Genomic DNA, 87,222 nt, shown 5'->3' with positions numbered 1-87,222 from the left:
ATCTATTCGCGAACTTTTCTATCTGATATGCAATGTTGATAGATCCTTCGTTCCTCAGGATGACAGGAAAATTGGATGGCTTATGGGTAGGGACGAAGTATCTATTCGCGAACTTTTCTATCTGATATGCAATGTTGATAGATCCTTCGTTCCTCAGGATGACAGGAAAATTGGATGGCTTATGGGTAGGGACGAAGTATCTATTCGCGAACTTTTCTATCTGATATGCAATGTTGATAGATCCTTCGTTCCTCAGGATGACAGGAAAATTGGATGGCTTATGGGTAGGGACGAAGTATCTGCGGACTTTTCTGTCGGTTATACATGGCGCACAGATCCTTCGTTCCTCAGGATGACAAAAACGTAGTTTATCCAGACTTACGAAGTTTTGAAAACTTCGTAAGTCTTTCGCCGGTTTTTCGTTACTTCCTTCAAAGATTCCGGATGCCGATTGTACAGTTGTTTTTCTGGCGTATGATAACATTCTTAAATAATACTTTTTCAACCCACTATATTTTAATATATATCTTCCTCTTATCCAACACATAAGCCACCAGCCAGCACAGCATCATGTAGCAAATGGCAAATACCAGTGTGCCCAGTGCACCGGGGAACACCCGCTGGTAAAATACCTGGTTTATCCAATCGTAAAAACTCAGTTTGGGGGCTACCCATATGGTTTGAAAAACGGTAAGCAGCAATTCCGACAGCAGATAGATGGCTAATGAATTACGCCCAAGGATGAGGAAAAAGTTGGTTCCGCGTTTTACTTTTTCTATTTCGATAACAAATATCAGCAGGCCCAATATAGCAAGGTCGATACCGATGGTGAGTAGCGAAAAAGTGCTCGTCCACAATTTTTTGGCTATCGGGAAAAACTGACCCAGGAACAAGGCCGATACAATAAGCACCCCGCCAAACATCATGAGCTTGGCCACGGTTTCGTAAGTTTTACCTTTACGCTGTATGAACGCGCCGGCTAAAAAGCCGCCTATCACATTTACTATCCCTGTAAGTGTGCTTAGCAAGCCTTCGGGGTCAAAAGCTATGGGGCCGCCTTTATCGTGGTATAAGTGATCGTTGCCCAGCAATACAATATCCAGTTTAGTGCCGGCATTGCCCAGCATGGTATATTCTTTTCCTGCCTCGCCAAATAGCATTAAAAACAGCCAGTAGCCAATCAGCAATAAACCCGAGATGATAACCGCTGTTTTTTGAGAGCAATAATGCACAATCAAGGCGCCAAAAAAATAACATAAGGCTATGCGCTGCAATACACCCATGATGCGGGTATGGCTTAGCGGGTTAAAAGCCCAGCCATCGACAACGCGATGGAAGAACGGGAACCAGTACATGAGGTACCCCAATAAAAAAATGATAACCGTACGTTTAAATATTTTGCTGATAAACGCGGCATCCGATTCAAACTTCTTTTTCGAAAAACTTAGCGCGTTACCCACCGCGAACAGGAACGACGGAAAAACCAGGTCGGTTGGTGTAAAACCTATCCATGAGGCGTGGTCAAGCGGCGCCCACACGTTTGCGCCCGAGCCGGGGGCATTTACGATGATCATGAAACAGATGGTCATCCCCCTAAAAATATCTAATGCTGTAAACCTTTCAGTACTTAGTGCCATGTTTTATTATTTATTTATTTATTGACTATACGCTATTTGATTCAAAAAGGCCCGGTGCAGTGGGTTCCCCTCTCGAGAGGGGCAGGGGTGTGTTATAGCGCGTTCAAACACACCCCTGCCATTACACCATTCCTGCCCGCCCCCTCTCCAAAGGGGAATTTAAAACCAAATAACGATTACTCATTGATTATTTAATATCTGTATTTGTTTGTGTTGTAGTGCGTCCTGCTTCCGGTTCGGCCACTATCCGTGTATCACCGGGCTGTTTCCCATCCTCGTCATAAATCACCAGTTTGTTTAAGCCTGTTTTCAGCCAGCATTCAGGAATGTACAAACTGGTAACCTGTATCTTTTCGGGGTATCGGCCAATGTTATGCCCATTAACCCATACCGAGCCATGCTCCAGCCCCTTAGGCTCAAACCGCCAGATAAAGGTTTTCCCTTTTGCCTGTGGTACGATAAATGTTGACCGGTAAAAGCAAGGCGCATTGATTCTACCCTTGCCGGTAAATTTTTGCCAGCCTTTTACAGCCAGCGCATCGCCGGGGCCGCCTTTCATTTTCCAGCCGGTTACCGCCGGTGCATCGCCAATGGCATTAATTTTTACTGGCTGATCGATACCGCCTTCGTTAGAGTAGTTTTCTATAAATACAGCAAGCCGTATAGGTGCCTTTAACGTAGTTGCATCTGCAATATTCACTTCAAAAGGCTGGTTCCAGCCGTTGTGTTTAAATACCTGTTTGCCATTAATGAATACTGTAGCATTTTCATCAACGCTTTTAAACTGCAGGGTTATTTTTGATGTACCTGCGGGCTGTTGTGGTATAATTGTGGTAAACCAGCCGTATCCTTCCTTTAAATTAAAAACATCGGTGTTTATTTTATAGGGTTTAAATATAGCGGTATCAAACGCCGGCGGCCCTTGTTTAACATCGCTTATTTTATTGGCCCTGGCAAAATACCAGTTGCTTAACTCGCTGATAAACGGACCTCCTTTTTTGATGAGAGCCGGACCAAACACACCTTTACTATCTACCTCATCAATCGGCCCAAGATAAGCTGCTAACTTATCCCTGCCATCATGCGCCGCAAAAATGGCGAGGGTATGTTTGCCTTTTTTCAGGTCGAGGGTTAACTCTCCGTCAGCAAGTTTCCATTGGGCCACCGGTTTGCCATCAACAAAAGCCTGCCCCCTGCCGCCGCCTTTTACCTGCAAGGTGTATTTACCTGCAACCGGGGTTGTAAGTGTAGTACGGTACCAGGCACCGGCTGTTACATCGCCGTCGGCACCCATCGGTGCCGGATTTTTTGATGATAGCCATTTGCCTGCATTATAATTTACAGCCGCCGGCTCCGAGGCATTTTTAACCTCCCAATTATTTAGCGCAATAGTTTTGGGCTGATTGACAGTTACTGATGGAATCTGTTTTACAGGCACCGCTGTTTTATCCGTGTAAATATAAACCTGCTCTTTTTGATGTGCCAACAATGGCTGTTCTGTATCTGCTGAGAACTGGCTGCCCAAAACAGAGGCTTCTCCTAAATAGGCGGCACCTGTAAATATGTAGTTTTTTCTGTCGATGGTTTCGATATAGGTTTTATCTGTTAATGCCCTGTTCATGGCTAAAATACGAATGGTTTGCGTACCCGTTTTAAAAGTATATTCCTGCGGTTTGTTTTCATCCCGCATCAACTGGTTAACACTCACCTCATCGCCATTAATTTTTACATTTGGGTTTTCTGTCGATGCCTTTCCATTGGCTTTAAAATATAAAGACAAGGGCGATCCGGCTTCGGCATCCGTAATAACCGTAGTGGTATTACCCTGCCTTACAATGGCAAACACCCGGGTTAAAGCCCAGTTCAGCATCACCTCATCATTAAGCTTATAGTTATGGATCAGCGGATAAATCTCGCCGGGTAAAACACTTACCTTTTTATCAGTCAGGTTTTTATCATCAATATCCAATAGTGTAGTTATAGGTTGCTGCCCCGTGTTATCCAGAAATATGATCGCACCGGCAGGGCTTCTGCGTGCGCTTACTTTTAAGTGAGGCTCCGAAACAATATTGCTGTAAGCAGCATTATTGTCAACACTATTCTCCAGCACCTCTTCAAAACTACGGCTAAACCAGGCTGCCCGCTTAAAGGCATAGTATATTGGACGCAAATCGCCTGCCTGGCCAATGGCCGCGCCATAATCGTATGATGCAGCGTCCTCGTCGTTATTGGTGTACCCAAAGTTCGATCCGCCGTGCACCATGTAATAATTATAACCATTGCCGCCATTGGCGATGATCTTCCAGGTGCGCCTGTCGTAAAGCTGGTCGTCGCCCGGCTTGGCGCCGTATTGCGAGTACCATACACTCCAAAACTCGGTAGAAAACCATGGGTTTGGCCTTGCCGCGTCATCCAGTTTGCCATCACCTGCCGGATCACTGGCGTGGTGCAGGCCGCTAAAAAAATAAGGCACCTGCAGGCCCATACTCAGCGCTTTGGTTTGCAAATGTTTAAAATAGCCATCGGGCATAACGGTACCCCACCCTTTCGGGTGCTCATTCTCCAACTGCACCATTATCACCGGCCCGCCTTTGTTTACCTGGTTATTCATCACTATAGGTAAAAGGTGATCAAAAAACCTGTCGACATATTTTTCAAACAAGGGATTATCTTCCCGAACACTCAGGCCTTTTTTAAACTTAAGCCAAATGGGGTAGCCGCCGTTATCCCATTCAGCACAGTAATACGGGCCTACGCGCACAATGGCGTATAAGCCCAGGTTTTTTACCTGTGTTAAAAACAGGTTCAGATCACGGTCGCCGGTAAAATCAAATTTGCCTTCCTGCGCTTCATGAAAGTTCCAGATGGTGTATATCTCGATACAGTTAAATCCCGCTCGTTTAATGCGCAGCAACCTATCGTGCCAAAGCTGGTGGGGGATGCGGGCATACTCCAACCCTGCCGATACAATGAACGTGCGTTTGCCATTTATTAAAAAGCCTTTGCTGTCAAAATTGATATAAGGTTTGGCGGAGGTGGATGGCGGGAAAATATGGTCGTTACTATCCTGGGCTTTTGTATTGAATGCCAGGCAAATCAGGATTGTTATAAAGAGGTATATATTTTTGATCATTTGGTTATGATTCAATGTTTTTTGTTGTTGTGACTACAATTTTCCTTTTTGTCATCCTGAGGAACGAAGGAGCTATTTACCGCCCTGCATGACCGATAGAAAAGTTCGCGAATAGATCCTTCGTAACGCCATGACATATACTATTTTCCTGTCATACTGAGGAACGAAGTATCTATCAGCCTTGCATTACCGCCAGAACAGTTCGCGAATAGATCCTTCGTTCCTGCCATTGACACATTTGTAACTGACTGATTATCAATTGTAAAAAAAAGTGTCATTTGCAACGCGATCATTTGTGCGCAAATAAAGATTACTCAGGATGACAGTTTTTATTTTTTCCCGATGACTGTGTCCCCACAGGCATCTTCCCCCGATACGCTCGGCTTTGAACGCAGGCGACGACTAACCCCGGCTACGCTGCACTGGCCGACCCTCTCTCCGGCTTACGCCGCATAGAGGGTGAAGCTCGTTTTTTTCTTATCTTTTTTTTTTTGATGCCTGTGTCCCCACAGGCATCTTTCCCGACATGCTCGGCTTTGAACGCAGGCTAAGACTCACCCGGCGAGGCTGCGCCCGCCACCCTCTCTTCGGCTTCGCCGGAAAGAGGGGCTTGAAAATTTATTATTTATTTATTTTTTCTAATATATTTATACTTAGCATTCAAGCCCCTCTTTACACCGCAGGTGAAGAGAGGGTGGCGGGCGCAGCCTCGCCGGGTGAGTCTTAACCGCCATGCGATACGCGCCATATTTCCTTCAGAATCCATGGATTTTACCATTCGTTATGAACAAGCAGCTTAATCAATAAGCCGCCTGCAACACCAAACCATTATATTTTGCAAACAAAGCCTTCGCCTTATCTACCCCGTCGCCTTTGGCAACATCAGTATAGGCATTATCGTGCTTGTTTACCCATTGCCATTCCCAGTTTTTTACCTGGGCGTCAAATGCTTTGGCATCAAAGGTGGCGCCTGTGGCCATGGCTTTGTTTAGCTGGCTAAAGTATAATTCCCAGCGTTGTTTGTAATAGCCTTCTATTAAGCCTGCCCATTGCCGGTTGGAGTACTCGCTCAATCCGCTTTCTTTATCGCCCCAAAGGGTTACCAGGTCGCGGGCGTTCAGCTCATACAGTTTTTTTTCTTTATCGGTAATGCCGTTGGCCCTGGCTTCGTTAATCCATTTGCCCAGTAAAAAATCTTTACGGGTGCTTAGCAAATCGTCCATATCATCCATTAGCTGTAAAAAGGTGGTGCTATATTGTTTAAACGCTTCCTTATCGCCACTTTTATAGGCCGCGGCCATTTTTTGCTGCAATGGCGATGCATAATTTGCCAGCACCTGCCGGGTTACATCAATCAAATCGTACTGATAGCCGTCGCTTTGTTTCAAGCTATCGGCGGCGTTTACCAATAAAGCCCAGGCTTTGGCCAGTTTTAGGGGATCATAGCTCAGTTTGGTTAAAACCCTGTCGATAGTTTTGTGCATGGTTGGCCTGGCCACAATAATCGATTCGGGGCCGCCCTCGCTCAGGCCGCTGCTGTAAACCGTGTTCAGTAATATATCCCATGCTTCGGCTGCGTTGGCATTGGCTTGCGCGTAGCGCCTGTGGGCATAATTATTTATCCAGGCATCAGCATCAATAGGCGTATCGCGCCAAACATTCTCCAGCATCAGGGCAAACAAGGCCGGGTTTTGCTCAATGCCTTCGGGGGTTATGCCTATGCCTACCATGTTTTTTGATTCGGGGTCATGCAGGGCAATGGCCGGATCGGCAGCCACGTGGCGCATGCGGCCAAACAGACTGATGTTGCCGCCAAAGTTTTGCAGCATACTCCAGATCCAGGGCTTGCCATAGTAGGCTTCGGTACGGTTCCATACCGGGTGCGAATCGCTGTACAAATCAAGTACGATCATCTGGTCGTTAGGCACCGCGTTCAGCAAGGCTTTGATCTGTTGCGGCTGCCAGAATTTATTGTTGTAATGGAACATCCAGCCCTGCATCACCCAAACAGCTTTTGGGTCGGCAGCAGTCATGGAGCGGAATACTTTTTTGCTCATCCCATCCAGGTAGGTTGAATCATTGGTGGGCGGCACGTTCTCGTTAAAAGTATCGGCCGAGTACAAATGATCGGTACCAAACTCCTTGTTTTGAGCCTCGATATATTTTTTGCCGATGGTTTCAAACATTTCGTCGTCCGGGTCAAGAATATATACATCCGGAAAACCGGCATCCCAATTGGTTTTTTTAACCTTAGCTTTCGGGAACCTGTCTTTAAACGATGGCGGCACGTGCCCTGTAAATGACGATAGTACTGGTTTCATCCCAAATAAACGTTCGCGCTCCAGGATCTTTTTTTGCAATGCCCTATGGCTATCCATCCAATGCTGTGGCAGCGGACCGCCCCAGGCGTCAATGTTGCCCATCCAAAACCAGGAGAAATAGGCAGGTCCGCAAAAAAATGCGTCCAGTTCTTTATTGGTAAAGCCCATGCTTTTGTATACATCCTGCCAAATGGCTTCTTCGCCGGTAATGGCCAACGGCATGTTGATACCGTTCAGCGCCATCCAGTCAATCTCTTTTTGCCAGCGGGCCCAGTCCCACCAGGCCATGGTATAGTTAAATGTGCAATAGTTAAGGTAATAGCGATATTGATACGGCGTGGTTTTATGTATTTTAGCAGTAACCGCAGGCAAGTTTGCAGGCAGGTTTAAATTGGTACCGTTCCAGCCTATATCGCAAAAGCAATAGGTTTTAAGGTAATAATTTAAAGCTGCAGCTACAGATAGCCCGTTGTTACCACGCAAAACTATTTTACCATCGCGGCTATCCAGCTCAAACGTATCTTTATTGTCATCTGCCGTTATTGGCTCAACCAGGAACGCACCTGATTTGCCGGGGATGATACGTTCAATAAACTCATACGATGCTTTCTGATCAACCTGGGCATAGGTGTTTAAACTAAATGCGGTAACAATAAGTATCAATAAACCTTTTTTCATTATTAAAGCTGGTTCTGTTTGTATAGGGTGTTATATAAATAAAAATGCCGGTAGCCAAACAAATCGACTTAACAAATCAGTTCGGCTACCGGCATTTAATCAATCATTTTTACTTAAAGTTTGGATTTTGCACCAAAACGCCTTTACTCTTATCAATTTCTACCTGTGGTAATGGGAAATAATAATTTTTAGGGCGAACAAACGTCACCGTTTTAGATTGGTCAATAGGCGCTTTTGAAACTGCCTTATTGTATATGGCTGCAATATCAACAATATTTTTCTTGTCCCAGCGCATCAAATCCTGGTGGCGCTGATCTTCGCCGGCAAGTTCAACACGGCGCTCGTGAATCAGTTGTGTCATGCCAGCGCCTACAACCGGCGGCAACAATGTTGATGCCCGGCGGCGCACCTGGTTTATCAATACATCTCCTGCACCTGCACCCTGTGTACGGATAAGCGCCTCGGCTACCAACAGGTAAATATCGGCCGACCGCATCAATGGCACCGCGAAGCTATGGTCAACACCACCGCCATCGGCTGCTGTGTTAAATACAGCATACTTTTTAAAAGCAAAGCCTGTTGCCGACAGATCGGCAGTAAAGGTAGTTAAACCATTACCATCGCCCAGGTCAACCTTATCGCCAACAGTTAATAAAGTTGCTGCCTTACGCGGATCGTTAGCTTCAAACTCGTTTGCAAGTCCCTGTAAAGGCTGGCTAAAACCGTAACCACCCCATGGGCGTGGGATGTAGTAAACGGTAAAGTCGTTTTGTACTACGTTTTGTACTGCCTGGATAGAGAAAAGCAACTCGGTGCTGTTTTCATTTGCGCGGGTAAAGTTATCAGAATAGTTAGCAGCCAATGCATAGTGCGAATTGGAGATTACTTTTTGGCCGGTTGCAATAGCTTCCGGTAATTTTTCCCAGTACATATACAGCTTGGTTAGCAATCCCAGCGCAGTGCCTTTGCTTACACGGCCACGGTCGGCCGCGCCATAGCTTTCGGGTAACAAATCAACGGCTTTCAACAAATCGCTTTCTATTTGCTTGCGTACTTCCTCAATAGGCGATTTAGGAACGTTAAAATTTAGTTTGGTGTAATCATCCTCGGTAATGATAGGCACATCGCCATGAATGATCATTAAACGCCAGTAGCCAAAGGCCCTTAAAAAATAGGCCTCGCCCATACTGCGGTTTTTGACACCGGCAGATATAGCGGTGATTTTAGGGATGTTGATGATACAATTGGTTGCGCGGTTAATTTCTTCATATCTCCATTTCCATGGGTACCTGATAGCTGCGTTTGAAGCATCGTAAGTTAAATTTTCAATACCTTCATCCTCACCGTGGTCGCCCGAGCGCCAGTAATCGTCAGATGGGGTATCAAATGTAGCTTCTGCGTGGCCAATGTAATCTTCTTCCGGCAAAATGCTGTAGATACCGGTTATAGCGTTAACAGCATCGGTTTCATTACGAAAATAATTTGTAGAGCTGTAAACACCTTGTTGCTTCAAATCAAGTGCCTTTTTACAGCCACTGCTAATCAGGGCAAGCACCGTAAGCATATATAATATTTTGTTCGATTTCATGATCTTATAATTTAACTGTTAAACCGAATGTGATTGTTCTTACCGACGGATACTGGGCTACGTCGACCCCTCTTTGCAGGTTACCATTAGTATAACCCAATTCCGGCGTATAGCCTTTATAGTTGGTTATAAAAAACAGGTTCTGACCGGATGCATAAAGCCTTACGCCTTTTAAGGTGGCCTTCTTAGTCCAGCTAATAGGGAGTGTGTAACCTAAAGTGACGTTTTTAAGGCTCACATAATTTCCGCTTTCCACAAATAGGTCAGATGTGCGGTAGTTATCGTTTGCACGGTCAAGCGACATCCTGGGGATAGTATTGCTTGTACCGGCGGCAGTCCAACGCCCTAAGTCTTCGGCATACAGGTTAAAGGGATAAGTAGGATCTATACCCTGCATCCTATCGGCATTGTACAGGCTTACGCCAAACACCCCGGTAAAGTTTGCCGAAAAATCGAAACCCTTGTAGGATATACTACCCTGCAAACCGGCTGTAACATTTGGGTTAGGATTGCCAAGGTTTGTACGGTCGTTACCATCAATCTGGCCATCACCATTTAAATCAAGAAAACGTACATCGCCAGGTTTGATATTGGCTTTACGCGAGTCATTTTTAAGGGCCGGGTCATTATCAATATCAGCCTGGGTTTGATACAAACCATTGGTTTTCCATCCATAAAAAGAAGCAATTGGCTGGCCCTGGTAAGTTCTTGAAATTTCCTGGCTTGAGCGGCCATAAACAGTTGAACCTACAAATGTGCCTTCGCCATTTAATTTGGTTACCTTATTTTTGATGAATGAAGCATTTGCGCCAAAGGAATATTTTACCTTATTACCACCCTGGTAGTTAACCTCAAACTCAACGCCATGGTTGTTCATGGTACCAATGTTCTGGTTAGGGATAGATACCGAGCCTGCTGCTCCTACAACTGGTGGTGATAAAAGCATATCCTTGGTATTTTTGTTAAACCATGTTAAGGTTGTTGATAACTGGTTATTTAAAAATCCGGCATCAACACTTACATTGGTCATAGCCGTACGCTCCCAGGCAATGTCGGGGTTGGCAAGGCTATACACCGCCGCACCGGTATAACCTGTGCCGCCAAACGTGTAACCATTATTTTCATAGGTGCTGCCAAGCTTAATTAAGCTTGCGTATTGAAAGGTGCCTATATTTTGGTTACCTAACTCGCCATAACCGCCGGTTAGCTTCAGGTTGCTTATCCATGATATATTTTTGATGAACTGCTCGTTTGATAACCTCCAGCCCAAAGAGAATGCCGGGAAATATCCCCATCTTTTAGTTGGTGCAAATTTTGATGATCCATCTGCGCGGAAGGTTACTGTTGCCAGGAACCTGCCATCGTAATCATAAAATAACCGCGCAAAACCCGATTGCAGGGACGATTGATCAGGAACCACGCTTGAATTGAACTGGCTGTTACCAAGGCTTAGTACCCGTTGATCTTCAGAGGTATCATCATATCCTAATCTTGAGGCGTTGAAACCATATGTTTTAAAATTTTGGTAGGAGTAACCACCTGTAAACGTTACATGGCTTTTGCCAAATACTTTATCGTAGGTGATAAATGACTCCAGCAATTGCGATGATAATTCGCCCTCGGTTTGTGTTAACGACGACGTGGTATTTTGCCTTGCCTGGTTTACATCGGCAACATTAAAATTGTACGACCGGTTTAAGGTTCCATCGTACGCGTAGTTTACGCGCAGTTTTAATTCTTTTAAAAATGAAATCTCGGCAAAAGCATTAGCAAGGGCACGGTATTTTTTGTAAAACCTATCTGCCTCCTGGATGGTTGCATACGGGCTGTTTATATCGCCCAGCTGGTTTGCGAAAGCCTTTGATGTGCCATAAGAACCATCGGCATTAACCAGTGGGATGGCAGGGTTAAAGCGCAGTGCCGAAAAGATTAAACCCGTTTGCGAATTGTTATTGTCAAACGCATTGTTATTGGCGTAGCTCAACTGGATGTTCTCGCCCAACTTTAACCAATTAGTTACCTTATGTTCTGAATTAATACGGGTGCTGAAACGTTTAAAGTTAGTTTTATCGATAATACCGTCTTCGTTATAAACAGCGGTAGAAAAATAATAAGTTGATACATCATTCCCGCCGGTGATATTGATATCGCCGTTGGTTACATGGCCGGTTTTCATGATGGCCCGCTGCCAGTCGGTTCTTTGAGTGGAATAATAGGTATTGTTCCAGGGTGCCTCAATAGCAGCGCCATCGTTGGTATAACGCTCTCTTTTTAATTTATAAAGGTCGGGCGCGGTTAGCAGGTTCAGATACTTGGTGGTGTTTGAAAAGCCGTTATAAAAGTTAATATTGGTAGCTAATTTTTGATTGTAAGTACCTTTGCGGGTAGTAACCAACACAACACCATTGGCAGCACGCGTACCGTAAATAGCCGCCGCCGAAGCATCTTTCAATATATCTACCGATGCGATATCGTTAGGGTTGATATCACTTAATGCATCAGGATTACTTGTAGGTACACCATCAACAACCACAAGCGGATTGGCATCGTTGATAGTACCTGTACCACGGATACGGATACTTGGCGCGGCGCCAGGCGAACCATCGTTACGTACAATATTAACACCACTGGCACGGCCATCTAAAGCCTGGGCGGCAGATGCTACCGGCAGGTTTTGAATATCTGCGCCTTTAACACTGGCTACCGAACCGGTAACATCCATTTTTTTACTGGTACCGTAACCTACCACAACCACTTCGCCCAAAGCAGATGGCAATGCCGTCATGACAATGTTTAAAGGCTGATCACCGGCGATGGTCACGATTTTTTTCTCGTAACCGATATAACTAATCTCCAATACTCCTTTATCCGGCGCGTTAATCACAAAGTTACCGTTAACATCGGTTGTGGTGCCCAGGTTGGTTCCTTGCAGCCTGATGTTTACGCCTATCAACGCTTCGCCTTTACTATCTACAACTTTGCCTTTTACAAGCAGCAGTGTATTGGCAGTTTCGGGGGTTGATATGATTACCACGTGGCCGTCGGCCATTTTATAGGGCAGCTTATTATCCATAAGCGTGCTCAACACCTGTTCGATAGAAGCGTTTTTAACGTCCAGGTCAACCTTGCCCAGCTTTTTTAGCGCGGCGTAGTTGTAAAAGAAACGGTAATCGCTTTGTTTCTGGATTTTGGTAAGTATAGCACTCACCTCGGTTTGCTTAATGCTGAGTGTGAATTTTTGTTGCGAGTATACACTGGCCGAAACCTGCATACATGTAACCAAAATTAGAAAGAAAACTGCTTTCATTAGCAAAATAACTTTAAGGCATACGGGGGCATATGGACTTGCAAATGCCCTTGTTGTTTTTTTCATTACATTTGTTTTGAAAATTAATGGATAGAGTAAGCTCGGTTCCAACTCGCTTACTCACAATGATAAATCCCAGATTTTTGCGGGGAAGAGTTGCACCTCTTCCCTTATTTATTTATGGGTTTTCAGGAATCTGATAAGTAATTGTTTCTCTTCATGTGCTGTTTGTTTAGTTAGTATTAGTTATGTTGTTTTATTTTTTAGCCTTGTATGATAAGTAAACCGTATTGCCATCAATTTTTGATTGTAAGGGCACTATCTGCCTCAAAAAATTAAGCGCGGTATCAAGGTTTTCGTTTTCAAGCACGCCGCTTATTTGCTCTTTTTTTAATGCATCGTCGGTAAATACTATCCGCACGTCGTACTTGCGTTCCATTTGCCGGGCTACATCTTCAAAATCATTATTAGCAAACATAATTTTGTGGTCTATCCAGGCATTTTCTGCATAGGCATCGTTACTGATGACGGGCAGGGTGGCTACTTCATATTTTATTTTGGCAACGGCTGCTTTAGCCGGCTGGTTAGCGGCACTTTTTACCGGGTTATTAATGGTCAGTTTTTCGTGGGGCGATAAAATGATCTTTTTTTCGGGATCGTCGGCCAATTCAACCTGCACTTTACCTTTTAGTAAAGTAGTTTCGGTTGTTTTGTCGTTACGGTAAGCCTTAACATTAAATACTGTGCCTAAAACTTTTACCGTAAAGCCGGCGGTATGCACCAAAAATGGTTTCTTCGGGTTTTTGGTTACTTCAAAAAAGCCCTCGCCTTCCAAATTAACTTCCCTTTGCCCGGCCTGGAAAACCGAAGGGTACGAAAAATGACTGCCCGCATTCAGCTTCACTTTGGTACCATCTGATAAAATAACCTGCATCATTTCACCAAAGGGCACATCAATCTTTTTTGTTACTGCCGCGTTAAGCTCCTGTTTTACCTGCCGGTTGTAAAATAAAAAGCCAAACAAAGCAAGTGCGGCAACAGCAGCGGCGGCGCCCATCCATCTCCAGTTAAATGATTGCACGTTGCCGGTCAAAATTTCGGTTTCGGCACCTTCGGAGTTTTTTATTTTAACCCAAAGTTCGTCAAGCTTATTGTTTATGGCTGTTTCCGGTAAAACGGAATCAGTATTTTTAAGGGTACCTGTTAAAGCCTCGGTTACCTGCTGAATTTTTTTATATCCCGGATACTGTTTTAAAAACACCTCCAACTCCGCTAATTCCTCTTCGCTGGCCGATCCGTCCATCTTTTTAGCCATCAGCTCAATAAACCTTGATTTTCCCATAATTTAGTCGATCTGGTGTAAGGACACCTGGCAACTTAAATTTTCCTAAAAGAATTTGAAATAAATTTTAAAGTCTTTAGCCCGAAGTCTTAAGTTCTAAGTCAAAAACAACTTTAGACTTACGACTTAGTACTATTGACTTAAAGCAGGATACTTTCGAGCTTTTTTAGCGCGATAGCGAGCTGTGCAAATACAGTTTTATCAGATAGGTTTAGGATGGCGGCCACTTCTTTGCACGACAGGCCATCCTGCTTAACCATTTTAAAAATGAGCTTGCAACGCGGGGGCAAGCCATCAACGGCTGTTAAAAGGCCTGCCTGCAACTCTTTACTAATAAGCAGCTGGGCCGGATCAACCGACAGGTGGAAATAATAAGCCTCGGCAATGTTTACCTCTTTGAGTTGTTTTGACGATGTGCCCCTTAAATAATTTAAACAGGCATTTTTTACGGTAACATACAGGTATACCTGGATATTGAGCACCTGGCACATATCCTTACGGTTTAGCCACACTTTTAAAAAAATGTCGTTAACAATCTCTTCGGCGGGCTCCTTATCTCCTAAAAATGAATAAGCAAACTGAAACAATTTACCAAACTGCTGCCTGTAAAGTTCATTAAATGCAGATTCATCCTGATTAATCTGGATACGCCTGATCAAATCCTGTATACTCAAACCGGTTAATTTTCTCAGTATATGAAATTTTGAATTGCCTGTTTAACAGTATAAATGTAACGTTTTCATTACTGCAATTTTAGCAATTTAAGCCGGATCGGGAAAAATCGTATCAAGTAATTTTATTGATGTAAAAATCGGAGCAACCCGGGGCCATTATTGCCGGCACAAACGCCGATTGCCTGCTTGTTGAAATTTAAACAGACCGGTGTTCTTTTTAAAAAGGGAGAACTGACTTTAACCGGAATGAATCCCATCATTACGCAAATAAGTATGTTAACCTACCGCTTCCATATCAGCAAACATCAAATCGGCCATTAACAGGCCTTTGTTGCCGTTGGTGGTTTCGATAGTATGGATGTATTTATACGTGTTGCTGAATTGATCAAAGCATTGGTCAACTACCTGGATGTTTAAATCGGCAGGCGAAAAGTTTTCGCTGTTTTGAAGGCAAAAGAATTCATCTTTTACGGGCAAAAAGTCGTCGGTGTAACCTTGGTCATGCAGGTCTATCACCCGGCTGGTGAGCGCGTTATTGAGTTTAATTTTATTGTTTTTCATGATAGATCGTTTTTCAGTTAGTAGACGTAAATATGCAACGCTTTGTTACGTTACGTGCAACAAAAATTAAACCAAATTCACAAAAAATACATTATTAATCAATTAGTTATATTTTTTAATTTGAAATATGGATAAATATAAAGCGTTAAAACGGTAATCGCCAAATTTGATATGGCATTGTTTAGGTTTCAGTACATAAGTTAAACTGCCACCGGCAAAAGCGTTTTTTATTCTAAGCGCATTGCCGGTAATTCCATGTCAATAAAAAGCTAATCATTACCTTTACACCAATGGAACACCCGCTTGATAATCCCGCCTGGAATGCCTCAATTACCGGCAATCAAAACCTTGCGGAAGGTACGGATACAGTTAAATGCTTTTTACCTGATGTATCGCCTTTTGCCGGAATGATACAAAACACGCCCGAAAATTTCGTGGCCCTTTACGATATTGTTCAACCCAAACGCACGGTAGCGGTTTTCAGCACCGGAGACTACGAAATACCTCGCCCCTGGAAAGTGGTAAACCCCATGAAATGCCTGCAAATGGTATTTGAAAGCCCCGCCCCGCCTGCTGTTACCGACCTGGAATTTACCCCCTTAAATGATGAGCATATCCCCGCCATGCTGGCGCTCACCAAACTAACTAACCCCGGCCCTTTCTATAGCCGGACAATAGATTTTGGCAACTACTTTGGCATTTTTATCAACAACGAACTGGTAGCCATGGCCGGGCGCAGGTTACAGCCCTTACCGTATATGGAAGTAAGCGCCGTTTGCAACCACCCCGACCATTTAGGCAAAGGCTATGCCAGCAGGCTGATCATGCACCAGGTAAGGCTGATTAAAGCAGCAGCATGCACCCCGTTTTTACATGTGCTGCAAAGCAACACAAATGCAATTAAAGTATATGAAAAGCTGGGCTTTGTAACCCGCACAGCCATGAATATCTGCGCCATAGCCAGGGATTAATCGGCGTAAAACCTTTGTTAACTAAGGGTGCAAATCACAGGCAATGTGCCATATTGGGGATAATACAGGGTAAGCGGCCTAAGGTTATAATGTTATTTCATCATAAATAAACACTTAGCCATAAGTCGAAAAAAAACTTCTTGACTTAACACTTAATACTGCGGCCCTTCGGACTTCCGGACTTCCTGACTCAAAGACTTAGAACTTCAATTAATCGCACCGTATATAAACCAGCCATTCAATAGCAGGTAAACGCCCAGCAGTACTTGTGCACATATAAAATCAAAGCGCCTGGCCTTGGTTTCCTGGCCTTTTTTAATGAGTCTTAATGAGTAGGCCGTGCATATAATAATGCAAAGTATAAAAAACAGCGTGGTGCCATGCAGGCTATCTACCAGCGTAAACGTGGTCGATTCGGGCAACGACGAATCGATGATATACTTGTTACCAATTACCGCGAACAGCGCGCCCACACTCAGCCCAAACCGCGAATCGATGCTGTCGGTGTGGATGTAAAAGCACATGTACGCTATCAGGAAGGCCACATACATGCCCAGGAACATCTTCCAAAACAGGCCCATCGCGTCGCGGGCAATTTTTAGGGTTACCTTAAAGTTGCTGTATTCGGTATGGGGTTTGGCCAGCGTGGTATCGCCAAAGCCAGTTTCGTACTTTTTGATGCCGGCAGCTATGCCCAGGCTGTCAACACGCCAGCCGCGCAGGGTAAAGCGGGGGTCGAAATGTTTGCCCAGCGTATCGGGCACAAACACCAGCGAGTGCGAATCAAACTGCGAATTCTCTATCGAGAAGCGCAATTTTTGCTTATCAAAAGGGAAGTTATTAATGGCCCAGGTGTCTTTCATTACACATTGCAGTTTCATGAGCAGGTACACCTTGCTGCCCGAAGAATCAATGGTCGAAAACGATTTGGTAACCGTTTTGGCCTGCGGCACCTCCAGGTTTTGCACAAAATCAAAGTCGCGGTTTTTGTATTTGAGCCATAGCCAAAGGTCAATGGTGTACTCTTTATCCTTAAAGTTAATGTCGTGGATACTGGTAATGTACACCCCGGTTTTCACCGTATCGGGGTGGGGTTTCCGGGCGTGGGCAGAGGCGGATGCCAGCAGGAGTACCAGCGCAAAAATGAGTTTGTTTTTCAATGGCAATAGTTAAAATAGTGGCGACGCTAATATAACAAAAATCGCCGGGCAATACCGTGGTTGGTTTAAAAGTGCCTGATTGCCCCCAGAGCTGATACTTAAGCTATAAAGTCCAAAAAAAACCAAAAACGATGCAGAAATATCGAGAAATATCAAGAAAAATTTCAAAAAATTTCAAAAAATAACCAACAAAATTAAAGGCTTAATATCTCCGAAAAACAGCCCGTTTTTCACCTGTTATTAATTGTTATTTTAACACTAAACGGACAAAAAACGGCAAAAATTCAGGTGTTTCGGCGGCACCTTGCCCAGGGTTTAGCAAGGCCAAACGCCTGGTGTTATGGCAGCCAAACTTACCCCGGTCACGAAAATTATTTGGGCGTTTCCCCGTTGGTAAAAACGGGGCCGGGCTGTACGCTCATACTACACAGGCCTTAAGCGCTGGCCGGTATCCGCTGCCATCCCTAACGCGAGGGTGCGGGGTACCTAATTTCATAGGATTGCCGTCGACACGATCCTGAAAAAATATTGATGACATGTCTACTTCAGCGCCTCACAACAACGATGTCATTGCGAGCGCAGCGCGGCAATCGCGAACTGTGCAGGTCAGCCATGCATTGTTCGGGGTGGCTTCGTTCCTTACAATAATATGTTTGTAAGTTACTGACTATCAATATCAAATATCCGTCATTGCGAGGTACGAAGCAATCCATACATGCTAAGTTCTACATAGTTCGCAATTGCGTAGTCCCTCGCAGACCGAGGGTCCCCCCACCACACAGTTTAAAACTAAAATAAATCGCTATTTTTACTTCAAGCTTTCCATGCATCGCATAAAAAATGCTGAACAATCCATTGTTAGCACTAAAACCAAATAATGAAGAAACAATTATCATCCTTGTGCTATCTGGTTTTGATCAACTTATTTAGCAACTCTATTGCAGCGCAAACCCCTAAGCGTAGCACCGCAAGTCAAAATCAGGTAGATGTATATGTAGCCGGCGGCTGTGCTAATAGCGCCGGTAATTATACCGCTATGTATTATAAAAACGGACAGCCCGGTATACCGCTAACGAATGCTGAAAGGGGTTCTGCCACAGCTGTTACGGTAGCAGGGACCGACGTTTATGTGGCAGGCGACCTTGATGGAAAGGCTGTATACTGGAAGAATGGACAGTTGGTAGCGCTCCCCAGCACCGCTCTTTCTCCGGCCAGTGCATTTTCTATAGCCGTATCAGGAAACGATGTATACGTGGCGGGCAACGGATTTAAGCCTTTTCAGGATAGGTACGGAAACAAAATGCGGGATCAAATGCAACCAAGATATTGGAAAAACGGGCAGGAGATATTGCTTCCGCAGCCACCGGGACCAAATGGGTATGAGGGAGAAGCTGGGGTTAACACAATACATATTGTTGACAACGACGTTTACGTAATTGGCCGGTACGGCTATATGCCCGTATATTGGAAAAACGGCCAATTGATGGAAGCCATCAGCAACGACCTGCAAAGGGTAATGGCTATCAACATGTTGAATGGAGAGGTATATGCAGTTGGGGCACGCAACAAACAGGCCGCTTATTGGAAAAACGGGCAAACCAAAGTGCTCACTACCGAAGAAAGTTTAGCTACCGCCGTAGCGGTGTCGGGAAACGATGTGTATGTAGCCGGGGTTGTTGGCGACAACGCAAAAAACTTTTACCCGGGATACGGAAACCCGGGTACTGCCAAATATTGGAAAAATGGCCAGCTAATAGAATTAACCGGGGCAGAATCTGTTTATCCCACGGGGATTGCTATAGCTGGAAGCGATGTGTATATAGTTGGTATAGATTCGCGAAATGCTGCTTATACGCTGCTGAAAAACGGGCAACGTGTAATATTAACCAATGGCAGTTGTCGTTTAGAAGCCTGGTCCATAGCCACTGCGGGGGGCAAAAAAATTGTTAACAACACGGCCATCAAAAATACCCTACCTAAGCGGGCATCTAATGTCGCTGCCAATCCTAAAGATGAAGCCGCACGTTTTTTAGCGGAAAACAAAAAAAGGCCCGGGGTGATGGTCACCGCCAGCGGTTTGCAATATGAAGTGGTACAGGATGGAACAGGAGCAAAACCCTTAGAAAGCGATAGAGTAATAGTGAATTACCATGGCACATTGATAAACGGAGAGGTATTTGAAACTACAGCAAGCAGAGGAGCACCCTTAACAATTTCACTCAAAAATGGGCTTCCGGGGATTGTTGAGGGGATACAGTTGATGAACGTGGGTAGCAAATACAGACTAGTTGTACCACCCGACCTTGCCTTCGGCAATGCCCCTGCCGGCAAAATAAAACCGGGATCTGTGGTGATCTTTGAAGTTGAATTGCTGGGAATTAAGCAATAAGCAGATCGTAAACCGAAAAACGAGGAATTTTCGTATCCCGAAGCCTCTTTTTCCCAATTCCCTCCCCACGGGAGGGGTGCGGTTGAAATGAGCGCAAAGGCAGGGAGGGGTTTAATGAACTTTTTACTTTTCGAGGGAACGATTTAGCAAAAACTCCATGTCAGCTATCTCCGTAACCGATGGTATAGTTTCATGTTTTGTGTGTTACGAAATTACTTTGTAGAAGCTACAGCATCGGCCCGCTCATGGCCGCGGGAGGGCCTAGTCCTTTTTGTCTTGAAACAAAAAGTACCAAAAAATTCAAGTCAGCAGAAATGCTTCCTTGCGCTCGGGGCCTTTGCCCTGCAAAACGGGCAAAACCTGGGCTGGAATTATTTTGCCCCAGGCTCCTTTCCCCCGCGCATGCAAAAACTTCCTATGCCCTGCAGCCGCACCACCCCGCATCGTTTTGCCCGTTTTCACCCGAAGCTGTTCTGCTGACGATTTTGGGGGAACGAGGAGTTTTCGTATCCCGAAGCCTCTTTTTTTCGATTCCCTCCCGTGGGGAGGGGTGCGGTTGAAATAAGCGCAAAGGCAGGGAGGGGTTTAATGAACTTTTTACTTTTCGGGGAACGATTTAGCAAAACAAAGACTATATCATTACGCCAGCTATACTTCATGTTTTGTGGTTTACGAAATTACTTTGTAGAAGCCGCAACATCGGCCCGCTCATGGCCGCGGGAGGGCCTAGTCCTTTTTGTCTTGAAACAAAAAGTACCAAAAAATTCAAGTCAGCAGAAATGCTTCTTTGCGCTCGGGGCCTTTGCCCTGCAAAACGGGCAAAACCTGGGCTGGAATTATTTTGCCCCGAGGCTCCTTTCCACCGCACATGCAAAAACTTCCTATGCCCTGCAGCCGCACCGCCCCGCATTGTTTTGCCCGTTTTCGCCCGAAGCTGTTCTGCTGACGATTTTGGGAACACGAGAGCCTTTGTAAATAAATATATTAGCCATCAGCTGTGTAACTACACACAAAGCAACACTCATCTACGTACAGGCTATTGAGGCGGTGTATCTACCTTTCAAAAAGAAGGCTATTGTACTAAAATGTTTTACTAAAGACATTATGTCGTGGCTTCGCGTTGGCCAACCTGCGCTTTACAACAGGTTTCGTCCATAAAGGCACAAGTGGCCTAATTTGCAGGCTGCCACGCAACACTTGACTAAAAGGAGTTTCTCATTAAGTTATTGTTATCGAAAAACATAAAGAAATTAGTTGGCTTTTAGATATATTTGTACTCCTTAACCTTAAAAAATGAAGTACGTTATACCATTCTTGATAATATTGGCTTTAACATCCTGTAAGTCAAAAGAGGAACAACTTAAAGAGAGTATTCTGCCTGTTTTAACAAATGCCATTGTTCAAGATAGTTTAGTTCATAAAATCGATTCAATCAAAATATTAAAAATCGATACCCTAACAGATTCATTATACGCCGAGCGGCGACTGCTAAATAAATCAAAGATTTTTGACTACTATCTTTCTCGATCTAAAATGTATCAAACACAGGCTGAATTAGATGGTCAATCTGCAAAACTTAGTCAACAACAATCGACTTTATATTATGAGTATCTAAACTCCTCAACACTAAGCAGGATGTCAGCAGATGACGCGAAATCAAAAATTGCAAGCCTTAAAGAAAATTTGGCTAAAAGCACTGTTTACATTGATTCTGCCAAAAAAGTAAACGCCGAAATGCAGAAGATTGAAAACGACTTAAAAATCAGGAAAAACAAGCCAAAGGGTTTTAGGGGATTTTTAGTAACTTTTAACTTATTAGGTACAGACAAGAAAAACATGGAAATTAAAAAAGATTCTATGTTACTTTATTTATCACCTGCTTTAAGGGTTTTGCCAATAAATAAAATTTAGGACTTCTCTTTAACTCCGATGACGTAAGTGCCGGAATGGCAAGAAACCATACGTAATTAAATCGTTTTGGCTTGGCGTTTTTTACACAGTTACACTTTGTTGCGTTGTCGCCAACAAAAATCGGCATATGGAACGGCTTTAACACTTTCTTCAGTTATCCGTGAACAGGGTGATAACAATATAAAAAAGGCCGGAGAGGGGAATATTCGTCGGCCGATTTTATGCTACAGGCGAAGATGCATCGGTTTTCTGCGACACCATAAGGGGTAAGGAGTTTGTTGGAGGACAACTTCATCAAAGTTCGGTTTGGAACACCGGCAAGGGCCGAGCTTAACATCTTTATTTTAATATTAGGCTTTATCATTAACTATTTCATACATTGAGGTCGCCAATTTTACTAAGACCTTAAACATGGATCACATTTTAGACGATAACGAAGATTTACGTAGATATTTACACGATGATTTATTCCCTTCGATAAAAAAGGGCGACGTTACCTTGTTTTTAGGGGCAGGCGCATCAGTAACGGAAATGCAATTTCTTGGGCGCTCGCTCATTGATTATTACGAAGACAAACTCGGTGTAAGTTTGGGCATATCTGATTTAATTGAATTTACAGACATTATAAGTGCTAACCCAAAATTTAATCGAGAAGATTTCGATAATTATATAGTTTCGGTTTTGAACAAGCTTACCCCTTCTGAGTCACATAAAATTATCGCAGGAGCAAATTGGAATCAAATTATAACAACGAATGTTGATTTAATATTAGAGCGGGCTTTCGACGAAATCGAAAATACAACACATGAGAACAGAAAAGTCAAAGTTGTTCGTAATGTCTCAGAAACACATACCCAATTGACGAATGCACATATTAGGTACACAAAACTAAACGGTTGCATTAGCAATAAAAACAAGTACCCTTTAGTATTCTCCAGTAAAGACTTCCTATCGTCCAAAAAATTTTACAACGCTACGCTAAAACCGCTGTCAGATCTGCCACCAGATGCCAAATTCATGACGATTGGCTACTCGTTCACAGACCATGTTTCTAATTATATTCTTAAATATTTCGATAGCTTTAATTACAGATACAAAAAGCCAATAATCTGCTTCGATCCCTTTATTCAACCTGGACGACTCGACTTTTTAAAAGAACAGGGTATTTTTGTAATTAAACAGGATGTACAAACACTCTTGGAGAAATACAAAGTTTGGGAGGAAGAGAACGCGGCTACTATAGTAAGTAGAAAGTCAATCGTATTTAAGAATATAAATAACGAAAGTATTAGCCTACCCTCTAAACTTAAACTCGCTTTAGGAAATAACATAATTCAACTAAGTGACACCTCAAAATTGCCAGCGGCTAATCCTGTACAATTCTATCAAGGAGAGCGACCTACATACGACATCGTTAGAAAAAATATTGATGTCGTAAAATCAGGAAAACTTGACACGGTAAAACGAGAGGTATTGGACTTGATAAATAAAAACCATGAAAAAATAGTACCTGTAATATTTTTAACGGGAAGTTTTGGCACAGGTAAATCAACATTTGCTTATAGGTTACTACATAGTCTCACTACAGATGCGACTATTAGCTGCGTGGCTTTTGAATTCCAGGATCTTTCTTTACTCCGCCCTCAAGATATTGGTGAATTGTTCTCATTGACTTTCGCCAAACTAATTTTTATTACATATTCAGAAATTGAGATTGATAGTAGCTTTAAAGAATTAATGGACTTCAGAAATAAAGTTAGTGTTGAGCAATTTTCAATGTTTAACATTTATTTTATTGTTTCCATAAGAGAAAATATACTAACTAGATTTTTTAAAAACTACCAATACAAAAATGTACATATCATCAACGTTGATTCTAAAATAAATAATATTGAGGCAACAGAATTGGTGAGTAAGCTCGATCAATTGAACTTGGTTCATTTCCGCGATATTTCGGAGAAAAAGAAAATTGTAAATCAAATAACATACGATTTTGGCGGGGACACATTTATTTCTTTAATATCCTTAATTACAAATAATAGTTTTGAGGATATAATTCTAAGTGCCTATCATCAATTATCTAAAACGGCAAAAGATGCATTTTTATATACTTCAATTCTGTATCAATATAAATTACTTATGCCGTCAGGGTTATTGATGCGCTTAGTTTCTAAAAACTGGACAGACTTCGACAATGAGGTGCTAAAATATGATTCAAAGGGTATTATCATACAAGAATATCTAGATACCGCGTTAACACCCGACTTGTACTTTAGAACTCGACATTCAATCATATCTCAACATTTGATAAAAAAAATATTAAAAACGGAAGATCAGCTGAACGATAAAATAAAGAGGGTGGTTGAAAACCTAGTAGATAATGATTTTAATGCACAACTTTTTGTAAATCTCATAAAAGCAATTAGAGATGACCATGTTTTATCTCACGAGAAAATAAATAGACTCTTTGATATAGCAGATAAAATATTTGAGAGCAATCCTCATTTTGTGCTCTATTACACAATTAATTTGCAGCTTAGAAAGAACATGTCTGCAGTAAAAAAAGGCATTGAAAAAATTAGATTTGCTGAGGGTTTTTTAGATTATCGTAATAGCAAATTGATTCACAGGAGAGCTGTTTTACATTATGAACTGGCTAGGCTATATTTTGATCAAAATAACTATCCCAATACAATTGTTAATATTGAAGAAGCAAGAGAATTATTCGAAATAAAACGTTTAAATGATCCTGGAAGTTCCTTTAGTTATATTGACTATATTAACTTAGAATTATGGGTATTAAATAACATAGATTCCGAGCGAAACGATCTTTTATTACTGCATATTAAAATTCAAGAGTTATTGGATTGGGCTGTAAATGCAGTCTATGAAAATGTTGACAGAATTTTTAAACTCAAATATAAATACTATAAACATTTAGAAACAGCAGCCAGTCCGTCAAATACTTCTATGCAAGAATATTTGGACGAATTATATGAAAGTGAAGAAACGCGACCTTATTCACTAGTTTTAAAGTATAACTATTTACAAGAAAAAGAAAAAACAAACGAATCAATTAAGCTTATACCCGAACTTGAAAGCTTGAGTTATAATGATGAAGTTGCCAAGTTGCTTTTTAAATACTATGGAAGAAATTTAAATGTATTCGATAATAGATCTAAGTTCTTTAAATTAGTAAAAGGAGGGTACGATTTTCGCAAGTATGAAACACTCAGGTATTATTTTTACTCGTACATAGCGGAATCTTACAATCGCAATTTTAATTATGCAGATGAAAATGTACAAAATATATTTTCAATGGACACTTCATTTAATCCTGATTTACATGAATTGTGGATTGAGGAAGATGGTTCTGAAAGCATTTTCACGGGCTTAATTTTCAATACGCAACGTGGGTTTACAAACTTGAAGGTTTCAGAGTTACAATTGAGATGTAGACTTATGAAAGAATCGTATTTAAAATTTCATCCAAAAGCTGGTGATCAATTTAAAATTAAGTTGCATTTTTTTATCAAAGGAATAAGAGCAGAATTGATGGAAAAAATAGAATCTTAGAAAAGTTTCGCTTTTTGTCCTTTCGGGGGTCCCCAGCTACCGCAAGCATTTTCGCTGCCGCAAGGGTCCACCCTTGTGGCCCGCTGATAGGTCAACGCCATGCAAAGTAATAAATATGCAACTCTCGGGTTTAATTACGTACGGGAGTTTGTATTTTAACAGGAGTAAATGAGCAATACAAGAGCATTAGGGTTAGCAGATTAATTATGAAACAGATTTTCTATTCATGTATTATGTTGTTGTTATGTACAACTACAGTCATAAACGCTCAAATTGTCAGGAAAAAAAAGATTAATCATCCCTTAGATATTTATATCGAGGAATTTGATTTATGGCTGCCTAACTTTAAAAGTTACCCGGATACCATAGTTCGAAAACTTAACGATTCTACATATATTAAAATGGTTCTACGTTCTCCGAAAGGCACTTTAGAATTTTACACTTATAATTTCCAAAACGAAGTTCTTGAAAGAGGACAATATGCTGATGCCCTTACGGTTTTTAGCAAATATTTGTACTGTTTTAATACTGCTGGAGAAGGTAAACCGCAAATCATTCGTTATTATCAACCTGTCCAATATGGGCATTGGGAATTTAAGACAAAAAAAGGCGAGATCCCGAGAAAAGAGACTTATCTGAAAGCGGACTACCCATAACTGGCCCCCCGCTGCCGCAAGTGTCCTCACTTGTGGCCCGCATGCTAAGTATACGCCATGCCTTTAGGACGGTGTGCTACGTAGTTATTACTTTTACCAATCCCGTAGTACCTGCATAATCCCGTGCACTGCTGTGCAGGTAATCATAATCGTTTTCTACAAAACCTGCTACGACCGGGTTATTATGCGTATAGTCAATTTTTTGGTCAATTACGGCTGCACTCCATAATTCAATGGGCTTGTTATGCTGTTGCCAAAACTGGTTACTGGTGTTATTGCTGTTAGCCAAACCTGCTTTTTTAAATGAATTTAGCAGCCACTCCCGCCTGCTTTCCTAGTTATTATCTTTTATTAAAGCTATCATTTGCTTTGACGTAAGCGATTTAAAACCCCTGATCAGGTCTTCTGGTTTTTGAATTGTCGATCTGAAAACCAAATGTACATGGCTCGGCATTATGCACCATGCATAAATTTCCATGCCTTTATTGTCGACACAATAATTGAGGTTTCTCACCAAACAATCAAAGTAGTGCAGCCGAACAAACACATCTACCCAAAACACCGTAGCAAAGCTCACAAAATATAATCCTTCAGGATTTTTGAATTTATAATTACGGCTCATACATTAAAAATACAAAATCCCGGATGAAACTTACATGCGGGATTGGCATATTTATTACTTAGCATGGTATCTACTTATCAGCGGGCGCACAAGCCTGGAGGCTTGCGGCAGCGAAAAGACCTTGCGGTAGCTGGGGGCACAAGCCTGGAGGCTTGCGGCAGCGAAAAGACCTTGCGGTAGCTGGGGCTATGCGTTCAGGTTTAAACAATCAAAAAAATACGGCCTGGACCTAAGCCTCGGCTACGAAACACGCCTGGAGAATTACCAGCCGTATGACTTTAGCAGTTACGGTAGTTACAATCAAATAGCCTTGCACGCTATGTTTAGCATTGGTTATTAACATGCCGCCGCACTCTATACTGCCAGGGCAAATACGGCAGTTTGCTGTAAGTGCGGCTTTTAGCCTGGGGTTATGACTTTAAACGTTTTGCAGAAAACTCCGGTATTTATTAGTTACGTTTTCTTGTTTCTTTCGTTATTAAACATATCCATAAAACCGCAAACTTTATTTACTTTTAGTTTATGAACATCCGGCAGCGAAATTATAGTCATCTTAAAAACGTAATTTTTTCTTTACTGATCCTGGCAGCAACTAACGCGAGAGCTCAAACCGATAACAGTCTCTCCTCACGGTTGGGGGTGTTTGCCGGGCCTGGTGTAGCCATAGGGGTACATTCGGGCAATTACCTCTTTGGAGGTATAATAGGGGTAAAATTTGAGCACCCCATCAAATCATCCTCCATGAGCCTGATCGGGTCGGTTGCCTATAATTTTTTTGTTTCAAATGAAAGCATATCTTTTGGCCCTTTTGGGGATGGTACAAGCGAGACTTCAGTAGCTTCGTTTATACCTGTAAAAATAGGGGCACGACTATACGCAGGAAAGCTTTATGTTGAGGCTGAGCTCGGTACCTCTTTTAATATAAATTCTAACACGGTTAAATATACCAACCACGCTCTTGCTGTAGTGGTATCGCCTGCTATAGGGTATGCTTTTAGGCTGGGTCGTGAAAAGAAAAAGGGTTTAGACCTTGCCCTTACTTACCAAATACGCATGGAGCCGCGTGCGCAGTATGAGTATAACTTATATGGTAATTACAGCCAGTTTATAATAACTTTAGCATATAAATGGGCTTTGTAACAGTATCCAAATTTATGATTGCGCAGTTAGCGTATATAATCACTTCCTTTAAACAAATACCGATCATTGTGCAGGTGAGTCAACTCTCAAACCTTTGCTCAACACCGGCACTAAACCGTATTAGCAACCTAATGGCGTAGGAGTTCCTCGTCTGCCCTGCTGAAGTTAAACGCCACGCACGGATCCATTTGGCACGCTTCTTAGCAACGATCCTAAAAAGCGCTTTCTATTGCAGTTTTTACTTTTTTTGCAAATTGCTCGGCTTCATCTTCGGTAACGATAGTTACCTTAACCCCGCTGCCTTTTTGAGATAGGGTATCTTTGATAAAATTGTTCAAATGCTCATTTGATTTGGGGGATGTTGTCAAAAAAAACAGGTTCATTTTTTGGTTGGCCAATTGCAGTTCCTTAATAATGCCCGACCATTTGTAAACCTTATTTTTAATCGCATCGTCTTTTTTCAAATCAAAGGATAGGCTTTGGTAACAGTTCCAAACACCGTTTTTCCACGATTTATCAAACTTAATCTCGTCATTGGGGGTTTTAATGGTATGGTCTTTTAGCCTTGGCGTAATCCCATACCTATCGAAGTGTAATTTGTATACTTTGGACCAGGCATAAGCATCTGTATGGGCTTCTTTGTTTTTTTCGGGGCTGTATTTATCTACCAGTCTTTCAAACAAATCGTCGAGGGCGCTGTCTAAATTAAGATCTAACCCTTTTTTTACTTCGGTCAATTTTAATGCGCTGTCGTCGTTTAGCACAACCTTGCCCGTAATTATACTTAAACCGGGCTTTTCCTTTTCCAATAAAAACTCACTTGAGTTAAAAAACGCGAAGTCGTCATTAATACTTTCCACCTCTTTTTGAAAATGCTTTAAGGTACTTAGTAAATAGTACCCGTTAATTTCTTCAAAAAAGGTAGATATCCTGCTAAACTTATTGAGCACCCTTGCTTTTAAAATTTTGCTTTGCGGCTCAAAAATGACAATACCAACATTCACAAACTCGCCCGAAGCCTGGTCATGCACATATCTTAAAATTTGATATTCGTATTTTATCATAAAAGTATCCGATTTAATTCGCTTGAAAACAAATCAGCTTCATTAATCAACGTAGTTAAATATGCCTTAATGGTATAAAACTGCTCACTTAACCATTCGGCAGGCATAATGGTTTCGATCTTGTCCCAAAAGGGGTTGTTTATTACAGTTAGCTTATCAGTAAATGTAGCGAAATCAAACTGATTTCCCTTAATCATATTGAAGCAGAAATTGTTATTAATCCAATTTTGATCGCTTTGCCTGATAAGCCATGGCTGTTGATTTCTGAGAAACGGAAGTTCTAACGCGAAGCCAAAAGCCAGTTCATGATCAAAAATTAAAATGTCATCACCGTTACTTAAAAAATTGGGCTTGTCTGTTCGCCTATCGGCATTGCTGATAAAAATATCGAAGGCAAACAAGTCCACTAGTTTTTGTTTCATGTTATCGTTAAGCGCCTGGTCTCTTAACACCTGAAAATATCCGTTCTTAAATTCGTTACCAAAGTTAAACCCAAGGCTATTACTAACCATTTGATAATTAGGCTGGCCAAGCACCACTTCGGCAAATTCGCCATCAATATGGATAAGCACGGGCTCGGCCACATTAAAATCGAGTTCCTTCGCAATCAATGCGGCCACTAATTCTCTGGCGCTTGCCTCGGGCGACATTCTGGGTGCCCTGAGATACTTTACAACATAATCTGATTTAAGACCCGTTTGCTCACAAACACCCCTGATCAATTGAGGCTCTGTAGTGCCCGATGACAACACAACTCCCGGCTCAAGCGCATGAACTATTGGCAAAAAGTAGTCGGGATGTGAAAGTTTAAGCACTTGAAAAAATTAGTGTCCAAAAATAAGGTATTTATTGGGTAAAATAATAGTCCGGATGAATTATAACACTGTTGATTAATATCTTTTCGCAAGCTACCTGCGCGCCACCGCAAGTACTTTTTGTCCCCTCGGGGTCTCTTTGAAAAAGGACCCTGAGGCGGCATACCAGGCAATGAATTATTTGGATACAACGGGCATCGTCCCTCAGGTTCCTCGTTGAGAGAACCTGAGGGGACAGAAAATAAAAAAAATCCGAAATCGAACATCCGAATTCCGAAATCCCCCTACACCCCTTCTTTAATCCCGGTATGTTTTTTAATAACGGTTGATAGCTGCTGTGGGTTGAAGGGTTTGAGGATGCAATCGTTAAAGCCGCTGGCCAGCAGGTCGGCAAGCATTTTTTGGTCGACGAGGGAGGCGGTGAAGGCGATGACCGGTACCAGCGGGTATCTCTTTTTGATTTCGAAGATGGCTTCGTAGCCGTTCATTACGGGCATTTCCAGGTCGAGCAGTACAATGTCATAATGCGGAAAATCTTCCAGGCGGGCCAGGGCTTCCATGCCGTCGTAGGCGGCATCAACCGTGGCGCCAAAACTGGTGAGGGCCTTTTTGGCCACCATCATGTTTATCTTGTTATCCTCGGCCAGTAATACCTTTATCGATTTAAGGTCGCTGTCGCCGGCCGGCTGTATGGGTACATGAACCGGTGCCGCGCCAGCAACGTTAAAGGTAAGGCTAAACGAAAACCTGCTGCCCCTGCCCTTTTCGCTCTCGAGCGATAGTTTGGCGCCCATCAGCTGCAATATGCGGTTGCAGATGGTAAGGCCAAGGCCGGTGCCGGTAAGCTCGCGGGTGCCTTCGTGGTATACCTGCCAAAAGCCCTCAAAAATTTTTTCCTGGTCGGCCTTGTCAATCCCGATGCCGGTATCTTCAATAGCGAAGGCTACGGTTATTTGTTTGTCGTCCTTTTTTTGGCAGGCGGCTTTTAGCTTTACGTAGCCGTTGCCGGTAAATTTTAAGGCGTTGGCAAAAATATTGTTGAGCACCTGGGTAAGGCGCATATCGTCGGCCAGTATCAGGGTATCCAGCTGGACGTCAATTTCGGCCAGTACCGCTACGTTGCTGTTTGCCGATAGCACTTTAAAGGGCAGGCATACATTAAGCAAAAAGTTGTTAAGGTTTATGGCGACGGGGTGCAGCTCCAGCTTGCCGGCCTCTATCTTGTTAAAATCGAGGATATCATTTACCTGTTGCAGCATATGGTCGGCCGAGTTTTGGAGGATGCTGATGTACTCGGCCTGGCGGGTGGCCGAGTTTTCCTGCTTCAGCAGGTTTACAATGCCGATGATGCCGTTTAGGGGGGTGCGCAGCTCGTGCCCCATGGTGGCCAGGAACTGGGTTTTGGTATTGATAACCCGGTTGCTTTGGGTTACAATCTCTTCGATATACTTTTTTTCGAAAAACGTGTACAGCGCGGCCAGCACAATGGTTGACCCGAGCGCCGTAAAACGGTTTACCAGCGCCAGCCGCGCTGCCTGGCCGGGTGTAAAATCGGCCAGCGGGGGGACGTAGTTACCAATAACAATACAGGCAACAAAGGCAAACAGCATGATGCCCACAAAAATACCGGGCTTTTTGGCCTGCTTCTGCTTGAGGTCGATAACCAGGGGTACGGCTATCAGGGCGGGGAAAAAATACAGGTACTGGTCGGTTTGCAACCCCTCGAGCAGTACCAGGCACACCAGCAGGCCGCATATTACCGAAAATATGGAGATGGTAAGGTCTTTAATGGCATCCTGCCATTTTAACACGATGAACATTAAAATAGCCAGGCAAAAACAAGCCAGCAAAAACGACGACACGTACATGCCGATAAACGCATCATAAACCGATAAAAACACTCCCAGCGACAAGGCCGTGAGCCCCAGTTGAAACGTCCGTTTGGATACTTCCTTTAGGTCAAACAGGAGGTCCTGCTGCTTAGGGCCTGCATTAACCGGCTGATGGTATTTATCGGTAATTTTATCCATAGGTGTAAGCAGTTAGCCTGCTTTGGGTAAGTTTGATGTTTGTTTTTGCCAAAAGAATTTTACCTGTTGTAAGTGAAGCACTTACAACAGTGTGTAACAAGTATTTGGCTTTGTAAAAGTACTTATATATTCCTGAAAAACTGCAATAAGGATAGTCCCCAACATGCCAAATACTGTGTCATATTTTATAAACTTCACCTTTGTCATCCAGGGTTGAAAATTTTTTGGAATACTGAAGGGGAAATGACAAGCCGGCGAAAGACTTACGAAGTTTTAAAAACTTCGTAAGTCTGGGATTCTACAACATGTCATGGGTAGGCACTCAGGATTACAGAAAAATTGGTCAATTCGCGGGCCGACGATTTGTGCAGGAAACGATGGGGTTTTAGCTTTGAAAATCAAACATGGCATCAACCGTGTAAAAGCCTTTTTTGCCCTGGATCCATTCGGCAGCCAATACCGCGCCAAGGGCAAAGCCGCTCCGGTTATGTGCGGTATGCTTAAATTCGATAGTATCCACCTCCGAATCGTAAATAACGGTGTGGGTGCCGGGCACGCTGTCAATGCGCAACGATTCTATCAATAACTGATCGGGTTGTGGGGTTTCATCGTCGGGCCGGTCATCTGTAGTCAGCACGTTCAGCCAGTCTTTTTTGGAGTCCAGGTTATCGATGATCCCTTCGGCAATGGTAATGGCGGTGCCGCTTGGGGCATCCAGTTTTTGCATGTGGTGAATCTCTTCTACCTGTACATCATAGTACGGATAATTGTTCATCACCCGGGCCAGCATGCGGTTAATATGGAAAAATATGTTAACGCCTACGCTAAAGTTGGTGGCATACATTAATGATGCGTTGCTTTCTTCGCATTGTTGTTTTACCTCATCCAGCTTATCATACCAGCCGGTTGTACCTACTACTATGGGTACGCCGGCGTTAAAGCAATGCTGAATATTGCCCAATACCGTTGCCGGCATGCTAAACTCAATTACGGCATCGGCCTTTTGCAGGTTTTCGGCAGTAAGCTCATGCAGGTTTTCGTGATCGATGGTTAAAACAATTTCATGATTGCGGCTGAGGGCAATTTTTTCAATCATTTTGCCCATTTTTCCGTAGCCCAGTAACGCTATTTTCATTTTTAATGTATGTGTTGTTTAAGTCAAGAATCAAGATATTAGAATCAGGAGTCAAGACAGAAAACAATATTAGGTTAATTTTAATTAATTCCGGGAACTTTTGTGTTAACTCATGAATTGCATCGATAGCTAACTATAAATGCTCCCTTAAAACGTAAAGGTAACTTTTACAGCCGGAATATAGCTGCCAAAAGCACTTTGCGCATAAACCGGCTGGTTAATCATGCCGGGGCTAACCTTAAAGGCAAAGTTATTATCAACCGTGTACGAGTGAATAAACTTGGCATCAATATAGGCGTCAATGGTTTGAATACCCCAAGCGCCCAAAATACCCAGGATACTTAAATCGCGGTTACGGCGATAGCTGTCGAGCGCATCGTATATATTCTGGGCGGGTACCTGGTTACTGGTATAGGCTATATACTCGTCGTAATAGGCATCGCCCTTTACCGGCGCTACCCCGCTTTTATAGTAATGGGCAAGTACATTAAACTGGTTATAGTAGCGCTGGTTAAATATTACTGCCGATGCCAGCAGCCCGATACCGGTGTAAATAATAGGCACTTTCCACCAGCGGTGGTTGTACAGTTGCCCCCAGCCGGGTATCATCAGCGAATGCATTACCGCTTTGTGCGGGCTATGGGTGGTATCGGGATGGTATACTTTCTCTTTTTTAATAGGCGGCGCAAATGAGCCCGGCGCGGTACCCGATGCCTTTTTTACAGTATCTTTTTGGGTTACCGATGCTGTATCTGCACGCTGTTGCTGCGCTGTGGCGGCAAAGGCAAACAACATCATAAACCCAATAATTAACAAATATTTGTACATGCAGCTGATAAAATTTAAATAAACCCTGGCCTTTAAAACAGTGATAAGGGGGCCTGATTTTACTTGATTACAAAGGTAATTTTTATAGCCGGATAAAGAAGCTATATCCAGCTATTACAAAAACACCTTATTAAACAAATCATTAACAGGTTTAGCCGCTAATTATTATGTACACATTAACTATAATATAAAAAATCCGGCCACCGATAAGAGCTTATCAGTGGCCGGATTTTTAATTACATTTTATTCGAATCACAAAAAGATCAATTCCCTCTGCTTTTTTGTCTTGATTCCTGACTCTTAATTCTTGATTCTCAATACTTACCAATCCAGCATCTCGAGGATACGGCCAAGGTCATCTTCTGACAGGAAGGGGATTTCGATAACCCCATTGCCTTTGGCGCCAACCTTAAGTGTTACCCGCGAACTAAACCTTGAAGCCAAATCGTCCTGGATTTTTTGCAGCTGATAGGATACCGGCTCGGGTTGCTTGCCTTCTTTTTTTACCGGCGCCTTCTGCATCTCCCTAACTAACTCTTCCACCTTACGAACGGATAAGCCCTGCTGAATAATATGCTGGTGTAAATACAGTTGCTTGGCGGGGTCGTCAATATTGATAAGCGCCTTGGCATGGCCCATAGTAAGCGCTCCATCGCGGATGGATGCCTGGATGCTTGGCGGCAATTTTAATAAACGCAGGTAATTGGTAACTGTCGACCGGTTTTTGCTTACCCTGTCGCCCAGTTCTTCCTGTTTCAGGTTACATTCCTCAATCATCCGCTGAAAGCTCAGAGCTACTTCAATAGCATTCAGGTTTTCGCGCTGAATGTTTTCGATGAGGGCCATTTCCAGCATTTGCTGATCGTTGGCGGTACGTACATAAGCAGGCAGCTGGGTTAGCCCGGCCAGTTTTGATGCCCGGAAACGGCGTTCGCCCGATATCAGCTGGTATTTATGGGCGTTGATACGCCTAACGGTTATCGGCTGTATTAATCCCTGTAGTTTGATGGAATCGGCCAGTTCATTTAAAGCAAGCTCATCAAAATCAGTACGGGGCTGGTAAGGGTTTACTTCTATTTCATCTAAACGGATCTCGTTAACCGAGCCAAGGCTATTAACCTCGGCAGCCGAAGTTGATGCTTCTTCCTTTTTAGCGCTTTTGTTTTGGTATGGCTGTACGTTTACCGAATCATTCAACAACGCACTTAATCCTTTGCCCAGGGCGTTTCTTCTTTCACTACTCATTTACTTATGCTGTTGCTGTTACCGTTGTTGCTTCGGCTTTTACAAGGCCGTTTTTCTGGATAATTTCGCGGGCCAGGTTTAAATAATTAATGGCGCCTTTACAGGTGGCATCGTGCATAATAACGGATACGCCAAAGCTTGGCGCCTCGCTTAAACGGGTGTTACGCTGTATAATGGTATCAAAAACCATATCCTCAAAATGCGTTTTTACCTCATCAACTACCTGGTTGCTCAGGCGCAGGCGCACATCGTACATGGTTAATAATATACCTTCAATTTCCAGCTGCGGATTAAGGCGCGATTGTACAATTTTGATGGTATTTAACAATTTACCCAAACCCTCCAATGCGAAGTACTCGCACTGTACCGGTATAATTACCGAATCGGCAGCGGTTAACGCGTTGATGGTGATTAAACCTAACGAAGGTGAGCAATCAATAATAATAAAATCGTATTCGTCGCGTACGGCTTCAAATACCTGTTTCATTTTGTACTCGCGGCCGCTCAGGTTAATCATCTCAATCTCGGCGCCTACCAGGTCAATGTGTGCAGGCAGCAGGTCAAGATTAGGGGTCTCCGTTTTCTGGATAGCCTCGTGCGGGTCAACCTGGTTAATGATACACTCGTAAATACTGTTCTTTATATTGCGGGGATCAAAACCAATACCCGAGGTAGAGTTTGCCTGCGGGTCGGCATCAACCAATAATGTTTTAAAATCTAATACGGCCAAACTTGCAGCCAGATTTATAGATGATGTAGTTTTTCCTACGCCACCTTTCTGGTTGGCTAAAGCAATAATTTTACTCATTCTATAGTATAAAAAATTTTGATGTTACAATGATTTATATAAACGAAAAGTAGGGTCAGAAATTTCTACTTTCGTAAAGTTTTTATCCGGTGATAAAGATACGGAATTAAACAATTAGGAAATCCACAGGTTTAGTCAATTTACAAACATATTCGTTTAATTAGTGAATTATTGATTTAGTGAATTAGTGATTTGCTTTAACGCTGATAATCAAAGTTTAAGCATTATAAAATTACTACAATTCAAAAATCGGTCGATCAATAATTCACTAACCCACTAATTAAAAAGAATGATCACAATCATCGCATCAACTAACCGTCCCGGCAGTTCTACCTTAAAAATGGCCAAATATTATCAGCAAAAACTGCAGGAAAAAGGAGTTGAAGCGGGTGTACTATCATTGGCACAGCTACCACCCAACCTTATTGAAACCGATCTTTACGGCAAAAGAAGTCCCGGATTTGAAAGCATCCAACAGGTTATTACCCAAACCGATAAGTTTATATTTGTAATACCCGAGTATAATGGCAGTTACCCCGGCGTACTAAAGGTTTTTATTGATGCCTGCGACTTTCCGGCGAGTTTTTATGATAAAAAGGCGGCGCTGGTAGGCATATCATCGGGCAAATACGGCAACATCCGCGGTATTGATCATTTTACCGGTGTTTGCCACTATGTACACCTGAATGTGATGGCCCTTAAACTCCATATATCAGGTATCCACAAAGAGTTTGACGGAACCGGCCAGTTGTTAAACGCCGATACGATAAAGTTTACTAACGAGCAGATAGATAAGTTTATATTGTTTTAAGTCCGAAAGTTCATTGTCCGAAAATCCGGAAGTACTTTGTGCTAAAACCCAAAAGTTTCTTACCGAAGGTACTTTGTTCTAAAGTGTCTAAGTTCTAATTCATAATCAACACCCATCCCGTTAGCTTAGGCTGGCTGGTTTTAAGGTCGATGATGTAGTAATAGGTGCCGGGCGGTAATTTGGCACCGTTGTAAGTGCCCTTCCAGGATTTGGCATAGCCAATGCTTTTAAATATCTGCTGCCCGTAACGGTTAAACACTGTTGTTACGCTTTCCGGGTACGTAAAAAGGCCTTCTATTTCCCAGCTATCGTTAACGCCATCAGCATTGGGCGAAAATGCGTTGGGGATACCAATCTTATGATAAACTTTTACAAAAACGCTGCTGGTATCCTCGCCACAATTATAGCTCGATTTTACATGCAGGGTGTAGGTAATATCATCAGCAGGGTTGGCAACCGGGTTTAACACATTGGCATCGCTAAGGCCGGTAGTGGGTGTCCAGCTAAAAACATCGGCGCTCTGTGCCGATGCTACCAGGGTAATTGGCCTGTCCTGAAACATACTCTGCTTAGTTTGTGTAATGGCAACCGGCGACGGCAGTACATTAACAGTTAGCATAGCCGTATCGGTACAGCCGATATTGTTGGTGGCTATTACCCTGTATATTGTGGTATCTGCCGGCGAAGCTACGGGGTTAGCAATAGTGCTATCGGATAAACCTTTACCAGGCGTCCATTGGTAGCTAATGACATCCTGGGCACTCGCGCTTAAGTTGGTTGCAGCCCCTTTACAAATGGTGACCAACGGGGAATTTAAGGTAACCACAACCTTTGGGATAACCGTAACCGTTGTTGATTTTGACGTAGCGCAGCCGGCAGCGGATGTTACTATAAAGTTATAAGTACCGGCATCGGCAGGTTTTATGTTTGTAAGCACCAGTGGGTTTTGATTTTTATTAGCCGCAGTAATGCCGGGGCCGGTCCAATCAACAGTTACCCCTCCAAAAACGTTTAAAGTAACCGTTTTGCCCTCGCATTCCTGAACGGGCGGCACATCGGGCACATCCGGGTAAAGGTTTACGGTAACACTCAACGGCTCTGAGAACACCCTGCAGGTAGCCGAGTTTAAATTTGCGCCTTCGGCCGCGGCAAGCCTGTACCTGTAAACAATGGGCGTATTATTACCCAGCGTAAAAGTATAGGTATCTGTTGTTTGCCCGGGAATATCAAACCAGCCATTCCCATCGTTTTTATCTAACTGCCATTGCATTTTAGGATTAACGTACCCGGCCCCTATCTTCGATTTAAGCGTATAAACCTTACTTTCGCCCACGCATTGATTCTGCGGCTGATTGGCGTCGACAGTAGAAAATCCGGTTTGTACCACGGGGCCGCATGCCCTAAAATTAATATCATCAAGCAACAGGTCGTTGCCGCCGCCGCCGGGGGCCTGGTTGGTCATTTTTAAAACTACCTGGCTGGTATTTGGCGGGGTTGTAAAAAAGAAACTCTTGCGTATCCAGTCATCGCCGCTGGTTGACTCCGGGATATTGTCGGCAACCAAAGAATCCAGCACCAGGCCGTTAATAGTTTCAATAGTAAATTTAATATTTGGCCGGATGCCCGATGTGCCCGCCCTCATCAGGTTTAATATATATGCCGAAAATTCATACGTGGTATTTTCGCATAACACGGCGGGTGTAGTCTTTGTAAAAAAAATACTTGGCGTATACGATGCATTAATCATCATCATATAGCCGTTTGCATTGCCGGTATGGTCGTGAAGCACGTTTTGCCAGCCTTCCGGATGGCAATTGCCTGTGGCCCCGCCGTATATATTGGTTGCATTTACAATGGTGTAAGATCCGTCATTGGGGCAGTAGCTACTAAACGACATATTGCTTATCCCCGCCGGCAGCGGATTGCCCGGATTTGAGCCCGATCCAAAGGTTTCGGTAATTACCGGATCGCCCAAACTACCCACGCAGTTTCCCGACTGGCCACGCGCCAGTGTAAAATCAAGCATGGCAATAAGCAGTAAAAATAATTTCACGGTATGCAAGCGCATCAATTGGTTTAACTTAAAAAGCTATCCATCAAAAATATACTTTTTATTGAGGCGATGTGTATAAATAACACACCATGGGGCATTATATCGAAATACTTACGACGCAGTTTGTTATCAAAATAAATGAGTGTTAAAAAAGTTAATCGTAAAGAGAATTTGCAGGAAAACCCCAGATTATTAAAAGGGCATATGACATTGTTAATTATGACATTGCGAGCGCGGCGCGGCAATCGCGAACTGCGCTTCACCAATATGCAGGCTCCAATGTATTACGCATTCCTGCACATCCCAATAACTATGTCATTGCGGGGAACGAAGCAATCGCGAACTGTGCTTCACCACCATGCGGGCTCCAATGTATTACGCATTCCTGACACCGGCACTGTACATCAATCATACCACCCATTACTCAAATCATCCCACGACAGATAGTTTTCGATAATCAAATCAATCTTCTTCTGCCTGGATCCGGCTTTCAATTGCTTTTCTCTCGCGATTGCATCCTGTATCCATTGAAATTCCTCATAATACACCAGTTTATTACAGTTATACGTAGCCGAAAAGCCTTTAAATAACTTTTGCTTGTGCTGATACACGCGACTGACAAGGTCATTGGTAACGCCAACATATAACACTGTGTTTAATTTATTTGTTAAAATATAAACATAATATTGGTGTATTTTCATGTGATAAGGCACTATTTTGAATAATAGCAAAATACACAAAAAGGGACTTAGATGTTAGCGATTATTCATTTTTACAAGCTATATCGGCACTACACAAATAATCCGCCCTGTATCGTTCGCGATTGCCACGCTGCGCTCGCAATGACATGATTTATAATTGACTGATTATCAGTGTATTTTTCAACAACAACTATGTCATTGCGAGGAACGAAGCAATCGCAAGGATGCAAATCGGACATGCACAGTTCGCGATTGCCACGCTGCGCTCGCAATGACATAACTTGAGTTATTTGATTTTGCTCCACAAATATAATCCAGCCTGTATAGTTCGCGATTGCCACGCTGCGCTGGTCGACATAACTTGAGTTATTTGATTTTGCTCAACAAATATAATCCAACCTGTATAGTTCGCGATTGCCACGCTGCGCTCGCAATGACATAACTTGAGTTATTTGATTTTGCTCCACAAATATAATCCTGCCTGCACAGTTCGCGATTGCCACGCGGTGCTCGCAATGACATAGCTTTCTTTGACTGAGCTGCAGGTAGCCGATAGCCCCCTACTCCCTTCTATAATCCTTATGTACAATCAAAAAGCTGGCGCGTTCCTCTTTGTGGAAAGGGATATCCCAGTTGCCCTGGTAGGTTATTTTGATGGGCAGCAGCTGCCCGTTAAAGTTGTTGAGCTCGATATTCATCTGCACGTTAAAATCAACAAACATATTACTGAATTTCAGGTCGATGTAACGGCCCAGGATTTCGAAGGTACGCTCGTCAAAAATGGTGGTCATTTCCTTAATCATCGTATCACCATCGGATGTGCTGGGCTTGCACCTTACTTTAAAGCGATATACGGGTATGGTATCCAGGTACTTGCCGCGGGCAAATTCATAGTAATAAAACTGCTGCATGTCTTTACTGAATATCTCGGTTTTATCGCCAATAAACGGAATCCCCCGCACCCGCCGGCCTGGCGTAAATACCAGTGTTTTTAACTTAGCCTTGTAGCCTTCATTTTTCCCTTCCATCGGAACGCCATCACCCTGTATAAAATCAGAATTGTAGGCATTCATAAAAATATAGTCGAACATCTCTACCGTATACAACTGGTACTTGCCGTTTTTTTTATAAACCGTACCGCTATCCTGCTTTGCCAGGTATTCAATTTTATGCTCACCCACCACATTGCTGTGCTTTAGCTTGCGGTAAACCTTACCATCAACCTTGTTTTTTTTATCGTAGGTGTAAATGCGGTTCTCGGCAGTGAAGGCGTATTTTTTCATATTTTGAAAAGCCTTGTAAAAACTGGTATCAGCCATCACCGCATCAATAAAATCCTGCGCACGCAGTTTATGCGAACGGATATCAACGGTGGAATCGATAACGATGGTACGGATGGTATCGGGGTTGAAGCGCTGTATTTGCTGCGAGAAGGCAAAACTGCTGAGAATAGTAAACGTTACAAATAATAATAATTTCTTCATTTCTTACTATTGACGGTTTGGTTTAGGGGTTTGTTACAATCATGCTTCTTCCCGCTATGTCATTGCGAGGAACGAAGCAATCGCGAATTTGCAAGGCGGACATGCATAGTTCGCGATTGCCGCGCTGCGCTCGCAATGACATGGTTTGCAAGCAAAGTTTTCCGTTAATTCCCCAATTGCTTAATAGCCAAATAAGCCATCAAGCCGGTGCTTATTTTAAATGCATCCTCTTCCACATCAAACGTAGGGGTATGTACTGATGAGGTAATGCCGCGGGCTTCGTTCCGGGTGCCTAAGCGGTAAAAACAGCTATCGGCGGCCTGCGAATAATAGGCAAAATCTTCGGCTGCCATCCAGATATCCAGGTCTAATACGTTTTCTTTGCCTAAATAATCTTCAGCATGGCCGCGGGTGGCGTGGGTTAGTACCTCTTCGTTAATCAGGAAGGGGTAACCACGCATAATATTAAAATCGCAGCTGCCGCCCATGCTTTCGGCAATGCCTTCGGCCATTTTTTTCATGCGTTTGTGGGCTTCGGCACGCCAGTTTTCGTCCATGGTACGGAAGGTACCTTCCAGGTAAACTTCATTTGGTATCACATTGGTGGCGCCATTGGCAATAACCTTACCAAATGATAGTACTGACGGACTTTTGGGATCGGCAAAGCGGCTTACAACCGTTTGCAAGGCGGTTAATATATGGGCGGTGATAATTACCGGGTCGATATTTTGTTGTGGCTGGGCACCGTGGCCGCCTTTACCTTTTACGGTAACGTACAACTCATCAGTTGATGCCATGTATTTACCAGCCCGGAAACCTACTTTACCGGCCTCAATCAACGGCATTACATGCTGCCCCAAAACGGCCTGAGGTTTTGGATTTTCAAGCACACCTTCTTTAATCATCAGGCTTGCGCCGCCGGGCAGCTTCTCCTCCGCCGGCTGAAAGATGAGTTTTACCGTACCGCCAAACTGACTTTTCAGTTCTGTTAAAATACGGGCTGTGCCTAATAACGATGACGTATGCGCATCGTGGCCGCAGGCGTGCATTACACCTACGTTTTGCGATTTGTAAGGCACATCGTTAGCCTCGGTAATGGGCAAGGCGTCCATATCGGCACGCAGGGCTACCACGTTATCCGAGGGTAAGTCGCCCTTTATCAGGGCAACCAGGCCGGTATCGGCCATTTTCTCGTACGTTAAGCCCAACTCATCCAATTTACCGGCTACAAAAGCAGATGTTTTTTGCTCGTGAAACGACAACTCGGGATTGGTGTGCAGGTGGCGGCGGTTGGCTACCACATCATCAAATATTTTTTGGGATAGTTCCTGTATTTTTTCTTTAATCATTGTCGGTGTCGGCTTTGGGCAGGTTTATTTTTTCGGATATGATGAACAGGCTCGGAAACGAAGGCCGCAATTCCTGTATTAGTTTCTGAGCTTCTAACCGCGTCCTGAAATCGCCTGCACGTACTTTAAAATTAGGTTCGCTGTATAATATGTAGGTACGCAATTCAGGATAGTCGCGTTGCAGCCGGGCCTGGGCATTATAAGCATCCTGCCTGCTCGATCCGCTGAAAAATTGTACCCGGTAGCCATAAGATGATGTTACCGCCGGCGCTACACCTGTTTCCCTGTTCAGTGTAAAACGCTTAGCAATCAGGGTATCAACCAGGGGATCTTTAACTACCTCCACCTTGCCGCGGGTTTGGGCAAAGGTTTGGGTGGATGCGAGTATCAGCATAAAAAAAAAGCAATACCTGATCAAGCTGTGTTTGGCCTTATGATCAAGTATTGCTTTTTTCATGGTTATTGTATCTTAAACATCGTCATGCCGAACTTGTTTCGGCATCCCACTTGCAAAGTGGTCAGCATAACGGCGACCTGTTCCGTGGGATCCTGAAACAAGTTCAGGATGACTCGTATTCTATTTTCTTTCTGCCTCCTCCCCTTCAGGGGAGGCCGGGTGGGGCTTCTTAATTTTGCCCTACCCCGTGGCAGTTTTTATATTTTTTACCGCTACCGCAAGGGCAAGGGTCGTTACGGCCAATTTTTTGCTCAACCCTTACAGGGGTAGCTTTTTGTACCTCCTGCGGGAAATCATTCATTGGTATGCCGTTACTTTCGCTTACCATTTCGGCTTTGGTGGTTTTTAGCTTACGCAGATCCAGTTTTGGTTCTGGTTTGGCTTCCCTTACCTCTTCGGCCTGTTGCTGAACCGGGATACCTCCGCGGAACAGGAAGCTTACAATCTCTTTATTCACATTGGCCAACATGCCGCGGAACAATTCAAAAGCCTCAAACTTGTAAACCAACAGTGGGTCTTTTTGCTCATAAACCGCGTTTTGAACAGATTGTTTCAACTCGTCCATTTCGCGCAAATGCTCTTTCCAGGCATCATCTATCAGGTACAGGGTAACGTTTTTCTCGAATGATTTAAACACTTCGTGACCATGGTTTTCTACCGCCTTTTTCAAGGGAACAGAAACCTGTATGCCATGGATGCCATCGCTAAACGGAACCACAATGTTTTCAACATACTCGCCACGGGTTTCGTAAACATCCTTTAATACCGGGAAAGCCTGTGCCGATACAGCATCGCCTTTGCGTTTATAAAAATCCATCACCGTTTGGAAGGAATGATCAACCAGGGCGTTAATTGAATTTGCCGCGAATTTATCTGCATCAATCTCCACATCGACAGAGAATAAGCGGATCATCTCTAAGGTAAACCCTTCGTAGTTGTTGGCTTCTTTATATTCGGTGGTGATGTCCTCAACCACATCAAAAATGGTATTGCTCAAATCAACGTCCAAACGTTCGCCAAACAGTGCGTTACGGCGTTTGGTGTAAACTACGGTGCGCTGTGAGTTCATCACGTCATCATACTCCAGCAAACGTTTACGGATACCAAAGTTGTTTTCTTCTACCTTTTTCTGTGCACGCTCGATGGATTTGGAGATCATGGAGTGCTGGATAACTTCGCCCTCTTCGATACCCATACGTACCATCAGGTTCGAGATCCTTTCCGATCCGAATAAACGCATCAGGTTATCCTCCAGCGATACAAAGAACTGTGACGAACCCGGATCACCCTGGCGGCCTGCACGACCACGTAACTGCCTGTCAACACGGCGCGACTCATGGCGCTCGGTACCTACAATGGCCAAACCGCCAGCTGCCTGTACGCCTGCCCCCAGTTTAATATCCGTACCACGGCCAGCCATGTTGGTAGCAATGGTAACTGTGCCTGCCTGACCTGCTTCGGCCACAATATCGGCCTCTTTCTGGTGCATTTTGGCATTCAGTACGTTATGTTTAATACCGCGCAACTTAAGCATGCGGCTTAATAATTCAGATATTTCTACGGATGTGGTACCTACCAGTACTGGTCTGCCCGCCTGCGTTAGTTTCACAATTTCATCGGCTACGGCATTGTATTTTTCGCGGATGGTGCGGTATACCAAATCCTGCCTATCTTCGCGGCTTGCAGGAGTATTGGTTGGTATCTCTACCACATCCAGCTTGTATATTTCCCAAAACTCACCAGCCTCGGTAACGGCAGTACCCGTCATACCGCAAAGCTTGTGGTACATCCTGAAATAGTTTTGCAGGGTAACGGTAGCAAAAGTTTGGGTAGCATCCTCAACCTTAACATTTTCTTTAGCTTCAATTGCCTGGTGTAAACCATCAGAGTAACGGCGGCCATCCAATACACGGCCTGTTTGCTCATCAACAATTTTCACTTTGCCTTCGTCCAAAATGTATTCGGTATCCTTTTCAAATAAGGTATATGCTTTCAGTAATTGGTTAACTGAGTGGATCCGCTCGGACTTGATCGAGAAATCGCGCATCAGCTCGTCCTTGCGGGCAATTTTTTCTTCCGTGCTCAGGTTTGATTTTTCAATCTCGGCAATTTCGGTACCTACATCGGGCATTACAAAAAAGTGAGGATCTTCGCCCGATGAGGTAATCAGTTCGATACCTTTTTCGGCCAGCTCAACCTGGTTGTTTTTTTCGTCGATAATAAAATAAAGCTCCGAATCTACCTTAGGCATATTCTTGCTTTGATCCTGCATGTAATAGTTTTCTATTTTTTGCAGGGTGCTCCTGTTACCGCCTTCACTCAAAAACTTAATTAATGCTTTACTTTTTGGCAAGCCCCTGAAAGCACGCAATAAAGCCAGCCCGCCTTTTTCAGGATCGGTATCGCCATCGTTGATAGCTTTTTTGGCTTCGTTCAATACCGTATTCACATAAGCTTTTTGGGCGTTAACCAAACGCTCAATACGAGGTTTCAGCTCGTAAAATTCATGCTCGTCGCCACGGGGGATAGGGCCCGATATAATTAAAGGCGTACGGGCGTCATCAATTAAAACTGAATCCACCTCATCCACCATCGCGTAATGCAATTTGCGCTGAACCAACTCTTCGGGGCTACGTGTCATATTGTCACGCAGGTAATCAAAACCAAACTCGTTATTTGTGCCAAAAGTAATGTCGGCCAGGTAAGCGGCGCGGCGTTCCTCGCTGTTGGGCTCATGTTTATCAATACAATCAACCGATAAACCATGAAATTCATACAACGGCCCCATCCACTCGCTATCGCGGCGTGCCAGGTAATCATTCACTGTTACAATGTGTACACCCTGGCCGGCAAGCGCGTTAAGGTATGCAGGCAGCGTAGCTACCAGCGTTTTACCCTCGCCTGTGGCCATTTCAGATATTTTACCCTGGTGCAATACTATACCGCCTATCAGCTGTACATCGTAATGAACCATGTTCCAGGTAACCTCGTTACCGGCAGCAAGCCAGGTATTTGCGTGAAAAGCTTTGTCGCCTTTAATGGTTACGTTGCTTTTACGCGCAGCAAGGTTGCGATCAAAATCAGTTGCGGTAACTTCTATAAATTTATTTGCGGCAAGGCGGCTGGCGGTTTCTTTAACCACGGCAAACGCCTCGGGCAATATATTGATCAATATATCCTCAAGCTCTTTATTCCGGTCTTTCTCCAGCTTATCCAGCTGAGTGTATAACTCAACCTTTTCGGATACATCCATATCCAGCTCGTTTTCGGTACGATCTTTTATGGCTTGTATCTCGCTGTCGATGCCCGATAGGCCTTCGGCAATTGTTTGTTTAAAACCTATTGTTCTAGCTCTAAGCTCATCATTGCTGATGTTACCGAGTTTTGCATATTCAGCCTTAATTTTTTCAACTATAGGCTTAATACTTTTTACATCCCGCTCTGATTTGCTTCCAAAAAGCTTACTTATAAAATCTAACATATTATTTTTATATGATGCAACAAACTCAATAATTACGCCACAGCGACAATTAAAGTCATATTGACAGGCAAAGGTACAGTTTTAGTTTTTAGTTTTAAGGGATTTATGAGGGATTTGATGCGTGGAGCGGGGTTCGGGTTGCGGGTATTTTTGTCTGAACTCGGATTAAGCAGATTTATCAGATTTCAGGATTTCACCGGTCGGCGTAATCGCAAGCACGATCAAACAGATCATTACATACAACTGACATTGAAAATTTGCAATAAAATCCTGTATAATCCCATCAATCTGACAAATCCGAGTTCAGAAACTACGCTAACAACCTCAGCACATCTACCTTATCCTGCGCCAGCTGTACTTTCAGTTCATCCAGGCCGGCAAACTTTACGTCGCCGCGCACATAATGGTGAAATTCTATTTTGATGGTTTGGTTGTAAATTTCCTGGTCGAAATCAAAAATATTTACTTCGATGTTGCGGGTTAGACCATTTACCGTTGGGCGGCTGCCAATGTAGGCCATGCCTTTATAGCTTTCGCCGGCAATTATTACGGTTACCGCGAAAATACCATCAGCTGGTATGAGTTTATATTTTTCCTCCACCACGATATTGGCTGTAGGGTAGCCTATCTGCCTGCCAATCTGGTCGCCACGAACCACCTTGCCGGTTATAAAAAAGGGATAACCAAGAAAGCTGTTGGCCAAATCTATTTTATCGTTTAACAAAGCCGTGCGGATGCGGGTAGAGCTTATGGCCACTTCATCAATATCCTGCTCGGGAATTTCCACTACATCAAAACCATAAACGGGGCCAAGCTTAAGCAGATCGTCCAGGCCGCCCTGGCGGTCTTTACCAAAGCGGTGGTCGTACCCTATTACAATTTTTTTTGTGCCTATTTTATTTACCAGTACATCGCGAATATAATCTTCGGCAGTTTGGTTACTAAAATCGCGGGAGAATGGGGTGATGATCAAATGATCGACGCCAAGCTGTTCCATCAGCTGCGCCTTTTCGGTAATGGTGGTTATCAGCTTAATGCTTTCATCTTCGGGATGCAGTATCATCCGCGGATGCGGAAAAAAAGTAAGGATAACGGTTTCACCGCCGGTTTGCTGCGCCAGCTCCTTAATACCTGCAATAATTTTACGGTGGCCAATATGCACACCATCAAAAGTGCCGATGGTGACAACCGCGTTATCTATCGCTGTAAATTCGTCAATATTGTTATATATCCTCATTTGATGAGCAAAAACACAAATTTAGTTTTTTAGTTTAAGTACTTTAAGTTTACAGTAACATTGCTTTGTGAGCACTTACTACTTTCCACTCACTATTGACGACTCACCACTCCCCTTCAAAGCTTTAATGGTATTAAACAACTCCATCACTTCCCAGGCATCCTCTACCTTATAGCTGCCACTGCGGGTACGTCTTAATTCAGACAAGTATGCCCCATTATTTAAAGCAGCCCCAAAATCATGCACCAGGCTGCGGATGTAAGTGCCCTTGCTGCATACCACTCTAAAATCAACCTCGGGCAATTCCACCCTGGTCAGTTCAAATTCGCTGATGGTAACGCTCCGCAGGCGGCGTTCCACTTCTTCGCCGCGGCGGGCTTTTTCATACAAACGTTCCCCGTCTATTTTAATTGCCGAGTGCGCCGGGGGGTATTGCTGTATATCGCCGGTAAACTGCGCGCAGTTACTACGCAGCAATTGTTCGGTAAGTTGGCTGATATCGAACTTATTGTCGGGTTCGGTCTCCATGTCATATGATGGCGTGGTTGCGCCCAGCACCATGGTGCCGGTATATTCTTTTTCTTCGGCCTGGAAGGTATCAATCTGTTTGGTCATTTTACCGGTGCAGATGATGAGCAGCCCGGTGGCCAGCGGATCGAGCGTGCCTGCATGGCCAACCTTAAGTTTTAAAGGCTTAAAAGAATTGCGGATTTTGCCCACCACATCAAAACTTGTCCATTTGTATGGTTTATTTACCAGCAATAGCTGGCCATCGGCAAATTCCTGGATATTTTGGTAAGTACTTTTCAAGTAATGTTATTAAAGCGGCAAAGGTATGGAAAAGCCCACTCTAAATGGTATAGCAATCATCAATGCAAAACAATAATCAAATCTCGAATAATCTCCCCCGGGACGGGGAGGATTTGGGTGGGGCTACAACACCTGTAACTGATGGCCGCTTAATATCAAAACGATAATAACAGCGCCAACAATAATACGGTACCAGCCAAAAAGCCTGAACCCTTTGCGTTCCAGGAAAGTGATGAATGATTTGATAGCCAGCATAGCCACAATAAAGGCCACAATATTGCCAATAACTAAAAATTTAATCTGTTCGCCGGTAAATAACGGCCCTGTAGCATGGGCTTTATGAAAATCCCAGATCTCTTTTAACGTAGCGCCAAACATGGTAGGCACGGCTAAAAAGAACGAAAATTCGGCAGCAGCGGTCCTGGTAAGCTTTTGGCTCATACCACCCACAATGGTTGCAGCCGAACGGGAAACACCCGGAATAACAGCAAGGCACTGAAACAGCCCGACTTTAAGTGCGGTTGCATAGCTTATCTGCGCTTCTTCTTTTACTGCGGGCTTGTTAAACCATTTATCAACAAATAATAGCACTACGCCACCTATTAACAGCGAAAAAGCTACAACAAGTGGGCTTTCTAATAAAATATCAATCTTCTTTTTTAACAATACACCAACTATAACAGCCGGTATAACGCCAACCACAAGTTTAAAATAAAAATCAAACGACTTGAAAAACCGCTTAAAATATAAAATTACAACAGACAGGATGGCCCCTAATTGTATGGCAACTTCAAATAGCTTTACAAAGTCATCAGTGCCAATGCCCATAAAGGCCGAGGCAATAACCATATGCCCTGTTGATGATACCGGCAAAAACTCGGTAATGCCTTCAATAATTGCCAGCACGATAACGTGGATCAGATTCATTGTGATTTGGGGTTGGGGTAGATATTATGATGTATTGGAGAAATAATGAGGCAGTTGATGCAAGCGAAGTTGAAGCGGTTAGCACAATCAACCATTCACCTAATCAACCAATCAACTACTTACTAACTTCAGGCTTCTTTAAAATAGCATAAAAACCTAAGGCAAAACCGGCCAATACCACTATAGGGGCTATAACAATCTTGGTATTGCTGTAAATATCGGTAGTACCAGACATCAGCACAAAACCAAAGGCTACTATTAACACACTGATGATTAAAAACTTGTAATTGCTTTTATCAAAAATAAACTCCACAGGCTCATTACTGATAGTTTTTGCCGCTTTTGGCGCCGATGCAGTTGCCGATGTTTTTAAAGGCGTTGTTGGTTTAAATTTTTGTGCCATGTTTTTTAATTAGTGATTTAGTGAGTTGGTGAATTAGTGATTACCAACCCGCAAATCAATTTTGAATTACCTATGTTTTAATTAGTGATTTAATTCACAAATCAATTTTTGAATTTTGACTTTTTAATTTTGAATTTTAACTTACCTATACAGGTCGTATATTTTTAAACGTAAAAACTTGTTAACAGCCAGGAACGTGCTGAAGGCGGATATAAATATCCCCAGCCCTACTACGCCCAAAAATACCAGACCAAATTCCGAATAGCTTTGCAGGAAAACCAAGTCGGGCACCTGCTGATAGGCCAGGTATAGCGCACCAATTAACAGGATTATAGCGATTAGGCCCCCTAAAAGCCCGTGCCAGATACCATACAGTAAAAATGGCTTCCGGATAAATCCTTTAGTGGCACCAACCAACTGCATGGATTTAATTAAAAACCGTTGCGAATAAATGGCCAGCCGGATGGTATTGTTAATTAAGGCAACTGATAAAATCACAAATATGCCGGCAAAAGCCAGGATAATAAGACTGATAGATTTTACATTCTCGTTCATTTTATCAACCAGCGATTGCTGGTACTTAACCTCCTTAACCAAGGGATTTTTCAGCAAATCGGCCTTGAATTTTTCGATATCCTTGTTATTGGCAAAATCGGCCTTCATATAAATATCCAGCGATTGTGATAGCGGGTTATAGCCAAGGAATTTAACAAAATCTTCGCCCAAATCTTTTTGCAGGTTGCGGGCGGCCAGTTCTTTACTTACATATTGGGTTTGCTTCACCATGGGGTTGGCATCCAGTTGTTTTTGTAATTGCAGCACGTCGGTTTCATGCGCGGCGTCGTCAACAAAAATATTCAATACAATATTTTCCTTAACGTAGCGCGAAATGTTATTGGCATCTATAAGCAACAATCCCAACAAACCCATCATTAACAATACCATGGCAATGCCAAATACCGTTGAAATGTATATGGTTTTTACCTTTTTTGACGATGAGCTTGCTTCAAATTCTTCCATGTTTGTTTAGATATGAGAAGTGAGATTTGAGATTTGAGATAACAAAACTGCCGCAAAATTGAGGCTCGTCTCGCATCTTATATCTAATATCTCACATCTATATTGTGCGAAATTAAGAAACACGGGTTAAAGGTAAAAGTTTATTGCTTATAAATGTTGTTTAATACGGTAATAGTGTGTGGGTTTTAACATTTATTAACGAATTGTCTGAACCGGAATTCCTCGAATTAAAGAATTAACAGAATTTTAATAACAGGTTTCACCGTACCCGCATTTAATCAAATTCAAGAAATTCGCTTAATTCTAAAAATTCCGGTTCAGAATAAACAAATGCCATTACCGCCCTGTTATATCTTTATGACAAAGCCAGCAAACGATAAACACAAACTATCGCCTTCGGATACACCAACCCACAGGCCTGACGATAATGGCGGCAAAAGCAAGGTAAAACCCCACGACAAGCAGTACCATGCCGACGAACCACATGGCGGCAACATTGCCAAAAAGCACGAACGGGAAGAGCAACCGGTGCATTCGGTAAAAGCGGTGCCTAAAAATTGACGAGGTTTTACGTGGTACGTTTTAAGTTATACGTTCAGTTAATGACAGATAAAAACGTATAACGTGGCACGTAAAACGTACAACCTACCGCGCTATCCCGGCCGAGTTAAATTGCAGATCGTAAAGTTTACGGTAGTGGCCGTGTTCAATTTTGAGCAGTTCCTGGTGGGTGCCCATTTCCATGATCTCGCCATGGTCGAGTACGATGATCCTGTCGGCATTTTGGATGGTGGACAGGCGGTGGGCAATTACTATCGCGGTGCGGCCCTGCATCAGCTTGTTAATAGCGTTTTGGATCAGTATCTCGGTTTCGGTATCTACCGATGAAGTAGCCTCATCCAACACTAAAATGGCCGGATTGTAAACCAGCGCCCGGATAAACGAGATTAATTGCGATTGACCGGCCGAAAGCGTTGATCCGCGTTCCATCACATTATAATCATAGCCACCAGGTAGGCGCTCGATAAATTCGTGCGCACCAACGTCTTTTGCTGCCGCTATGATCTGCTCGCGGGTTATTAACTGATTATTAAGGCTGATATTATTGGCGATGGTATCGGTAAACAGGAATACGTCCTGTATCACGGTGGCAATTTGCGAACGGAGGAATTCAACCTCATACTCGCGAATATCGTGGCCATCAACTTTGGCGCTTCCCTTCCCTATCTCGTAAAAACGGTTAAGGATATTAATGGTAGATGATTTTCCTGCCCCGGTAGCGCCTACCAAAGCCAGTGTTTCGCCGGGTTTTACGTGGAAGCTGATATTTTTGAGCACCCAGTTTTCGTCGTTATAAGCAAACCACACCTTGTCAAATTCTATTTCGCCCTGTAGCCTGCCGGTTTTCAGGGTTCCGTTATCAATGGCAACCTCATCGGTATCCAGCACTTTAAAAATCCGGTCGGCACCTACCATACCCATTTGCAGGGTATTAAATTTATCGGCCAACTGGCGGATTGGGCGAAAAAGCATATTCAGCAGCACAATAAAGCCGGTAATCAGGCCGGGGGTGATCCCTTTTTTTGATGCAGATAAGCTGGCCAACTGCCCATCGGTAAGCATTCGTTTACAGCCGTACCAAACCAGCAGGCCTATGCAAATGGCAAACAAAATCTCGACCACCGGGAAAAATATCGAATAATACCAGTTACTGCGGATGTTGGCATCACGGTATTTTACGTTTACCGCCTTAAACTTACGCATCTCCTGGTCTTCCCGTGCAAAAAGCTGTATAACACTGATGCCCGAGATATGTTCGGCCAAAAAAGTATTCAACTGGGCCACCTGGGTACGCACCTCCTGGAAGGATGATTTGATGGCCTCCTTAAAAACGTAGGTTGATGCAAACAGGAAAGGCATTGGGATAAGGGTAATCAAAGCCAGCTTCCAATCCTGCCAAAGCATCAGGCCGATAACGGCAAATACCAGCAGCATATCGCCCATGATGCTGATGAGCCCTTCAGAAAAGATATCGGCAATGGTTTCCAGGTCAGATACCGTACGCGTGATGAGCATCCCGATTGGCGTCCTGTCAAAATACTTTAGCCTTAAACTGGTGATGTGGTTAAAAATGTCAATCCTCAAATCGCGAATAACAGATTGGCCCAGTGTATTGGTTAAATAAGTTTGGTAATACTGTGCCACGGTTTGAATAACGAGTTGCGCCACCATCAGCCCAACCATAAAAACCAGCCCGTCGTAATCGTCATTCAGGATATTTACATCCAGCGTACGTTGTATAAGAATGGGTTGCAGCAATGCGCCAACTGCCAAAAACACAGTTAAAAAAGCGGCAATCACAAACGTGGTATTATAGGGCTTTACATAACGCATCACGCGTTTTAACAATTTCCAATCAAGCGCCTTCCCGGTAACGGAGCTGACTCCGCCCCCTGAAGGTGGGGCTTTTTGACTGGCAGAGTCGCCCGCTTTTTTTTCAGTATCTTGGTTATTTGTACTCACCTAATTCAAAGTTAATGATAATTACAAGTTATAGAATTTCCCTGCAAACCTTAGCCCTCTTAATTGGGTTGGGGGGACTAAACGTTCTTATCATCAATGATCTTGAAAAACTCATCGCGGTAGGTGTCGCCTACGGGGATAATTTTTTCGCCTATCTGGATGCGGCTTCGCTCGATGCTGTCAATTTTGTTAAGCGCTACGATGTATGATTTATGCACCCGTACAAAATGCCTTTCGGGCAGGGCATCTTCCATTTTTTTCATGCCTTGCAGTGTAATGATCCGCTCTGCAGAGGTAAATATGGAGATATAATCTTTCAATCCCTCAATAAACAAAATATCGTGCAGGTAAACCTTCTGAATTTTGTGCTCGGTTTTTACAAAGATAAAATCTGTCGAAAAATCGTCCTGCTGCACGGGCTCGGCCTGTATTACGGTTTTGGTTACCGGCTGTATAGTACTTTGTGCTTTTTGTACCGATTTAAAAAACCTGTCGAACGCAATGGGCTTTAACAGGTAGTCAACCACATCCAGCTCATAGCCTTCCAACGCGTATTGCGGGTAGGCGGTGGTGAGTATGACTTTGGCCTTACCATTAGCTATCTTCAGGAATTGGATACCGGTTAGCTCAGGCATTTGCACATCTAAAAATACCAGGTCCACATTACCCGCCTGTACCAGGGTAAGGGCTTCAATAGGGTTGGTTGTGGCTTTCACCAATTGCAAAAAAGGCATTTTAGATATATAATCTTCCAAAATATGCAGCGCTAAAGGCTCATCATCAACTACCAGGCATCTGATCATGTTGTAAAAATAAATACTAATTAGTGTAATTTGATAAAATCCGTGTCAATTCGTGTTACAATGGCGTTAACTCCACCGACTTGTAAAATAATTCGGCACCTTCCGATTGTAATAATATGCGGCCTTCCGTTACCGAGCCGGTACCCCAATTTACCAGGTACCCGTTTACATAATGCTCAATTTGGTTGCCGTTGCAAATAATCTCCAGGGTATTCCATTCGCCGCGTGGCTTTTCAAAATTCTCTGTACGGAAAATATGCTTCTGGTCCCAGGCTACTTCCCATTTATTGGGAGAATCTACATTGGTATGTTTTACGCACCAAAAATCGCCGCAATCCTGTTCCTGTACCTGGAACTCTATTGATTTTGGCCAAACTGTATCTTTTTCCATCAACGCAAAATGGTAAAGGATACCTGCATCCCTTTTACCTGTTTGGCGGGGGAAGTATTGCTTGACGCCCCATTTAAATACCACTTTAAGGTAATAATTGGAGTACGATTTGAGCGTACTCATATAGCCAAAATATTTGCCCATTACATGCACCGCACCATTTTCGACTATGAAATTATTATGGATATCGTTGTTTTTGCCCAGCGTATCTAAAAACGTATACCAGCCTGTTTTATCCCGGCCATTAAAAAGCTTTTGAACGTTGATCTCCCTGATCCAGACATTACGGAACGATACCGGGAACTCATGTTCCTGTAACAATAAGGGCAGCGCAAAATTGTGTTTGGTATATTTAGGCTGGCCAACATGCGCTACTGTGCCTTTTATCGCCACATGGTTTTGCACCAGTACGCCGTTGTGTAAAACAGTAATGTACGCCGGTGTTTTAAGCGAGCTATCTAAATTAAAGCGCGGGGCGGTGTATATGATATCGTACTTTTGCCACTCGCCGGGCTTAAGGGAAGCGTTTACCAAAGGCACATGCTGTTTATAAACAGCGCCCGCCTGCCCATTGGAGTAGGTGCGGTTTTTGTAACTGTCAAGTATCTGCAACTCGTACCGGCTTTGCATAATAACGCCGCTGTTGCCGCGTTCCTGGCCTTCACCTTTTACAATGGCCGGCGTGCGCCATTCAATGTGCAACTGGCAATCGGCAAAATTTCGTTTAGTGATAATAGATCCACTGCCGGGTTTCACAGTCAGGATACCGTCTTTAATTGTCCAGCCGGGCGGCATACCTTTTTGGTTGGTCCACTCGTTCAGGTTTTTACCATCAAACAAAATAATGGCGTCTGATGGCGCTTTATTGCTCACGCCCGGTTGTACAACCGTTGGTTCGGGGTCCCACACTTCGGTTAGCTTTGGATCGGATTGCGCCCATGCGTTGTACCTGCATATGGCTACCAACAAGGTAAGTAAAATGGCTTTTAACTGGTTCATGGTTTGGTTATTATCTTATATCAGGTAGATGAAGGTTCAACAAAACACATCCAACTTCCCTGTCATCCTGAGTAAGTTTTATTTGCGCACAAATGATCGCATTGCAAATGACACTTTTTTACAATTGATAATCAGCTAGTTACAAATGTGTCAATGGCAGGTACGAAGGATCTGTCAGCTGTGTATGGCCGATAGAAAAGTTCGCAAATAGATGCTTCGTTCCTCAGCATGACAGGGGGAGCTTTATATTCTAAATAGGTTTTATAAAATTATCGATAATTCACAAGTATAGGTATCTTCTGTATCCCTGATATTTAAAGTATATTTTTCGGGGTACAGCAGGTTAAGCCGCCTTTGCACATTGGTTAAGCCTATGCCGCCAATAGCATCGCGATTGTGGGTATGCTTTTTATTTTGGATGTAAAAATGCAGCTTGCATTCTTCAACGTTAATGAGCAGTTTAATGGGTGTCATCACGTCATTGGCTACGCCGTGTTTAAATGCGTTTTCGATGAATGCTATCAGCAACAGCGGTACAATTTGCTGGTTGGTTACATCGCCCATCACCTTAAAATCAATAAAAGCCTTGTTACCAAAGCGGATCTTTTGCAGATCGATGTAGTTGTGCAGGTATTGCAGCTCCTTACTCAAATCAACCCGGTTATCATTACACTCGTACAGCATGTAACGCATAATTTCGGATAGTTTCAGGATGGCCTCGGGTGTGGTTTCGGATTTTTGATACGCCAGTGAGTAAATACTGTTTAAGGAATTGAATAAAAAATGCGGGTTTATCTGCGATTTTAAAAAGGCCAGCTCAGCGCTCAGGCGTTGGTTTTCCAGGTCGCGCTGAATGCGCTCATTCAGGAACCAATCTGTTGTGAATTTAAGTACCGTGCTTAAAAAAATGAAGATGAGGCTGGTAAAAACAGTATTAAAAAAGTAAGTGGCAAAGCTTACCTGCTGCCCCTTGTTGTGTATCAATATCACATCTTTAAACAACAGGCCTACGCCATATTTAATAACCCCAAAAACGATAATAGTTATTAAAGCTATACAGGCATAAGCCCAATATCGTTTTTTATCCAGAAAGCGAGGGATGTAAACCAAAAAGTTAATGTAAAACAAACCGATGTTAATAACCGGGAACACCAGGAATATAACCACCAATTGCCTTGGGGTAATATGATCATTCATCCTGACCAGGAAAATGAACAGGGAGATTATCCCCACCCAAAATATTAAGTGCCAGAAAATATGCCATGCCGTTTTAACGCGCGTTTGATTATTTGATAAAATTGTATCCTGCATGTTTTATAGCCTTAAATGCAAAGGTTTAATTTGATGTAATTTAGTATTTTGATTGTTATACGGGCGTTTATTTATATATAGTAATTTAATTTGTCGATGAACTGGCTTTTACAATCGATGAACTGGTTAAAATGTTAAAAACGGCGTTCATCTATAAACTCCGTGTGTTGGTCTAATACTTTTTAGCGGGTGGAAAAATAAGTATTTCTTTGTTCTATCAAATCACTCGCAATGAAAACGCTTATCAAAAATTCTAATCCTTTTATCATGTTGTTGATACCTGTAATGTTTGCACTTGTTTTAGGTGTAAGCTACCAGTTTGAACAAAAAAGGGAATCGGCAGCAATGGGTACCTCATCGGTGCATGCTACCTCATTGTTTTATAAAGGTATCAGCCTTGTTAAAACAGTTTGCTCGGTTGCCAAAAGCAACAATATATGGTAATTAGTACCGAAGGGGTATCCTTCAACTTCGGCAACCAACAGGTGGTTAAATCACTGGCGCTGCAGGTACCCGAAGGAAGCATATATGGTTTTCTTGGCCCAAATGGCGCCGGGAAAACCACTACCATTAAACTCCTGTTAAACCTGCTCAAAATCCAAAGCGGCAGCATTCACATATTTGAACAGGATATTCAACAACACCGCACCCAAATTTTATCGCAAATAGGTTCGCTTATTGAGCAGCCTGCCATATACCAGCACCTTACCGGGAGCGAAAATTTATTGAACAGGGCCTTATTATTGCAGGTGCCTGTTAAACGCGTTGATGAAATGCTGGCCCTGGTGCAGCTTACCAGCGCGGCCCACAAAAAAGCCGGGCAATACTCTTTAGGTATGAAACAGCGCCTGGGAATTGCCCTTGCCTTGCTTGCCGATCCCAAACTTTTAATTTTAGACGAACCTACCAACGGCCTTGACCCTAACGGCATTATCGAAGTACGCGAATTGCTGATTAAGCTTGTTAGCCAATATAAAAAAACAGTATTTATATCCAGCCATTTATTGGCCGAGGTTGAACGTATGGCTACCCACGTAGGCATTATTAATCATGGCGAACTATTGTTTCAGGGCAGCATAGCCGAGTTGCATGCCCTGAGCCAGCCGCTGGTGTACATTGAAACTGATAATACCGTTGACGCCGCCAACCTGCTTACCCGCAACGGCTATACCGTTACCGATGTTACCGACAACTACCTGTATGTGCCATACGTCAGCAAGCAAAAAACTGCCGAAATTAATGCCCTGTTACACAGTAACGGCTACGCCATATTCAGCATAGGCAAACAGCAAAAAGACCTGGAACGCCTGTTTTTAGATATTACTCAAAAAGCCTGAACCATATGCAAGGATTTATACTATCGTTCCGGTCGGAATTTTACAAAAGCCGCAAAACGTTGGGTTTTTGGGCTTCTATCATATTGCCGCTGTTTATTTGTACCTTACTTTTTGTAGGATTTTACCTTAAGGCCGAAAAACTTACGGGCACGCCTCCCTTGATGCTATGGTTGCAATTTGCCGGCGCCATATTGGGGGTAATGGGTTCATTGCTGCTGCCCATGTTTATTATTTTTATTGCCTACTCGGTAAATAGTATTGAGCACAAGGCCGATACCTGGAAAAGCCTGTTCAGTTTGCCAATTTCGCGGTGGGCGGTATACGGCGCCAAATATACTTATGCGGTATTCCTGGTTTTTTTAACGCTTGCGCTGTTTGTGCTGTTCACTATAGGTTTTGGTGATTTATTAAGTATTATAAAACCCGAACTAAGGTTTGATAATTACCATATGGAGAAAGAGCTGGCGCAAATATATTTCAAATTGTTTTTATCCTCGCTGGGTATTTTATCCATCCAGTTCCTGCTCAGTTTACTCTGGGCCGATTTTTTAAAGCCAATGGGCATTGGCTTTGTATGTACTATAACGGGGGTTATCCTTGCCTCAAAAAACTGGGAGTATTGCTATCTCTTCCCTTACTCGCATCCCATGGAGGCCATAACCACGATGATGCACCGTGGCGAGGGGGCACCAAAAGGCATTCAGATAGATGTATTTACAAAAGATGTTTTTGTAAGCATGTCGGTTGCCGCTGTTGTATTTATTGCCGGGTATTTTATTGTGCAAAAGAAAAGCGTTAAGTAAAGACACGATTTACAGGATTTTGCAGGATTGACAGGATTTTTTCTTAATATTTTTTTTGTGGCAGGCTTATCTGCTTCTTTTGCCGCGAAAGTTGGGTATGTAAGTTTGTAAATATTTATATAGGCGCGGTTGAAGCGTCTTTTCAATTTACAATATCTTTTTCAACGAATCGAGGTAATCGCCGTTTTCATCGATGCCATTATGTTGCTGGCCTTTCAGGATGATCAGTTTGTCGCCGGGTTTAAAATACTTTTTTAATCTGATAGACGAGGTATGGTCTATTAATTCATCGGCATCACCATGAAATATAGTTATTGGTGCCGTCGCGTGTTGAATATATTTATAAGTATTAAACTGGTATTTTAATATAAAAGAAGGTAAAAAAGGGTAAAGAGTTTTCGCCTCATCGGCCAGGCTATAATAAGGAGCAAGCAGGACGAGCCTTCGCGGGTGGTTTTGCGATGCCAGCCAGGCTGCGGGCCCGCTACCAATAGAGTAGCCTAATATGACAATTTGGTTTTCGGGGTATAATGTTTTGACATGTTGATATGCCATTTTTACAGCGTCAAAAAGTTGCTGTTGCGATTTGATATGACCAGTACTTTTACCATATCCCGGATAATCGGGCATAAATACATCATAGCCTAACTTATTGTAATGGAATACTACCGTATGCCAGCTATCAATTGTGCCGCCATTGCCATGCAAGTAAAAAATAAGTCCCTTTGGTTTTTGTGTTGTGAATAAAATGCCGTTTAATGTATCGCCATCTGCGGTTTTTATATTGTACTCTTTATATGCGGCCTGAAAATTATACTGATATCCAATAGGATACCGAATTCCCCGGAAGATAAGATCATCCTGCGAAAAATAAAAGAAACAACAAATGGCCAGGTAAATACCCGTAAAAATGCCGATAAGCCAAAGTGTTACTTTTAAAATGATGTTCATGATTTGCTTAAAGATACCAGTTCCTGTTAAATACTGCGATTCAATGAAAGGGAAATTACACACCTAATGCGTTTCTGAAATCCTGTCAATCCTGCAAAATCCTTAAATTGTGTTAAACAAAGAAAGCCCCGGGGTTATCCGGGGCTTTCGCAAATAATGTTTAATTAAAAATTATTTTTGTTTGAACTGAACACGACGGTTTAGTACACGACCTTCTTCGGTTGAGTTATCAGCAATTGGCATAGTTTCGCCATAGCCTTTAATTTTTACTTTTTTAGCATCAACACCTGAGTTAACTAAGTAAGTTTTTACCGAGTTAGCGCGATCTTTTGATAAAGAAAGGTTGTGAGCGGCAGTACCTTCAGATGAAGCAAAGCCATCAACTTCAACACCTTTACCAGAAGCACGCAGATCAGCAGAAGTAGCATCTAACACAGGGTAAGATGAAGTACGCAATACCGAGCTGTCAAATTCAAACTGGATGTTTGAGTAAGCAACGCCAACTGGAGGAGTTACTGTTGTATCAGCAGTTTTAGGGAATACGATAACGCAACCAGAACCGTCAACTACGCTGCCTGCAGCAGTACCTGGGCATTTGTCAAACTGATCGGCAACACCGTCACCGTCTGAATCTTTTTTCAGGTCGTTAACAGCAGTTTCAACATTGGTTACACGGCCTTTTAAAGCTTCAACTTCCTGGCGTAAAGCTGCATCGTATAATTCATCATACATTTGAGCAACCGGGTTTACCCACTCTAAGTTCTGTTTTGTTTTTGGACCGAAAGTGTACTCTAAACCACCATAGGTGTAAGAGTAATGGCTAAACTGCGGATAGGTATGAATACCACCAAAGTTGTAACCTTGAACAAAGCTAACAGTGTAACCTAAATTTAAGGCTACCGCGTCAGACAGTTTGAACTTTACACCAACGCCAACCGGAGCAAATAATTCTTTAACTGTTTTATCGCCAAAAGGTAGAGTGTGAACAACGCCATCATCGGATGTGTTTTCTTTAATTTTGTACATGTCTAAACCTAAACCTGCAGAGCCATAAAAGTTAACACTGTTTTTGCGATGCAGGAAGCTAACGCTTGCAATGTTAAATACCGCGCTAAGCGCACCCGAATTGAACGAGGTTTTGTAATCAGTGTAACCAAACTTCGGTTTGCCGTCCTCGTCTTTACCGTGTACTTTACCACCCAAATAGTCTAATTGTAAGCTAAAGGTGTGCGACAATTGCTGCCTTAACGAAACACCGTAACCCAAATCAACTGCAAATTTGTTAGTGGTGTTAATTGTAAATGGCACTAATCCATCAGTTATACCAACGCTAACGCCGATACTAAGTGTGTTGTACTGTCCGATACCGCCAAATACCTTGGCAGTTCCTGTTTTTGTGGAATCGGTTTGGGCGCTAACCATACCCGCAACCAGCAAAGAAGCAAACGACAGTGCTGCTGTTTTCTTTAATGTAGAATAATTCATAGTTTTTAAGATTAAACGATTTTAATTGTGATTTTTTTCAAATTTAGTAATTATGTTTGAAACGATGACCAAACATTGTTCCAAAAATTGTAATAGTTACACAAATAAGTAAAAAAAAATGATTTATTAAAATAATCAAGAGTTAAATATGAAATATTTGGAAATTTTAAATTCTTTATTTACAAATAATAGAAAAAATTTCGTTTCGAGAACAAAGCCGGGCTCCCTGGCCATTTTCCACTCCAATGATGAGTTTCCGGTGAGTGGCGACCAGGTTTTTGGTTTTAAACAAAATCCCGACTTTTTTTACCTCACCGGTATCGACCAGGAGCAAAGCATATTGCTGCTATACCCCGATTGTCCTAATAAGGCATACAAAGAAGTACTTTTTTTAAGACAAACCAACCAACACATTGCTATTTGGGAAGGGCACAAGTATACAAAAGAGGAAGCAAGACATGTTTCGGGTATACAAAGTGTTCACTGGCTGCATGAGTACGATACAATTTTGCATAGCATCATTAACTACGCCGAGCAAATTTATATTAACACAAACGAAAATGACAGGTATGCCCATACCGTACCTTACCGGGATATGCGGATGTACGAAGCATTAAAACTTAAATACCCTTTGCATAAATACCAACGATCTGCATTGATATTAAGGGATTTGAGGGTTGTTAAATCGGAGATGGAAATTGATCTGATCCAAAAGGCATGTAACATTACCAATGATGCTTTTGTGCGGGTACTTAAATTTATTAAACCCGGCGTTGCCGAATATGAGATAGAGGCCGAGATAATACACGAATTTTTAAGGCAACGCGCTACAGGCCATGCTTATAGCCCCATCATTGCATCTGGCAAAAATGCCAACGTGCTGCATTATATTGATAACAACCAGGTTTGCAACGATGGCGATGTGATCCTGTTTGATTTTGCCGCCCAGTATGCCAATTACAATGCCGATATGAGCCGGTCGGTACCCGTTAACGGTAAGTTTACCCAACGGCAACGTGCCGTTTATGACGCCGTTTTACGGGTGATGCGCGAGGCAACCAGCATGATTGTGGCCGGTACAGTATTAAATGATTACCAGGATGAGGTTGGCAAAATAATGACCAGTGAACTGATAGGCCTTGGCTTACTTGATAAACATGATGTTGAAAAGCAGGATGCCAATGCCCCGTTATACAAAAAATATTTTATGCACGGCACATCGCACCACCTGGGCTTGGATGTACATGATTTTGCCAGCAGGTATAAACAATTTGAGGTTGGTAATATACTAACCTGCGAGCCAGGTATTTATATACCCGAAGAAGGCCTGGGTATACGAATTGAGAATAATATTTTAATTACCGAAAAGGGTAATCGCGATCTGATGGCGAATATCCCTGTTGAGGCAGAGCATATTGAGGAGATCATGAATAGTTAATTAAAATATGAGCAAAGGCTATCCCAAAAACTATAAATAAGAATCAACAAAACTATAAAGGTTAAAATCTTGGTGATTTAAAGCTTCAGTAACATCCTGCTGAAGCTTTTTTTTATCTATATGCTGTGTTAATTTGTGTGCTAACAGCTTGTACGCCTTTTCGGTAAGCAGCAACTGGCGGCGTGGATTTTTTATTTGCGCTGGTGTTTTTATAAACGCGGCAACTTCGGCAATGCCTGTACCCTGCGATGCAATGGTTTTAAATACCGGCGGCTGCCCGTCTTTTTTTTGCCCTATAATCTTCTTTAGGTTATTGGCAAATACATCTGCATCGGCCCTGTCGGCTTTGTTAACGATGAAGGCATCGGCAATTTCCATCAGCCCCGATTTAATGTGCTGCACTTCATCGCCGCCCTCGGGAACCAGTACTACAAGGGTAACATCAGCCAATCCGCTTATCTCAATTTCCGACTGGCCAACACCAACGGTTTCTATCAGCACGTAATCAAATCCGGCGGCACGCAGTACATCCATCATTTCGATGGTTTTGGCCGATAAACCGCCTAACGAACCGCGGGTAGCCAGCGAGCGGATAAAAACATCGGGATGGTTAAAGTGCGAAGACATCCGGATCCTATCGCCCAGCAAGGATCCAAAATTAAACGGCGAAGTCGGATCAATGGCCAAAACAGCTATTTTGCTGCCATCTTTTAAAAGCAGGTCTATTAAAACATTTACGAGGGTGCTTTTGCCGGCACCGGGCGGGCCGGTTATGCCAATTACAGGTGCAGGTGTATTAAACGTAAGGCCTTTTAAAAGTTCCTGGCTTCCGGGCAAGTTGTTTTCAACAATGGTTAGTGCACGGGCAACCTGCTTAAAGTCGATGTTATTCGTCATTCCGGGTTCATTAAAAACAGCGGCCACATTCATATTTGTAAATGCAAATGACGAAAATTATCATCACATAAGGCAATTTAATCTTTATTATTGCACCTGTATGGCCGGTGTTAAGTTGTTAGTAAGTCATCAGATGTAAGTTCGTAAGTTAAAGGAGATCAAATGCGGCTTTCAACAATGTTTTTCAATTAAATACCCTATTCAACATTTGTAACAATGCCCCAGCCCAGCAAATCAAAAGTACAGCATATATTAATCAGCCGGACGGATGCTATTGGCGACGTGGTGCTTACCCTGCCCATGGCCGCCTATATTAAAGAGTTGATACCGGGGACGGTTATTTCGTTTTTAGGGCGCACTTATACCCAGCCGGTAATAAATACCTGCGCTGCGGTTGATATTTTTATTAACTACGACGAAATAAAAAAACTACCCAAGGCGGATCAGGTTAGCTATTTAAAAGAAAAAAAAATAGACGTAATTATTCACGTGTTTCCCAATAAGCACGTGGCCGAAATTGCAAGGGCAGCCGGCATTAAAGTGCGCGTAGGTACCACAAACCGCGTTTTTCATTGGTTTACGTGTAATAAGCTGGTAAAACTAAGCCGTAAAAAATCAGATCTGCATGAGGCGCAGCTCAATCTCATCTTATTAAAACCATTGGGCCTGGCAGCTGTACCATCGTTGCAGGATATTATTGAGCATATCAGTTTTGAAAGCAGGACTCCGCTCCCTGCCGACTTAGCTGATAAACTATCCGGCGATAAATTTAACCTCATCATCCACCCAAAATCGCATGGCAGTGGTATGGAATGGGGGCTTGATAATTACGCAGGGCTTATTGATATATTACCATCGGATATATATAATATTATAATAACCGGATCTGATAAAGAAAGACTGTTGTTGGCCGATTGGATAAAAACGCTGCCAGTTACTGTAGTTGATATGACCGGGAAAATGACCCTGCCACAACTCATCAGTTTTATAAGTAATGCAGACGGACTAATAGCGTCGGGTACCGGGCCTTTACATATAGCGGCTATGGAGGGAATAAATACCCTTGGTTTGTTCCCCTCGGTAAGGCCTATTCATCCCGGGCGCTGGGCGCCATTGGGTAAAAAGGCAGGGTTTATGGAAAGCGGGACAGACAATCTGCTGCCACTGGCGGTAAACCTGGTAACAGAAAAAATAACCGGCTGGCTGCGATACCAGATAAACGACGGCCTTTAAAGCCAATTATTGTACTTTTACCCAATTCATAACGCATAAAAATTAAAAGTTAATGGCCCTGATAGATAACAAACAGATAAAGCATATTTTAATAAACAGGATTGACGCCATGGGCGATGTGGTATTGCAACTGCCCACCTGTATTTATTTAAAACAGTTATATCCGGATGTTACCATTAGTATGTTGGGCCGTAGCTACACCAAACCTGTAGTTGATGCCTGCAAGGCAATTGATCTTTTTATTAATTATGACGAGATAGGCGCTTTATCAACAAGTGAGATAGCTGCTATTTTTAAAGAAAAAGGCATCGACGCCATAGTGCACGAGTTTCCGAAAAGGCATATTGCCGAAGCCGCCAAAAAAGCCGGTGTAAAACTAAGGATAGGTACCACAAGCCGTAATTATCATTTTTTTACCTGTAACCGGTTGATCAGGTTAAGCAGGGGCAAATCGGATTTACACGAAGCGCAGCAAAATATTTATTTGTGTAAACCACTTGGCGTTACCCACGTACCAACGCTTGGTACTATATCATACTATTATAAAGATAACTTTAAACCATCTATTGAATTACCTGCCCGGTTTAAAGATCTATTAATTAATGATAAGTTCAATTTAATCATCCATTCCAAATCAAACGGAAATGGCAGGGAGTGGGATATGGATAGGTTTACCGCCCTTATTAAGCTTTTACCTGCAGATAAGTTCCGCATTTTTATTACCGGATCTGAAAAGGAGCATGAGTTGTTTAAAACCTGGATACCGCAACTGCCGGCACATGTAATTGATTTAAGCGGCAAAGTGTCGCTTAACGAATTGATTGCTTTTATATATAACGCCGATGGCTTGCTTGCATCCGGCACCGGGCCGTTGCATGTTGCAGCCGCTTCGGGCATTCATACGCTGGGTTTATTCCCAATTTCCCGGTCAATAAACGCAACCCGCTGGGCCCCACTGGGCATTAAAGCCGAACATATTGAAAGCGACTCGGATACCTTGGATAGTATTTCTGTTGAGATGGTTTTTGACAGGATAAGCGATTGGGTAAAGTAGGCAGCAATAATTAAACGTTTATCTCCGTTTAAATTTACGCCAAAAAACTAAGTATTTGTAATAGCCGCTATTTAGTTAATTTTGCGGCTTAACTTTTTGAATGAAAACTTATTTCAGATTATTATCGTTTGCAAAACCTATCGAGAAATTTGCAATTCCCTATATTCTCTTCACGTTACTTTATGTAGTATTCAGTACATCGGTATTAGGCCTACTGGGACCTTTATTGAACACTTTATTCCATGTTGGCGCAAGCAAATGCGACCCAAAAACGGTTGCGGTTGCAACAAAAGATATCTCAGCGCTTGATATCTCCGGTTGGTTTAAGTACTACACCAATCATTTTATTACGTTGTACGGCGAGTGGGGCGCGCTTAAATTTGTGTGCGCGGTAATTGTAGTGGCTGTTTTTTTGGGTAATATATTCAGGTACTTGTCGCAGCGAATTATGGAAAGTTTGCGCATCCATACATTACTTAGGATTAGAAAAGCGGTGTTTGATAATGTGATGCGCCTGCATATGGGCTTTTTTAGCAATGAGCGTAAGGGCGATATCATGTCTAAAATAGCATCTGAGGTTCAGCAGGTACAGTTTTCGGTAACAGGCACTTTACAGGTTATTTTTAAAGAGCCGTTACTGTTAATAGGCTACCTGGTTTGGTTGTTTATTATATCTCCAAGGCTTACATTGATATCATTGTTAATTATCCCGGTAGCCGGTTTTTTAATTTCGCGCATTGTAAAAAAATTGCGGTCGCAAGCCATAGCAGCACAAAATTCTTATGCCAACATGATTAGCTATCTTGATGAAGCATTATCTGGCATCAAGATCATTAAAGCATTTAATGCTACCGATTTTATTATCAAACGCTTTGATGATGAGAATACGAATTATTCAAAAATCACCCGGTCGATGTCAAAGCGGCAGCAGCTGGCGTCACCGGTATCTGAAACGCTGTCGGTAACCATGATCTCGTTTGTTGTGCTTTATGGCGGCTATCTCATTTTTAATAAAAAATCAGACCTGGATGCCGGGCAGTTTATAGCCTATATTGCGCTTTTTTCGCAGCTGATGCGCCCGGCTAAAGCTATTGGCGATGCCTTTAGTAACATCCATTCGGGCCTGGTGGCCGGCGAAAGAATTTTGGCGCTCATTGATGAAAAACCCCTGATTCAGGATGCCCCTGACGCCATTGTTATAAACGAATTTAAAGAAAGTATCCGGCTGGAGAATGTATCTTTTGCGTACAAAGAGAAAGAGGTTTTAAAAAATATCACTTTAACCCTGCCAAAGGGTAAAACAATAGCTTTGGTTGGCCCCTCGGGCGGTGGTAAATCAACGTTGATGGATATGTTGCCAAGGTTTATTGAACCCATAAGTGGGGAAATATTGATTGACGACCACAATATTCAGGCTATTACAACTACCTCGCTGCGTAGTTTGATGGGTTTTGTTAACCAGGAATCAATATTGTTTAATGATACTATTTTTAACAATATTGCCTTTGGCAAACCCGATGTAACACAGGAGCAGGTAGAAGCAGCAGCGCGTATTGCTAATGCCCATAATTTTATTTTAGAAACAGATAACGGATACCAAACAAACACGGGCGACCGTGGCTCAAAATTATCCGGTGGCCAAAGGCAACGCATTTGTATTGCCCGCGCGGTATTAAGTAACCCACCTATTATGCTGCTTGATGAGGCTACATCGGCACTGGATACCGAATCGGAAAAGCTGGTACAGGAGGCATTGAATAACTTGATGCAAAACCGTACTTCGCTTATTATTGCACACCGCCTGAGTACTATACAAAACGCCGATTTAATTATTGTGCTGGATAATGGCCGGGTTGCCGAGCAGGGCACCCACCTGCAACTCATGAACCATAACGGTGTTTATCGCAGGCTGATTGATATGCAAACGTTTACGGCCGATTAACCGGCAACAAATTCAATGGCCTTATTAATTTTTTCAATCACAGCCTGCCAGCTATAATTTTCGGCCACGTATTTTTTTCCGTTTTGGCTTAGTTTCACCAAATCGGTGTTATTATTGAACACACTATCCATTGCCAATTTGAAGGTTTTAAAATCGCGATATAAAAAGCCCGCCTTGCTGCCAACGATGTGGTCTTTTAAAACCTCGCATTTTTCGTTGGCAATAACCGGCACTCCATAGGCCATACTTTCTAAGGTAACCAATGATAAACTCTCGTAAAAAGAAGGCATTGCAAGTATACGCGCTCTTCTTAACAGCGTTATTTTAACTTCCTCATCCACAAAACCAGTAGCAATAATATCAGGATGCCGTGGAATAGGCATAGGCCCTTCACCTACCATCACCAGCTTTATATCGTTTTTAGTGTTCTTTTTGTATTTTAAAAAGTGGTCTATCAATATCTGGCAACCCTTGCCCGCTTCAATCCTGCCAATGTAAATCACGTACTCATTGCCGGGATTTAAAACATTTTGCGTGTGTTGTAACTCCTGAGTATCAATACCAACCCCTACCACATCAGTATAAATATTTTCATTGCTAAACAAACGGTTCACAAAACGCATTTCGCTTAATGTATTATACAATATAGCCTTAGGCGTTTTAAAAAAGGACTTAAACAATGAAAAATATATGGCGGGTTCGTCATGCGCCGTAGGTATCAGTATCGATTTTTGTGGCGCCACTTTAATGCCATATATAGTTGGATAATACAGATAGGTGAAAAAAATAAGAGCATCATAACCGGCATGGGATTGTTGCAAATGATTGATAAGGCCTGGTATGTATGGCCCCTGGAGTTTAACCCAGTTTTCATTGTCCTGGTCGCTAACCACATATGGTATAATTTTTTCATACAAATTAAGCAAGCCAAAAAAACGCAGAACTTTTTGATACGGTTTTCTTCGCTTAAGAATTCTGCCTGCTTTTCTGAAAAGCTTTTCATCCCGGGTAATTGTTGATGGGAACCGGGTTACCTTTATTCCATCAACAATATGTTGCCCTTCCTGATATTCATTTGCCCAGGTCTGCGCGCTTTTAGCACAAGAAGTAAGTATTTCTACATCATAGATGTTTTTAAGTTTTTCTGCTAAAATCCGGCAGTGATGCTCTGCGCCACCATTAATTTCGATGCCATATCGCGAAATAATAAATGCTATCTTTTTTTTCAAAATGTATAATTTGGAGGAATAATTAAGCAATATTATTTTACATTAAATCGCAGACAGCAAAGCTATCAAATTATTAAGTTAAACATATTCCCTTATTAAATGGGATAGCTGAATTTTAAATAAAAGCAGGCAGCAATAGATTACTGTTTAAAAAATATAAATGGCTGGCCGTAAAAACAATGCAATCTTAAACAACAAGTCAATTGCTATGGCCAATAGCCGGGACCAGATCCTATTAACCTGGGCATGATAAACAAGATGGATAAAACAAAAAAAGTAGCGGTAATAATACCGGTTTATAAAAATGCAATAACTACTTTGGAAAAAGTGGCGTTTACACAAATACAAAATGTTCTGGCTAAGTATCCCCGTATTATTGTGAAACCGCAGTCGCTTACTTTATCCGGCGAAATAACAAACTTTGGTTCCTCTGGCGTACAAAGCTTTGACGATAGGTATTTTAAAGGGATTGAAGGTTATAATGCCCTCATGCTTGCCGATGAATTTTACGAACGGTTTTTAGATTACGAATTTATCCTAATTCACCAGTTGGATGCTTTTGTTTTTACCGACGAATTGAATTATTGGTGCGATCAGCTCTATGATTATATAGGGGCGCCCTGGATTCCTGCCGGCGATTATCCGGATGTTATTAAAGCCGTAAAATCAAAAATCCAGTTTTACTACCACGCACGTTATAATGTACAAAAAAATGGCTTGCCTTCACGTATGCAATACGAGTATAAAGTTGGGAATGGTGGCCTATCGCTGCGCCGGGTTAAAAAATTTCATGAGCTTAGCATAAGTATGCGGCACAAAATGGATATCTACCTTACCCGGCACGAGCACCAGTTTAACGAAGATATTTTCTGGAGCATTGAATTAAACCGGAAACAGAAACTGGTAAAGGTCCCATCCTGGAAAGCCGCGCTGAGATTTTCTATCGAGCAGCCCCCCGCAAAATGCATAGAGTTAAATAATAACCAGCTGCCCTTTGGCTGTCATGCCTGGGACCTGCACCTTGATTTTTGGCGGCCTATATTTGAAACCTTTGGCTACCAGATATAACTTGCCAACGAAGGTTTTGATTTAAGGTACTTTTTAATGATATAAAACTTCAGTTTAAAAAACAGCGCCGAGTCGAGCTGGAAAAACCGTTTGTTTTTCCAGAGCATCTTAAACGCGGTAGATATAGGGTAGTTAAACTTAATGAGTTCGTCGATGAAGTTTTTAAAGGTGCTTTTTTCGATAAGAAACACCTGCTCGTGGGTAAGGTTGCATACTTTTATAGGCAGGTGTTTATTCCATTTGTTGTGGAGCTTCAGGTTTTCCTGCATCCATTTATCGTCATATAGCCCTTCCGAAAAATGATCAAGCAGGATATCAAAAGTAACCGCAACTTTATACTTTTGGCTTACAGATAGTGAGAAATCTATATCATACCCATGAAAACCTTTAAGGGTAATCTCGTCAAACATTACTTCTTCGGCAATATTCCTGGTAGTGGCCATAAACACACCATCAACACATACAACTTCGGCCAGGCTTTGCTTATCCGGGTTGCTGTAAACGTGCGTCGACTTTTGTTTTTTGTATTTGTAAGATTGAATGAGGTTGTGATAGTGCGTATTTAGGCCAACACCACCCACTCCCGAAGGTGTTAGCGGTTTATAGCTACTGCCCGCTATGCCCACCAAGCCTAATTTGGGGTCTTGCTCAAATAAAGCCAATAGTTTTTGCCCCCAGTTGTTGGTTTTTATCAAAACATCCTCGTGCATAAAGCATAAAATATCATACTGGGCACGCATCATGCCCTTATTATATACCTCGCAGATGCCATGTTTGCCTTTGCTGTTATCGGTGGCAACTATTTCAAATGGAACGCCGATTGTGGCATTAATGTTTTCACTTACCTGTTGCAGGTTAGCTTTATTAACAGATGAAATAATAACTGATATCATTCAATAAAATATGTTTTTTCGGTAAAAAGTAGCTGTTAGTAATGTAACGAATAAAAACCGCATTTAATACAATTTTTATCGTGTTTAAATCAATTACGTGCATTTTTGTTAATGTGATACAGTTTCTACTAAAAAAAGTTTTTATTTTTTTTTATTCAGTATAAATCAAATACTGCATAGTATTTGTTGCTTTGTCGCAGATATATAAATTAAGCCGTATTGCAATAAGGCGGCTACCGACAATAAGGAGTATGCTGGATTTTAAATTGATAAAAACAACAAGCCTGTTTTGATAAAGGATTCAACCCAAATAAAATGCCGGCCGGCAACCAAAATTTATATTTTTTGCCCGGCAGGATACGCCACCGGCGGTCCAGAGGCCCTGCACCAATTGGGCGCAAAACTGAAACGCCTGGATTTTAATGCATTTATGTATTACTATTCAACCCCGGGTAGTGTGGATATTGTGCATAAAAATTATGAAAAATATAGTGTGCCTGTAGCGCAGGAAATTGAAAACGATTCCGGGAACATGATGATACTGCCCGAAACACACCTGCTACCGGTTTTTGATGATAACTATAAACAGGTACGCAAGGTTATCTGGTGGCTTAGTGTGGTTAACTATTACATAACTCAGGAAAATTTAACCCAAAGCCTTAAAGGCGAAAAACATTTTAAACTACGTAACTACCTTGGGCGTTTTCCAACGGCATCATTCGGCAGGCTTAAACGCCGCAAGGATGTGCAGCACATCAGCCATTCTTACTACTCGCAGGTGCACCTGGCCGAAAATGGCATAAAACCGGTTGGCCGGATATCCGACTACATGAACAGCGCTTTTTTTGATATGGTTGACGAAAGTACACCCAAAGAAAACCTGGTAATATACAACCCCATTAAAAACGACAGTTTTTTAGACAAGATTATGGAACTTACACCCACCATAAAATGGGTTGCTATCAAAGGCATGACACCCGCCCAAGTAGCGGCCCTCATGAATAGGGCCAAACTATACATCGATTTTGGCTTCCATCCCGGCAAAGAGCGCATGCCACGGGAAGCCTGTATTATGCGTTGCTGCATGATTATTGGTAAAACAGGCTCGGCGGCGTATCAGCAGGACATGCCTATCTCCGAACAATACAGGTTTGATAAAAGCCAGGATCAAATCCCGGCAATTATTGAACGCATTGGCCAGTGCCTTAATAACTACAAAACCCTGGTAACCGATTTTGCCCCTTATCGCGAAACGCTTTACCAGGAGGAGCAGCAATTTGAACAGGATATCCAAAAAGTATTTGTAAAGGGATAAATAAAAAGAGCCACCCGGCAATCCCGGATAGCTCTTTTTCAATAGCTTTCAGCTTTAGGCCTTCGGCTTTAAGCTTGACAAGCTTTATTGAAATTTAAACCCTAAACCAATCTGCCATACCTGGTTGCGATAGTTGGGCAAATACGAATCGTCTTCGGGGCGGCTGGTGGTAAGGTCGATGTTGTATCTTCCCCTTAATTCTATGTTCCGACTCAAATCTACGCTCAGGCCAATAACACCGCTTACATCAGTATGGTCGCCGCGGTTGTTGTAATATTGCTCCTGCTCGGTAATAAAACCAGTTTCGTAAGTGTTTTTAGTTGATGCCAAAAAGTTGATGGATGGGCCTACCAAAAAGTTAAATTGAGGCGCCAGCTTTACTTTCAACAGCAGGGGCACGTCAATATAATTGGTGCGTTGGGTAAACCTGCCATAATCGGTATTTGCTGTATAGCCTTTACCCGAGTATAAGATTTCAGGGGCAAATGATATCGGGTAGGCAATGGGAATATCCAATGTTAAACCACCGTTAAATCCTGCCAATGAATTGGTGCTGAAGTTAGAATTATCGGCATCAATAGTATTTGCAATGTTTAAACCTCCTGTTAAACCAACTTTTATGCGATAAAAATCATCGCTTTGCTGGCGGCGTTCGTGCCTTTCAGTCCGGGGGGCTGGTCTGCGGCGAGGGGGGCCATAATAGCGTTGCGCGCTGGCTGTGTATGCTGCAAATAAGCAAAGGGTAAAAAAAAGAATCTTCTTCATGTTAGTGTGTTTTATATATCCATAGATTAAAAAATATCGCAAAGGTTTAATTGCACACTAATGCCACGAATTTTTTCTAATTACACTAATCCTCGCGAAGGTTTTGTTTGTATCACTATCAATTCGTGCAATTCGCTTTAATTAGTAGTAATTCGTGTTTCAAAATTCGATTTAATTAGTGACAATTCGTGTTTCGTGTTTACATTTGAACATGCCAAAATTGAAAACCAGCTATCGTTTCGCATTCATAATCTCCCTTAATTTTATCGTTATAAACGCTTTCGCGCAAAAGGAAAGCTATATCCAAAGCCTCAATACGCAGAATCACTGGGTCGATTCGGTTTATCATAAACTGAGCCGTAAACACCGCATAGCGCAATTGTTATTTGTGCGTGCACATACCAACAAAGGGCAGGCCTATGCCGATTCGGTAGGCAAAGTGATCAAAGACCAGCAAATTGGGGGGCTTGTATTTTTTCAGGGCGGCCCCGGCAGGCAGTTAAACCTGGTTAATCAATATCAAAAACTGGCAAAAATACCGCTACTGATAGCTATGGATGGCGAGTGGGGCCTGGGCATGCGCCTGGATTCGACGGTATCATACCCTTACCAGATGACCCTTGGCGCCATACAGGATAATACCCTGATTTACAAAATGGGCCGGCAGGTGGCTGCCGATTTTAAACGCATCGGCGCTCATTTTAATTTAGCGCCCGATATGGATGTCAATAACAATCCCAACAACCCGGTAATCAATTACCGCTCTTTTGGCGATAATAAATATAATGTGGCCAAAAAAGGAATAGCCTATTTTACGGGTATGCAGGATGCCGGTTTGCTTACCGCTGCTAAGCACTTCCCGGGTCATGGCGATACCAATGTCGATTCGCATTTCGATTTACCGTTATTACCTTATAGCAGGGGCCGGCTGGATTCATTGGAAGAATATCCCTTTCGCGAGGCTATTAACGCCGGCATTAGCGGCGTAATGATAGCCCACATGAGTATCCCCTCGCTGGATAGCACTACCCATTTGCCGTCCACTTTATCGCGCCCCATCATTACCAGTATTTTAAAAGATTCGCTGAAGTTTAAAGGCCTGGTAGTATCAGATGCCATGGAGATGAAAGGCGTGGTAAAGTACTTTCCCAACGGCGAAGCGGATGTAAAGGCATTTATTGCCGGCATGGACGTTATTGAGCTGTCTGAAAATTCCGACCGTGCCATTAAACTTATCCGCAAGGCATTGCGGCATGGTGCCATCAGCAAAGCTGAATTTGAAATCAAGGTTAAAAAAGTACTGGCTGCTAAATACTGGGCAGGCCTTAACCAGTACCAGGAAGCAACGCCTGCAAACCTCAATGCTGATATTAACAGCCCGGCCCAAAAAGAATTGCTGCAGCAACTGAGCGATGCCGCCGTAACCGTATTAAAAGGTGATGCATCAACCCTGAAGCTTAACCCATTTTTAAAAACAGCCATAGTGAGCATTGGCGTATCCTCGCCAACCCTGTTTCAGCAGGAGGCCGCCAAAAGTTTCCCCAATTGCAAGTTGTTTATGGTTGATAAAAACACCCCGGCTATCGGCCTCAAAAATATCCTGGCCTTATTAAGCCAATACCAGCAGGTAATAGTAGGTGTACATGATACCCGCCTGCGCCCCCAAAGCAAACTGGACTACAGCAGCGACGTGAAATTGATGATAGCCGATCTGGCCGGTCGCCCTAACACGGTGATCAGCGTTTTTGCCAATGCCTACACCATAGCCGGCCTGCCAGGTATCGAAAAAGCCAACACGCTAATGGTTTGTTATCAAAACAGTCCCGAACTGCAAAAATCGGTAGTGAAAGTATTGGCGGGAACGTTGAAGCCTACCGGTAAATTGCCGGTGAGTGTTAATATGTTTTTCCCTACGGGGACGGGGATAGGGTTGTAGTGGGGGGGAATTATTTTGCGTTAGGGATGGGCGCGGATACCGGCCTGGGCGTAATGCCTGAAGCCGTATGAGCATACAGCCCGGACCGCAGGTAACGCCCCAAAGGCTATTTTCGAAATTTTTTGTTTGGATTGCGACTGGTATGAAATATAGCCATCACGGTAATCTGTTTCAGATCTTCATCGATTACGTAAACAATCAGGAAAGGAAATTTTTCAGTTAATGCCTGGTGAAATTGATTATAGTCGGCCTTATAGTGATAAGGGTTCCTGCTAATTTGATTTAGCTTTCTGCGGATGGCGGTTTCAAACACGTCGCCAAGTCCCGATTGTTGCTCTTCATACCACAAAAATGCATTTGAGAATTCTTTCGTTGCTTCCTGCCGAATTTTTAAATCATAACTCATCGATAAATTATTTTACCAATGATTGTTTTGCCATAGTCACGGTTTCATCCCAGGTAAATGATTGGCCTAATCCGTTTTGATGGTCACTAAACCTTTTGTCCAATTCCTCCCTTTGGGCTTTGGTAAGTTCGTAACCGTCAGAGATTTCATTTTGTAACAAGGTATAAATAGCTTTTAGTTTATCATCTTCTGCCGTTTCAATATATTCATGCAATTGTTTTCTTATTTGTGATGTACGCATATATTTTACCTTTTCACAAATTTAAAATATTTCGGTGAAGTTCTATGCTATATAGACACCAGTAGATAATTTATTTAAAACAACATTCCTACCCGCAAGTTGCCATCCCGCCCCCGCTTTCCTATCTTTACTTAACAATTATGCAATCCAACTTCAACAAATACAACGATAAATTCCAATCAGCCTTAGCCGGGCTAAACCCCGAGCAATTGGCCGCCGTAAATAAAATGGATGGCCCTGTTCTGGTTGTCGCCGGGCCGGGCACGGGTAAAACGCAGATCCTGGCCGCGCGGATTGGTAAAATATTGACCGATACCGATGCCCTGCCCAACGAGATCCTTTGCCTTACCTATACCGATGCAGGCGCGGTAGCCATGCGTAAGCGCCTGTTTGAGTTTATTGGGCCCGATGCATATCGCATCAACATTTACACCTTCCATGCCTTTTGCAACGAGATCATCCAGGAAAACCTCGAATATTTTGGCAAACTGAATTTGGAGTCGCTATCCGACCTGGAATCGGCGATGCTGTTTCGCGAATTGGTGGACGAGTTTGATAACGACCACCTGTTGAAACGTTTTACCGGCGATGTGTATTACGATACCAAACGCCTGAAAGACCTGTTCAGCACCATGAAGCGTGAGAACTGGGATGCGGTTATGATTGAAAAGGCCGTGCAGGAATACCTTGATGATATCCCCAACCGCGAAGAGTTTGTTTACAAACGCGCCAACTCCAAAACCGGCATCAAAGTTGGCGATCCCAAACAAAAGGATATTGACGCCGCGCACGACCTGATGAAAAAACTGGTAGCCGCTGTGCGCGAATACCAGAACTATGATGTAAAAATGAAAGCCAAAGGCCGTTATGATTTTGACGATATGATCATTTGGGTGCTACGTGCTTTTCGCGATAATGAGGAGATACTGCGCAAATACCAGGAGCGTTACCAGTATATCCTGGTTGATGAGTTCCAGGATACCAGCGGATCGCAAAACGAGTTGCTGCGCTTTTTGCTTAATTATTGGGATGTGCCAAACGTGTTTGTGGTAGGCGATGATGACCAGTCGATTTTCAAGTTCCAGGGGGCCAACATGAGCAATATTCTTGATTTTGCAAGCGATTATGTGAGCACCCTGAAAACAGTGGTGCTAAAGCATAATTACCGGTCGAACCAGCACATCCTGGATATTTCCAAAGCACTGATTGATAATAACCAGGAACGGTTAACCAGGCAACTTAAACTGGATAAGGAATTACAGGCATCTCATCCGCGCTTCGTGGATTTGGCCGCTGAGCCGGTAATCCGTGAATACGAAAACCCCGACCAGGAACTGGTAGATGTATCAGCACAAATAAAAAAACTGATTGATAACGGAGTCGAGCCTGGCGAGATAGCCGTGATTTACCGTAACCATAGCCAGGTGGAAGAAATGATCCAATACCTGGAGGTAAAAAAAATAGCCGTAAACACCAAACGCAAAATTGATATCCTTACCCAGCCCTTTGGCGAGAAGATCATCAATATCATGCGCTACCTGATGCAGGAACTCGATTCGCCTTATAGCGGTGACGAGTTGCTGTTCGAGATCCTACACTACGATTTCTTTAACATAGCTCCGATAGAAATTGCCAAGGCCAGCATTGCGGTATCGCAGGAAAACTTTGCTGCCAATAGCCGCGATAAGCATCGCACATCCATCCGCCGTTACATCAGCGAGTTGCGGTCACCTGCCCAGCCTGACCTGTTTGCGCCCGATAAGTACATGGAGATGCGGTACCTCATGAACAATATCGATGATTTACTTAAATCGGCCGTAAACTCAACACTACAGGCTTTTTTCCAGAATGTGATTGCCAAAATGGGCATCCTGAAATACATTATGCAGCAGCCCGATAAGGGCGGCTATATGCAGATGCTGACCAGTTTCTTCGATTTTTTAAAGGACGAGAGCCGTAAAAATCCGGATATTAAGCTATCCGACTTGATTGCCACCATCGAGCTGATGAAAAAGAACGGCATCCGCCTTGATTTGAACAAAGTGATCTTCAGCGATAACGGCGTAAACTTTTTAACCGCCCACGGCTCCAAAGGGCTGGAGTTTGAGCACGTGTTTTTTATAGGCTGCGATAAACGTACCTGGGATAGCAAGGGCCGTAACAGCGGTTTTAGTCTGCCAGACACGCTTACCCGTTCGGCAGCTGACGATATTGCGCAAAAAGAGGAGGCCCGCCGCTTATTTTATGTGGCCATTACCCGTGCCAAACAATCTCTCATGATATCATACGCAGGCAAGGATAAAAAAGGGAAAGACCAGGAAGCAAGCCAGTTTATAGGCGAAATTTTGGCCAGCACAGATATACAGCTGCAATACCCCAAGGTACCGGCCGATACCATGGTCGATTTTATTGCCACCCAGTTTAGCGAGGTGGAAAAACCAAAGGTTGAGCTGCTGGATAAAAACTACATTAACCAGCTGCTGCAAAGCTACACGCTATCGGTAACGCACCTGAACAACTACCTGGATTGTCCGCTGCGGTTTTATTTTCAGTGTTTAATCCGGGTGCCATCGGGTAAAAGTCCGTCGGCCACGTTTGGGCAGGCGGTACACTGGGCGCTAAATAAAACCTACAGACTGCTGAAGGAGAACCAGGACGAGTTCCTGTCTACCGAGCAATTCATGAACGAATTTAAATGGTACATGGCCCGCAACCGCGATTCATTTACCAAAGATGAGTACAAGCTGCGCCTGGCCTATGGCGAAAAGATATTGCCGCCCTACTATGAACAAAACGTAGGCAGCTGGAACAAAATAGCCGTAACCGAAAAATCGATCAAAAACATCGAGATAAACGGTGTACCTATTAAAGGCAACCTGGATAAAATGGAGTTCGACGGTAAAAACGTTACCGTGGTTGATTATAAAACAGGAAAGGTACGGAATGCTAAAGACAAACTGTTGCGCCCAACATTTGATGCCCCCATGGGCGGGGATTACTGGCGCCAGGGCGTGTTCTACAAAATATTGGTCGACCATGACCGCACCAACGATTGGGAAGTTATCGACACCATTTTTGATTTTGTAGAGCCGATAAGCGAAGGCGAATATTACAAAGAAAAATATGTGATCAGTCCGGCAGATATTGCGCTGGTAACCGAACAAATCACCGAAACTTACGCCAAAATTATGGCCCACGAATTCAGCACCGGCTGCGGCAAAAAAGAATGCGACTGGTGCCATTTTGTAAAAACGAATTTTAAACAGGCTGAGGTGGTTTTGAACGCGGTGAGCGAAGAGGAAGAAGATATATGATAAATTATTTTTTGTGATTTGTCCTAATCTGGACTTACACAATATTGCCGCTTAATAAACCATAACCTGATCGAATTTGATAACAGTAGAGATAGATGTTAAACCGGAAGAAACGACTAAGCCTGCTAATAGCTGTTTTTTTGCTTGGACGACTACTGAGCCTGTTTTTACCCAGTTTTTTCCATCGGCCGACGAATAGGCAGAAATTATTGCTCCTTTTTGCTGCAACCGGAGCCAGCAATAACCGGTAAGGCGACTGAAAGTAACAACCGGTTCCGACAAAACAGGGCCCGATGCAATATCTTTTATAGTACTATCCTTAGCGCCGCGAAAAAAGAGCCTTGTATGCCAGCCCGGTGATTCGGGCTGTCCGGACAGTTCCGGTTTTACTATTAGAGCAGCCTGGATAGCGCTATCATTCAATCCGTCGCGGATGGCCAGGCCAAAAACTGAAAATTGTGAACTAACCTGCGGAACATACCGGGCGATGATAGTTCCGTTACCCTTTAATGTTGTATATACAAACTTAAACTGGTTCTGCACACTATCGATACCCACTCCTCCGGATGCTATAGTAAATTGCCGGCCATCAAATATTGCCGAACCTTTCGGTTCGCTGTTACTTCCAATGTCCGCCGCTTTCCATTTGATTGGAAAACCAGTTGTAATACTAACCGGGTACGCGTTCGCGCTCCCGCCCGATTTATCAGAAGCAGACACGGTATAATAATAAGTTCGTCCCTGCAGCGCCTTTGTATCCTGGTATAACAAACCTGTGATATTGCCGGCCAAAACCGTGTAAGGCCCATTTTTCTGTTCTGATCTTTTTAAGGTATAATAATTTGCACCCCTGCAGGCCACCCAGCTAATTATATTGCCATTTACCGACGATGTTTGGACCAATAACCCGGCCGGGGAGGCGGGAATAGTATTTATATCATCGCTACCTGCCGTCCTGGAGTAAAGCAATGTTCCAAACCCTACATGATCGGCACCCGGGAGCCCCTGTTGTTCAGGCCTGACTTTTTCGGCAGCCGCCTGGGTATAAGGCGCGGTTAAGCCCATGCGCTTAACGTAATGGTTATAAATTTGCTCATATACAGCCCTCAGCCTTCCCCTGCCTTCTACCGAGATTCGCTCATGCCAATATTTACCTGTCCTGTCCATTGCGGGTACATAGGGCACATCCTGGCCCAGGTTAAATTTGGCCGTATATTCAAAACCCTTTAGTAAGCGATTATCGGCATATGCATACAGGTTTAATCCCTGGTGCCATGCCATTTCAGCACAATCGCCCAAATGCGCTATGCCCAGTTGGGTGTGACTTTGGTCGCGCCCGCTTTCCTGGCACTGCCCGGTTTCGTTAATAATATAATTAACCAGGCTGCCATCGCCTGCGCCATTGATATAATAGTGTAAAGCCCGCTCGAATATGGGGCGGTCATTGCAAAAAATGCCAATCGCCATCATGGTTTTCATGGCCGCTGAATCCCAGTTGCCATTGGCAAATGGCGCGAAATCTTTGATAACCGGGTAAATCACTTCCCTGAAATGACTCTCCGTTCTTTCAATATCCGCCGCCGACCAGCCCGAATGGGTATACCGCAGTATCTCTGCGGCATTCACCATTTTAAAGGGACCAAGACCGGCCATTAATACAGCATCCCGGCCGGTTATTGATTTTAATGTTGATGACCACGCGTTAACAATTTCAATGGCTTTATCAGCATATAATTGCTGCCCCGTAAGAGCCCACATCAATGCATTCTGATAAGCGGCGTTAGCATCAGCATCGTATATACCCTGGCCAACTGTTGGATTTCGGCCTACCATCTCCATAGGGCCCTGCATATGATAGGTGTTTTGCGACTGTGGATGGGCCTGAAAGACCACGAAACCGCTATATACAGGTTCTTGTTTTTCTTTTATCGCTGTTTTAATGCGCGCTATATCCTGCGCATTTTGCAGCAACCCCGGATGGATGAATGATTGTGCCTGTAATTGCCCGGATAAACACACTAATAAAAAACAGCATACCGGTAAGCATAACCCTTTTATATAATTCATAGTTACTTTATGATAGTTAATTCCTCTGTTGCTTTTAATACTTTAAAAAGCTTATGTCCTGATTTTGGATGATGTAACGTTACCTGGATATATAAAAGGTTTGTTCAACCGGTGTAGCAGATTGCCACAAAGGCCCTGTTATCCTCCCCCATTGATAAGCCACGATGTTTACTTTTACCGGGTATTTACTTTTGAGCGGAACAGGCGTAAACTTAATTATACCGTTTTCTACGTATGCCGGCCCCGAAATAATATAATAACCCACAGGCAATCCCGAATTTGAGGTGGCATGTAAAGCCAGTTCTTTCGTACCCAATTTAACATCCTGTAGCTTCTGAAAGGTTATTTCCTGGGGTTTCCCAATTGTTAATTTAGCAGGTACAGTCATCTTGCCTGGTTGTACAGCGTGGCGATAGACTGCATCGCCTGCATTTTCTTCCTGTATCCAAAGCTCGGCGCCCATTCCCATCCTATCAAACTGTAACCTGAATAACGATGGCCCTGTTTGTACCGCCGGGCCGGAAATCACCCTAAAATTAATTGGCCCCAACGCGTGGCCCAGCTTTTGGCCTGCACCAATAAGTTCTGGTGGCATTTCCGGTAAAAAGCCTCCTTTTAGCCGGAAAGAGATACCATCTTCTTCCGGCTCAAACTTCAAATCGGCATAGCCCAGTTTGGCTACCGGTAATAACCGGCCGTCCTGTATAAACGTAAGCATTTGCCGTTTTCGTTTTAGGCGGTCGCCCTCAAATTTCATAGCTGCTACCGCCGTTTCCTGGTCAAAAAACCAATAGCCATTAGTGTTTCCGCCTTTAAATGCACTATAAGGAGCCGGTAAAAACACTTCTTTTTCCATGCCGCCGGTACCGGTTAACCAGTCGGCTGTTCTTTCAACGGGTTTTAAAACCGTTTGCCCTTGTTCGGGCAAACGGTACAGGCATGCTTTACGGATATACAATGCAATAAATTTTGCCAGGTGGGCAGACCAATCGAAATGCCCTCCGCCGGGATCTACCACTACACTAACCAGGTTACCGGCATCACGGGCACGTAAAACTAATGCGGTTTGCCTTACCACCGGCCAGTAAAAGTCGCGGTCGCCAGGCTGGATGGCAGGATCGGGTACCCGGTATTGAGGCCACTCGGTAGTTTCGCCCACGATGTAACAAAGCGGAATGTTTTTAAATTTCAGGGAATCGGGTAAGGGAATAGTTTTTACGGGGATACATGCTATTGTTCGTTCGGGCAAAGCATTTGCAAAGGTCCAGGCAAAATGCCCGTTGGCCGAATGCCCCATTGGTATTACCGGCGTATTTTTCAATTCATAATAGCCCGACTCCTTCGCCAGGTTATCCATCATTTGCTGAAAAACCATTTCCATCCCAGGCTTCATATCGGCAGTTAAAGATTGGTCATTCCGTTGTCCCGGCCCAATCCAAATAATACCTAAACCTATCTCTGCCGCTGTTCGGCGTATCAGCGCATCCTCGAGCCAGTTACGTTCCAGCAAGTTGGCCAGGGATATAATTACCCCTTTAACCTGTTTGCAATCCGGGGGTATCCATAAATAAGCAGTTCGGGTGCCAACCTTCACGCTGTATTGATAAACATGCAGATTAGGACTATCCTGGGCTTTACAGCTAACTGAAACAAAAATAGTCAGTAGCAAAGGAACAATCTTACCGATCCACAAAAATATCCTTGCTTTGTTGCTACCTTTCACCTCACCATGTACTTTTAAAATCATCCTCAACTGGATTATGGCGTTATCCTGAACCAGTCAAAATCGGCATATCCGCCCGTGCGTACATCCGGTTTGCTAATACAAAACAGGCCTACCTTTGCTCCTATCCATTTATCGGGCAGGGCAGTAAACGGTGTTCCTATTTCTTTAAAATTGGCCCCATCTTCACTGTAACTAAAACTACACCGGGCATCAGGCGCACTTACATGAACCCTGAGATAAACAGCAGATTGACTGATCCTATTTTCGGCTACAACCTCTTCTGTATTGCCGATTAATGCCCCTTTACAAATTACCTGGCTTATTTTGAACCCTTTTTCATCTTTGGAAACAGACAGATAGGCATAGTCATTCCCCATAACAAGCAGGCCTGCTTTTTTACTTTGCCATACATCCCATTCCACTTTATAATCAACCTTTGTTGTCGCCGTAAAATCAGGAGCCGGAAACTTTTGCAACAACAAATTGGGAACAGGCCACAGGTTAACCGCACCCGGTTCTGTTGGATAAGCAAACAACCGCAGATAGCCCGAACCCGGAATTAATGCGCTCCATTGTATTTTAGGGTTGGCGTGCCACTGCCATTGCAAACCAGGCTGATCTGTGTTAAACTCGTCACTTTCGGCCGGGGTTATCGGGGTATGAGTTTTACCCACATTTGGCTTTTTATAGGTAGGTACGGGCTCTCCTATGCCATCACCATCGTTATCTTGGCCAATTACCGGCCAGTTATTGATCCATTTTACCGGTTCCAGGTGGAGGATCCTGCCGTAAGCGCCTTTATCCTGGAAATGAATAAACCAGGGCTCGCCGGTTTGTGTCTGCACCAGCGCACCCTGGTGTGGACCGTTCACTGTGGTTCGGCCCTGGTTCATCACAATTTTAGTCTCATACGTCCCATAGATATATTTCGACCGCAACGCAAGCTGCCAGCCGGTGGCTACACCGCCTGCCGGCGCCAGCAAGTAATAATAGCCGTTACGCTTATACAGTTTGGGGCCTTCTATAGTTGGGTTTTTGTCATGCCCATCGTAAACATGTTTACCATCATCTGTAACATTTGTTCCTTCGGCATTTAGTTGAAAGATGGTTAGCAAACTGTTAACACCGGCGCGGCTGCCTGCCCAGGCCACCGCCAGATAGGCCTTGTCATCATCATCCCAAAAAGGGCAGGGGTCGATAATTCCCTTGCCTGGCAAAATCAACAACGGTTTACTCCAGGCACCCGCCGGATCTTTGGTTTTAATCATATAAATACCATAGTCGGGATCGGGGTAATAAATATAAAACTCGCCTTTGTGAAAACGGATGCTGGGCGCCCAAACGCCCTTGCCATGCTCTGGCTTATCATAAACAGTTTCGGGAACTTGTTTTTTTAACGCGTAATTAATCAGCTTCCAGTTAACCAGGTCTTTAGAATGAAGAACAGGCAGGCCCGGCATGCAATTAAAACTGGAAGCAACCAGGTAATAATCGTCCCCAACCCGTATGGCATCAGGATCTGAATAATCTGCATACAAAACCGGGTTCTTATAAGTGCCGTTCCCCTGATCTGCTACCCAAACTTTTGAGAGGGGGCTCTCAGCTGTTGCGTCAGGTAAGTGCCCCTGTTGGGCTATAACAAACTGATTGCATGCCTGCAAACTCAAGAATAATATGTATAATTTCAACCGCATCAATGTTTCACTTTATAAAATTTTGCGCCGAACAAAAAGATCACTACGTAACAAATTATTGGCAAATAATAGGCTTTGGCCACATTGTGGTTAGCGATGAGCCCCATCAGCAACGGGAAGAATGCGCCCCCAACTACCCCCATAGAAATAAAGGAAGATGCTTGCTGGGTATGTTTGCCCAGGTTTTTAAGGCCAAGGCTAAAAATAGTTGGGAACATAATACTGAAGAAGAAATTGATCATCATTAACGCGATATATGATGTCCATCCGTAGCCCTGGGCAACAATAACACACATAACCACGCTTCCTAAAGCAAATGCGGCCAATAACTTACTGGGGGCAATAAATCTCATCAGGAAGGTCCCTATAATACGACCAACAGCCATCATGGCCATAAAAACACTCATATACCCGGCGGCGGTTTCATTGCTGAAACCCATAATATCGTGCCCGTAGTTAATAAAGTAGGCCCAGGTGCCACCCTGCGCGGCAACGTTAAAAAATTGCGCAATAACAGCCCATACAAAATGACTGTGCTCATATAGCTTTTTTGTTGGGGCGATATCTACATTTACCGCATCGGTATCCGTTTCTGATGCTGCTACATGAGGAGCAGTTAATACCGGTATTTTAAGAAAAAGGAAAACAATAGCAATAAATACAATTACGCACCCTATGCCAACGTATAATGTTTTAACCGACGACAAATCAGTAGAGTGGTCACCCGCCGCACGGAAAAAAAAATATGCCCCCAGAGCGGGGCCAATAATAGTACCTATCGCATTAAATGACTGCGAAAAGTTGATACGCTGATCGCTGGTGCGCTGATCGCCCAAAGAGGCTGCAAAGGGGTGTGCTACCGTTTCCAGCGTGGCCATGCCGCAACCTAAAATGAATAAGGCTATTCTAAAAAAGTTGAATGAGTTGGCGTTAGCTGCGGGTACAAACAAAAAGGTGCCGATGGCAAACAACATTAGACCCAAAATAACACCCGGTTTATAGCCGAATTTTTTTAGGAAATATCCTGCCGGTATGCTCATTACAAAATAGGCGCCAAAAACAGACAATTGTATCAGCCCCGACTGTGATTTGGAAACGTTTAATACATCCTGAAAATGTTTATTCAATACATCGCTCATGGAGTGAAGCAATCCCCACATTAAAAAAAGGGAGGTGACGAAAACAAACGTCACGATAAATTTCTTTTCGGTAAAAGCTGGTTTATTGGTCATTGGTTTTGATTTTTTTAACTAAAGCTACGGCTTTTTCAATTGGCTTAAAAAGATGGGCAGCCCCTATAAGCGGCGCGTACTCCCCTAACCGGGCAAGTTCAATAGTGGTGTTTGGCAAGCGTTTTTTTAAAGCCGGCAAAAAAAGGGCGGACGCACGGGTTATATTGCCGCATAGGATCAAACATTGCGGAGACATCGCCAGGATATGGGGTTCGAGAAAACTGCTTAGGTTTTCGGCAAAATCTTCAAATACCTGTTTAGCAACCAGGTCCATATCGGCGATGAAAGCAAGTTCCTTTACGTTTTTTACTGATTTCCCTGATAGTTCATGGTATCGCTTTACAAATCCCCGGGTTGATAAATAGTCATCTGCGATGGTTTCCTTAAATGGTAAACTGCCCAAATTCAAATCGGTTATTTCGTCGTCAATAAAATATGCCGACCCAAAACCTGTTCCAAGGGTAACACCCATTACACTATTATATCCCCTTCCTGCTCCTGCAAAGCATTCGCCGGCAACAGTGGCTTCGGCATCGTTTCTGAATTTAATACGTTTATGGTGTATTTGCAGTGTGTTGGCGAGGTGCAATTTAATGTTAATGCCGTAGATAGATTCGTATTTGTTGAGCCCCTTGATATACGAAATTCCATTGTGGTAATCAAAAGGGCCGGGCATAGCCAGCGACAGACCTGATATATGAACATTGGCCGTTTCTAAAACCTGTTTTAATATATTGCTCCAGGCAAATAAAATATCCACCGCCGAACCCTGGCTATTGATATCAATCCTTACCTGGCTTTGTTCAATAATCGTATTTGTTTTATAATTACATATTGCTGCCGTTATATGTGAGCCGCCAATATCCGCGCTTAAAATATATGGTGTAAATACGTTTTCAATTGACATGTCGCGGTTTGGTGTTACTGTAAAACTCATTATTGATTATGCTCATTTATATAGGATCTGTTAATTAATTTCACATATATTCTTTATCAAATAGAAAATCAATAAGTCTGCTTTAAGCTTTGTGCATTCTGCTTTTAGCTTCTATTTAATTTCTTCTATATGCATTGCCTCGCCTCCTGATGGTTGCAGGTTAATGTTTAAGACTGATTTGCTGCTAACCACACTGTTGCTAACCCGCACATGCGTAGCTGTAGCCACGGCGGCATCATCACTATATATTTGGGCCCGATATTTTTTGCCCGGCTCCAGGAAAGTGAGCGCCACTTTCAAAGTCCTTGCTTCGTTATTGGTAATGGTACCCACAAACCATTCAGGTCCTTTGCGCCTGGCGGTAGTAATATACTCCCCCGGCTTACCTTGTATTACGCTTGTTTCGTCCCAACTGGTTGGAATATTGTCCCAAAATTCCAGTTCGGGCTCGTTATGCTCTGCCGATGGCTTATCATACCAGTAAAGCGTTTGCAGGGGGCTGTAATAAATGGCGGCCAATGCCAACTGATGGGCATGGGTGGTTTTGATACGTTTATCAAAATAACAAATGGTATAATCGGCGGGCCCGGCTATATAGCGGGTAAAAGGCAATATGGTATTGTGGGTTGCATCGGGCATTTCTTCGTTGCCGCGTACCCCTTCGGCTGTCATCAGGTTGGGCCAGGTACGTTGCTCGCCGGTAAGACGCCAGTCGTCATGAATGTTAACCATTATATGGCTGGCTGCCGCCTGCTGTATGGCTTTCTCCACCCAGGTAGTCCAACGGTGCGAGCCCACCTGTACAAAGCCGAATTTTACGCCTTTTATCCCCCACTTACTATATACAGCAAAGAGGCTGTCGCTTTGCGCCATTAATGCTTGCTGGTTTACATATAACCATACTCCCA

At 43.2% G+C, this 87,222-nt stretch carries 69 protein-coding genes (1 of these 69 cut by a window edge); 22 read left to right on the top strand and 47 right to left on the bottom strand.

The annotated features are described in order from the left end of the window. Positions 1-367, top strand: a 367-nt coding sequence (locus tag AC1DXF_RS12705) for a hypothetical protein (protein WP_477449109.1), incomplete at its 5' end; no start/stop codon positions are given. Positions 368-509: 142 nt separating this feature from the next. On the opposite strand, the gene AC1DXF_RS12700 is transcribed toward AC1DXF_RS12705, so the two are convergent. The 8 genes from AC1DXF_RS12700 to AC1DXF_RS12665 form a co-directional block, all read right to left on the bottom strand. Beyond that, positions 510-1,637, bottom strand: a complete 1,128-nt coding sequence (locus tag AC1DXF_RS12700) for an acyltransferase family protein (protein ID WP_477449108.1) — start codon at positions 1,635-1,637, stop codon at positions 510-512. A 187-nt stretch (positions 1,638-1,824) separates the two neighbouring features. Next, the gene (locus AC1DXF_RS12695) at positions 1,825-4,770 is read right to left on the bottom strand and encodes a beta-galactosidase (RefSeq protein ID WP_477449107.1); all 2,946 of its coding nucleotides are present in this window, start codon (positions 4,768-4,770) and stop codon (positions 1,825-1,827) included. Between the two features lie 800 nt (positions 4,771-5,570). After that, positions 5,571-7,769: an alpha-N-acetylglucosaminidase gene (locus AC1DXF_RS12690; RefSeq protein ID WP_477449106.1), complete on the bottom strand. Its 2,199-nt coding sequence runs from the start codon at positions 7,767-7,769 to the stop codon at positions 5,571-5,573. Positions 7,770-7,878: 109 nt separating this feature from the next. Next, positions 7,879-9,357, bottom strand: coding sequence for a RagB/SusD family nutrient uptake outer membrane protein (locus AC1DXF_RS12685; protein WP_477449105.1), 1,479 nt, complete (start codon positions 9,355-9,357; stop codon positions 7,879-7,881). Positions 9,358-9,361: 4 nt separating this feature from the next. After that, entirely contained in the window at positions 9,362-12,730 is a 3,369-nt protein-coding gene (locus AC1DXF_RS12680) for a TonB-dependent receptor (protein WP_477449104.1), read from the bottom strand. A gap of 190 nt (positions 12,731-12,920) precedes the next feature. After that, entirely contained in the window at positions 12,921-14,006 is a 1,086-nt protein-coding gene (locus AC1DXF_RS12675) for a FecR family protein (RefSeq protein ID WP_477449103.1), read from the bottom strand. A gap of 140 nt (positions 14,007-14,146) precedes the next feature. After that, positions 14,147-14,680, bottom strand: a complete 534-nt coding sequence (locus tag AC1DXF_RS12670) for an RNA polymerase sigma-70 factor (RefSeq protein WP_477449102.1) — start codon at positions 14,678-14,680, stop codon at positions 14,147-14,149. A gap of 276 nt (positions 14,681-14,956) precedes the next feature. Beyond that, complete coding sequence (locus tag AC1DXF_RS12665; protein ID WP_477449101.1) at positions 14,957-15,241, bottom strand: hypothetical protein; 285 nt, start codon at positions 15,239-15,241, stop codon at positions 14,957-14,959. Positions 15,242-15,531: 290 nt separating this feature from the next. Here AC1DXF_RS12665 and AC1DXF_RS12660 point away from each other — a divergent pair, with 290 nt between their 5' ends. Next, the gene (locus tag AC1DXF_RS12660) at positions 15,532-16,212 is read left to right on the top strand and encodes a GNAT family N-acetyltransferase (protein ID WP_477449100.1); all 681 of its coding nucleotides are present in this window, start codon (positions 15,532-15,534) and stop codon (positions 16,210-16,212) included. 206 nt (positions 16,213-16,418) lie between these two features. Here AC1DXF_RS12660 and AC1DXF_RS12655 read toward each other — a convergent pair whose 3' ends face one another. Beyond that, positions 16,419-17,372, bottom strand: coding sequence for a ligand-gated ion channel (locus AC1DXF_RS12655; protein WP_477449099.1), 954 nt, complete (start codon positions 17,370-17,372; stop codon positions 16,419-16,421). 877 nt (positions 17,373-18,249) lie between these two features. On the opposite strand from AC1DXF_RS12655, the gene AC1DXF_RS12650 reads away from it, so the two are divergent. The 6 genes from AC1DXF_RS12650 (at position 18,250) to AC1DXF_RS12625 (ending at position 25,904) form a co-directional block, all read left to right on the top strand. Beyond that, positions 18,250-19,761, top strand: a complete 1,512-nt coding sequence (locus AC1DXF_RS12650) for an FKBP-type peptidyl-prolyl cis-trans isomerase (RefSeq protein WP_477449097.1) — start codon at positions 18,250-18,252, stop codon at positions 19,759-19,761. Positions 19,762-20,037: 276 nt separating this feature from the next. Beyond that, the gene (locus tag AC1DXF_RS12645; protein ID WP_477449095.1) at positions 20,038-20,241 is read left to right on the top strand and encodes a hypothetical protein; all 204 of its coding nucleotides are present in this window, start codon (positions 20,038-20,040) and stop codon (positions 20,239-20,241) included. A 261-nt stretch (positions 20,242-20,502) separates the two neighbouring features. Beyond that, positions 20,503-20,736, top strand: a complete 234-nt coding sequence (locus tag AC1DXF_RS12640) for a hypothetical protein (protein ID WP_477449093.1) — start codon at positions 20,503-20,505, stop codon at positions 20,734-20,736. A gap of 318 nt (positions 20,737-21,054) precedes the next feature. Further along, entirely contained in the window at positions 21,055-21,672 is a 618-nt protein-coding gene (locus AC1DXF_RS12635) for a hypothetical protein (protein ID WP_477449091.1), read from the top strand. A gap of 411 nt (positions 21,673-22,083) precedes the next feature. Continuing rightward, the gene (locus tag AC1DXF_RS12630; RefSeq protein ID WP_477449089.1) at positions 22,084-25,248 is read left to right on the top strand and encodes an SIR2 family protein; all 3,165 of its coding nucleotides are present in this window, start codon (positions 22,084-22,086) and stop codon (positions 25,246-25,248) included. 206 nt (positions 25,249-25,454) lie between these two features. Beyond that, entirely contained in the window at positions 25,455-25,904 is a 450-nt protein-coding gene (locus AC1DXF_RS12625; protein WP_477449087.1) for a hypothetical protein, read from the top strand. A 76-nt stretch (positions 25,905-25,980) separates the two neighbouring features. Here the strand turns inward: AC1DXF_RS12625 and AC1DXF_RS12620 are convergent, their stop codons facing one another. Continuing rightward, positions 25,981-26,193 (bottom strand): hypothetical protein, encoded by a 213-nt coding sequence (locus AC1DXF_RS12620; RefSeq protein WP_477449085.1) that lies wholly within the window; start codon positions 26,191-26,193, stop codon positions 25,981-25,983. 45 nt (positions 26,194-26,238) lie between these two features. Continuing rightward, positions 26,239-26,526, bottom strand: a complete 288-nt coding sequence (locus tag AC1DXF_RS12615) for a transposase (RefSeq protein ID WP_477360222.1) — start codon at positions 26,524-26,526, stop codon at positions 26,239-26,241. A gap of 522 nt (positions 26,527-27,048) precedes the next feature. Here AC1DXF_RS12615 and AC1DXF_RS12610 point away from each other — a divergent pair. Next, positions 27,049-27,666, top strand: coding sequence for a hypothetical protein (locus AC1DXF_RS12610; protein WP_477449083.1), 618 nt, complete (start codon positions 27,049-27,051; stop codon positions 27,664-27,666). A gap of 212 nt (positions 27,667-27,878) precedes the next feature. On the opposite strand, the gene AC1DXF_RS12605 is transcribed toward AC1DXF_RS12610, so the two are convergent. The 7 genes from AC1DXF_RS12605 to AC1DXF_RS12575 form a co-directional block, all read right to left on the bottom strand. Further along, positions 27,879-28,730, bottom strand: coding sequence for a DUF3037 domain-containing protein (locus AC1DXF_RS12605; protein WP_477449081.1), 852 nt, complete (start codon positions 28,728-28,730; stop codon positions 27,879-27,881). Next, positions 28,727-29,545 (bottom strand): HipA family kinase, encoded by an 819-nt coding sequence (locus tag AC1DXF_RS12600; protein WP_477449079.1) that lies wholly within the window; start codon positions 29,543-29,545, stop codon positions 28,727-28,729. Before AC1DXF_RS12600 ends, AC1DXF_RS12605 begins: the two co-directional genes overlap by 4 nt. 284 nt (positions 29,546-29,829) lie before the next feature. After that, complete coding sequence (locus AC1DXF_RS12595) at positions 29,830-31,575, bottom strand: ATP-binding protein (RefSeq protein WP_477449077.1); 1,746 nt, start codon at positions 31,573-31,575, stop codon at positions 29,830-29,832. A 385-nt stretch (positions 31,576-31,960) separates the two neighbouring features. Beyond that, positions 31,961-32,710, bottom strand: coding sequence for a 4-hydroxy-tetrahydrodipicolinate reductase (gene dapB, locus AC1DXF_RS12590; protein ID WP_477449075.1), 750 nt, complete (start codon positions 32,708-32,710; stop codon positions 31,961-31,963). A gap of 147 nt (positions 32,711-32,857) precedes the next feature. After that, positions 32,858-33,538 (bottom strand): DUF5683 domain-containing protein, encoded by a 681-nt coding sequence (locus AC1DXF_RS12585; protein ID WP_477449073.1) that lies wholly within the window; start codon positions 33,536-33,538, stop codon positions 32,858-32,860. 321 nt (positions 33,539-33,859) lie between these two features. Next, positions 33,860-34,783: a ParB/RepB/Spo0J family partition protein gene (locus AC1DXF_RS12580; protein ID WP_477449071.1), complete on the bottom strand. Its 924-nt coding sequence runs from the start codon at positions 34,781-34,783 to the stop codon at positions 33,860-33,862. 4 nt (positions 34,784-34,787) lie between these two features. Then, positions 34,788-35,591 (bottom strand): ParA family protein, encoded by an 804-nt coding sequence (locus AC1DXF_RS12575; RefSeq protein WP_477449069.1) that lies wholly within the window; start codon positions 35,589-35,591, stop codon positions 34,788-34,790. A gap of 289 nt (positions 35,592-35,880) precedes the next feature. Here AC1DXF_RS12575 and AC1DXF_RS12570 point away from each other — a divergent pair, with 289 nt between their 5' ends. Then, positions 35,881-36,402, top strand: coding sequence for an NADPH-dependent FMN reductase (locus AC1DXF_RS12570; protein WP_477449067.1), 522 nt, complete (start codon positions 35,881-35,883; stop codon positions 36,400-36,402). 94 nt (positions 36,403-36,496) lie between these two features. On the opposite strand, the gene AC1DXF_RS12565 is transcribed toward AC1DXF_RS12570, so the two are convergent. The 11 genes from AC1DXF_RS12565 to AC1DXF_RS12515 form a co-directional block, all read right to left on the bottom strand. Next, entirely contained in the window at positions 36,497-38,455 is a 1,959-nt protein-coding gene (locus tag AC1DXF_RS12565; RefSeq protein ID WP_477449065.1) for a gliding motility-associated C-terminal domain-containing protein, read from the bottom strand. Positions 38,456-38,859: 404 nt separating this feature from the next. After that, entirely contained in the window at positions 38,860-39,156 is a 297-nt protein-coding gene (locus AC1DXF_RS12560) for a GIY-YIG nuclease family protein (RefSeq protein ID WP_477449063.1), read from the bottom strand. A 560-nt stretch (positions 39,157-39,716) separates the two neighbouring features. Then, positions 39,717-40,640 carry a hypothetical protein gene (locus AC1DXF_RS12555; protein WP_477449061.1) on the bottom strand — a complete coding sequence of 308 codons (924 nt, stop codon included), beginning with the start codon at positions 40,638-40,640 and terminating at the stop codon, positions 39,717-39,719. Between the two features lie 164 nt (positions 40,641-40,804). Continuing rightward, entirely contained in the window at positions 40,805-41,989 is a 1,185-nt protein-coding gene (locus tag AC1DXF_RS12550) for a M20 metallopeptidase family protein (RefSeq protein WP_477449059.1), read from the bottom strand. Next, a complete protein-coding gene (locus AC1DXF_RS12545) occupies positions 41,982-42,446 on the bottom strand; it encodes an SPOR domain-containing protein (protein ID WP_477449057.1) in 465 nt (154 codons plus the stop codon). The genes AC1DXF_RS12550 and AC1DXF_RS12545 overlap by 8 nt, the downstream gene beginning before the upstream one ends. A 169-nt stretch (positions 42,447-42,615) precedes the next feature. Further along, a complete protein-coding gene (gene secA, locus AC1DXF_RS12540) occupies positions 42,616-45,927 on the bottom strand; it encodes a preprotein translocase subunit SecA (RefSeq protein ID WP_477449055.1) in 3,312 nt (1,103 codons plus the stop codon). 310 nt (positions 45,928-46,237) lie between these two features. Further along, positions 46,238-47,164 carry a bifunctional riboflavin kinase/FAD synthetase gene (locus AC1DXF_RS12535; RefSeq protein WP_477449053.1) on the bottom strand — a complete coding sequence of 309 codons (927 nt, stop codon included), beginning with the start codon at positions 47,162-47,164 and terminating at the stop codon, positions 46,238-46,240. Positions 47,165-47,242: 78 nt separating this feature from the next. Next, positions 47,243-47,974: a tRNA pseudouridine(55) synthase TruB gene (truB, locus tag AC1DXF_RS12530; protein ID WP_477449051.1), complete on the bottom strand. Its 732-nt coding sequence runs from the start codon at positions 47,972-47,974 to the stop codon at positions 47,243-47,245. 123 nt (positions 47,975-48,097) lie between these two features. Further along, on the bottom strand, positions 48,098-48,901 hold the full coding sequence (locus AC1DXF_RS12525) for an undecaprenyl-diphosphate phosphatase (RefSeq protein ID WP_477449049.1): 804 nt from the start codon (positions 48,899-48,901) through the stop codon (positions 48,098-48,100). Positions 48,902-49,016: 115 nt separating this feature from the next. Continuing rightward, positions 49,017-49,304 carry a DUF3098 domain-containing protein gene (locus tag AC1DXF_RS12520; protein ID WP_090641179.1) on the bottom strand — a complete coding sequence of 96 codons (288 nt, stop codon included), beginning with the start codon at positions 49,302-49,304 and terminating at the stop codon, positions 49,017-49,019. A gap of 141 nt (positions 49,305-49,445) precedes the next feature. Next, positions 49,446-50,324 (bottom strand): cell division protein FtsX, encoded by an 879-nt coding sequence (locus AC1DXF_RS12515; protein WP_477449047.1) that lies wholly within the window; start codon positions 50,322-50,324, stop codon positions 49,446-49,448. 357 nt (positions 50,325-50,681) lie between these two features. Between AC1DXF_RS12515 and AC1DXF_RS12510 the strand changes: the two genes are divergently transcribed. Continuing rightward, on the top strand, positions 50,682-50,885 hold the full coding sequence (locus AC1DXF_RS12510) for a hypothetical protein (RefSeq protein WP_477449045.1): 204 nt from the start codon (positions 50,682-50,684) through the stop codon (positions 50,883-50,885). Between the two features lie 84 nt (positions 50,886-50,969). Here the strand turns inward: AC1DXF_RS12510 and AC1DXF_RS12505 are convergent, their stop codons facing one another. The 4 genes from AC1DXF_RS12505 to AC1DXF_RS12490 all read right to left on the bottom strand — a co-directional run bounded on the left by AC1DXF_RS12505 (position 50,970) and on the right by AC1DXF_RS12490 (position 56,351). Then, positions 50,970-52,718 (bottom strand): ABC transporter ATP-binding protein, encoded by a 1,749-nt coding sequence (locus AC1DXF_RS12505; RefSeq protein WP_477449110.1) that lies wholly within the window; start codon positions 52,716-52,718, stop codon positions 50,970-50,972. 206 nt (positions 52,719-52,924) lie between these two features. Beyond that, the gene (locus tag AC1DXF_RS12500; protein ID WP_477449043.1) at positions 52,925-53,650 is read right to left on the bottom strand and encodes a LytR/AlgR family response regulator transcription factor; all 726 of its coding nucleotides are present in this window, start codon (positions 53,648-53,650) and stop codon (positions 52,925-52,927) included. Between the two features lie 55 nt (positions 53,651-53,705). After that, positions 53,706-55,040 (bottom strand): 3-keto-disaccharide hydrolase, encoded by a 1,335-nt coding sequence (locus AC1DXF_RS12495; RefSeq protein ID WP_477449041.1) that lies wholly within the window; start codon positions 55,038-55,040, stop codon positions 53,706-53,708. 261 nt (positions 55,041-55,301) lie between these two features. After that, on the bottom strand, positions 55,302-56,351 hold the full coding sequence (locus AC1DXF_RS12490; protein WP_477449039.1) for a sensor histidine kinase: 1,050 nt from the start codon (positions 56,349-56,351) through the stop codon (positions 55,302-55,304). 231 nt (positions 56,352-56,582) lie between these two features. On the opposite strand from AC1DXF_RS12490, the gene AC1DXF_RS12485 reads away from it, so the two are divergent. The 3 genes from AC1DXF_RS12485 to AC1DXF_RS12475 are packed head-to-tail and all read left to right on the top strand — an operon-like array spanning position 56,583 to position 58,491. Then, a complete protein-coding gene (locus AC1DXF_RS12485; protein WP_477449037.1) occupies positions 56,583-56,795 on the top strand; it encodes a hypothetical protein in 213 nt (70 codons plus the stop codon). Next, a complete protein-coding gene (locus tag AC1DXF_RS12480) occupies positions 56,789-57,688 on the top strand; it encodes an ABC transporter ATP-binding protein (protein WP_477449035.1) in 900 nt (299 codons plus the stop codon). The genes AC1DXF_RS12485 and AC1DXF_RS12480 overlap by 7 nt, the downstream gene beginning before the upstream one ends. A gap of 5 nt (positions 57,689-57,693) precedes the next feature. Beyond that, a complete protein-coding gene (locus AC1DXF_RS12475; protein WP_477449033.1) occupies positions 57,694-58,491 on the top strand; it encodes an ABC transporter permease in 798 nt (265 codons plus the stop codon). Between the two features lie 147 nt (positions 58,492-58,638). On the opposite strand, the gene AC1DXF_RS12470 is transcribed toward AC1DXF_RS12475, so the two are convergent. Further along, positions 58,639-59,442 carry an alpha/beta hydrolase gene (locus AC1DXF_RS12470; protein ID WP_477449031.1) on the bottom strand — a complete coding sequence of 268 codons (804 nt, stop codon included), beginning with the start codon at positions 59,440-59,442 and terminating at the stop codon, positions 58,639-58,641. A gap of 171 nt (positions 59,443-59,613) precedes the next feature. Beyond that, the gene (locus AC1DXF_RS12465; protein ID WP_477449028.1) at positions 59,614-60,927 is read right to left on the bottom strand and encodes an OmpA family protein; all 1,314 of its coding nucleotides are present in this window, start codon (positions 60,925-60,927) and stop codon (positions 59,614-59,616) included. A 148-nt stretch (positions 60,928-61,075) separates the two neighbouring features. Between AC1DXF_RS12465 and AC1DXF_RS12460 the strand changes: the two genes are divergently transcribed. Then, a complete protein-coding gene (locus tag AC1DXF_RS12460; protein ID WP_477449026.1) occupies positions 61,076-62,365 on the top strand; it encodes an aminopeptidase P N-terminal domain-containing protein in 1,290 nt (429 codons plus the stop codon). Between the two features lie 30 nt (positions 62,366-62,395). Here AC1DXF_RS12460 and meaB read toward each other — a convergent pair whose 3' ends face one another. Further along, positions 62,396-63,262, bottom strand: coding sequence for a methylmalonyl Co-A mutase-associated GTPase MeaB (gene meaB / locus AC1DXF_RS12455; protein ID WP_477449024.1), 867 nt, complete (start codon positions 63,260-63,262; stop codon positions 62,396-62,398). Positions 63,263-63,478: 216 nt separating this feature from the next. On the opposite strand from meaB, the gene AC1DXF_RS12450 reads away from it, so the two are divergent. The 3 genes from AC1DXF_RS12450 (at position 63,479) to AC1DXF_RS12440 (ending at position 67,491) form a co-directional block, all read left to right on the top strand. Further along, complete coding sequence (locus tag AC1DXF_RS12450) at positions 63,479-64,495, top strand: glycosyltransferase family 9 protein (RefSeq protein ID WP_477449022.1); 1,017 nt, start codon at positions 63,479-63,481, stop codon at positions 64,493-64,495. A gap of 52 nt (positions 64,496-64,547) precedes the next feature. After that, positions 64,548-65,549: a glycosyltransferase family 9 protein gene (locus AC1DXF_RS12445; protein ID WP_477449020.1), complete on the top strand. Its 1,002-nt coding sequence runs from the start codon at positions 64,548-64,550 to the stop codon at positions 65,547-65,549. 100 nt (positions 65,550-65,649) lie between these two features. Beyond that, on the top strand, positions 65,650-67,491 hold the full coding sequence (locus AC1DXF_RS12440) for an ABC transporter ATP-binding protein (protein ID WP_477449018.1): 1,842 nt from the start codon (positions 65,650-65,652) through the stop codon (positions 67,489-67,491). Here AC1DXF_RS12440 and AC1DXF_RS12435 read toward each other — a convergent pair. Next, on the bottom strand, positions 67,488-68,720 hold the full coding sequence (locus tag AC1DXF_RS12435; RefSeq protein ID WP_477449016.1) for a glycosyltransferase family 4 protein: 1,233 nt from the start codon (positions 68,718-68,720) through the stop codon (positions 67,488-67,490). The genes AC1DXF_RS12440 and AC1DXF_RS12435 overlap by 4 nt on opposite strands. Positions 68,721-68,978: 258 nt before the next feature. Here AC1DXF_RS12435 and AC1DXF_RS12430 point away from each other — a divergent pair, with 258 nt between their 5' ends. Then, positions 68,979-69,788, top strand: coding sequence for a DUF5672 family protein (locus AC1DXF_RS12430; protein ID WP_477449014.1), 810 nt, complete (start codon positions 68,979-68,981; stop codon positions 69,786-69,788). Here AC1DXF_RS12430 and AC1DXF_RS12425 read toward each other — a convergent pair. Beyond that, positions 69,776-70,681 carry a glycosyltransferase gene (locus tag AC1DXF_RS12425; protein WP_477449012.1) on the bottom strand — a complete coding sequence of 302 codons (906 nt, stop codon included), beginning with the start codon at positions 70,679-70,681 and terminating at the stop codon, positions 69,776-69,778. The genes AC1DXF_RS12430 and AC1DXF_RS12425 overlap by 13 nt on opposite strands. Before the next feature lie 289 nt (positions 70,682-70,970). Between AC1DXF_RS12425 and AC1DXF_RS12420 the strand changes: the two genes are divergently transcribed. Next, positions 70,971-71,996 (top strand): hypothetical protein, encoded by a 1,026-nt coding sequence (locus AC1DXF_RS12420; RefSeq protein ID WP_477449010.1) that lies wholly within the window; start codon positions 70,971-70,973, stop codon positions 71,994-71,996. A gap of 84 nt (positions 71,997-72,080) precedes the next feature. Here the strand turns inward: AC1DXF_RS12420 and AC1DXF_RS12415 are convergent, their stop codons facing one another. Next, entirely contained in the window at positions 72,081-72,761 is a 681-nt protein-coding gene (locus tag AC1DXF_RS12415; protein WP_477449008.1) for a porin family protein, read from the bottom strand. A 211-nt stretch (positions 72,762-72,972) separates the two neighbouring features. Between AC1DXF_RS12415 and AC1DXF_RS12410 the strand changes: the two genes are divergently transcribed. Continuing rightward, entirely contained in the window at positions 72,973-74,697 is a 1,725-nt protein-coding gene (locus tag AC1DXF_RS12410; RefSeq protein ID WP_477449006.1) for a glycoside hydrolase family 3 protein, read from the top strand. 106 nt (positions 74,698-74,803) lie between these two features. On the opposite strand, the gene AC1DXF_RS12405 is transcribed toward AC1DXF_RS12410, so the two are convergent. Together AC1DXF_RS12405 and AC1DXF_RS12400 are read right to left on the bottom strand one after the other, a co-directional pair. After that, positions 74,804-75,103 carry a type II toxin-antitoxin system RelE/ParE family toxin gene (locus AC1DXF_RS12405; RefSeq protein WP_477449004.1) on the bottom strand — a complete coding sequence of 100 codons (300 nt, stop codon included), beginning with the start codon at positions 75,101-75,103 and terminating at the stop codon, positions 74,804-74,806. Between the two features lie 7 nt (positions 75,104-75,110). Next, positions 75,111-75,344 carry an addiction module protein gene (locus AC1DXF_RS12400; protein WP_477449002.1) on the bottom strand — a complete coding sequence of 78 codons (234 nt, stop codon included), beginning with the start codon at positions 75,342-75,344 and terminating at the stop codon, positions 75,111-75,113. Between the two features lie 140 nt (positions 75,345-75,484). Between AC1DXF_RS12400 and AC1DXF_RS12395 the strand changes: the two genes are divergently transcribed. After that, the gene (locus tag AC1DXF_RS12395; protein ID WP_477449000.1) at positions 75,485-78,658 is read left to right on the top strand and encodes an ATP-dependent helicase; all 3,174 of its coding nucleotides are present in this window, start codon (positions 75,485-75,487) and stop codon (positions 78,656-78,658) included. Positions 78,659-78,709: 51 nt separating this feature from the next. On the opposite strand, the gene AC1DXF_RS12390 is transcribed toward AC1DXF_RS12395, so the two are convergent. The 6 genes from AC1DXF_RS12390 to AC1DXF_RS12365 all read right to left on the bottom strand — a co-directional run. Continuing rightward, positions 78,710-80,725, bottom strand: a complete 2,016-nt coding sequence (locus AC1DXF_RS12390) for an alginate lyase family protein (protein WP_477448998.1) — start codon at positions 80,723-80,725, stop codon at positions 78,710-78,712. A gap of 79 nt (positions 80,726-80,804) precedes the next feature. Then, complete coding sequence (locus AC1DXF_RS12385) at positions 80,805-82,472, bottom strand: hypothetical protein (RefSeq protein WP_477448996.1); 1,668 nt, start codon at positions 82,470-82,472, stop codon at positions 80,805-80,807. Positions 82,473-82,483: 11 nt separating this feature from the next. After that, positions 82,484-84,118 (bottom strand): glycoside hydrolase family 43 protein, encoded by a 1,635-nt coding sequence (locus AC1DXF_RS12380; RefSeq protein ID WP_477448994.1) that lies wholly within the window; start codon positions 84,116-84,118, stop codon positions 82,484-82,486. A 26-nt stretch (positions 84,119-84,144) separates the two neighbouring features. Next, positions 84,145-85,377, bottom strand: coding sequence for a sugar MFS transporter (locus AC1DXF_RS12375; RefSeq protein ID WP_477448992.1), 1,233 nt, complete (start codon positions 85,375-85,377; stop codon positions 84,145-84,147). Then, positions 85,367-86,314 carry an ROK family protein gene (locus AC1DXF_RS12370; RefSeq protein ID WP_477448990.1) on the bottom strand — a complete coding sequence of 316 codons (948 nt, stop codon included), beginning with the start codon at positions 86,312-86,314 and terminating at the stop codon, positions 85,367-85,369. Before AC1DXF_RS12370 ends, AC1DXF_RS12375 begins: the two co-directional genes overlap by 11 nt. A gap of 111 nt (positions 86,315-86,425) precedes the next feature. Continuing rightward, positions 86,426-87,222, bottom strand: partial view of a glycoside hydrolase family 97 protein gene (locus AC1DXF_RS12365; protein WP_477448988.1) — the 3' end only. The gene runs 1,099 nt beyond the window's last position; 797 of the gene's 1,896 nt are visible here — the last part of the coding sequence; its start codon lies beyond the right edge, outside the window — the gene reads right to left on this strand; the stop codon is at positions 86,426-86,428.

Source organism: Mucilaginibacter sp. P2_A5, assembly GCF_056404995.1.
Note: the sequence above shows the minus strand (reverse complement) of the source record. Positions and strands in the feature narration are given on the sequence as shown.

What these genes read in the sequence shown, in the direction of transcription:
- AC1DXF_RS12460 (WP_477449026.1), top strand. Translation starts at nt 61,076, where the DNA reads ATGAAATATTTGGAAATTTTAAATTCTTTATTTACAAATAATAGAAAA.
- AC1DXF_RS12470 (WP_477449031.1), bottom strand. Translation starts at nt 59,442, where the DNA reads ATGAACATCATTTTAAAAGTAACACTTTGGCTTATCGGCATTTTTACG.
- AC1DXF_RS12520 (WP_090641179.1), bottom strand. Translation starts at nt 49,304, where the DNA reads ATGGCACAAAAATTTAAACCAACAACGCCTTTAAAAACATCGGCAACT.
- AC1DXF_RS12550 (WP_477449059.1), bottom strand. Translation starts at nt 41,989, where the DNA reads ATGATTAAAGAAAAAATACAGGAACTATCCCAAAAAATATTTGATGAT.
- AC1DXF_RS12660 (WP_477449100.1), top strand. Translation starts at nt 15,532, where the DNA reads ATGGAACACCCGCTTGATAATCCCGCCTGGAATGCCTCAATTACCGGC.
- AC1DXF_RS12400 (WP_477449002.1), bottom strand. Translation starts at nt 75,344, where the DNA reads ATGCGTACATCACAAATAAGAAAACAATTGCATGAATATATTGAAACG.
- AC1DXF_RS12605 (WP_477449081.1), bottom strand. Translation starts at nt 28,730, where the DNA reads ATGATAAAATACGAATATCAAATTTTAAGATATGTGCATGACCAGGCT.
- AC1DXF_RS12595 (WP_477449077.1), bottom strand. Translation starts at nt 31,575, where the DNA reads ATGGATAAAATTACCGATAAATACCATCAGCCGGTTAATGCAGGCCCT.
- AC1DXF_RS12370 (WP_477448990.1), bottom strand. Translation starts at nt 86,314, where the DNA reads ATGAGTTTTACAGTAACACCAAACCGCGACATGTCAATTGAAAACGTA.
- AC1DXF_RS12515 (WP_477449047.1), bottom strand. Translation starts at nt 50,324, where the DNA reads ATGGAAGAATTTGAAGCAAGCTCATCGTCAAAAAAGGTAAAAACCATA.
- AC1DXF_RS12615 (WP_477360222.1), bottom strand. Translation starts at nt 26,526, where the DNA reads ATGAGCCGTAATTATAAATTCAAAAATCCTGAAGGATTATATTTTGTG.
- AC1DXF_RS12680 (WP_477449104.1), bottom strand. Translation starts at nt 12,730, where the DNA reads ATGAAAAAAACAACAAGGGCATTTGCAAGTCCATATGCCCCCGTATGC.
- AC1DXF_RS12685 (WP_477449105.1), bottom strand. Translation starts at nt 9,357, where the DNA reads ATGAAATCGAACAAAATATTATATATGCTTACGGTGCTTGCCCTGATT.
- AC1DXF_RS12585 (WP_477449073.1), bottom strand. Translation starts at nt 33,538, where the DNA reads ATGTACAAATATTTGTTAATTATTGGGTTTATGATGTTGTTTGCCTTT.
- AC1DXF_RS12525 (WP_477449049.1), bottom strand. Translation starts at nt 48,901, where the DNA reads ATGAATCTGATCCACGTTATCGTGCTGGCAATTATTGAAGGCATTACC.
- AC1DXF_RS12545 (WP_477449057.1), bottom strand. Translation starts at nt 42,446, where the DNA reads ATGAAAAAAGCAATACTTGATCATAAGGCCAAACACAGCTTGATCAGG.
- AC1DXF_RS12665 (WP_477449101.1), bottom strand. Translation starts at nt 15,241, where the DNA reads ATGAAAAACAATAAAATTAAACTCAATAACGCGCTCACCAGCCGGGTG.
- AC1DXF_RS12700 (WP_477449108.1), bottom strand. Translation starts at nt 1,637, where the DNA reads ATGGCACTAAGTACTGAAAGGTTTACAGCATTAGATATTTTTAGGGGG.
- AC1DXF_RS12490 (WP_477449039.1), bottom strand. Translation starts at nt 56,351, where the DNA reads ATGCAGGATACAATTTTATCAAATAATCAAACGCGCGTTAAAACGGCA.
- AC1DXF_RS12695 (WP_477449107.1), bottom strand. Translation starts at nt 4,770, where the DNA reads ATGATCAAAAATATATACCTCTTTATAACAATCCTGATTTGCCTGGCA.
- AC1DXF_RS12405 (WP_477449004.1), bottom strand. Translation starts at nt 75,103, where the DNA reads ATGAGTTATGATTTAAAAATTCGGCAGGAAGCAACGAAAGAATTCTCA.
- AC1DXF_RS12385 (WP_477448996.1), bottom strand. Translation starts at nt 82,472, where the DNA reads ATGATTTTAAAAGTACATGGTGAGGTGAAAGGTAGCAACAAAGCAAGG.
- AC1DXF_RS12480 (WP_477449035.1), top strand. Translation starts at nt 56,789, where the DNA reads ATGGTAATTAGTACCGAAGGGGTATCCTTCAACTTCGGCAACCAACAG.
- AC1DXF_RS12690 (WP_477449106.1), bottom strand. Translation starts at nt 7,769, where the DNA reads ATGAAAAAAGGTTTATTGATACTTATTGTTACCGCATTTAGTTTAAAC.
- AC1DXF_RS12675 (WP_477449103.1), bottom strand. Translation starts at nt 14,006, where the DNA reads ATGGGAAAATCAAGGTTTATTGAGCTGATGGCTAAAAAGATGGACGGA.
- AC1DXF_RS12575 (WP_477449069.1), bottom strand. Translation starts at nt 35,591, where the DNA reads ATGAGTAAAATTATTGCTTTAGCCAACCAGAAAGGTGGCGTAGGAAAA.
- AC1DXF_RS12475 (WP_477449033.1), top strand. Translation starts at nt 57,694, where the DNA reads ATGCAAGGATTTATACTATCGTTCCGGTCGGAATTTTACAAAAGCCGC.
- AC1DXF_RS12500 (WP_477449043.1), bottom strand. Translation starts at nt 53,650, where the DNA reads ATGATCAGATGCCTGGTAGTTGATGATGAGCCTTTAGCGCTGCATATT.
- AC1DXF_RS12410 (WP_477449006.1), top strand. Translation starts at nt 72,973, where the DNA reads ATGCCAAAATTGAAAACCAGCTATCGTTTCGCATTCATAATCTCCCTT.
- meaB (WP_477449024.1), bottom strand. Translation starts at nt 63,262, where the DNA reads ATGACGAATAACATCGACTTTAAGCAGGTTGCCCGTGCACTAACCATT.
- AC1DXF_RS12375 (WP_477448992.1), bottom strand. Translation starts at nt 85,377, where the DNA reads ATGACCAATAAACCAGCTTTTACCGAAAAGAAATTTATCGTGACGTTT.
- AC1DXF_RS12510 (WP_477449045.1), top strand. Translation starts at nt 50,682, where the DNA reads ATGACAAAGCCAGCAAACGATAAACACAAACTATCGCCTTCGGATACA.
- AC1DXF_RS12440 (WP_477449018.1), top strand. Translation starts at nt 65,650, where the DNA reads ATGAAAACTTATTTCAGATTATTATCGTTTGCAAAACCTATCGAGAAA.
- AC1DXF_RS12485 (WP_477449037.1), top strand. Translation starts at nt 56,583, where the DNA reads ATGAAAACGCTTATCAAAAATTCTAATCCTTTTATCATGTTGTTGATA.
- AC1DXF_RS12555 (WP_477449061.1), bottom strand. Translation starts at nt 40,640, where the DNA reads ATGAAGAAATTATTATTATTTGTAACGTTTACTATTCTCAGCAGTTTT.
- AC1DXF_RS12390 (WP_477448998.1), bottom strand. Translation starts at nt 80,725, where the DNA reads ATGAATTATATAAAAGGGTTATGCTTACCGGTATGCTGTTTTTTATTA.
- AC1DXF_RS12445 (WP_477449020.1), top strand. Translation starts at nt 64,548, where the DNA reads ATGGCCCTGATAGATAACAAACAGATAAAGCATATTTTAATAAACAGG.
- AC1DXF_RS12430 (WP_477449014.1), top strand. Translation starts at nt 68,979, where the DNA reads ATGGATAAAACAAAAAAAGTAGCGGTAATAATACCGGTTTATAAAAAT.
- AC1DXF_RS12570 (WP_477449067.1), top strand. Translation starts at nt 35,881, where the DNA reads ATGATCACAATCATCGCATCAACTAACCGTCCCGGCAGTTCTACCTTA.
- AC1DXF_RS12630 (WP_477449089.1), top strand. Translation starts at nt 22,084, where the DNA reads ATGGATCACATTTTAGACGATAACGAAGATTTACGTAGATATTTACAC.
- AC1DXF_RS12415 (WP_477449008.1), bottom strand. Translation starts at nt 72,761, where the DNA reads ATGAAGAAGATTCTTTTTTTTACCCTTTGCTTATTTGCAGCATACACA.
- AC1DXF_RS12580 (WP_477449071.1), bottom strand. Translation starts at nt 34,783, where the DNA reads ATGAGTAGTGAAAGAAGAAACGCCCTGGGCAAAGGATTAAGTGCGTTG.
- AC1DXF_RS12505 (WP_477449110.1), bottom strand. Translation starts at nt 52,718, where the DNA reads ATGCGTTATGTAAAGCCCTATAATACCACGTTTGTGATTGCCGCTTTT.
- dapB (WP_477449075.1), bottom strand. Translation starts at nt 32,710, where the DNA reads ATGAAAATAGCGTTACTGGGCTACGGAAAAATGGGCAAAATGATTGAA.
- AC1DXF_RS12560 (WP_477449063.1), bottom strand. Translation starts at nt 39,156, where the DNA reads ATGAAAATACACCAATATTATGTTTATATTTTAACAAATAAATTAAAC.
- AC1DXF_RS12635 (WP_477449091.1), top strand. Translation starts at nt 21,055, where the DNA reads ATGAAGTACGTTATACCATTCTTGATAATATTGGCTTTAACATCCTGT.
- AC1DXF_RS12535 (WP_477449053.1), bottom strand. Translation starts at nt 47,164, where the DNA reads ATGAGGATATATAACAATATTGACGAATTTACAGCGATAGATAACGCG.
- AC1DXF_RS12610 (WP_477449083.1), top strand. Translation starts at nt 27,049, where the DNA reads ATGAACATCCGGCAGCGAAATTATAGTCATCTTAAAAACGTAATTTTT.
- AC1DXF_RS12625 (WP_477449087.1), top strand. Translation starts at nt 25,455, where the DNA reads ATGAAACAGATTTTCTATTCATGTATTATGTTGTTGTTATGTACAACT.
- AC1DXF_RS12650 (WP_477449097.1), top strand. Translation starts at nt 18,250, where the DNA reads ATGAAGAAACAATTATCATCCTTGTGCTATCTGGTTTTGATCAACTTA.
- AC1DXF_RS12465 (WP_477449028.1), bottom strand. Translation starts at nt 60,927, where the DNA reads ATGAATTATTCTACATTAAAGAAAACAGCAGCACTGTCGTTTGCTTCT.
- AC1DXF_RS12450 (WP_477449022.1), top strand. Translation starts at nt 63,479, where the DNA reads ATGCCCCAGCCCAGCAAATCAAAAGTACAGCATATATTAATCAGCCGG.
- secA (WP_477449055.1), bottom strand. Translation starts at nt 45,927, where the DNA reads ATGTTAGATTTTATAAGTAAGCTTTTTGGAAGCAAATCAGAGCGGGAT.
- AC1DXF_RS12425 (WP_477449012.1), bottom strand. Translation starts at nt 70,681, where the DNA reads ATGATATCAGTTATTATTTCATCTGTTAATAAAGCTAACCTGCAACAG.
- AC1DXF_RS12395 (WP_477449000.1), top strand. Translation starts at nt 75,485, where the DNA reads ATGCAATCCAACTTCAACAAATACAACGATAAATTCCAATCAGCCTTA.
- AC1DXF_RS12495 (WP_477449041.1), bottom strand. Translation starts at nt 55,040, where the DNA reads ATGAACCAGTTAAAAGCCATTTTACTTACCTTGTTGGTAGCCATATGC.